Source organism: Brevundimonas sp. 357 (assembly GCF_003938605.1).
In the GTDB taxonomy this organism is placed as follows: domain Bacteria; phylum Pseudomonadota; class Alphaproteobacteria; order Caulobacterales; family Caulobacteraceae; genus Brevundimonas.
On the sequence record NZ_RHWX01000002.1, the window covers coordinates 222,142 to 331,595 of the forward strand.

At 66.4% G+C, this 109,454-nt stretch carries 107 protein-coding genes and 1 tRNA gene (1 of these 108 running past the window's edge); 62 read left to right on the forward strand and 46 right to left on the reverse strand.

What is annotated here, in order from left to right; all coding sequences use genetic code 11:
* From EGK63_RS02785 to EGK63_RS02825, 9 genes are all read left to right on the forward strand, one after another.
* Positions 1 to 77, forward strand: the 3' portion of a protein-coding gene (locus EGK63_RS02785; protein WP_165906512.1) for a bifunctional (p)ppGpp synthetase/guanosine-3',5'-bis(diphosphate) 3'-pyrophosphohydrolase. It extends 2,077 nt beyond the left edge of the window; only the last 77 of its 2,154 coding nucleotides appear in the window; its start codon lies beyond the left edge, outside the window; the stop codon is at positions 75 to 77.
* 37 nt (positions 78 to 114) lie between these two features.
* Complete coding sequence (locus tag EGK63_RS02790; protein ID WP_125899810.1) at positions 115 to 894, forward strand: TIGR00730 family Rossman fold protein; 780 nt, start codon at positions 115 to 117, stop codon at positions 892 to 894.
* 45 nt (positions 895 to 939) lie between these two features.
* Positions 940 to 1,524 (forward strand): orotate phosphoribosyltransferase, encoded by a 585-nt coding sequence (gene pyrE, locus EGK63_RS02795; RefSeq protein WP_125899811.1) that lies wholly within the window; start codon positions 940 to 942, stop codon positions 1,522 to 1,524.
* A 15-nt stretch (positions 1,525 to 1,539) separates the two neighbouring features.
* Positions 1,540 to 2,298: a pyridoxine 5'-phosphate synthase gene (locus tag EGK63_RS02800; protein ID WP_125899812.1), complete on the forward strand. Its 759-nt coding sequence runs from the start codon at positions 1,540 to 1,542 to the stop codon at positions 2,296 to 2,298.
* On the forward strand, positions 2,295 to 2,696 hold the full coding sequence (gene acpS, locus EGK63_RS02805; RefSeq protein ID WP_125899813.1) for a holo-ACP synthase: 402 nt from the start codon (positions 2,295 to 2,297) through the stop codon (positions 2,694 to 2,696). Before EGK63_RS02800 ends, acpS begins: the two co-directional genes overlap by 4 nt.
* Positions 2,697 to 2,808: 112 nt before the next feature.
* A complete protein-coding gene (gene lepB, locus EGK63_RS02810) occupies positions 2,809 to 3,735 on the forward strand; it encodes a signal peptidase I (protein ID WP_125899814.1) in 927 nt (308 codons plus the stop codon).
* Positions 3,735 to 4,451: a ribonuclease III gene (rnc, locus tag EGK63_RS02815; protein ID WP_125899815.1), complete on the forward strand. Its 717-nt coding sequence runs from the start codon at positions 3,735 to 3,737 to the stop codon at positions 4,449 to 4,451. The genes lepB and rnc overlap by 1 nt, the downstream gene beginning before the upstream one ends.
* Complete coding sequence (gene era / locus EGK63_RS02820) at positions 4,448 to 5,413, forward strand: GTPase Era (RefSeq protein WP_003165376.1); 966 nt, start codon at positions 4,448 to 4,450, stop codon at positions 5,411 to 5,413. The genes rnc and era overlap by 4 nt, the downstream gene beginning before the upstream one ends.
* Before the next feature lie 4 nt (positions 5,414 to 5,417).
* Positions 5,418 to 6,656, forward strand: a complete 1,239-nt coding sequence (locus EGK63_RS02825) for a serine hydrolase (protein ID WP_125899816.1) — start codon at positions 5,418 to 5,420, stop codon at positions 6,654 to 6,656.
* A gap of 6 nt (positions 6,657 to 6,662) precedes the next feature.
* On the opposite strand, the gene EGK63_RS02830 is transcribed toward EGK63_RS02825, so the two are convergent.
* Both EGK63_RS02830 and EGK63_RS02835 read right to left on the reverse strand, forming a co-directional pair.
* Positions 6,663 to 8,171, reverse strand: coding sequence for an acetyl-CoA hydrolase/transferase family protein (locus EGK63_RS02830; protein ID WP_125899817.1), 1,509 nt, complete (start codon positions 8,169 to 8,171; stop codon positions 6,663 to 6,665).
* A 114-nt stretch (positions 8,172 to 8,285) separates the two neighbouring features.
* On the reverse strand, positions 8,286 to 8,726 hold the full coding sequence (locus EGK63_RS02835; RefSeq protein WP_125899818.1) for a VOC family protein: 441 nt from the start codon (positions 8,724 to 8,726) through the stop codon (positions 8,286 to 8,288).
* A gap of 91 nt (positions 8,727 to 8,817) precedes the next feature.
* Between EGK63_RS02835 and EGK63_RS02840 the strand changes: the two genes are divergently transcribed.
* Both EGK63_RS02840 and recO read left to right on the forward strand, forming a co-directional pair.
* Positions 8,818 to 9,273 (forward strand): nuclear transport factor 2 family protein, encoded by a 456-nt coding sequence (locus tag EGK63_RS02840; protein ID WP_125899819.1) that lies wholly within the window; start codon positions 8,818 to 8,820, stop codon positions 9,271 to 9,273.
* Complete coding sequence (recO, locus tag EGK63_RS02845; RefSeq protein WP_125899820.1) at positions 9,273 to 10,004, forward strand: DNA repair protein RecO; 732 nt, start codon at positions 9,273 to 9,275, stop codon at positions 10,002 to 10,004. Before EGK63_RS02840 ends, recO begins: the two co-directional genes overlap by 1 nt.
* A 31-nt stretch (positions 10,005 to 10,035) precedes the next feature.
* Here the strand turns inward: recO and EGK63_RS02850 are convergent, their stop codons facing one another.
* Positions 10,036 to 11,109, reverse strand: coding sequence for a nitronate monooxygenase family protein (locus tag EGK63_RS02850; RefSeq protein ID WP_125899821.1), 1,074 nt, complete (start codon positions 11,107 to 11,109; stop codon positions 10,036 to 10,038).
* Positions 11,110 to 11,212: 103 nt separating this feature from the next.
* Between EGK63_RS02850 and parC the strand changes: the two genes are divergently transcribed.
* The 3 genes from parC (at position 11,213) to EGK63_RS02865 (ending at position 15,117) form a co-directional block, all read left to right on the forward strand.
* On the forward strand, positions 11,213 to 13,414 hold the full coding sequence (gene parC, locus EGK63_RS02855; protein WP_125899822.1) for a DNA topoisomerase IV subunit A: 2,202 nt from the start codon (positions 11,213 to 11,215) through the stop codon (positions 13,412 to 13,414).
* A gap of 99 nt (positions 13,415 to 13,513) precedes the next feature.
* Positions 13,514 to 14,083 (forward strand): LemA family protein, encoded by a 570-nt coding sequence (locus EGK63_RS02860; RefSeq protein ID WP_003165362.1) that lies wholly within the window; start codon positions 13,514 to 13,516, stop codon positions 14,081 to 14,083.
* Between the two features lie 5 nt (positions 14,084 to 14,088).
* The gene (locus tag EGK63_RS02865; RefSeq protein WP_125899823.1) at positions 14,089 to 15,117 is read left to right on the forward strand and encodes a M48 family metallopeptidase; all 1,029 of its coding nucleotides are present in this window, start codon (positions 14,089 to 14,091) and stop codon (positions 15,115 to 15,117) included.
* A 27-nt stretch (positions 15,118 to 15,144) separates the two neighbouring features.
* On the opposite strand, the gene EGK63_RS02870 is transcribed toward EGK63_RS02865, so the two are convergent.
* A complete protein-coding gene (locus EGK63_RS02870) occupies positions 15,145 to 15,876 on the reverse strand; it encodes an arginyltransferase (protein ID WP_125899824.1) in 732 nt (243 codons plus the stop codon).
* 133 nt (positions 15,877 to 16,009) lie between these two features.
* Complete coding sequence (locus EGK63_RS02875; protein ID WP_125899825.1) at positions 16,010 to 16,912, reverse strand: flagellar motor protein MotB; 903 nt, start codon at positions 16,910 to 16,912, stop codon at positions 16,010 to 16,012.
* A gap of 128 nt (positions 16,913 to 17,040) precedes the next feature.
* On the opposite strand from EGK63_RS02875, the gene EGK63_RS02880 reads away from it, so the two are divergent.
* Entirely contained in the window at positions 17,041 to 17,547 is a 507-nt protein-coding gene (locus EGK63_RS02880; RefSeq protein ID WP_125899826.1) for a flavin reductase family protein, read from the forward strand.
* A 15-nt stretch (positions 17,548 to 17,562) separates the two neighbouring features.
* On the opposite strand, the gene hemB is transcribed toward EGK63_RS02880, so the two are convergent.
* The gene (gene hemB, locus EGK63_RS02885; protein WP_125899827.1) at positions 17,563 to 18,564 is read right to left on the reverse strand and encodes a porphobilinogen synthase; all 1,002 of its coding nucleotides are present in this window, start codon (positions 18,562 to 18,564) and stop codon (positions 17,563 to 17,565) included.
* Positions 18,565 to 18,767: 203 nt separating this feature from the next.
* On the opposite strand from hemB, the gene EGK63_RS02890 reads away from it, so the two are divergent.
* The 9 genes from EGK63_RS02890 (at position 18,768) to EGK63_RS02930 (ending at position 26,684) form a co-directional block, all read left to right on the forward strand.
* Positions 18,768 to 19,907, forward strand: a complete 1,140-nt coding sequence (locus tag EGK63_RS02890) for an isobutyryl-CoA dehydrogenase (protein WP_125899828.1) — start codon at positions 18,768 to 18,770, stop codon at positions 19,905 to 19,907.
* Positions 19,904 to 20,485 carry a hypothetical protein gene (locus EGK63_RS02895; RefSeq protein ID WP_125899829.1) on the forward strand — a complete coding sequence of 194 codons (582 nt, stop codon included), beginning with the start codon at positions 19,904 to 19,906 and terminating at the stop codon, positions 20,483 to 20,485. The genes EGK63_RS02890 and EGK63_RS02895 overlap by 4 nt, the downstream gene beginning before the upstream one ends.
* A 32-nt stretch (positions 20,486 to 20,517) precedes the next feature.
* Entirely contained in the window at positions 20,518 to 21,570 is a 1,053-nt protein-coding gene (locus tag EGK63_RS02900; RefSeq protein WP_125899830.1) for an enoyl-CoA hydratase/isomerase family protein, read from the forward strand.
* Positions 21,571 to 21,621: 51 nt separating this feature from the next.
* Positions 21,622 to 22,992, forward strand: coding sequence for a class II 3-deoxy-7-phosphoheptulonate synthase (locus tag EGK63_RS02905; protein ID WP_087140277.1), 1,371 nt, complete (start codon positions 21,622 to 21,624; stop codon positions 22,990 to 22,992).
* The gene (locus tag EGK63_RS02910) at positions 22,989 to 23,555 is read left to right on the forward strand and encodes a prephenate dehydratase domain-containing protein (RefSeq protein WP_125899831.1); all 567 of its coding nucleotides are present in this window, start codon (positions 22,989 to 22,991) and stop codon (positions 23,553 to 23,555) included. Before EGK63_RS02905 ends, EGK63_RS02910 begins: the two co-directional genes overlap by 4 nt.
* Positions 23,556 to 23,862: 307 nt before the next feature.
* Positions 23,863 to 24,624: a chorismate mutase gene (locus tag EGK63_RS02915; RefSeq protein WP_125899832.1), complete on the forward strand. Its 762-nt coding sequence runs from the start codon at positions 23,863 to 23,865 to the stop codon at positions 24,622 to 24,624.
* 49 nt (positions 24,625 to 24,673) lie between these two features.
* Complete coding sequence (locus tag EGK63_RS02920; protein ID WP_125899833.1) at positions 24,674 to 25,294, forward strand: SPOR domain-containing protein; 621 nt, start codon at positions 24,674 to 24,676, stop codon at positions 25,292 to 25,294.
* 120 nt (positions 25,295 to 25,414) lie between these two features.
* Positions 25,415 to 26,248 carry a division plane positioning ATPase MipZ gene (locus EGK63_RS02925; RefSeq protein ID WP_125899834.1) on the forward strand — a complete coding sequence of 278 codons (834 nt, stop codon included), beginning with the start codon at positions 25,415 to 25,417 and terminating at the stop codon, positions 26,246 to 26,248.
* Between the two features lie 7 nt (positions 26,249 to 26,255).
* Positions 26,256 to 26,684 (forward strand): molecular chaperone DnaJ, encoded by a 429-nt coding sequence (locus EGK63_RS02930; RefSeq protein ID WP_125899835.1) that lies wholly within the window; start codon positions 26,256 to 26,258, stop codon positions 26,682 to 26,684.
* A gap of 12 nt (positions 26,685 to 26,696) precedes the next feature.
* Here the strand turns inward: EGK63_RS02930 and EGK63_RS02935 are convergent, their stop codons facing one another.
* The gene (locus EGK63_RS02935; RefSeq protein ID WP_125899836.1) at positions 26,697 to 27,467 is read right to left on the reverse strand and encodes a tRNA1(Val) (adenine(37)-N6)-methyltransferase; all 771 of its coding nucleotides are present in this window, start codon (positions 27,465 to 27,467) and stop codon (positions 26,697 to 26,699) included.
* Between the two features lie 142 nt (positions 27,468 to 27,609).
* Between EGK63_RS02935 and EGK63_RS02940 the strand changes: the two genes are divergently transcribed.
* On the forward strand, positions 27,610 to 28,584 hold the full coding sequence (locus EGK63_RS02940) for a polyprenyl synthetase family protein (RefSeq protein ID WP_207896330.1): 975 nt from the start codon (positions 27,610 to 27,612) through the stop codon (positions 28,582 to 28,584).
* Positions 28,584 to 28,997 carry a hypothetical protein gene (locus EGK63_RS02945; protein ID WP_125899838.1) on the forward strand — a complete coding sequence of 138 codons (414 nt, stop codon included), beginning with the start codon at positions 28,584 to 28,586 and terminating at the stop codon, positions 28,995 to 28,997. The genes EGK63_RS02940 and EGK63_RS02945 overlap by 1 nt, the downstream gene beginning before the upstream one ends.
* A gap of 4 nt (positions 28,998 to 29,001) precedes the next feature.
* Here EGK63_RS02945 and EGK63_RS02950 read toward each other — a convergent pair whose 3' ends face one another.
* Positions 29,002 to 30,207, reverse strand: a complete 1,206-nt coding sequence (locus tag EGK63_RS02950) for a pyridoxal phosphate-dependent aminotransferase (protein ID WP_125899839.1) — start codon at positions 30,205 to 30,207, stop codon at positions 29,002 to 29,004.
* A gap of 121 nt (positions 30,208 to 30,328) precedes the next feature.
* Between EGK63_RS02950 and EGK63_RS02955 the strand changes: the two genes are divergently transcribed.
* From EGK63_RS02955 to EGK63_RS02990, 8 genes are all read left to right on the forward strand, one after another.
* Complete coding sequence (locus tag EGK63_RS02955) at positions 30,329 to 31,051, forward strand: TVP38/TMEM64 family protein (RefSeq protein ID WP_165906513.1); 723 nt, start codon at positions 30,329 to 30,331, stop codon at positions 31,049 to 31,051.
* A gap of 13 nt (positions 31,052 to 31,064) precedes the next feature.
* Positions 31,065 to 31,682: a glutathione S-transferase family protein gene (locus EGK63_RS02960; RefSeq protein ID WP_125899841.1), complete on the forward strand. Its 618-nt coding sequence runs from the start codon at positions 31,065 to 31,067 to the stop codon at positions 31,680 to 31,682.
* Positions 31,683 to 31,935: 253 nt separating this feature from the next.
* Positions 31,936 to 32,976 carry a rod shape-determining protein gene (locus EGK63_RS02965; RefSeq protein ID WP_087139474.1) on the forward strand — a complete coding sequence of 347 codons (1,041 nt, stop codon included), beginning with the start codon at positions 31,936 to 31,938 and terminating at the stop codon, positions 32,974 to 32,976.
* Between the two features lie 118 nt (positions 32,977 to 33,094).
* Complete coding sequence (gene mreC / locus EGK63_RS02970) at positions 33,095 to 34,246, forward strand: rod shape-determining protein MreC (protein ID WP_125899842.1); 1,152 nt, start codon at positions 33,095 to 33,097, stop codon at positions 34,244 to 34,246.
* Between the two features lie 20 nt (positions 34,247 to 34,266).
* Positions 34,267 to 34,761, forward strand: a complete 495-nt coding sequence (locus tag EGK63_RS02975; protein ID WP_125899919.1) for a hypothetical protein — start codon at positions 34,267 to 34,269, stop codon at positions 34,759 to 34,761.
* Positions 34,758 to 36,758 carry a penicillin-binding protein 2 gene (gene mrdA, locus EGK63_RS02980; RefSeq protein ID WP_125899843.1) on the forward strand — a complete coding sequence of 667 codons (2,001 nt, stop codon included), beginning with the start codon at positions 34,758 to 34,760 and terminating at the stop codon, positions 36,756 to 36,758. Before EGK63_RS02975 ends, mrdA begins: the two co-directional genes overlap by 4 nt.
* The gene (gene rodA, locus EGK63_RS02985) at positions 36,755 to 37,912 is read left to right on the forward strand and encodes a rod shape-determining protein RodA (RefSeq protein ID WP_046653517.1); all 1,158 of its coding nucleotides are present in this window, start codon (positions 36,755 to 36,757) and stop codon (positions 37,910 to 37,912) included. The genes mrdA and rodA overlap by 4 nt, the downstream gene beginning before the upstream one ends.
* 28 nt (positions 37,913 to 37,940) lie before the next feature.
* Positions 37,941 to 38,417, forward strand: coding sequence for a DUF6173 family protein (locus EGK63_RS02990; protein WP_125899844.1), 477 nt, complete (start codon positions 37,941 to 37,943; stop codon positions 38,415 to 38,417).
* 21 nt (positions 38,418 to 38,438) lie between these two features.
* On the opposite strand, the gene pip is transcribed toward EGK63_RS02990, so the two are convergent.
* Positions 38,439 to 39,410 carry a prolyl aminopeptidase gene (gene pip, locus EGK63_RS02995; RefSeq protein ID WP_125899845.1) on the reverse strand — a complete coding sequence of 324 codons (972 nt, stop codon included), beginning with the start codon at positions 39,408 to 39,410 and terminating at the stop codon, positions 38,439 to 38,441.
* Between the two features lie 24 nt (positions 39,411 to 39,434).
* Entirely contained in the window at positions 39,435 to 39,806 is a 372-nt protein-coding gene (locus EGK63_RS03000; RefSeq protein ID WP_125899846.1) for a DUF423 domain-containing protein, read from the reverse strand.
* A gap of 47 nt (positions 39,807 to 39,853) precedes the next feature.
* Here EGK63_RS03000 and EGK63_RS03005 point away from each other — a divergent pair, with 47 nt between their 5' ends.
* Positions 39,854 to 41,023, forward strand: coding sequence for an MFS transporter (locus tag EGK63_RS03005; RefSeq protein ID WP_125899847.1), 1,170 nt, complete (start codon positions 39,854 to 39,856; stop codon positions 41,021 to 41,023).
* On the opposite strand, the gene EGK63_RS03010 is transcribed toward EGK63_RS03005, so the two are convergent.
* The 3 genes from EGK63_RS03010 to EGK63_RS03020 form a co-directional block, all read right to left on the reverse strand.
* Positions 41,009 to 41,608, reverse strand: a complete 600-nt coding sequence (locus EGK63_RS03010; protein ID WP_125899920.1) for a hypothetical protein — start codon at positions 41,606 to 41,608, stop codon at positions 41,009 to 41,011. The genes EGK63_RS03005 and EGK63_RS03010 overlap by 15 nt on opposite strands.
* Before the next feature lie 96 nt (positions 41,609 to 41,704).
* Entirely contained in the window at positions 41,705 to 44,290 is a 2,586-nt protein-coding gene (locus EGK63_RS03015) for a tipN (protein WP_125899848.1), read from the reverse strand.
* A 145-nt stretch (positions 44,291 to 44,435) separates the two neighbouring features.
* Positions 44,436 to 44,618, reverse strand: coding sequence for a hypothetical protein (locus EGK63_RS03020; protein WP_125899849.1), 183 nt, complete (start codon positions 44,616 to 44,618; stop codon positions 44,436 to 44,438).
* Positions 44,619 to 44,781: 163 nt separating this feature from the next.
* Here EGK63_RS03020 and EGK63_RS03025 point away from each other — a divergent pair, with 163 nt between their 5' ends.
* A complete protein-coding gene (locus EGK63_RS03025; RefSeq protein WP_125899850.1) occupies positions 44,782 to 46,260 on the forward strand; it encodes a phospholipase D-like domain-containing protein in 1,479 nt (492 codons plus the stop codon).
* Here the strand turns inward: EGK63_RS03025 and EGK63_RS03030 are convergent.
* From EGK63_RS03030 to EGK63_RS03050, 5 genes are all read right to left on the reverse strand, one after another.
* The gene (locus EGK63_RS03030; protein ID WP_125899851.1) at positions 46,245 to 47,000 is read right to left on the reverse strand and encodes an endonuclease/exonuclease/phosphatase family protein; all 756 of its coding nucleotides are present in this window, start codon (positions 46,998 to 47,000) and stop codon (positions 46,245 to 46,247) included. The two genes, EGK63_RS03025 and EGK63_RS03030, sit on opposite strands and share 16 nt — an antisense overlap.
* An 82-nt stretch (positions 47,001 to 47,082) precedes the next feature.
* Positions 47,083 to 47,766, reverse strand: a complete 684-nt coding sequence (locus tag EGK63_RS03035) for a TPM domain-containing protein (RefSeq protein ID WP_315027296.1) — start codon at positions 47,764 to 47,766, stop codon at positions 47,083 to 47,085.
* Positions 47,766 to 48,632, reverse strand: a complete 867-nt coding sequence (locus EGK63_RS03040) for a YgcG family protein (protein WP_125899853.1) — start codon at positions 48,630 to 48,632, stop codon at positions 47,766 to 47,768. Before EGK63_RS03040 ends, EGK63_RS03035 begins: the two co-directional genes overlap by 1 nt.
* Positions 48,633 to 48,639: 7 nt before the next feature.
* Positions 48,640 to 49,332: a LemA family protein gene (locus tag EGK63_RS03045; RefSeq protein ID WP_087139498.1), complete on the reverse strand. Its 693-nt coding sequence runs from the start codon at positions 49,330 to 49,332 to the stop codon at positions 48,640 to 48,642.
* Between the two features lie 247 nt (positions 49,333 to 49,579).
* The gene (locus EGK63_RS03050; RefSeq protein ID WP_125899854.1) at positions 49,580 to 50,503 is read right to left on the reverse strand and encodes a bifunctional methylenetetrahydrofolate dehydrogenase/methenyltetrahydrofolate cyclohydrolase; all 924 of its coding nucleotides are present in this window, start codon (positions 50,501 to 50,503) and stop codon (positions 49,580 to 49,582) included.
* A 93-nt stretch (positions 50,504 to 50,596) separates the two neighbouring features.
* Here EGK63_RS03050 and EGK63_RS03055 point away from each other — a divergent pair, with 93 nt between their 5' ends.
* From EGK63_RS03055 to EGK63_RS03065, 3 genes are read left to right on the forward strand one after another with little or no spacing between them, the layout of a single operon-like run.
* Positions 50,597 to 52,411: a PPC domain-containing protein gene (locus tag EGK63_RS03055; protein ID WP_125899855.1), complete on the forward strand. Its 1,815-nt coding sequence runs from the start codon at positions 50,597 to 50,599 to the stop codon at positions 52,409 to 52,411.
* Between the two features lie 35 nt (positions 52,412 to 52,446).
* Positions 52,447 to 53,460 carry a type 2 isopentenyl-diphosphate Delta-isomerase gene (fni, locus tag EGK63_RS03060; RefSeq protein ID WP_207896331.1) on the forward strand — a complete coding sequence of 338 codons (1,014 nt, stop codon included), beginning with the start codon at positions 52,447 to 52,449 and terminating at the stop codon, positions 53,458 to 53,460.
* 51 nt (positions 53,461 to 53,511) lie between these two features.
* Complete coding sequence (locus EGK63_RS03065) at positions 53,512 to 54,273, forward strand: peptidase (protein ID WP_125899857.1); 762 nt, start codon at positions 53,512 to 53,514, stop codon at positions 54,271 to 54,273.
* A gap of 34 nt (positions 54,274 to 54,307) precedes the next feature.
* Here EGK63_RS03065 and EGK63_RS03070 read toward each other — a convergent pair whose 3' ends face one another.
* The 3 genes from EGK63_RS03070 to hutU are packed head-to-tail and all read right to left on the reverse strand — an operon-like array spanning position 54,308 to position 58,048.
* On the reverse strand, positions 54,308 to 54,790 hold the full coding sequence (locus EGK63_RS03070) for a hypothetical protein (RefSeq protein ID WP_125899858.1): 483 nt from the start codon (positions 54,788 to 54,790) through the stop codon (positions 54,308 to 54,310).
* Positions 54,791 to 54,846: 56 nt separating this feature from the next.
* Positions 54,847 to 56,379, reverse strand: coding sequence for a histidine ammonia-lyase (hutH, locus tag EGK63_RS03075; RefSeq protein WP_125899859.1), 1,533 nt, complete (start codon positions 56,377 to 56,379; stop codon positions 54,847 to 54,849).
* Positions 56,380 to 56,383: 4 nt separating this feature from the next.
* On the reverse strand, positions 56,384 to 58,048 hold the full coding sequence (gene hutU, locus EGK63_RS03080) for a urocanate hydratase (RefSeq protein ID WP_125899860.1): 1,665 nt from the start codon (positions 58,046 to 58,048) through the stop codon (positions 56,384 to 56,386).
* Between the two features lie 89 nt (positions 58,049 to 58,137).
* Between hutU and EGK63_RS03085 the strand changes: the two genes are divergently transcribed.
* The 7 genes from EGK63_RS03085 (at position 58,138) to EGK63_RS03115 (ending at position 69,745) form a co-directional block, all read left to right on the forward strand.
* Entirely contained in the window at positions 58,138 to 58,839 is a 702-nt protein-coding gene (locus EGK63_RS03085) for a UTRA domain-containing protein (protein WP_165906514.1), read from the forward strand.
* A gap of 5 nt (positions 58,840 to 58,844) precedes the next feature.
* On the forward strand, positions 58,845 to 59,735 hold the full coding sequence (locus EGK63_RS03090; protein ID WP_243637543.1) for an agmatinase family protein: 891 nt from the start codon (positions 58,845 to 58,847) through the stop codon (positions 59,733 to 59,735).
* A complete protein-coding gene (hutI, locus tag EGK63_RS03095) occupies positions 59,735 to 60,946 on the forward strand; it encodes an imidazolonepropionase (protein ID WP_371412903.1) in 1,212 nt (403 codons plus the stop codon). The genes EGK63_RS03090 and hutI overlap by 1 nt, the downstream gene beginning before the upstream one ends.
* Before the next feature lie 36 nt (positions 60,947 to 60,982).
* Positions 60,983 to 62,569 (forward strand): NAD(P)/FAD-dependent oxidoreductase, encoded by a 1,587-nt coding sequence (locus EGK63_RS03100; protein ID WP_125899864.1) that lies wholly within the window; start codon positions 60,983 to 60,985, stop codon positions 62,567 to 62,569.
* A 96-nt stretch (positions 62,570 to 62,665) separates the two neighbouring features.
* Positions 62,666 to 66,133: a DNA methyltransferase gene (locus EGK63_RS03105; protein ID WP_125899865.1), complete on the forward strand. Its 3,468-nt coding sequence runs from the start codon at positions 62,666 to 62,668 to the stop codon at positions 66,131 to 66,133.
* A gap of 136 nt (positions 66,134 to 66,269) precedes the next feature.
* On the forward strand, positions 66,270 to 69,014 hold the full coding sequence (locus EGK63_RS03110; RefSeq protein ID WP_125899866.1) for a valine--tRNA ligase: 2,745 nt from the start codon (positions 66,270 to 66,272) through the stop codon (positions 69,012 to 69,014).
* Positions 69,011 to 69,745, forward strand: coding sequence for a TlyA family RNA methyltransferase (locus EGK63_RS03115; protein WP_125899867.1), 735 nt, complete (start codon positions 69,011 to 69,013; stop codon positions 69,743 to 69,745). Before EGK63_RS03110 ends, EGK63_RS03115 begins: the two co-directional genes overlap by 4 nt.
* A 73-nt stretch (positions 69,746 to 69,818) precedes the next feature.
* On the opposite strand, the gene EGK63_RS03120 is transcribed toward EGK63_RS03115, so the two are convergent.
* Positions 69,819 to 70,472 (reverse strand): glycine zipper 2TM domain-containing protein, encoded by a 654-nt coding sequence (locus tag EGK63_RS03120; protein WP_125899868.1) that lies wholly within the window; start codon positions 70,470 to 70,472, stop codon positions 69,819 to 69,821.
* Between the two features lie 156 nt (positions 70,473 to 70,628).
* Between EGK63_RS03120 and EGK63_RS03125 the strand changes: the two genes are divergently transcribed.
* On the forward strand, positions 70,629 to 71,870 hold the full coding sequence (locus tag EGK63_RS03125; RefSeq protein ID WP_243637552.1) for a class I SAM-dependent RNA methyltransferase: 1,242 nt from the start codon (positions 70,629 to 70,631) through the stop codon (positions 71,868 to 71,870).
* Positions 71,871 to 71,876: 6 nt separating this feature from the next.
* Here the strand turns inward: EGK63_RS03125 and EGK63_RS03130 are convergent, their stop codons facing one another.
* From EGK63_RS03130 to EGK63_RS03150, 5 genes are all read right to left on the reverse strand, one after another.
* Complete coding sequence (locus EGK63_RS03130; RefSeq protein WP_125899870.1) at positions 71,877 to 72,722, reverse strand: S9 family peptidase; 846 nt, start codon at positions 72,720 to 72,722, stop codon at positions 71,877 to 71,879.
* Positions 72,723 to 72,768: 46 nt separating this feature from the next.
* Positions 72,769 to 73,845 (reverse strand): PA0069 family radical SAM protein, encoded by a 1,077-nt coding sequence (locus EGK63_RS03135; protein ID WP_125899871.1) that lies wholly within the window; start codon positions 73,843 to 73,845, stop codon positions 72,769 to 72,771.
* Between the two features lie 86 nt (positions 73,846 to 73,931).
* Positions 73,932 to 78,170: a translocation/assembly module TamB domain-containing protein gene (locus EGK63_RS03140; protein WP_125899872.1), complete on the reverse strand. Its 4,239-nt coding sequence runs from the start codon at positions 78,168 to 78,170 to the stop codon at positions 73,932 to 73,934.
* Complete coding sequence (locus EGK63_RS03145) at positions 78,167 to 79,954, reverse strand: autotransporter assembly complex family protein (RefSeq protein WP_125899873.1); 1,788 nt, start codon at positions 79,952 to 79,954, stop codon at positions 78,167 to 78,169. Before EGK63_RS03145 ends, EGK63_RS03140 begins: the two co-directional genes overlap by 4 nt.
* Before the next feature lie 56 nt (positions 79,955 to 80,010).
* On the reverse strand, positions 80,011 to 80,268 hold the full coding sequence (locus EGK63_RS03150; RefSeq protein ID WP_243637545.1) for a hypothetical protein: 258 nt from the start codon (positions 80,266 to 80,268) through the stop codon (positions 80,011 to 80,013).
* Between the two features lie 244 nt (positions 80,269 to 80,512).
* Between EGK63_RS03150 and EGK63_RS03155 the strand changes: the two genes are divergently transcribed.
* The 4 genes from EGK63_RS03155 to EGK63_RS03170 all read left to right on the forward strand — a co-directional run bounded on the left by EGK63_RS03155 (position 80,513) and on the right by EGK63_RS03170 (position 82,986).
* Positions 80,513 to 80,589 (forward strand) — tRNA-Lys (locus EGK63_RS03155).
* Between the two features lie 395 nt (positions 80,590 to 80,984).
* Positions 80,985 to 81,686: a hypothetical protein gene (locus EGK63_RS03160; protein ID WP_125899875.1), complete on the forward strand. Its 702-nt coding sequence runs from the start codon at positions 80,985 to 80,987 to the stop codon at positions 81,684 to 81,686.
* Positions 81,683 to 82,252, forward strand: a complete 570-nt coding sequence (locus EGK63_RS03165) for a hypothetical protein (RefSeq protein ID WP_165906515.1) — start codon at positions 81,683 to 81,685, stop codon at positions 82,250 to 82,252. The genes EGK63_RS03160 and EGK63_RS03165 overlap by 4 nt, the downstream gene beginning before the upstream one ends.
* A 185-nt stretch (positions 82,253 to 82,437) precedes the next feature.
* Positions 82,438 to 82,986 (forward strand): hypothetical protein, encoded by a 549-nt coding sequence (locus EGK63_RS03170; RefSeq protein WP_125899877.1) that lies wholly within the window; start codon positions 82,438 to 82,440, stop codon positions 82,984 to 82,986.
* On the opposite strand, the gene tgt is transcribed toward EGK63_RS03170, so the two are convergent.
* Positions 82,983 to 84,095, reverse strand: a complete 1,113-nt coding sequence (gene tgt, locus EGK63_RS03175; protein ID WP_125899878.1) for a tRNA guanosine(34) transglycosylase Tgt — start codon at positions 84,093 to 84,095, stop codon at positions 82,983 to 82,985. The genes EGK63_RS03170 and tgt overlap by 4 nt on opposite strands.
* A gap of 195 nt (positions 84,096 to 84,290) precedes the next feature.
* On the opposite strand from tgt, the gene EGK63_RS03180 reads away from it, so the two are divergent.
* The gene (locus EGK63_RS03180; RefSeq protein WP_125899879.1) at positions 84,291 to 86,897 is read left to right on the forward strand and encodes a TonB-dependent receptor; all 2,607 of its coding nucleotides are present in this window, start codon (positions 84,291 to 84,293) and stop codon (positions 86,895 to 86,897) included.
* Between the two features lie 7 nt (positions 86,898 to 86,904).
* Here EGK63_RS03180 and EGK63_RS03185 read toward each other — a convergent pair whose 3' ends face one another.
* Together EGK63_RS03185 and queA are read right to left on the reverse strand one after the other, a co-directional pair.
* Complete coding sequence (locus tag EGK63_RS03185; protein WP_125899880.1) at positions 86,905 to 87,381, reverse strand: hypothetical protein; 477 nt, start codon at positions 87,379 to 87,381, stop codon at positions 86,905 to 86,907.
* Positions 87,378 to 88,472 carry a tRNA preQ1(34) S-adenosylmethionine ribosyltransferase-isomerase QueA gene (queA, locus tag EGK63_RS03190; RefSeq protein ID WP_125899881.1) on the reverse strand — a complete coding sequence of 365 codons (1,095 nt, stop codon included), beginning with the start codon at positions 88,470 to 88,472 and terminating at the stop codon, positions 87,378 to 87,380. Before queA ends, EGK63_RS03185 begins: the two co-directional genes overlap by 4 nt.
* Before the next feature lie 113 nt (positions 88,473 to 88,585).
* Between queA and EGK63_RS03195 the strand changes: the two genes are divergently transcribed.
* Entirely contained in the window at positions 88,586 to 89,044 is a 459-nt protein-coding gene (locus EGK63_RS03195) for a MaoC family dehydratase (protein ID WP_125899882.1), read from the forward strand.
* On the opposite strand, the gene EGK63_RS03200 is transcribed toward EGK63_RS03195, so the two are convergent.
* The gene (locus EGK63_RS03200) at positions 89,041 to 89,469 is read right to left on the reverse strand and encodes a GNAT family N-acetyltransferase (RefSeq protein WP_125899883.1); all 429 of its coding nucleotides are present in this window, start codon (positions 89,467 to 89,469) and stop codon (positions 89,041 to 89,043) included. The two genes, EGK63_RS03195 and EGK63_RS03200, sit on opposite strands and share 4 nt — an antisense overlap.
* Positions 89,470 to 89,562: 93 nt before the next feature.
* Between EGK63_RS03200 and EGK63_RS03205 the strand changes: the two genes are divergently transcribed.
* Together EGK63_RS03205 and EGK63_RS03210 are read left to right on the forward strand one after the other, a co-directional pair.
* Complete coding sequence (locus tag EGK63_RS03205; RefSeq protein WP_125899884.1) at positions 89,563 to 91,230, forward strand: lysine--tRNA ligase; 1,668 nt, start codon at positions 89,563 to 89,565, stop codon at positions 91,228 to 91,230.
* Positions 91,231 to 91,410: 180 nt separating this feature from the next.
* Positions 91,411 to 91,890, forward strand: coding sequence for an SH3 domain-containing protein (locus EGK63_RS03210; RefSeq protein ID WP_125899885.1), 480 nt, complete (start codon positions 91,411 to 91,413; stop codon positions 91,888 to 91,890).
* 64 nt (positions 91,891 to 91,954) lie between these two features.
* On the opposite strand, the gene EGK63_RS03215 is transcribed toward EGK63_RS03210, so the two are convergent.
* From EGK63_RS03215 to EGK63_RS03235, 5 genes are all read right to left on the reverse strand, one after another.
* The gene (locus EGK63_RS03215; RefSeq protein WP_308446941.1) at positions 91,955 to 92,413 is read right to left on the reverse strand and encodes a helix-turn-helix transcriptional regulator; all 459 of its coding nucleotides are present in this window, start codon (positions 92,411 to 92,413) and stop codon (positions 91,955 to 91,957) included.
* A gap of 215 nt (positions 92,414 to 92,628) precedes the next feature.
* Positions 92,629 to 93,063 (reverse strand): hypothetical protein, encoded by a 435-nt coding sequence (locus EGK63_RS03220; protein WP_125899887.1) that lies wholly within the window; start codon positions 93,061 to 93,063, stop codon positions 92,629 to 92,631.
* Between the two features lie 89 nt (positions 93,064 to 93,152).
* Complete coding sequence (locus tag EGK63_RS03225; RefSeq protein WP_125899888.1) at positions 93,153 to 93,488, reverse strand: hypothetical protein; 336 nt, start codon at positions 93,486 to 93,488, stop codon at positions 93,153 to 93,155.
* A gap of 113 nt (positions 93,489 to 93,601) precedes the next feature.
* Entirely contained in the window at positions 93,602 to 94,006 is a 405-nt protein-coding gene (locus tag EGK63_RS03230; RefSeq protein WP_125899889.1) for a PaaI family thioesterase, read from the reverse strand.
* Positions 94,003 to 94,482: a PaaI family thioesterase gene (locus tag EGK63_RS03235; protein WP_125899890.1), complete on the reverse strand. Its 480-nt coding sequence runs from the start codon at positions 94,480 to 94,482 to the stop codon at positions 94,003 to 94,005. The genes EGK63_RS03230 and EGK63_RS03235 overlap by 4 nt, the downstream gene beginning before the upstream one ends.
* Positions 94,483 to 94,554: 72 nt before the next feature.
* On the opposite strand from EGK63_RS03235, the gene EGK63_RS03240 reads away from it, so the two are divergent.
* On the forward strand, positions 94,555 to 95,622 hold the full coding sequence (locus EGK63_RS03240; protein ID WP_125899891.1) for a ligase-associated DNA damage response exonuclease: 1,068 nt from the start codon (positions 94,555 to 94,557) through the stop codon (positions 95,620 to 95,622).
* Here the strand turns inward: EGK63_RS03240 and EGK63_RS03245 are convergent.
* On the reverse strand, positions 95,598 to 97,184 hold the full coding sequence (locus tag EGK63_RS03245; RefSeq protein ID WP_125899892.1) for a response regulator: 1,587 nt from the start codon (positions 97,182 to 97,184) through the stop codon (positions 95,598 to 95,600). The two genes, EGK63_RS03240 and EGK63_RS03245, sit on opposite strands and share 25 nt — an antisense overlap.
* A gap of 203 nt (positions 97,185 to 97,387) precedes the next feature.
* Between EGK63_RS03245 and queC the strand changes: the two genes are divergently transcribed.
* Both queC and queE read left to right on the forward strand, forming a co-directional pair.
* Positions 97,388 to 98,095 (forward strand): 7-cyano-7-deazaguanine synthase QueC, encoded by a 708-nt coding sequence (queC, locus tag EGK63_RS03250; RefSeq protein WP_371412904.1) that lies wholly within the window; start codon positions 97,388 to 97,390, stop codon positions 98,093 to 98,095.
* Positions 98,092 to 98,727: a 7-carboxy-7-deazaguanine synthase gene (gene queE, locus EGK63_RS03255; protein ID WP_125899894.1), complete on the forward strand. Its 636-nt coding sequence runs from the start codon at positions 98,092 to 98,094 to the stop codon at positions 98,725 to 98,727. The genes queC and queE overlap by 4 nt, the downstream gene beginning before the upstream one ends.
* A gap of 3 nt (positions 98,728 to 98,730) precedes the next feature.
* On the opposite strand, the gene EGK63_RS03260 is transcribed toward queE, so the two are convergent.
* The 4 genes from EGK63_RS03260 to EGK63_RS16690 all read right to left on the reverse strand — a co-directional run bounded on the left by EGK63_RS03260 (position 98,731) and on the right by EGK63_RS16690 (position 101,416).
* Positions 98,731 to 98,994: a hypothetical protein gene (locus EGK63_RS03260; protein WP_165906516.1), complete on the reverse strand. Its 264-nt coding sequence runs from the start codon at positions 98,992 to 98,994 to the stop codon at positions 98,731 to 98,733.
* 96 nt (positions 98,995 to 99,090) lie between these two features.
* On the reverse strand, positions 99,091 to 99,786 hold the full coding sequence (locus EGK63_RS03265; protein WP_125899895.1) for a pirin family protein: 696 nt from the start codon (positions 99,784 to 99,786) through the stop codon (positions 99,091 to 99,093).
* Positions 99,787 to 99,872: 86 nt separating this feature from the next.
* Positions 99,873 to 100,958, reverse strand: a complete 1,086-nt coding sequence (aroC, locus tag EGK63_RS03270; protein ID WP_125899896.1) for a chorismate synthase — start codon at positions 100,956 to 100,958, stop codon at positions 99,873 to 99,875.
* Between the two features lie 11 nt (positions 100,959 to 100,969).
* Positions 100,970 to 101,416 carry a DnaJ C-terminal domain-containing protein gene (locus EGK63_RS16690; RefSeq protein ID WP_243637546.1) on the reverse strand — a complete coding sequence of 149 codons (447 nt, stop codon included), beginning with the start codon at positions 101,414 to 101,416 and terminating at the stop codon, positions 100,970 to 100,972.
* Between the two features lie 446 nt (positions 101,417 to 101,862).
* Between EGK63_RS16690 and pdxH the strand changes: the two genes are divergently transcribed.
* Entirely contained in the window at positions 101,863 to 102,525 is a 663-nt protein-coding gene (pdxH, locus tag EGK63_RS03280; RefSeq protein WP_125899898.1) for a pyridoxamine 5'-phosphate oxidase, read from the forward strand.
* A 10-nt stretch (positions 102,526 to 102,535) separates the two neighbouring features.
* On the opposite strand, the gene EGK63_RS03285 is transcribed toward pdxH, so the two are convergent.
* On the reverse strand, positions 102,536 to 103,150 hold the full coding sequence (locus tag EGK63_RS03285) for a TetR/AcrR family transcriptional regulator (RefSeq protein ID WP_125899899.1): 615 nt from the start codon (positions 103,148 to 103,150) through the stop codon (positions 102,536 to 102,538).
* 80 nt (positions 103,151 to 103,230) lie between these two features.
* A complete protein-coding gene (udk, locus tag EGK63_RS03290; protein WP_125899900.1) occupies positions 103,231 to 103,878 on the reverse strand; it encodes a uridine kinase in 648 nt (215 codons plus the stop codon).
* Positions 103,879 to 104,048: 170 nt separating this feature from the next.
* Here udk and EGK63_RS03295 point away from each other — a divergent pair, with 170 nt between their 5' ends.
* Together EGK63_RS03295 and EGK63_RS03300 are read left to right on the forward strand one after the other, a co-directional pair.
* Complete coding sequence (locus EGK63_RS03295) at positions 104,049 to 105,680, forward strand: long-chain-fatty-acid--CoA ligase (RefSeq protein ID WP_125899901.1); 1,632 nt, start codon at positions 104,049 to 104,051, stop codon at positions 105,678 to 105,680.
* A gap of 47 nt (positions 105,681 to 105,727) precedes the next feature.
* Positions 105,728 to 106,378 carry a DUF1499 domain-containing protein gene (locus EGK63_RS03300; protein WP_243637547.1) on the forward strand — a complete coding sequence of 217 codons (651 nt, stop codon included), beginning with the start codon at positions 105,728 to 105,730 and terminating at the stop codon, positions 106,376 to 106,378.
* Between the two features lie 4 nt (positions 106,379 to 106,382).
* Here EGK63_RS03300 and EGK63_RS03305 read toward each other — a convergent pair whose 3' ends face one another.
* Genes EGK63_RS03305 through EGK63_RS03315 form a run of 3 tightly spaced genes read right to left on the reverse strand, consistent with a single transcriptional unit; the run spans position 106,383 to position 108,252 of the window.
* Positions 106,383 to 107,303, reverse strand: coding sequence for an MBL fold metallo-hydrolase (locus EGK63_RS03305; protein ID WP_125899903.1), 921 nt, complete (start codon positions 107,301 to 107,303; stop codon positions 106,383 to 106,385).
* An 8-nt stretch (positions 107,304 to 107,311) separates the two neighbouring features.
* Positions 107,312 to 107,716, reverse strand: coding sequence for a TIGR01244 family sulfur transferase (locus EGK63_RS03310; protein WP_125899904.1), 405 nt, complete (start codon positions 107,714 to 107,716; stop codon positions 107,312 to 107,314).
* Positions 107,713 to 108,252 carry a hypothetical protein gene (locus EGK63_RS03315; protein ID WP_125899905.1) on the reverse strand — a complete coding sequence of 180 codons (540 nt, stop codon included), beginning with the start codon at positions 108,250 to 108,252 and terminating at the stop codon, positions 107,713 to 107,715. Before EGK63_RS03315 ends, EGK63_RS03310 begins: the two co-directional genes overlap by 4 nt.
* 252 nt (positions 108,253 to 108,504) lie before the next feature.
* Between EGK63_RS03315 and EGK63_RS03320 the strand changes: the two genes are divergently transcribed.
* On the forward strand, positions 108,505 to 109,380 hold the full coding sequence (locus EGK63_RS03320; RefSeq protein WP_243637548.1) for a TonB-dependent siderophore receptor: 876 nt from the start codon (positions 108,505 to 108,507) through the stop codon (positions 109,378 to 109,380).
* The last annotated feature ends 74 nt before the right edge of the window (positions 109,381 to 109,454 follow it).

The following is a 109,454-nucleotide window of genomic DNA, read 5'->3' on the forward strand; positions in this document are numbered from 1 at the left end:
CCCGCCATGCGACCATGATCATCGCGGCCCTTCGGGCCAATCCGTCCGTCGACACCGTCGACCGCGCGCGCGGCTGATCGCCGCCGCTTCTTTGTGTTTTACGACAAGGCCGTCATGTCCCCCGAACAACAGAAGCTCGCCAACGAGGCCCAGATGGCCTCGCCCTCCTATCGTCTGGCCGCCCTGGATCAGGATTTCCTGCTGGGCGAGTCGATGCGCGGCGTGCGCTTCCTGATGGAGTATGAAAAGGCCGAGCAGGCGCTGAAGGCCTGGGGCGTGCGTTCAACCATCGTCGTCTTCGGCAGCGCCCGCGTCGGCGTGAACGGCGACGGCCGCCACGCCTATTGGTACGAGCAGGCGCGCGAGTTCGGCCGCATCGCCTCTGAACGCGGCGGCGCCTTCCGGGGGGAACCGGGCGAGGTGCGCGACAACGTCATCGCCACGGGCGGCGGGCCGGGCATCATGCAGGCCGCCAACCAGGGCGCGCATGAGGCGGGGGCGCCGTCGATCGGCTTCAACGTCACCCTGCCGCACGAACAGTTCCCGAACCCCTGGTCGACGCCCGAGCTGACGTTCCAGTTCCACTACTTCGCCATGCGCAAGATGCACCTGGCCATGCGGGCCAACGCCCTGGTGGTCTTCCCCGGCGGCTTCGGCACCCTGGACGAACTGTTCGAGATCCTGACGCTGCGCCAGACGGACAAGGCGCCGCCGATTCCCATCGTCCTGTTCGACGAGGCCTATTGGCGTTCGGTCATCAACTTCGACGTTCTAATCGAGCACGGCATGGTCAAGGCGTCGGACATGAACCTGTTCGCCTTCGCCGACGACGCCGAGACGGTGTGGGCCAAGCTGCTGGAAGGCGGGCTGAAGCCCAACTGCGAGATCAAATAGGGCGCGGGTTGAGAGCGACCGCTGCAGGGTCTAAGGACGGCTTTCATGAACACTGAAGACGTCCTCAACGAATTCCGCGACGCCGGCGCCCTGCGCGAAGGCCATTTCGTCCTCTCGTCCGGCCTGCACAGCCCGGTCTTCCTGCAGAAGAACTTGGTCTTCATGGACGGCGCCCGCTGCGCGCGCCTGTGCAAGGCGCTGGCCGAAAAGATCGTCGCGACGGTCGGCCCGGTCGACGCGGCGATCTCGCCCGCCGTCGGCGGCATCATCCCCGGCTATGAGACGGCCAAGCACCTGAACGTCCGCTCCATGTACGTCGAGCGCGAGGGCGGCGAGTTCAAACTGCGTCGCGGCTTCTCGGTCGAGCCGGGCGAGAAGATCGTCATGGTCGAGGACATCGTCACCACGGGCCTGTCGTCGCGCGAATGCATCGCCGCTATCCAGAAGGCGGCGGGCGAAGTCGTCGCCGCCGCCTGCATCGTCGACCGTTCGGGCGGCAAAGTCGATGTGGGCGTGCCCCTGATCGCCCTGGCCTCGATGGAGGTGCCCGCCTATCCGGCCGACGCCCTTCCGCCGGAACTGGCCGCCTTGCCGGTCGAGGATCCGGGCAGCCGTCGCCTGTCCAAATAGGAAAGAGAGAACGGGATGAAGCGTCAGCGGGTTCGTCTGGGCGTCAATATCGACCACGTCGCCACGGTTCGTAACGCGCGCGGCGGCGCTCATCCCGATCCGGCCCGCGCGGCCGAGGCGGCGCTGGCGGCCGGGGCCGACGGCATCACCGCCCACCTGCGCGAGGATCGCCGCCACATCACCGACGCCGACATCGACGTGCTGACGGCCCTGTGCCGCCGGGCGGACAAGCCGCTGAACTTCGAGATGGCGGTGACGGAGGAGATGCTGGCCATCGCCCTGCGTCATCGCCCGCACGCCGCCTGTCTGGTGCCTGAACGCCGCGAGGAGGTGACGACCGAGGGCGGTCTGGCCGTCGCCGGTCACGAAGCCCGCATCGCCCCGGTGGTGAAGGCCCTGTCGGACGCAGGCATCCGTGTCAGCCTGTTCATCGAACCGTCCGATGATCAGGTCGAGGCTGCCGCCGCCGTCGGCGCCCAGGTGGTGGAGTTCCACACCGGCCGCTATTGCCACCTGACCGACCCGGCCGTGCGCGCGGCCGAATTCGACCGTCTGGCCGCCGCCGCCGCCCAGGCCGACATTCTGGGGCTGGAGGTTCATGCCGGTCACGGCCTCGACTACGCCTCGGCGAGCGAAATTCTGGCCATCCGTGAGATCGTCGAGCTGAACATCGGCCACTTCCTGATCGGCGAGGCGGTCTTCGTCGGTCTGGACGCAGCCATCCGCCGAATGCGCACGGCCATGGACGAGGCGATTTCAGGATCGGGGTCATGATCATCGGCGTCGGTGCTGATCTGTCTGACATCCGGCGTATCCAGGCGTCGCTGGATCGTTTCGGCGACCGTTTCAAGCAACGCGTCTTCACCGAGCTGGAGCGCACCCGCTCCGACCGCAAGGCCGACCCCGCGTGGAGCTACGCCAAGCGGTTTGCCGCCAAGGAAGCCTGCGCCAAGGCGCTGGGCACCGGAATGCGCTCCGACGTCTATTGGCGCGACATGGGGGTGGTGAACCTGCCGTCCGGTCAGCCGACGTTGGCCCTGACCGGTCACGCGGCCGAGCATCTGGCCCGCCTGACCCCGCCGGGGCAGGAGGCGCGCATCCACCTGACCCTCAGCGACGAACACCCCTACGCCCTGGCCTTCGTGGTGATCGAGGCCCTGCCCAAGGCCTGACGCCGCCGCGAAGGTTGCGGTTCCTTCATCATCCAGAGTCTTGCTCGCGGCGGGTTCAGCGACTACGCCTCGACCTTCAAACCCCGCGTTCGGCGGGGGATTCGAGCAGACGATGAGCGACGACCCCAAGGCGAACGGCGGAGCAGCCGACCCAGCCCTCGATCCGGCTGACCAACGGCCGATCTGGAGCGACGACGGCGACGCCCCCTTCGACATGGGGGACGACCCCGAAGCCCTCGACAGCGAGACCCCGATCTATGCGCCCCGGCGCGCCAGGAAGGCCAAGCGAGTGAAGAAAGAAAAGTCCGCGAGCAACGAAACGGTCGAGATCATCAAGACCGTCGTTTTCGCCCTGCTGATCGCGCTGGTGCTGCGTGTGCTGCTGTTCCAGCCCTTCACCATCCCGTCGGCCTCGATGGAGCCGAACCTGTACGAAGGCGACTACATCGTCGTGTCGAAGTGGTCGTACGGCTATTCCAAGCACTCGATCCCGTTCAGCCCGCCGGTGTTCAACGGCCGCATCCTGGGCAAGGCGCCGGAGCGCGGCGACATCGTGGTGTTCAAACTGCCGCGCGACAACAAGACCGATTACATCAAGCGGGTGATCGGCCTGCCGGGCGACAAGGTGCAGATGATGGCCAACAAGCTCTACATCAACGGCGCGCCGGTGCAGGACGTGGTGGTCAGCCGCGCCCAGATGGCCGACATGTTCGGCCCGCGCGCCGTGACCCAGGTGCGCGAGACTCTGCCGGGCGGCCGCACCTTCATGACGCAGGACTTCGGCCCCGGCGGCGATCTGGACGACACGCCGCTGTATGAGGTTCCGGCCGGTCACTATTTCATGATGGGCGACAACCGCGACAACTCGATCGACAGCCGCGTCGAGATGTCGGCGGGCGTGGGCATGGTTCCGGCCGAGAATCTGGTCGGCAAGGCCGAGATCATCATGTTCTCGTGGACGCCGGGCGCTTCGCTGTTCAACCCGGTCAGCTGGTTCGCCAATGTGCGCTTCAGCCGGTTCTTCAAGATCCTCGACTGATGGCCGGCGGACGCACGAACGTGCGCGCCGAGGCCGTGGCGGCCCTGCGCCAGCGCCTGGGCCATGACTTTGAGGACGCCTCCCTGCTGGAGCGCGCCCTGACGCACTCCAGCGTGGGCGAGGGGGCAGGGCCGCAGAGGCCCGCCGACAATGAGCGGCTGGAGTTCCTGGGCGACCGGGTGCTGGGCCTGCTGGTCGCGGATCGACTGGTGCGCGACTATCCGTCGGCGGACGAGGGGCAACTGTCCGCCCGTCTGCACGCCCTGGTGGACAAGAGCGCCTGCGCCCGCGTGGGCGAACGGCTGGGCGTGGGCGACGCGCTTCGCCTGTCGCCCGGCGAGACCAAGACGGGCGGCCGCAGAAAGGCCGGAGTCATCGCTGATGCTGTGGAAGCGATCCTGGCGGCCGTCTATCGCGATGGCGGCCTGATGGCCGCTCAGGCCGTGTTCGAGCGCGCCTGGGCCGAAGAATTGGCCGCGCCTCCGAGTGCGGCGGTGACTAACCCCAAGTCCGCCCTGCAGGAATGGGCGCAAGGCCAGGGCCGACCGCTGCCGACCTATGAAGTGGTCCAGCGCACCGGCTCGGATCACGCGCCGACCTTCACGGTCGAGGCGACGGTGACGGGCTATGAACCGGCCCGCGCCCAGGGACGTTCGCGACAGGAGGCGGAAAAGGCCGCCGCCATCGCCCTATTGAAACGAGAAGACGTAATTTGACCGAGACCACCGAAACCACCGAGATCACCGGCCAGCGCGCGGGCTTCGCCGCCATCATCGGCGCGCCCAATGCGGGCAAGTCGACGCTGGTGAACCGGTTGACCGGCTCCAAGGTCTCCATCGTCACCCAGAAGGTCCAGACCACGCGCTTCCCCGTGCGCGGCATCGCCATCAAGGGCGACGCCCAGATCGTGCTGGTGGACACGCCCGGCATCTTCACGCCGCGCCGCCGTCTGGATCGCGCCATGGTCGCCTCGGCCTGGGGCGGGGCGCAGGACGCGGACGTGGTCGTCCATCTGATCGACGCCCAGTCGCATATCGACGCTGAAGGTCGCGAGGGCACCGCCGCCGACCGCCGCTCGGCCGAGGACACCGAGACCATCATCGCCAATCTGAAGGCGACCGACACCAAGGTCATCCTGGCGCTGAACAAGATCGACGGCATGCGCCGCGACACCCTGCTGGCCCTGTCGCAGCGCCTGTTCGAGACGGGCGTCTATTCCGAGGTCTTCATGATCTCGGCGCTCAGCGGCGACGGCGTGGACGACCTGAAGACGCGCCTGGCCCTGGCCATGCCCGAGGGTCCGTGGCTGTACCCGGAAGATCAGTCGGCGGACGTGCCCCTGCGCGTCCTGGCGGCCGAGATCACCCGCGAGAAGGTCTATCTGCGCGTCCACGAGGAACTGCCCTATTCGGCGGCGGTCGAGACGACCTCGTTCGAGGACAAGGCGGACGGCTCGGCCCGCATCGAACAGACCATCTATGTCGAGCGCGAAAGCCAGCGCCCGATCGTTCTCGGCAAGGGCGGCCAGACCCTGAAATGGATCGGCCAGAAGGCGCGCGAAGAGCTGATCGAGATCCTGGATCGGCCCGTTCACCTGTTTTTGACCGTCAAGGTCGATCCCAAATGGCAAGACTCAAAGGCATTGTACGCCCAGTTCGGCCTGGAGTTTGACGTCTAGTCTCGTGTTCATCGTTCCCAAGACCGCGGGCGGAAGGCCCTGGTTCCTCGGTTCCCTCGTCGCCGCCGGCCTGATTTCGGCCGGCGCGGGCGCGTGGTTCGTCAAGGCCGTCGCGCCGGAAACCCAGGCGGCGGCCGTCTATCGGACAGACCTGCCCAAGCGCCCGCCGGTCGAGGTGGTCGAGGCCCTGCCGCAGTTGAAGGAACGACTGGACCATCTGGCGGCCAGCAAGCAGTTCACCGGCGCCGTCTTGGTGGCCAGGGGCGATCAGGTTCTGTTCCGCCAGGTTTATGGCAAGGCGAACTATGAGCAGGACACGCCCTTCGCCCTGGACACCCGTTTCCGCCTGGCCTCGGTGTCCAAACAGTTCACCGCCGTCGCCGTTCTGAAGCTTCAGGACGAGGGCAAGCTGTCGGTCGACGATCCCGTCTGCAAATGGATCGAGCCGTGTCCTGACGCCTGGCGGCCGCTGCGTATCCATCACCTGCTGTCGCACACCTCGGGCATTCCGGACGTGATGGCCCAGGCCGAGTGGGGCCGTATCCGCGTCACCCACCGCACGTCGCAGGAACTGACCGAGACCTCGGCCCGCTATGGCCTGCAGTTCGAGCCGGGGACGAAGGTCCGCTACAACAACGCCGCCTTCAACCTGGCGGCCGAGATCGTGTCAAAGGCCAGCGGCCAGCCGTTCGAAACCTATATGGAGCAGGCGATCCTCAAGCCCCTGGGCATGAAGGACACCGGCTCGGACGTGAATGACGACGCCCAGGGTCTGGCCATGGGCTATGGCCTGTTTCCGGCGGGCCTGACGCCGCAGCCGATCGCCAATGTCAGCGTCGTGGCGGGCGCCGGGGCGCTGTATTCGACGCTGGACGATATGCTGGCCTGGAACCGCTCCCTGCATCAGGGCCACATCCTGAGCGACAAGGCCTATGCCGACCTGATCGCCGATCACGCCCCGGACGACATGCCCGAGCGGCGCGGCCCGCACCGGGCCTATGGCTACGGCATCTACGTCAGCGCCTTGGGCGAGCGGACATCATCGCCGTTCAGCGATCGCCAGATTTACCACACCGGCAGCTGGGCGGGGTTCCGCAATCTGGTGTCCTACCAGCCCGATCAGCAGGTGACGGTGGTGGTGTTGTCCAACAACTATCACCTGCGCGATCAGGTGCTGCTGATCAACCAGCAGGCTATGGCCGAGGCCCTGGGGCGTCCGTTCCCGGCGGCTCTGGCGCGCTAAGGCCGATCAGGCCTTCATCGACCCCGTCTCGATATAGCGTTGGTGCCACGACAGCGCCTCGGTCAGCAGGTGCGGCGACTGCAGGCCGTATGACCCTTCCAGCGCGCGGTCGTAATAGTCTTTCAGCGCGTCGCGGTAATCGGGGTGGGCGCAGTTGGCGATGATGACCCGCGCGCGCTGTTTGGGCGACAGGCCGCGCAGGTCGGCCAGGCCCTGTTCCGTGACGATGACCTGCACGTCCTGGGTGATGTGGTCGACGTGGCTGGCCATGGGGACGATGGCCGAGATTTTTCCACCCTTGGCCGTCGACGGCGTGACGAAGCAGGAAATATAGGCGTTGCGCGCAAAGTCGCCCGAGCCGCCGATGCCGTTCTGGATGCGCGAGCCCATGACGTGGGTCGAGTTGACGTTGCCGTAGATGTCGGCCTCGATCAGGCCGTTCATGGCGATGCAGCCCAGCCGGCGGATGATCTCCGGGTGGTTCGAGATCTCCTGCGGGCGCAGGATGATCTTGCCGCGGAACTGCTCCATGCGGCTGTTCAGATCGGCGGCGGCATCGGGGCTGAGCGAGAACGCGGTGGCCGAGGCGACGGTCAGTTTCCCTGAGTACAGCAGGTCCAGCATCCCGTCCTGAAGCACCTCGGTATAGGCGGTCAGGTTCTCGAACGGGCTGTCGGCTAGGCCCGCCAGCACGGCGTTGGCGACATTGCCTACGCCCGACTGCAGCGGCAGCAGATGGGCGGGCAGGCGCCCCAGCTTCACCTCGTGCTGCAGGAACTCGATCAGGTGCCCGGCGATGGCCGTGGCGCTGGCGTCCGGCGCAGCGAAGGGCAGGTTGCGGTCGGGGCTGTCGGTCTCGACGATGGCGGCGATCCTGGACGGATCGACGCGGAAGACCGTCTCGCCGATCAGGTCGGTCGGCTTGGTCAGCGGGATCGGCACGCGCGCGGGCGGCAGGGCGGTGCCGTAGTAGATGTCGTGCATCCCCTCCAGCGCGGCGTTCTGCCAGCTGTTGACCTCAAGGATGATCTGATCGGCGCGGTCCAGCCAGGTCTTGTTGTTGCCGATGGACGACGAGGGGATCAGCGCCCCGTCCTCGCGGATGCCCGACACCTCGACCACCGCCGTCTCCAGCGGCCCGAGGAAGCCCTGCCAGGCCACCGGCGCCACCTGCGACAGGTGCATGTCCAGGTATTCCATCTCGCCCTTGTTGATCTTCTCGCGGGCGATGGGGTCGGAGTTGTAGGGCAGGCGGAACTCGATGCCGTCGGCTTTTGCGAGTGCTCCGTCCAGTTCCGGCCCGGTGGAGGCGCCGGTCCAGACCTTCAGCTTGAAGGGATTGCCCGCCGCATGCTCGGCCTCAATCCGCTCGGCCAGGGCCATCGGCACGACCTTGGGATAGCCCGAGCCGGTGAAGCCACTCATGCCCACGGTGGAGTTGGCCGGGATCAGGGCGGCGGCGTCCTGGGCGGACATGATCTTCGACTTGAGGGCGGCGTTACGGACGCGGGACATCGCAAACCTGACGACTGGAGCCGGGGAGGGCTCAAGGAACGACGCGGACATAGGCGCCGCATCACCCTGATTCCAATACGGCTTTGGTCGTAACAGTCCGTGATCACAAAGGCGTCAACCGCCGGGTTTCCACGCCTCTGTCGGGTTGGTGTTGACCATCCACGGGATGCCGAACCTGTCGGTGAAGCTGCCGAAGCCGGGAGACCAGAAGGTTTCGGCGAAGGGCATCGACACCTTGCCGCCTTCGGACAGGGCGTCGAAGACCTGTCGCGCCTTGGCGAGGTCGTCGGTGTGATACGACACGTCGAAGCCGTTTTTGGGCTTGTCGATATTCGGCGCGAACTCGAGCGGCAGGTCGGCCCCCATGATCGCCTGATCCCCGATCTCCAGCCAGCCGTGCATCAGCCAGTCCTTGTATTTGGGATCGACCGGCATGTCGGGCGGGCCCTCGCCGTACGGAAAGGCGGCCGTGACCTTGCCGCCCAGCACGCGGGCGTAAAACTCCAGCGCCTCGCGGCACTGGCCCTGAAAGCTGAGGCTGGTGACGATCTTCATGGGACTCTCCTTCGGATGGAGCCGGAACGCGCGAGGCGGGCGTCGTTTCCCGGCGCTTCCCCCATTGACGGAACAGGACTAGAACATCTCCATGATCACCGCCGCCCTGATGATGCTTCAACTGTCCGCCGCGCCCGCAGAGACCGCGCCGATCGAGCGCACGCTGGACGCCATGCACGCCGCCGCCTCGGTGGCGGACGGCGAGGCCTATTTCGCGGCCTTCACGCCGGACGCCCGTTTCATCGGCACGGATGCGGCTGAGCGGTGGAGCCTGTCGGAATTCCGCGCCTACGCCACGCCCTACTTCTCGCAGGGCAAGGGCTGGACCTATCGCCCGACAGCGCGGACCGTGACCATCGCCCCGATCGAGTGCCGCTGCGTCGCCTGGTTCGACGAGGTGCTGGACAATGACGCCTATGGGACCACGCGCGGCTCGGGCGTGCTGCGTCTGACAGGGGACGGCTGGAAGATCGAGCAATACGTCCTCAGCTTCGCCGTACCGAACGACAAGGCGCGCGCCGTCGTCGACGCCATCAAGGCCGACTGATGGAGGTTCAGGACGACGCCTTCGTGCTGTCGGCGCGGGCGCATGGCGATACGGGGGCGGTGGTTGACCTGCTGACCGAGCGGCACGGCCGCCGCGCCGCCTATGTCGCAGGCGGGGTGTCGCGTCGGATGCGGCCCTTCCTTCAGCCGGGCGCGCGGGTCGTGGCCGATCTGCGGTCGCGGACGTCCGATCAGCTGGGCTCGGCGCGGCTGGAGCCTGTGGGCGAAGGCCCGGCCGCCCTTTTCGACGATCCGCTGGCCCTGACCGGGCTGAGCGCCGCCGCTGCGGTGGCGCAGGGCGCCCTGCCGGAGCGGGAGCCGCATCCGGGCGCCTTTTACGCCTTCGAGGCGCTGATGGGCGCGTTTGCCGTGCCCGAGGTCTGGCCCGCCATTTTCGTGCGGTTCGAGGCTGGGTTGCTGGAGGACTTGGGCTTCGGTCTCGACCTGTCGCGCTGCGCGTCAACGGGATCGATGGACGACCTGGTCTGGGTCAGTCCCCGCACCGGCCGCGCCGTCAGCCGCGAGGCGGGCGCGCCCTATGCCGACAAGCTGCTGGCCCTGCCGCCCTTCATGCTGGGCGCGCAGGCCGGGCTGGGCGAGGGCGACGTGAAGGCGGGGCTGGAGCTGACCGGGCATTTCCTGGAGCAGTTCGTCTTTCATGCCCTGAACCGGCCGCTGCCGCCCGCGCGGATCTGGATGATCGACAAACTGGGCGAGGCGGGGCGGCTGTAGTTCCGGGGAGACGGGATTTGAGCGTGTGAGCTTACCGGCTCAGCGCCGACAACCCCGCAATCGCCTCACGCATTTCCCTTTGCAGCGTCGCGACCAGTTCGGTGGCGGGCAGGGTGCGGCCCAGCGGCGCGGCTTGCCCGGCCCAATGCGGGGCGTAGCCGTTGTCGCCCTTCGCTCTGGCCGCCGCGTTCAGCGCCTTGCCGAGATTGTAGGCGTAGGGATAGGCGGCGATCTTCGTCTCATCGGCGCGGCGCATGAAGGCGTTCTCGACACCGCGCGCCGGACGACCGGAGATGGCCGCGCTGACCCGCGTGCGCCCAGCCTCCGCCCCCGACAAGGCTGTCCGATAGGCCGCATCCGCCGCCGATTCCGGGCAGGCGGCGAAAGCCGTGCCCATCTGCGCTCCGGCCGCGCCCAGCGCCAGCGCCGCCGCGATCCCGGCGCCGTCCATGATCCCGCCCGCCGCGACGACTGGAACCGGCAGGTCGCGCGCCAGCAGGCGCGTCAGCGGCAGGGTGGCGAAGCGCGGATCGTCGGCCGGCTCGAAGACGCCGCGATGGCCGCCCGCCTCGACCCCTTGGGCGATCACCATGTCGAACCCGGCGGCGACGGCGGCGCGGCCTTCCTCGGGCGTGGTGGCGCTGGCGATCAGGATGCAGCCCGCCGCCTTCAGCGCCGCGATCTGATCGGCGCGCGGCAGGCCGAAATGGACGCTGACCACGGCGGGCCTTTCTTCGACCAGCACGGCCAGCTTGGCGTCGTCGGTCAGGAAGCTCTGATAGATGTCATTGAGTCGTTCGGGCGGGACGGCGTCGAACTCGCTGAAGATCGGGCGCAGGCTGTCGATCCATGCCGCGTCGCGCGTCGGATCAGCCGCGATCGGCGCATGGCAGAACAGATTGACGTTGAACGGCCGGTCGGTCAGCGCCTTGACCGCGCGGATGGCCTTGCGGCTCGCCTCGGCGTCTATCGCCCCCAGGGCGATGGAGCCCAGCGCCCCTGCGTTCGCCACGGCGGCGGCCAGTTCGGCGGTCGAGGTTCCGGCCATCGGCGCCTGAATCAGAGGAACGGAAAGGCCGAGGCGGTCGGTCAGGGCGGTCTTCATCGAGGCTCCTTCGCGCGTTTCTGCACAGATAGGCGCTGACAATCCCGGCGTCAGGCCCCGGCTGCGCTAGACTTTCCTCGTCCGATCATTGATTCGAAGCCGTATGACCATCCACACCCCGACGCCCGAAGGCGGCCGCATCGTCGAAGAGCCGATGGGCGATGCGCTGTCGCGCCGCTATCTGGCCTACGCCCTGTCGACCATCACCAACCGGGCGCTGCCCGACGTGCGCGACGGCTTCAAGCCTGTGCACCGGCGCATCATGTACGCCATGCATCAGATGCGCCTGAACCCGCAGGCGGCGGCGCGTAAATGCGCCAAGGTCGTCGGCGAGGTGATGGGCGGCTATCACCCGCACGGCGACGCCTCCATCTATGAGGCGCTGGTCCGTCTGGCGCAGGACTTCGCCCAGCGCTATCCGCTGGTCGACGGGCAGGGGAACTTCGGCAACATCGACGGCGATAGCGCGGCGGCCATGCGCTATACGGAGTGCAAGCTGACGCCCGCCGCCGTCCTGCTGCTGGACGGCATCGACCAGGACGCGGTCGATTTCCGCCCGACCTATGACGATCAGGACGAGGAGCCGGTGGTCCTGCCGGCGGGCTTCCCCAACCTGCTGGCCAACGGGTCGTCGGGCATCGCCGTGGGCATGGCGACCTCGATCCCGCCGCATAACGTGGGCGAACTGATCGACGCCTGCCACCTGCTGCTGGAGCAGCCGGACGCCACGACAGAGGATCTGGTGAAGATCGTGCCGGGACCGGACTTCCCCACCGGCGGCGTGTCGGTCGAGAGCCAGGCCGCCATCCTCGATGCCTATGAGACGGGACGCGGGGGCGTTCGCCTGCGCGCTAAATGGGTCGAGGAAAAGCTGGATCGCGGCGCCTATCAGATCATCATCACCGAGATGCCGTATCAGGTGCAGAAGTCGCGCTTGATCGAGGCGCTGGCCGATCTGATCGAGAACAAGAAGGCGCCGCTTCTGGGCGACGTGCGCGACGAGTCGGCGGAGGATATCCGCCTCATCCTCGAACCGAAGAACCGCACCATCGAGCCTGAAATGCTGATGGAAAGCCTGTTCAAGCTGTCGGATCTCGAGGTGCGCTTCCCCATCAACATGAACGTGCTGGACGCCACCGGCACGCCGCGCGTCATGGGGCTGAAGGAGTGCCTGCGAGCCTTCCTCGACCACCGCCGCGTGGTGCTGAACCGCCGCAGCCAGTGGCGCATCGCCCGCGTCGAAAAGCGCCTGCACCTGTTGGAAGGCTTGCGCATCGTCTTCCTGAACCTGGACGAGGTCATCCGCATCGTCCGCGAGGAAGAGCAACCCAAGGCCGAACTGATCGCCCGATTCAGCCTGAGCGAGCTTCAGGCCGACTTCATCCTCGACACCCGCCTGCGTCAGCTGGCCCGTCTCGAAGAGATGACGATCGAGAAGGAATTCAATGAACTGTCGGAAGAACTTGCAGCGTTGCGGGCGCTGACGTCTTCCGAGGCCAAACAGTGGAAAGCCATCGGCAAGGAGCTGGAGGCCGTGCGCAAGGCGCTGGTCTCGCCGCGCCGGACCGTGATCGGCGAGGCGGTTGACGCCTCAGCCTTCGTGGCGCCGGAAGCCTTCATTCCGCGCGAAGCGATCACCGTCATCCTGTCCGATCGCGGCTGGATCCGCGCCGCCAAGGGCAAGATCGACGATCCCTCCGAACTGAAGTTCAAGGAAGGCGACAAGTTGGGCTTCCTGGTCCCCGCCTATACGACCGACAAGCTGCTGGTCGGGGCGTCGGACGGGCGCATCTTCACCATCGGCGCCGACAAGCTGGCCTCCGGGCGCGGGCATGGCGAGCCGCTGCGACTGATGATCGACCTGGACGAGAAGGCCGACATCATCAACGTCGTGGCGCACGAACCGAACGCCAAGCTGCTGGTCGCGTCGAAGGCGGGCTACGGTTTCGTGGCGCCCGAGAACGACCTTCTGGCCCAGAAGCGCGGCGGCAAGCAGGTGCTGAACGGCGAGATGCTGGCCATGCTGCGGGTCAACGGCGACCACGTCGCGACCATCGGCGAGAACATCAAGGCGCTGATCTTCCCCCTGGCCGAACTGCCCGAAATGGGCCGGGGCAAGGGCGTGAAGCTGCAGAACTACAAGCAGGGCGGCCTGGCCGATGTGACGGTGTTCAACGCTGAACAGGGACCGGAATGGGCCGACGGCGGCGGCCGCCGCCGCAACTGGCCCGATTGGAAGGACTGGCTGGGCAAGCGCGCCGGGGCCGGTCGCCAAGGCCCGCGCGGTCTGCGCAAGTTCCGCTAGAACCGCCTTTCTCCCAGAGGGAGAAGGGTGACGGTGAATTCATTGGGTGTGAAGACGGGGCTCCCTCATATTCACGCCTGATCTTTCGGAGGAGGCTCAATGATCACCTGGATCATCATCGGCGTCATCGTCGTCATTCTGCTGTTCGTCGTGGTCGGCGCGTACAACAGGCTGGTGAAGCTGGATCAGACGGCGAACCAGTCGTTCGCGGACATCGACGTGCAGCTGAAGCAGCGCCAGGATCTGATCCCCAATCTGGTCGAGACGGTGAAGGGCTACGCCACGCATGAGCGCGGCACCCTGGACGCCGTGACCCAGGCGCGCGCCGCCGCTGCGGGCGCTCGCACCATCGATGAGAAGGTGCAGGCCGAGAATATGCTGACCGCGACGCTGGGCCGCCTGTTCGCCGTGTCCGAGGCCTATCCGGACCTGAAGGCCAACGCGAACTTCCAGCAGCTGCAGATGGATCTGTCGGACATCGAGAACAAGCTGGCCGCCGCGCGCCGCTTCTTCAACAACGCGGTCAGCGAGTTCAACGCCGTGCGCCGCCAGTTCCCGACCGTCCTGTTCGCCGGGATGTTCGGCTTCGGCGCGGACAAGCCCTTCTTCGACGTGGGCGAGGGCGAACGCGCCGCCCTGAACGCCGCCCCGCCGACGGTGAAGTTCTAAGCCCAATGGCGGTTTTCGGTCAGGCCGTCGGCCTCAAGACCCACATCTGGCGGAACAATACCCGGTCGGCGATCCTGCTGGCCGGGTTTCCGGTGCTGCTGGTCGGCATATTGTTCGGCGTCCAGGTGCTGATGATGGGCTTCGGCCTGCTGCCCAACTCGGGCGGCGACCTGGGGCAGGATCTGGCGCTGGCGGCGTCCATGCTGGGCTGGACCGTGCCCTTCGCCGCCGTCGCGGCGGCGATCTGGTTCGTCATCGCCTATTTCGGCAATCAGATGATGATCGACGTCATGACCGGCGCGCGCAAGGTCGAGCGCCGGGTCGAGCCGGACCTCTATAATCTGCTGGAGAACCTGGCGATCTCGCGCGGGATGAAGACGCCCGTCCTGCGCATCATCGAAAGCCCGTCGCTGAACGCCTATGCGTCCGGTCTGCACGAGGGCAACTACAGCGTGACCGTCACGCGCGGCCTGATGCAGACCCTGAACCGCGACGAGATGGAGTGCGTCCTGGCGCACGAACTGACCCACGTCATCAACAAGGACGTGCGGACCATGGTGATCGCCTCGATCTTCGCGGGGATCATCAGCGTGGTGGCCGAACTGGTGTTCCGCAGCCTGTTCTACATGCGCGGCGGGCGAGGGCGGGACAACAAGAACGCCATGCCCCTTATCCTGATCGGCCTGGCGATCGGCGTCATCGGCTTCGGCCTGGCCGCCGTCATCCGCATGACCCTGTCGCGGACGCGGGAGTATGTGGCCGACGCGGGGGCGGTGGAGCTGACCAAGAACCCCGACGCCATGATCTCGGCCCTGCGCAAGGTGTCGGGCCAGTCGAAGCTCGAAGCGCCGGACGAACTGCGCGGCATGTTTCTGGACAATACGGCAGAGAAGACGGGGTTCTCGGGCCTGTTCGCCACCCATCCGCCGATCGAGAAGCGGATCGCCGCGCTGGTGCAGTTCGCCGGCGGCCGCGACGACGGCCCGTGGGGCGGAGCGCCGCAAGCGGCGGGCACGGCGGTCCCGACGACGTAGCTCATTCTCCCTCAAGGGGAGAAGGGTTTAGAGCCGCTCCCAGCCCCAGGGGCGCAATGCCTCCAGCGGGCGGAACTCGGCCTTGTAGTCCATCTTGGGCGAGCCCTGGACCCAGTAGCCGAGATAGACATAGGGCAGGCCCACCGTCTCGGCCTGATGCAGGTGGTCGAGGATAGCGAACCGGCCCAGGCTGCGACGCTCTAGGTCCGGGTCGAAGAAGCTGTAGACCATCGACAGGCCGTCATGCAGCAGGTCGGTCAGGCAGACGCCGACCAGACGGCCGGGGCCGTCGTCCTGGCTGGGCAGGCGGTATTCGATCAGATGGGTGCGGACGGCCGTGTCCTCGACCATCGACACATAGTCCAGCCAACTCATGTCGCTCATGCCGCCGCCGGGATGGCGGGCGTTCAGATAGCGGCGCAGCAGGTCGAACTGCTCCATCGTCGCCTCGGCCTCGACCAGGCCGCGCGACAGATCGGCGTTGCGCGCCAGGATGCGACGTCGCGAGCGTGAAAGTTCGAAATCCGCCACCGGAATCCGCACCGAGACGCAGGCCGCGCAAGCCTCGCAGGCCGGGCGGTAGGCGATGTTCTGGCTGCGACGGAAACCGGCCTGTGTCAGGGCGTCGTTGACGTCGGCCCCGTCGCTGAACGGCAGGTTGGCGAAGACCTTGCGCTCAAACTGGCCCGGCAGATAGGGGCAGGGCGCGCTGGCGGTCATGAAGAAGCGGAGCTGGCGCGAGAAGAAGTGCTGGGTCACGGCTGTCGCTCCGTGACGGCGTCAGCGCCCGCACAGGGGCCGGATGGATAGGCGCGGCTCATGTTCTGATTTGGCGCGCAACCGGCCGTTTTCGCAAGCCTTCTTCGCGCGGCGAGCGTATCGCCGCGCGCGGTCACAGGCTGGTGTCCGTGGGCAGGACCGGCGCCTCGCGCAGCAGGACGATGGCGATGCGGCGATTGCCCGCCAGGGACGGGTCGTCGGGATAGAGGGGATCGGACCCCGCCTTGCCGGCGACGGAATAGACCCGGTCGCTGTTCACGCCTGCGCCCTGAAGCGTCAGGCGCGAGGCGTCGGCGCGCGCCGAGGACAGGGGCCAGTCGCCGGGGCTGCTGGCGCGGCTGGAGCCGGCGACGGCGCTGGTGTGGCCGGTGATGGAGATGCGGTTGGGCAGTTGGTTGATCACCTTGGCCACGGCGCGCAGCAGCAACTGGGCGCGCGGATTGGGACGCGAGGAGCCGTTCTCGAACATCGAGCGGCCTTCCTGATCGACCAGCTGGATGCGCAGGCCCTCGGGCGTCTGGTCGATGATCAGCTGTTTCGACAGCTCGGCCAGTTCCGGCATGGACTGCATGGCCTGGCGCAGGGATTCGGCGGCGCTGGCGAAGTCGGCGGCCTCGCGCCGGGCGATCTCGGCGCGCAGGGCGGCTTCGCTGGCCGAGGCCAGGTTGGAGTTCTGACCCGCTTCCTGCGGCGCGTCGGGGGCTTCGGGCGCCAGTTGCTCGATCACGGCGTTGGAGCCGGCGCCCTTGGCCCCCTCGGAATCGCCGAGCGAAGTGCCGCCCAGGATGCCGCCGGAGCCCGAGGTCGAGGCCGAGACATTGGCCGGGGCGAAATATTCGGCGATGCCGCGCTTCTGCTCCGGATCGGTCGTGTTGATCAGCCACATCAGCAGGAAGAAGGCCATCATGGCGGTGACGAAGTCGGCGTAGGCCACCTTCCACGCGCCGCCGTGGTGGCCGTGTCCGGCAACCTTCTTCACCTTCTTGATCAGGATCGGGCGATCGTTCAGCGCCATGGGGCGGGTCCGTCTTAACCGTGTTCGTTCGCCCTAAATCCCATGCGGGGCTTAAGAAGCGGTTGCGGTGAGATGCGACGGCGCGCCGCGCCCTTGCCGATGCGGGCTTCACGGCCTAGCTGAGGGCCATGTCCGACGCGTCCGCTTCACCTGCCGCCGATTTCGATCCTCGCGCCTATCGCCAGGCGCTGGGCGGGTTTGCGACCGGGGTGTGCGTGGTCACGGCCCATACGGTCGACGGGCCTCTGGGGATAACGGTGAACAGCTTCACCTCCGTCTCGCTGGATCCGCCGCTGGTGCTGTGGTGCATGGACATCAAGTCCGACCGCCATGACGCCTTCGCCGGGGCGGACCGGTTCGCCGTCCATATGCTGCCGGTCGAGGATCAGGCCATGTCTGACCGCTTCGCCTGGGGCGTATGCCGCCTGTCGGACGACGAGTTCGCGGTGGACGACCCTGAGCCGCCGCGTCTGCTGAACGCGGTGACGCGCCTGACCTGCCGGACGCACGACCGCATCGTCATGGGCGACCATCTGGTCATCGTCGGCCGGGTCGAGGCGTTCGACACGCGGCCGGGCGATGCTCTGACCTATTTCCGCGGGAAGTACGGCAAGGCCGCCGATCCGACAGCCTGAGCCTTTGCGCTGGCTTCAGCCCATCATCCGAGCGGCTTGCGGCGCGAAATAGCTGATGACGCCGGACGCCCCCGCACGCTTGAAGGCGTGCAGGCTTTCCAGGATGGCGCGGTCCGGGTCCAGCCAGCCGTTGGCGAAGGCGGCCTGCATCATCGCGTACTCGCCGGACACCTGATAGGCGAAGGTCGGCGCCTTGAACGTCTGCGACACCAGTCGGACGATATCCAGATAGGGCAGGCCCGGCTTGACGATCAGGGCGTCGGCGCCTTCCGACAGGTCCATCGCCACCTCGCGCAGGGCCTCCTCGGCGTTGGCGAAGTCCATCTGATAGGTCTTCTTGTCGCCGGTCAGGGATTTCGACGAACCCACCGCGTCGCGATAGGGGCCATAGAAGGCCGAGGCGTATTTGGCCGCATAGCTGATGATCAGTGTGTCGCTCAGGCCGTTGGCCTCCAGCGCCTCGCGGATGGCCTGGACGCGGCCGTCCATCATGTCGGACGGCGCCACGGCGTCGGCGCCTGCGTGGGCGTGGATGAAGGCCTGTTCGGCCAGCCGCTCCAATGTGGGGTCGTTGACGATGCGGCCGTTCTCCAGAACGCCGTCGTGGCCGTGGTCGGTGTAGCAGTCCAGCGCCACGTCGGTCATGACGCCGATCTCGGGCGCGGCGTCCTTGATGGCGCGGATGCAGTCGGGGATCAGACCGTCCGGGTCGGTGGCGGCGGTGGCGACATTGTCCTTTAGCCCATCGTTCACGTTCGGGAACAGGGCGACCATCGGGATGCCCAGATCGCGCGCTTCGACGGCGGCCTTGGCGGCCTCCTTGGGCGACAGGCGGAAGACGCCGGGCATGGAGGCGACCGGCTGGCGGTCTTCCGGGCCGTCGTGAACGATCAGCGGCCAGATCAGGTCGGCCGGCGTCAGGGTCGTCTCGGCGACCAGACGGCGCACCCACGGCTGCGAACGCAGACGACGCGGGCGGGCGTAAGGGAAGGCGGCGGGCTGGAAGGGCATGGTCATGCGCGCGGCTTAAAACAAAGCGCGGGTAGAGGCAAAAGGCGAACTGTCCACCTATGCTCGCCCTATCTCCCGCTCATCCCGGCGGACGCCGGGATGAGCGGAGTGTGGGGGCTGACGCATCTGCAAGGTGACGCGCGCTTCGCCAGCCGTTAGAAGCACCCCGAACGCCCCGTCAGAGGGCAGGCTGAAACGCGGGAGCTTTCATGGACTTCGCCCTCACCGACGATCAACGCGCTATTCAGGACGCGGCCCGCGCCTTCGCCGAGGCCGAACTGGCCCCGCACTCGGCCCGCTGGGACGAAGACAAGCATTTCCCGGTCGACGTGCTGAAGGCCGCCGCCGAGATGGGCTTCGCCGGCATCTATACGGGCGAGGAACACGGCGGCATGGGCCTGGGCCGTGTCGAAGCGGCGGTGATCTTTGAAGAGCTGTCGCGCGGCGATGTGGCGACGGCGGCCTTCATCTCGATCCACAACATGGCGACGTGGATGATCGACAGCTTCGGCTCGGACGAGCTGCGGGCGCGCTTCGTGCCGTCGCTGGTCGGGATGGAGAAGATCGCCAGCTACTGCCTGACCGAGCCGGGCTCGGGCTCTGACGCGGCGGCGCTGCGGACGACGGCGGTGCGGGACGGCGACCACTATGTGCTGAACGGCGCCAAGGCCTTCATCTCGGGCGCCGGGACGTCGGACGTCTATGTCGTCATGGTCCGCACGGGCGGCGAGGGGCCCAAGGGCGTCTCGACCATCGTGGTGGAGAAGGACACGCCCGGCCTGTCTTTCGGCGCCAATGAGAAGAAGATGGGCTGGAACGCCCAGCCGACCGCCGTGGTCAGCTTCGACGACTGCCGGGTGCCGGTCGCCAATCTGGTGGGTGAGGAAGGCGCGGGCTTCAAATACGCCATGGCCGGTCTGGACGGCGGGCGCCTGAATATCGCCGCCTGTTCGCTGGGCGGGGCGCGTCTGGCGCTGGAAACGGCGCAGGAATACGTCGCCGGCCGCAAGCAGTTCGGTCAGGCGATCGGCCAGTTTCAGAACACCCAGTTCGAGCTGGCGGACATGGCGACGGACCTTGAGGCGGCCCGTCTGATGGTGCTGCGCGGCGCCTGGGCCATCGACACCGGCCACGCTGAAAAGACCAAGTGGTGCGCCATGGCCAAGCGTCTGACGACCGACGCCTGCTTCCAAATCGCCGATCAGGCGCTGCAGCTGCACGGCGGCTATGGGTATCTGAAGGACTACCCGCTGGAGCGGATCGTGCGCGACCTGCGCGTTCACCGCATTCTGGAAGGCACCAACGAGATCATGCGCGTGATCGTGGCGCGCGAGCTGGCGCGGGGATGACGGCCGAGCCTGACGAAGCGATTGGCGTGGCGGAGAGTGCGAAGGCGCCTGCCGTTCTGAGCGGCGGCTCGCTTGATCGCGACGGGCTCTGGGATGTGTGGCGGCGCTTGACGGAGGAATTCCGCTTCGCCCGGCTGGCGCGCCATCTGCTCCGCTCAAGGTCGGGCTGGGGTCTGTACGGTGTGGATGTGATTTCGACGTTGAAGTCCACACCGATTGGGATTGGCGCCGGCTCTATTCTCGCCGGGCTGGACACGACGCAACTGACGGCTTTGTTGGGAATCGCGCGCATTAACGCGGCGCGTAACGAGGCTTTGTGGAAGCTGGCGGCGCTGTTTTACGTCTCGGGACCAGTGACGGCGATCCTGGCCAGTTTTCAGATCGCGCCGGAGTTCACACGGATGGTCATGCTCGGGGGCGGATTCGGCTTTGCCCTGATCATCATCGGCTTATCGGGCAGCCTGTTGGGTTACTACACGATCAACTGGCGGGCAGGGCAGGTGGCGGCTCTGATCGAGCTGGAGCTGGTTGAGCGGGCGCAAACCGTCATGGTTTCAGCCCCCGTATCTGCTGAGTAACGCTGCACCTGGCGATTGTTCTGGAGGAAGTCTTGTCTGAATCTGAAGTCATCACCCGCATCGAGAACGGTGTCGGCCGCATCACCCTGAACCGGCCCAAGGCGATCCACGCCCTGAACCGGGCCATGTGCGAGGCGATGATCGAGGCCCTGCTGGCCTGGCGCGCGGACGACGCGGTTCAGTCGGTGCTGATCGACCATGCGGGCGAGCGCGGCTTCTGCGCGGGCGGCGACATCCGCATGATCGCCGAGAGCGGGGCAGGGGATGCGTCAGAGGCCAGGGCCTTCTTCAAGGCCGAGTATCAGCTGAACCATCTGATGTTCGTCTATCCCAAGCCGATCACGGCGGTGGTGGACGGAATCGTCATGGGCGGCGGCGTGGGCATCAGCGAGCCCGCCGACGTCCGCATCGCCACCGAGCGCACCACCTACGCCATGCCTGAAACCGGCATCGGCCTGTTCCCCGACGTGGGCGGCGGCTGGTTCCTGCCGCGCCTGCCGGGCCAGACGGGCGTGTGGTTGGCCCTGACCGGCGCGCGGTTGAAGGCGGCGGATACGGTGGCGCTGGGCATTCACACCCACTTCGTGCCGAGCGAGGCCGTCGAGGGCCTGAAGAGCGAACTTCTGGCCGCGTCCGCCGACCCGAAGGCGGTCGCCGACCGCGCCGCCGGGGACGCCGGGCCGTCGCCTTTGGCCCCGCATCGCCAGGCCATCGACCGCCTGTTCGCCTTCCACACAGTGGAAGAGATCGTCGCCGCCCTTCAGGCCGACGGTTCGGACTGGGCGCAGAAGCAGCTCGACATCCTGAAGACCAAGTCGCCGCAGTCGTTGAAGGTGTCGCTGCGCCAGATCCGCACCGGGGCGACGCTGACCGACTTCGCCGACAATATGGCGATGGAATACGCCCTGGGCGGGCGCGTGGTTCAGACGCATGACTTCCAGGAAGGCGTGCGCGCCGTCATCATCGACAAGGACAACGCCCCCCAATGGTCGCCGGCCGAGCTTTCTTCGGTTTCGGACGCCCAGATCGAGGCCCTGTTCGCGCCCTTGCCCGCCGATGAGGCATGGAAACCGCTGATCGGCTGATTTCGCGCAAGCTTCATTGTTCAGGGCGGGGGAAAAGCCTATCTTGCCGGAATGAGTAAGCGCTGGACCCCAGAATCCTGGAGAAACAAGCCCGTCCTGCATATGCCGACGGACTATCCGGACGCCGCCGAACTGGCGCGCGTCGAAGACGAGTTGCGCGCGATGCCGCCCCTCGTCTTTGCCGGCGAGGCGCGCAAGCTTACGGACCATCTGGCCCAGGTCGAGGCGGGCAACGCCTTCCTGCTGCAGGGCGGCGACTGCGCCGAGAGCTTCAAGGAGTTCTCGACCGACAACATCCGCGACACCTTCCGCCTGATCCTGCAGATGGCGGTGGTCCTGACCTTCGCCGGTCGCAAGCCGGTGGTGAAGGTGGGCCGCATCGCCGGTCAGTTCGCCAAGCCGCGCTCGTCCCCGGTCGAGGAGATCGGCGGGGTCGAGCTGCCGTCGTATCGCGGCGACATCATCAACGGCATGGGCTTCACGCCGGAAGAGCGCATGCCCGATCCGCAGCGCCTGATCCGCGCCTATAACCAGTCAGCCTCGACGCTGAACCTGCTGCGCGCCTTCGCGGGCGGGGGATACGCCGACCTGTACAACATCCACCGCTGGACGCTGGGCTTCGCCGACGACGGCGCTGGCGCGGCCTACCGCGAGCTGGCCGACAAGATCACCGAGGCCCTGGCCTTCATGGAGGCGGTCGGCGTTACGCCCGAGACGCACCCCGACCTGTCGCGCGTCGAGGTCTTCACCAGCCACGAAGCCCTGCTGCTGAACGTCGAGAGCGCCCTGACGCGTCTGGACGGCTCGACCGGCGAATGGTTCGACACCTCGGCCCACATGCTGTGGATCGGCGAGCGCACGCGCCAGCTTGACGGCGCTCACATCGAGTTCATGCGCGGCATCTCCAACCCCATCGGGGTCAAGTGCGGGCCGACCATGACGGCGGACGACCTGCTGCCGCTGATCGACGCCCTGAACCCGAACAATATTCCGGGCCGCCTGACGCTGATCGGCCGCTTCGGCCACGACAAGGTGGGCGACCGCCTGCCGGGCCTGATGCGGGCGGTGAAGGCGGCGGGCAAGCGCGTCATCTGGTCGATCGACCCGATGCACGGCAATACGCTGAAGGCCGGCAACGGCTACAAGACCCGGCCGTTCGACCGCGTCATGGGCGAGGTCCGCAGCTTCATCGACGTGGCCGAGGCCGAGGGCGTCCACCCCGGCGGCGTCCACCTGGAGATGACCGGCCAGAACGTCACCGAATGCATCGGCGGCGCCCAGGCGGTCACGGAAGACGACCTGTCGAGCCGTTACCACACCCACTGCGACCCGCGTCTCAACGCGGATCAGGCGCTGGAGATGGCCTTCTTGGTCGCTGAGCGCCTCAAGGCCGGGCGGCAGGCCCGGTCCGAGGCCGCATGACGGCAGAAGACGAAACGCCCGGCCGCGTCGCCTATCAGGGCGCGCCGGGCGCCTTCAGCCATGAGGCCTGCCTCGACCTGCGCCCGTGGGACGAGGCCGTCGGCTATGAGACCTTCCAGGGCGCGATCGACGCCGTCCTGAGCGGCGACTGCCACTGCGCCCTGATCCCCGTCGAGAACTCGACCGTGGGCGTGGTTGAGCCTGCGGCCACCCTGGTGCGGCAAGCGGGGCTGGTCGAGGTCAGCGAGGCCTGGCGGCCGATCCGCTTGGCCCTGCTGGGCGCGCCTGACGCGCGCTTGTCGGACGTGAAGACGGCCGAGAGCCATCCTGTCGCCCTGCAGCAGTGCTCCAAGGCCCTGAACGAGATGAAGATCGCGGCGGTCGAGGCGTTCGACACCGGGGGCGCCGCCGCCGCCGTGGCCGAGGCGGACGACGTGACCCGCGCCGCCGTGGCGCCCGCCCGCGCGGCCGAGGTCTATGGGTTGGTGGTTCTGCGCAACGATTTGCAGGATTTCAGCGACAACCGGACCCGTTTTGTCCTGTTCACGGCCCCTCAGGGTTGACCACGCATAAAGTTTGCGGCTTTAAGGTCCGGTCGGATCGACCTTGATCCAGAAACCGGACCGGATTCATGTCCTCGCTGCGCGCACAAATGACCGTTGAAACCACCACGCGCGCGGTGGCCGGCTTTTATTTTGGCTACGGCTATTACGGCTTTCGATACGCCGGCTGAGGCGTCGGGCTTCTAACCAACCCTGACTGTCTCACTGGCGACCGCTTCTCCCCAAGCGGCCATACCGCGCGTCCCTGCCTGATCGTCATCGGCGGACGCGGCTTCCCTATCGAAATTCATGCCGAAAGCCATCTCCCATGTCGCAATCCGCCATCCAGCAAGTCTGGCCCGCTGAAACCGTTGAATTGAGCGCCGAACAGAAGGCGCTGGCCGCCCTGCGCGCCGAAATCGACAGCCTGGACGATCAGATCCTCGAACTGTTCGAGCGCCGCCTGTCCGTCGCCGCCCAGGTGGGCAAGGCCAAGGACGCCCCGACCGGCCCCCACACCAAGCTGCGCCCCGATCGCGAACAGGCCGTCCAGGCGCGCCTGCTGAAGCAGTGCGACCCTGAGAACCGCGAGGCGGTCGAGCATCTGTGGCGCGAGATCGTCGGCTGGGGCCTGGCGCGCCAGGGCCGTCTGCAGGTCCAGGTCTGGGCCCCCATCGACCCGGCCAAGGCCGTGGACGGCGCCCGCCTGCGTTTCGGCGCCGCCGCCGACATCAAGCTGGTCCTCGACCCGCAGGCGGCCCTGGCCCATGCGGCCGAGGGCAAGGGCGTGGCCGTCCTGTCGATCAGCGGCGACGATCCCTGGTGGATCGGCCTGCGCCGCGAATGGTCGATGCTCAGCGTGTTCGACGGCTATGGCGGCGAGACGCCGACGTCTTTGGCCGTGGGCAAGATCGATCCGCCGGCTCTGCCGAAGGGCCGCCGCGTCGTGGTTACGGCGGGCGGCGACGCGGGCGACGGCTCGGGCGCGCGTCGCTGGGGCCTGAACACCCACCACGGCTGGACCCTGGCCCTGACCGACGCCGATGTCGCGCCGGGCGATGTCGAGGGCGGCGTCGGCGCCATCGGCTGACCGCAGGCCGTTAACTCCGTCTCAAAGCCGGGCGGGCGAGGGTGGCTGCATGGCCCAGCCCGTCCTGCATCGACCACGCCTTGTCGTCGCCCTCTCGGCGGCGGCGCTGGCGCTTGCAGGCTGCGGCGTGAACGAAGCCGATCCGCACCGCTTCGAGAGTCTGGCGCAGTCGGTGGCCTCCATTCCGGTATCGGCGGAAGGCGAGGGCGAGGCGCGGCCGACGGTCACGCCCGATCCGCCGCGCGAGCGAGCCGCGCCGTTGAAGGTCGAACTGATGACTCCGCACGAGCTGTGGGACGCGCGCGAAGGCCTGAGCGCCAAGGTTCGCCTTGCCTCTGCGCCTGCATCGGCGCCGACGGCCTATGCCGATCCCGAGGCTCCGCCGCAGACCGTGACGGCGCCCAAGCCCGCCGTGGTCGCCGCGCGTCATGTGCAACTGGGCGCCTATTCCAGCGAGGACGGCGCCCGCGCGGCCTGGACGCGACTGAACCGCGGGCCGGGCGGGGCGGCGTTGTCAGGGCTTCAGCCCGTCTATGAGGCGGTCGAGGTCGGCGGCCGTCGCCTGGTCCGGCTGAAGGTCGCCGCCTCCGTCGAACAGGCTCAGGCCCTGTGCCGCGATCTGGCGGCGTCGGACCCCTGGTGCGCGCGGTCCGGCGCGGCCTCGGTCTGATCGTCCACAGGCTCAGCTTAAGGTTTCGTTGACGATTGGCTCCCGGAGGCTGATCTTGCGGCCCATGGGCGGGCGGCGGACGAAGATGAGTCGCGCCTGCTGATCACAGTAGGATTTCACATGGCGCAGCCTCAGGTCATCGTCATCGGCAATGAAAAGGGCGGGGCGGGCAAGTCCACCCTGGCCATTCACATCGTCACCGGCCTTCTGCACGCTGGACGCAAGGTCGCGGTCATCGACCTGGACCTGCGCCAGCGCTCGCTGGAGCGGTTCTTCGCCAACCGCGCCGCCTGGACCAAGGCCAACGGTCATGAGCTGCCGCAGCCGATCGTGCCGGACATGGGCGACGGCAAGGTCCTGCATAAGGCCGACGAGACCGAGCAGATGGCCCGCTTCGAGGCCGCCTTCGCCGAGGCCAAGGCTGTGGCCGACGTCATCTTGATTGACACGCCAGGCGGCGATACGGCCCTGTCCCGCGCCGCGCACGGGCGGGCGGACCAGATCGTCACGCCGATGAACGACAGCTTCGTTGACTTCGACCTGCTGGGCGAGGTGGACCCGGTGACGCTGGATCTGGTCAAGCCGTCCATCTATTCCGAAAGCGTCTGGGAGGCGCGCAAGCACCGCGCCATCACCGAGGGCCGTCAGGTGACGATCGACTGGATCGTGGTCACCAACCGTCTGGCCGTGGCCGAGGCCCGTAACCGTCGCCGTCTGGAAGCCCGCATGAACAAGCTGGCCAAGCGTGTCGGCTTCCGTGTCGGGCCGGGCCTGCGTGACCGGGTCATCTATCGCGAACTCTTCCCCTTCGGCCTGACTGTGGCGGACCTGTCGAACGACATCCGCCCGGTGTCGGTGTCGCTGGCCCATGTCGCCGCGCGTCAGGAGATGCGCAATCTGATGCAGGCCCTGGGTCTGGACGACGCCATCGCCGCCATGGACGCGGCGGCCTGATCACTTCATGGGGCTGATCTGGCTGGGTCTGGCCGCCGTGGCCCTGTGGGCCATGGTGCGTCTGGGCCGTCAGACCGAGCGCGCCAGGCGCGGTCACTGGCGCATCTCCGCGACCATATTGAGCGCCGCCCTGCTGGCCGGGGCGGTGTTCGCCGTCGCGCGCGGAGCGTGGCTGATTGCGGGCGGCATGGCGCTGGCGGGCGTCTGGCTGGCGGTGCAGTCGCGCATCCGCCCAGTGACGGTGAAGGCCCGCCCTGTCGAACCCATGAGCAAGGCTGAAGCCCGCGCTATTCTGGGCGTTGCGGCAGATGCGGACGCCCGGACGATCCACGCCGCCTGGCGCCGTCTGATGGCGCGCGCCCATCCAGACCAGGGCGGTACAGAAGGGCTGGCCGCCCGCGTCAACGCTGCGCGCGACCGTCTGTTGAAGGAGTAGGGGCGTTGTCCTCTAGAAACGGAGATCGGCCTCGCCGCGCAGGATCGCTTCGGCTTGCGGGCTGTGTTTGGCGCCGTCGCGGTCGTGCAGGATCAGGGGCGGCAGCAATCGCAAGGGCGCCTTGCCGGTCTTGATGGCCTGGACCAGCACGCGCTTGGCGGGTTGATCGGCGTAAGGGTGGATCGGGCGGACGGCGAAGGAGCCCGCCTTGGGCGCCAGCAGGCTCAGGATGTCGGCGAGGCGGTCGGCGCGGTGGATGACGACGATGCGTCCGCCCTCGCGCACCGCCTTCAGCAGGAAACCCGCCCAGGCGGTCAGGCCGTCGTCGGCCATCCAGGCGCCGAGCTTGCCCTCGGCGGGGGCGCGCAGGGCGCCGGGGTCGTCGAAGAAGGGCGGATTGCTGACCGCCCAGTCGAACGGCGGCAGGTCCAGGGCGCGAAAACCCCGCGCCACGTCGCCGTCCACGATAGCGGTGCGCGCCTCGGCGTTGTTCAGTTCGGCATTCTGACGCGCGAGGGCGGCGGCGGCTGTGTCGCGCTCCAGTCCCGTCAGCAGGACGCCGGGGCGTCGGGCGGCGATCTGCATCAGGACGGCGCCCGCGCCGCAGCCCGCTTCGATCAGTCGTTCGCCGGGGCGCGCCTCGACGGCGGCGGCCAGCAGGGCGGCGTCCATGCCCGCGCGATAGCCCTTCGTCGGTTGGCGCAAGCGGATGCGACCGCCCAAAAAGGCGGATTCGGCCACATCTGCGGCGACAGTAAGGGATGACTCGGCTTGACCCATCATAACGCCGCCACCATTGTGCGCCGCATCGCGTCCGGGCAAGCGGATGCGTGTGAATTTCGGGCGAATCTCCCCCTTCGCCCCTGTGCTGAAAGAGATTTCCGTGGACGCAGCTCTCGCCGTCGCTCCCCGTCCCAAGGGCGATGTGGACGCCCTGGTTCATCTGGCTAAGGACGACATGGCGGCGGTCGACGCCCTGATCATCGCGCGGATGCAGTCAGACGTGCCGGTGATCCCCCTGCTGGCCGAGCATCTGGTGTCGGCGGGCGGCAAGCGTCTGCGCCCGCTGCTGACCGTGGCGGCGGCGCGCGCGATCGGTCAGACAGGCGCCATCGAAGGCCCCAAGAAGCTGGCCGCCTCGGTTGAGTTCATCCACACCGCCACCCTGCTGCACGACGACATCGTCGACGGCTCGGAAATGCGCCGGGGCAAGGTCGCGGCGCACCTCATCTGGGGTTCGGCCTCGTCGGTGCTGGTCGGCGACTTCCTGTTCGCCCGCGCGTTCGAGTTGATGGTCGAGACCGATTCCCTGCGCGCGCTTGGCATTCTGGCGCGAGCCTCGGCCGTGATCGCCGAGGGCGAGGTGCTGCAGCTGACGCGCGCCCACGACCTGAACCTGGACCTCGACACCTATCTGCAGATCATCCGCGCCAAGACGGCCGAACTGTTCGCCGCCGCCGCCGAATCCGGCGCGGTCGGGGCGGGTGCGACGGACGAACAGGTCGCGGCCCTGCGCGACTACGGCATGGCGCTGGGCATCGCCTTCCAACTGGCGGACGACGCCCTGGATTACGGCGGCGCGACCGAGACCCTGGGCAAGAACGCGGGCGACGATTTCAACGAGGGCAAGGCCACCCTGCCGCTGTTGCTGGCCGTTCAGCGCGCCAAGGGGACCGAAGACCTGTTCTGGGATCGGGTCATCACCAAGGGCGACCGCAAGCCCGAGGACTTCGACCGCGCGCGGCAGTTGATCGTCGCCAGCGGCGCCGTTGAAGCCACGCTCGATACGGCGTCGGAATACGCCGACCGGGCCAAGACGGCCTTGCAGGTCCTGCCCGCCGGGCCGTGGCGCTCGGCGCTGGAAGCCCTGGCCGATTTCGCCGTCAGCCGGGCGATGTGATGCTGGCGGCGCTGCTCGTCGCCGGGCAACTGGCCGCGCAGGAGCCGCCGCGCTTCCTCATGCCGCAAAGGCCGGGGGACGGTTTGAGGGCTGAGCTGTTCCGTCTGGAGCCGGGCGATCCCGGCGGTCAGGCGCGCGCCCTGCTGGGCGAGGCGATGATGCGGGACGACGCCGAACTGGTGGTGCGCCCCGTGCCGCCGATCATTATGCTGTATCGCGAGGGCAGCCTGCCGGACGGCCCGATCGTGCTTTACGCCGGACCTGAGGTGGAGGGCGAGCCGGACGCCGCCTGCCGTCTGTCACGCCTTTCCGGCGGAGAGATCGACAATTCGGAGCGTGCGCTGGCGTGGTGCGCGGGCTTCATCCTGAAAACGGCGCCGACGTTGAACATTCCGCCGGCGCCGGTTCACTGAAGGCTTATTTCAGGCTGGCGCAGAAGCGCTGGATGCGGGTGCAGCCTTCTTCCAGCACGGCTTCCGAGGTGGCGTAGCTGATGCGGAAATAGGGGCTGAGGCCGAAGGCCGCGCCCTGGACCACGGCCACGCCCTCGGCGTTCAGCAGTTCGGCGGTGAAGGTTTCGTCGTCGGTGATGACCACGCCCGACGGCGCCGTCTTGCCGATCAGGCCTTCGATCGACGGATAGACGTAGAAGGCGCCTTCCGGCTTCGGACAACGGATGCCCGCCGCCTGATTCAGCATGGAGACGACCAGGTCGCGGCGCTTCTCGAAGGCGGCGGCGCGCGGGGCCAGGAAGTCCTGCGGGCCGTTCAGGGCCTCGACGGCCGCCCACTGGCTTATGGACGAGGGGTTGGAGGTCGTCTGGCTGGCCACCTTGCGCATCAGGTCGATCAGCGGCTTGGGCCCGCCCGCATAGCCGATGCGCCAGCCGGTCATGGCGTAGGCCTTGGACACGCCGTTGCAGGTCAGGGTGCGGTCGTACAGGTCCGGCGCGACCTGGGCCATGGTGACATAGTCGAAGTCGCCATAGACGAGGTGCTCATACATGTCGTCGGTCAGGATCCAGACCTGCGGGTGCTTGCGCAGCACCACGGCCAGGGCTTCCAGCTCGGCGCGGGTATAGGCGGCGCCGGTCGGGTTCGACGGCGAGTTCAGGATGATCCACTTGGTCTTGGGCGTGATGGCGGCGTCCAGCACCTCGGGACGCAACTTGAAGCCGTCGGCTTCCTGACCGACCACGGTGACGGGCTCGCCGCCGGCCAGCAGCACCATGTCGGGATAGGACACCCAGTAGGGCGCCGGGACGATCACTTCGTCGCCGGGGTTCAGCGTGGCGACCAGGGCGTTGTAGATCACCGGCTTGCCGCCCGAGGCGACGTGGATCTGATTGGTTTCGTAGGTCAGGCCGTTTTCGCGGGCGAACTTGGCGGCGATGGCGGCCTTCAGTTCGGGCATGCCGTCGGCGTCGGTGTATTTGGTCTCGCCGCGATTGATGGCTTCGATGGCGGCGGCCTTGACGTTGTCAGGCGTATCGAAGTCCGGCTCGCCGGCGCCCAGACCGATGACGTCGCGGCCCTGGCGTTTCAGTTCGCGCGCCTGGGCGGTCACGGCCAGGGTGGCCGACGGCTTGACGCGAGCGAGGGAGGCGGACTGAAGGCTGGACATGTCTATCCCGTCTGGTGGAAGTGATGGGGCCGGGGAGGCTGAGGCTTGATACGCAACCCCGCAGGGGCGCACAACGTTTGTGCGCGGCCTGGACGATCAAAAGGCGATTTGGGCGAAATTTATGCGGCGGGTCGTCGATTTTCTGCTGAATATGGAGGCCAAGCGGTGGCGCACCCTGGCCGTGACCCTGCTGCTGCTGGCGGGAATCATCGCCCTGTTCGCCCTGGGCAAGACGCAGCTGGCGTTGGGGGCGGAGGACCGGCTGGAGCATTGGCTGGCCGGATACCGCATCGGCCCGTGGGGGCTGGCGGCGGCGGTGCTGGTCTTCACTCTGTCGGCCTTCATCGGCGTGCCGCAGTTCCTGTTGATCGCCGCCTGTGTCGTGGCCTTCGGGCCGTGGTTCGGTTTTCTCTATAGCTGGATCGCCACCATCGCCTCGGCGGCCGTCACCTATTGGCTGGGGCGCGGGCCGACCGCGCGCACGCTGGAACGCTACGGCGGCGGGACGGTCGAGCGCATCCGCAAATTCGTCGGCCGCAACGCCTTTTCGGCCAGCTTCATCATCCGCAACGTGCCCTCGGCGCCCTTCATCGTCGTGAACATGGCGTTCGGCGCGGTGCGGGCGTCGTTCCCGGCCTATCTGGCGGGGTGCGCTTTAGGAGTGCTGCCCAAGACGGCGCTAGTCGCCTTTTTCGGCGGGTCGTTCATGGCGGCGGTCAGCGGCGACGGAATCTGGACGTCGGTGATCCTGGCGGCGGTCGCGGGCGTTTGGCTTGTATTGATGCTGGCGGTGCGCGAGTGGGTGAAGCGCCGCGAGGCTGCACGCAACCTGCAAGTGGATTGATCGGAGAACGACGATGCTGAAGCTCTATTATTCGCCCGGCGCTTGCGCCATCGCTTCGCACATCGGCCTGGAAGAGGCGGGAGCGGAGTATGTGATCGAGAAGATCGACCTGCGCGCCGGCCAGCAGCGCACGCCGGAGTATCTGGCCATCAACCCGGCGGGCGTGACCCCGGCCCTGCAGACCCCCAAGGGGGTGCTGACCCAGAACGGCGCCATCCTGGCCTATGTCGCCCAGACTCATCCGCACGCCCAACTGGCCGATCTGGACGATCCGTTCGAGTTTGCGCGGATGCAGGCCTTCAACGGCTGGCTGGCGTCGTCGCTGCACCCGGCGATCGGCAAGGCGCTGTTCTCCAAGCCGCCGCTGGAAGGCGATGCCAGGGACGAGGCCGTGCGGATTGCGCTCGAGAAATATGACCTGGCTGAGAATCACCTGCTGGCCGGTCCGTGGGTCATGGGGGAAGATCATTCGATGGCGGACGGTTATCTGCTGGTCTTCACGCGCTGGGCGCGTCAGGCGGGTCTGCTGGACAAGGCGCGTTTTCCGAAGCTGAACGCCCATCTGGACCTCGTGCAATCGCGCCCGGCCGTGCAGCGCGTGCTTCATGCCGAGGGCATCACGGCGGTCTGAGCCGCGAACCCGCAAGCGGGGCTGGAAAGCTTGAGCGGCAAGGCTTTCAAGCCTTGCCGTGACAAGCCTGTGATCGAGGAGTCATAGGCGCTTGCAATCCCCGCGGCATGAGGGCAAACGGGCCTGTAGTCGGCTCGGCGAAGACGGTCAGGACAGCTTTGCGATCAGCGTGAAGCGGGGGTAGGGCGTCGCCACAGCGGACGAATGAAATTCACGCCCTTGCAGGCCCGAACTAAAGCGGTAACCGACGCCCATGCTTTCACCCCTCTTCGGCATGATTTCCAATGACATCGCGATGGATCTGGGGACGGCCAACACCCTGATCTACATGCGCGGCAAGGGGATCGTCCTGAACGAGCCGTCGGTCGTCGCCCTGCGCAACGTCGGCGGCCGCAAGATCGTCCACGCCGTCGGCCTGGAAGCCAAGCAGATGCTGGGCCGCACCCCCGGCCACATGGAAGCCATCCGTCCGATGCGCGACGGGGTCATCGCCGACTTCGAAGTCGCCGAAGAGATGATCAAGCACTTCATCCGCAAGGTTCACAACCGCAAGGGCTTCGTGAACCCGAAGATGATCGTCTGCGTCCCGTCGGGCGCCACGGCCGTCGAGCGCCGCGCCATCAATGATTCCTGCCTGAACGCTTCGGCTCGCCGCGTCGGCCTGATCGACGAGCCGATGGCCGCCGCGATCGGCGCCGGTCTGCCGATCCACGAGCCGACCGGCTCGATGGTCGTCGATATCGGCGGCGGCACGACTGAAGTGGCCGTTCTGTCGCTGTCGGGCATCGTCTATTCGCGCTCGGTCCGCGTCGGCGGCGACATGATGGACGACGCCCTGATCGCCTATATGCGCCGCAACCATAACCTGCTGATCGGCGAAACGACCGCCGAGCGCATCAAGAAGGACATCGGGACCGCCCGCATCCCGACCGACGGCGAAGGCCTGTCGATCGAGGTCAAGGGCCGTGACCTGATGCAGGGCGTGCCGCGCGAAGTGAAGATGAGCGAGCGTCAGGCGGCTGAAGCCCTGGCCGAGCCGGTCTCGCAGATCGTGGAGGCCGTGAAGGTCGCGCTGGAGGCGACGCCGCCGGAACTGGCCGCCGACATCGCCGACAAGGGCATCATGCTGACGGGCGGCGGCGCTCTGCTGCGCGGCTTGGACGCCGAAATCCGCGACCACACGGGCCTGCCGGTGCAGGTGGCGGACGATCCGCTGTCGTGCGTCGCCATCGGCTGCGGCAAGGTGCTGGAGCACCCGTCCTGGATGAAGGGCGTCCTCGAGTCGTCGCTCTGAGACTGATCGGCCTGCCGCAGGCGCCGCATTCCTGAAAAGGAGCGGATTTCTGGGGCAGGCTCACGCTTTCGGCGGGCTTCGCCCCGCCGATTCCTAAGCTCTAGCAGGAAGGCTGGCCGTGGCGTTTCGCGACGGACCGTTCGAGAATCTGAAGGTGCCGCTGGCCTGGACGGCGGCGGTCATGGTCGTCGGCGGAATCGTCGCTGCGGTCATGCTTCTGCTCGCCGATCGGCCGCAACCGGCGGCCGACGACCTGGAGCCCGCGCGCGCCGCATTCGACAGCGCCGCCGGAACCACGGGCGGGGTTCTGGCCGCGCCGGTCCGCTGGGGCGGCGACGCCGTGGATTACGTCAAAGGCTATTTCTTCGCCGTGTCGGAGAATCGCCGCCTGCGCCGCGAACTGGCGGAGATGAGCGCCTGGCGCGACGACGCCCTGGCGCTGAAGAACCTCAACGCCCGCTACGAACAACTGCTGGGCCTGCAGACCGAGCCGCCCATCGCCATGACGGCCGGACGCGCCATCACCGACGCGCGCGGACCGTTCGCTCGGTCGCGCCTGCTGAACGTCGGCGCCGGCAAGGGCGTGCGCGTGGGCAATCCGGTGCTGAGCGAGCACGGACTGGTCGGCCGCATCTCGGGCGTCTCGGGCGCACACAGCCGCATGGTGCTGCTGACCGACGTGGCGTCGCGCATTCCGGTGATGGTGGAGCGCACCGACGCCCGCGCCATGCTGACCGGCGACGGCAGCCGCAGCCCGCGCCTCGACTATGTGCGGGGGCAGGGCTCGGTGCAGGAAGGCGACCGCATCCTGACCTCGGGCGACGGCGGCGGTTTCCCGCGCGGCCTGCCGGTCGGCATGGTGGCCAAGGGCGTGGACGGCTCGTGGCGGGTCAAGCTGTACAGCGACCGCACGGCCATCGACTATGTGCGCGTCCTGCTGTTCCAGGACTTCAGCCAGCTGGCGGATCAGAACGCCCTGAACGCAGCCCCATTGGCCAGTCTGAACACGGCGCCGCCGCCGAACGCCGCCCAGGCCGCCGCTATTCAGGACGTGGCCACGCGCCGCGCCGCCGCCGCACAGGCCGCCGCAGAGCGCGTCCGCGCCGCCAACGCCGCTCCGCCTCCGACGCCGGTTGCGCCCGCGACTGCGACGCCGCCTCAGGCCCAGCCGACGCCGCGTCCCGCCGCGCCCCGGCCGACAGCCGCCACGCCGCCGCAACCTTCGGCGCAGGCTCCGGCGCCGACCGCGCCTGACGGAGGTCGCGAGTGAGACGGACGATCACCGTGCGGATGGTCGGTCCGATGCAGTGGATCGGCTACCCGGCGCTGATCGCCGCCGCGGCCACCATCCTGTTCGCCATTCCGCTGCGCCTGTTCGGCCTGACCCTGCCTGAGCCGGTCTGGCCCATGGTTCTGGCCTTCGCCTGGCCGCTGATCCGTCCGTCCATGCTGGCGCCGGCGGTGCTGTTCGGTCTGGGCGTGTTTCTCGACTTCTTCTGGGGCGGTCAGACCGGCATGTGGGCGCTGAGCCTGCTGCTGATCTATGGCGCGATGCTGTTGGCGTCGAAGTATCTGGCGGGGCAGGCGACGATCGTCCTGTTCGCCCTCTATGTCGCTGCGACGGGCCTGGCCTTCGCGGTCGCCTATTTCGTGACGCGCGGCAGCCTTGGGAATGCTCCCAATCTGCTGGCTGTTATGGGGCAGATGATCCCGACGCTTCTGCTCTTCCCCCTGGCTGACTGGCTGATCGAGCGCTTCGACGACGCGGATGTGCGATTCCGATGAGCAGTGAACCGCATATCTTCTTTTCCGATGTGAACGAGCGGCAGGGCTCCTTCCTGCGGCGCACCATGCTGCTGGGCGGGGCGACGGTCGTGGGCGGGCTGGCCCTGGTCGGGCGCCTGGCGCATCTGCAGCTCTTCAAGTCGGAAGAGTTCGCCACCCTGGCGACGCGCAATCAGTTCAACTTCCGTCAGGTGCCGCCGCCGCGTGGCCTGATCAAGGACCGCAACGGCGTGGTCATCGCCGGGAACCGGCCCAGCTTCCGCGTCCTGGTGGTTCGCGACGAGACCAAGGATCTGGACCAGACGCTGGACCTGCTGGGCCAGCTGTTGCCGGACACTCTGGAGCGCCGCCGCACCATCATTCGCGAGGTCAACGCCGCGCCGCGTTTCTCGCCGGTTCCGGTCAAGAGCGACCTGACCTGGGAGGAGTTCTCCAAGGTCAATTTGCATGCGGCGGAACTGCCCGGCGTCATGGCCGACATGAACGAGGCCCGCTATTATCCGCACGGCGGCGCCTACGCCCACGTGGTCGGTTATGTGGCCAAGGTGTCCGACCGCGACGTGAAGGCGATCCGAGACAAGGGCGAACAGCCGCCGGCCATCCTGTTCAACCCCGGTTTCCGCATCGGCCGTCAGGGCATTGAACGATCGCTGGATCTGGACCTTCGCGGCGTCGAAGGCGGCAAGCGGGTCGAGGTCAATGCGCGCGGCCGCGTCGTGGCCGAGGATATCGCCGGATCGCGTCCGGCGGTTCAGGGTTCCGAGGTGGTGCTGACGCTGGACAACGACGTCCAGCAGCGCGCGCTTGAGGTGTTCGGCGAAGAGGCGGGCAGCATCGTCGTCATGGATGTGCGCAACGGCGACATCCTGGCCATGGTGTCGTCGCCGTCGTTCGATCCCAATCTGTTCGTGTCGGGCGTTCCGTCCAAGATCTATCGCGCCCTGGCGGACTATGAGCGCCGCCCGTTGCTGGACAAGGCGCTGAGCGGCACCTTCGCGCCGGGCTCGACGTTCAAGCCGATCGTCGGCCTGGCGGCGATGAAGCGGGGCCTGGATCCCAGCCGCCGCATCTTCTGCAACGGCAGCTTCTACCTGGGGCGCCGGTTCGCCTGCCTTGGGCGGCACGGGGCGTTGGATCTGCGCGGGGCCATCAAGGCCTCCTGCAACGTCTACTTCATGACCCTGGCGACCGAGATGGGGCCGGACGCCATCGCTGAGACGGCGCGGGACATGGGCTTTGGCCAGACGTTCGACATCGGCATTCCCGGCCAGAAGGCCGGGTTGGTGCCTGATCGCGAATGGCGGCGGAAAAATCCCGTGCGCGGCGACGGCAAATGGTATCCGGGCGAGAACCCCAGCTATGGCATCGGTCAGGGCGCTCTGACGGTGAACGCCCTGCAACTGGCAGTCTATACGGCGCGCGTCGCCAACGGCTCCAAGGCGGTGTCGCCGCGCCTGATCAAGTCGATCGGCGGGGTGGAGCAGGGCGGCAGCGCCTTCGCCGATCTGCCCTATGATCCGCAGATGCTGCAGGTTCTGCGCGACGGGATGGAGGCGGTGACGGCCGCCGGGGGCACGGGCTTCCGCAACAGCCAGCTGGGTCTGGGCACGGTCAAGATGGCCGGCAAGACCGGTACGGCCCAGGCGCGCAACTACGGCTCAGGCTCGCGCAAGGGCGCCGGACGTCCCTGGGACCAGAAGGACCACAACCTGTTCGTGGCCTATGCGCCGACGGATAATCCGCGTTACGCCGTCTCGGTCATCGTTCAGCACGGCGGTCTGGGCGGCGGCACGGCCGGCGCGCCGCGCGCGCGAGAGGTGATGAAGGTCGCCCTGCTGAAGGATCCGGAAATCCGCGCCCGCATCGAATCGGCAGGCTTTGAGGCCCAGGAGGACGCCGGCGCGCGCGAAGCCGAGGCGCGAGGCGAGCCGATCGACGGCGCTGGCGTCGGCGTCGACGTCGTCGCGCCGCCGCCCCTGACGGAGCCCGGACAATGACCGCATCCGCCCTGACCCGTCCCGGCGAACGCGATCGCCTGTCCAGCAAGTTCGCCGAGCTGGATTGGCGCGTCATCGGCCTGCTGTGCATCCTGGCCGGGATCGGCACGGCCATGCTGTATTCTATCGCGGGCGGCCACTGGCAGCCCTGGGCGGCCAAGCATCTGATCCGTTTCGGCGTCTTGCTGGTCGCCATGATCGGCATGGCCATGGTTCACCCCAAGTGGTGGTTCCATGCGGCCTATCCGCTGTACGGCGTGCTGCTGGTGCTGGTGCTGATGATCGAGTTCACGCCGCTGGGCTATACGGCGGGCGGGGCCAAGAACTGGCTGAACCTGGGCTTCACCCGCATCCAGCCGGCCGAGTTCGTCAAGATCGGCCTCGTGCTGGCTCTGGCGCGTTGGTACCACGGCCATTCGGCGCAGGAGGCGCGCTGGTCATGGAAGCTGCTGATCCCCGTGGGGATGATCGGCGTGCCCTTCCTGCTGGTGGCCAAGCAGCCGGACTTGGGTTCGGCCATGATCATCGGCCTGACCGGCGCCGCCGTCATGTTCATGGCGGGACTGAGCTGGCGCGTCATCGCCGCCGCCGTGGCCGCCGCCGTGGCCGTGATCCCGCCGTTCGTCATGTTCGTGATGCACGACTATCAGCGCAACCGCGTGCTGACCTTCCTGAACCCGGAGGCCGACCCCTCCGGCACCGGCTACAACATCATCCAGTCGAAGATCGCCCTGGGCTCCGGCGGCCTGATGGGCAAGGGCTACGGCCTGGGCAGTCAGAGCCAGCTGGAGTTCCTGCCGGAACGCCATACGGACTTCATCTTCTCGACCGTGTCCGAAGAGTTCGGCTTCCTAGGCTCCTTCACCGTCCTGGCCTGCTATGTCGCGCTGATCCTGATCTCGCTGCGGATCGCGGCCCTGTCGCACAGCCATTTCGGCCGGATCAGCGCGGCGGGCATGACGGCCTTCCTGGCGCTGTTCGTGCTGATCAACGGGGCGATGGTGATGGGGCTGGCGCCGGTCGTGGGCGTGCCTATGCCGCTGCTGTCTTATGGCGGATCGACCATGATGACGGTGATGATCGGCTTCGGCCTGATCCTGTCGATGCGGGTGCACCGCTATGTCGAACTGCCGAAGGGGCAGGGGCTGTTCTAATCGGCTGTACGGGCGTTAGGCTGTCGTCATGACTGTTCAGACGCCCGAAACCGAAGCCGCCGACATCCCAAAGGCCGATCCGGCCATGTTCTCCGACTGCGGCGACACGCCCTGTCCGCAACCCGTTCTGGCGGATCCGAGGAATGAGGCGGCGGTCCAGGCCGAGGGCCTGCGGATGCGCGACAACCCGGCCGAGTGGGCCTTCGTGCGCCTGTCCAAGCTGATCGAGGAGTTCGAGGCCAACCTCGACAAGGACGAAGAGATCGGCGCGCGCGTGGTCGGCCTGCCGGGCGATGGGGCCATGCAAATCATGGACGTGGGCTTCTGGGGCCCGGACCTGATCATGTTCTTCGGCCGCAACGCTGACGGCAAGCCGGTGCGCCTGATCCAGCACTACAGCCAGATCAATGTGGTGCTCAGCGCCATGAAGAAGCCGGAGGAGCGTGAGGCGCGCCGTATCGGCTTCCAGCTCAGCGAGATGGTCGAGAAGACCAACCCGAAATAGCGCCTGAACGCGCTGTGACGCCTAGAGCGTCGCCGCCCAGTCGGTGGCGCGGATCAGGCTGTCGATGATGCCGGGCTCGCTGGAAGCGTGGCCGGCGTCGCCGATGATGTCCAGCTTGGCCTCGGGCCAGGCGCGGTGCAGGGACCAGGCGCCCGAGATCGGCGTCACCACGTCAAAGCGGCCTTGCGCGATCCAGCAGGGGATGTGGCGGATGGTCTCGATGTTCTCGAGGATCCAGTGCTCGCTGTCGAAGAAGCCGCCGTTGGTGAAGTACCAGTTCTCGATCCGGGCGAAGGCCACGGCGAAGTCGGGATCGGCGAACTTGTCCGGCTTGCCTGACGGGCCCTGGATGCTGACGGTCTCGCCCTCCCAGGTCGCCCAGGCCACGGCGCAGCGGTTGCGTTCCTCCACGTCGTCGCCGGTCAGGCGCTTGTAGTAGGCGGCCATCAGGTCGCCACGCTCGGCCTCGGGGATGGGCGCCAGGAAGCGCTCCCAAGCGTCAGGGAAGATCATCGAGGCGCCGTCCTGATAGAACCAGTGCAACTCCTTCTTCGTCAGCAGGAAGATGCCGCGCAGCAGCAGGGCCAGGCATCGATCCGGATGCTTGATGGCGTAGGTCATCGACAGGGTCGAACCCCACGACCCCCCGAACACCACCCATTTGTCGATGCCCAGCATTTCGCGCAAGCGCTCGATATCGGCGACCAAATCCCAGGTGGTGTTGTTCTCAAGCGAGGCGTTCGGCCGCGACAGGCCGCAGCCGCGCTGGTCGAACATGACGATGCGGTACTTGGCCGGATCGAAATAGCGCCGCATCCCCGGATTGACCGCCCCGCCGGGGCCGCCGTGCACGACGATGACCGGCACGCCGTGTGGATTGCCGCTTTCCTCGTAGTAGATCTCGTGGACGCTGTCGGTCTGCATCCAGCCCGAGGCGTAGGCTTCGATCTCGGGGTAGAGGTCGCGGCGGAGCGTGTCGTTCACGGAAAACATGCGTGGACCCTGTTCAGCTGAAGATCAAACGTTCGTCGGGGAGGGCTTGAGAGCGGCGGCGACGATCAGGCACCAGGCCGCGATCATCATGACTCCGCCGATTGGGGCGATGGCTCCCATTGCGGGAAGGCTCAACAGGCCGATCATGGCCAGGGCCAGGCAGAAGACCAAGCCGCCGCCGCTGGCCAGCCATCCCGCCAGTCGGGCCAAGCGTCCTCCGTTGTTCCATAGCGCCAGCGCCACAGCCAAGGCCGCATGGACCATCTGATACTGGCCGCCTGTGGTCAGCAGGGTTTTGACGGCAGGTGCAGCGCCGTGAGCCGCAAAGGCGCCCAGCGCTACGGCCATGGCGCCGTTGAACCCGGCGAAGACGAGAAGGTTGCGGTCGGGACTCATGGTTTATGTCTAGACCACAAATCAAGGGAAGTCTGCTATGGCGCGCCATGACGTCCGCCCCGCGCATGGCCCTGCAATACGTTCTGCTGTTCGGCGCCAGCGGGGTGACGCTTCCGTTCGCGGGCTTGTGGTTCCGAAGTCAGGGGCTGAGCGGGACGCAGATCGGCGTGTTGCTGGCGATTCCCATGCTGGCGCGGGCGCTGACTGGGCCGCTGATCGCCGTCTGGGCCGACGGCTTCACGCATCGGCGCTCGCCGATCGCCCTGCTGGGGTTGGCCATGGCTGCCGGCTATGGCGGGGCGGGGCTGGTTCAGGGGATCATCCCCTGGGCTGTCTTCTGGCTGATCGGAGCGTCGGCGGCGGCGGCTCTGATCCCGCTCAGCGACGTGCTGACGTTGAAAGTCGCGCGACGCGAAGGCTTTCCCTTCTCCCTCCCGCGCGGGTGCGGCTCGGCGGCCTTCGTTATCGCCAACGTCGTCATGGGGGTGCTGCTGACGCGGACATCGACGGATGTGGTGATTGTCTGGGCGGTCTCGGCCTCGCTTCTGATCGCGGTGACGGCGTGGCGGTTTTTGCCGGCGGAGCGGGTAGGCGAGGACGGGCCATTGTCCGGTTTCGAGCGCTTTAGAGGGTTGGGGCGGCTGGCGGCGGATCCCGTGTTCATGACGGCCATCTTCGCCGTGGGAGCAGTACAGGCGGCCCACGCCTTCTATTATGGTTTCTCCGCCATTCTCTGGCGGGCGCAGGGCGTGGCCGAAAGCATGACGGGCCTGTTGTGGGCCTTTTCCGTCATGGTCGAGATCGGCTTCATGTGGGTGGTCGAGCCATGGCGCCGAAAGAGAGGAATCGGCCCGTGGTTCATCCTGGCCTTGGGCGCAGGCGCTGCCGTGTTGCGCTGGACGGCAATGGCCTTCGCCCCGCCGCTGTGGCTGTTGTGGCCGTTGCAGTCTTTGCACGCCCTGACGTTCGCAGCCACCTATCTGGCGGGGGTGCAGATTGTGGAGCGCCTGTGCCCGCCCGACAATCATACGGCGGCTCAGACGTTAAGTTCGGCGCTGTCTGCGGGGGTGCTGATCGGGCTGGCGACCTTGGCTGGCGGACCGTTGTACGATGCTTTCGGCCCGCGCGCCTACCTGGCCATGGCGGGGCTGGCGCTGGTCGGCGGAGTGACGGGGGTGGTGGTGGCGCGGCGGCTGAAGATCTCAGGCCGCGCTTGAACGGGGCAAGGGGGTGAGGTGGCGCGCCATTGCCGAGGCGGTGGTCTTGATCGCGGTCCGCACGGCGTCTTCCGTCGCTTCGTCGGGGATACGCAGGAGGCCGATAGAGGGCGAGTTCAGGCTGTCTGGCAGATCGGCCAGGACGCGATACAGAATATAGCTGCCCTGGTCGTCTTCTGCGTCGGACGCGGCGAGAACGGACAGGCCTGCCGCGGTCAATTCTCGTGACATTTCGGCGATCGGCGCGGTGACGCGCGCCACGCCGGGCCCGGTTTCATCCAGCCGGCCGGAACCGTCTAGGCGGCGGTTTTCCGCGCGCATCTGAAGACGGAAGTCTCCGGAATGGATCGTGCGGCCGATCAGCAGCAGGGCGCCGCAGTTTCGGGCCTTCAGCGCGGCGATGAGGCGCTCGGCCAGGGCCTCGCCGTCGGCGTCGCCTGAAATCGGCTGAGTGCGGGCGCCGGGAGGGCTCCACGGCTCGCCTGACAAGTCCTCGACTAAATCCCAGGTCGGATAGGAGGGATTCCAGACGCAGATGGCGATGACAGGGCGTCGATCAGGACGGTTGCTGGAATCCGTGTCCACCAAGGGGCGTGGCTCCTATACGTCGGGATGGCGCGGGGCCCCTCGACCGTGCGGGTAAAAACGTCGTGAGGTCAAGTCTCAAGCCGCAGCGGGGACTCAGCTGAGATCGCCGATGGCGGCGTCCAGCAGCATGAAGGCCCGGCCTTCGTCGGTCGCTAGGCGCGCCTGGATATCGTGGGCGTCGCCGCGATCGGCCTGAAGACTCAGCCCACGGGCGAAGGCGCGGACGTAGGCTTCGGCGTCGGCGCGCAAGGCGTCGTCGCCTAGGACGCGCCGCGAAACGCTGCGCACGGCGGCGGGGGCGACGCGGCGCACGATCTGGCGTGCGCGAGACGGGTCACGCGCGGCGAAAGCATGAGCCGTTTCCTCGATACGCGGACGCGGCAACAAGGCGTTGGGATCCACGCCCATGCGGCGGATAGCATCGGTGATCCGAGCCGCCAGAGCGTCGATCTGTTCGGGCGACGCGATGGGAGCGGACAGGTTCAGCGGGTCTTCCGGCATAGATGCGCCGTCTTGGCCGGCCGGGACGTTCCAGTCCAGATCGGCGGGAGCGTCGTGGCGCGTCGCCGGGGCCGCAGGCGCATGGGGGGGCGACGGACGCGCGGTCGGCGCGACGGGAATCGCTTCGATCTCGCTCGCGGGCGCGTTCTGCGGACGCAATCGGCCGCGCAGGCCGTCTTGTGTGCGTTCGACGGGCGGGCGAGTGGCGCTGTCGGCGGCTTGAGCGGCAGCCTGGGGGCGGCGGCGCGAAAGGCCGCCTTCGCCGGACACGGCGCCCATCAGGCGCACGGCCTCGGTCAGCATGTCGTAGTTGCGTCGCACGCGCTCCTGGAAGCCGGACTCCAAGGCTTCGGTGTCCTCAGCCGCCTTGCGCGAGGCGGCGTTGAGCGCCGTCAGGCCGTTCTCGACGGCGGCGCGGACAGAATCCACGCGCGCCTGAGCTTCCTGGGGCAGGCGGCTGGCGCGTTCGTCCATGTCGGATACCGCCTGCTCGACCTGAGACAGGGCTTCGGTCACGCGGGCCAGCGTGTTCTGCAGACTGTCGATCAGTCGTTCGCCGGTCAGATCGACCATTTCGGCGGTCTGGCTGACGATGCGGCGAGCGCCGTCGATGCGCGCTTCAGCGGCGGCGTCCGCCTGTTGAGCGGCGTCGAACAGGGATTGGCCGAGGCGGTCGGCGCGGATCTGGGCCTGTTCGATGGCGGCGTCGGCGGCGATGCGTTGATCGTCGGCGGTGGCCTGAAGAGCGGCCAGCGCACGGCGCGTCTCTTCGACCAGCAGGTCGCGGGATTCGGCGGACAGGGTCTCGAACCGATCCAATGCCAGTTTGGTGGCGTGGTCGAAGCCATCGGCTTCGCGCTGCGACATCTGGACCAGGGCCTGGAACTGATCGACCACGGCCTCGACCTGGGCCTTGATCGCCTGGGCCGCATCGCCGCCCCGTTGGGTCAGGTCGTCAGCGGCGGAGCGGGTTTGAGACAGGTGATCCAGCAACTGGGCGCGCTGGCTCTCGATCTGGGCCGAGAAGTCTTCCTGATCGGTGCGCAGGGCGTAGGCGGCGGTGACCAGGGCGGCGCGTTGCTGGCCCAGGCCTTCCTCAACTGATTGAATCTGTTCGGCTACACCAGAGCCGGCCGTCTCCAGCCGCAGGGTCTGGCGAGCCAGGTCGTCGGCGGCGGCGCGCGCTGCGTCCTGTGCTTCATTGGCGGCGGCGGCCAGGTCTGCGGCGCGGGCGGCCAGGGCGGCCTCAGCCTCGCGTAACTGGGTCTGGGCCAGGTCCGAGGCGTCGGCGACCATGCGCGACTGGCGCTCGACTGTTTCGACTACGTTCGAAGTCTGGGCTTCCAGACGTCCGCTGAGGCCGTGCATCTGTTCGCGTTCGACGGACATCTGCTCGGTCAGCTTGCGCGCCGTACCGCCAGCGCGTTCGGCCGCTTCATTCAGCAGGGTCGTTTCCTTGGCCAGGGCCTCGCGCAGCAGGGCCATGTCGTTGCGCGCGCGTTCGGCCGCCTGGGCCGCCTGGTTGATGTCGTCGCGAAGGGTGGTCAACACCTGGCCGGCTTCGTTGGCGGCCAGGGCGGCCGGACCGACCAGGGCGTCGGCCATGTCTCGCGCACGACGGGTTTCCTGGGCCAGACCGGCGCCTTGGCGCACGGCGTGGGCCAACAGGATCGACAACCCGACCGGAGCCAGCAGGATCAGGGCGTAAACGGCCAGACGAAGTGGGTCGATCTCCATCATGCCTGAGCCCAGCTCATAGGCGAACCAGGACGCGAGGCCGCCGACCCACAGGGCGGAAGCCAGGCCGGCGATCAGATAGGCGTGATTGCCGCCGCCCTTTGCAGGCTTGCTGCGCGAATCGGCGGGGACCGGCAGGGGCGCCTGTTCGATCGTGGCGGGAGGGGCGTCGGCCGACTCGCCGAGAATGGCCAAGGTGCGCGCAGCCTTCTCTGCTTCGGCGGCGCGCTGTTCGGCGATAGCTTGCTGCTCGGCCAGGCGACGACGCTGGCGTTCGGACATGGGGCGTGCCGAGGCGCGCTCCGATTCCGGCGAGGTCGAGGTCTCCAACTCTGCCGGATGGGGCAAGTCGTCTGCTTCGGGCGCGAGGACGGGCGCCTCATTTGAAGAAGCGGGCTCGGGATCGGTCAGATTGAGCGGCGGCCGATGGCTGGATTTCATGGGCGTCGATCTCGATTACTGGTCGCCTGGAGACGCGGGCGAGGTCGCATGCGGACCGACCCTAACGACTGGATCGAAAGGCGAAAAGGCTGGAGAGCGCATTATCCGGGCCGAAGGCGCAGCTTCACCGGACGGAAGTTGTGGATCAGCAGGAGGCGGGGGCGTTGACGTGGATGTGCGTCGAAGGCGCGTCAGCGCACTTTTTTTCGACCCGCTGAATCTCGCGTTCCGACTTCTTGGGCGAGCTCAGATCGACCCCGAACTGCGACAGAGCAACCGCAGCGAGCAGGGCGATAAGGCCGATCACCATTTCGATCAGAGCTTGCATGGGGCGCAATATGACAGATCACGGTTCCGGCGACAATGCGGCGAAGTAATGAAGCGTCGCCATTGACCCTGGTGATGCGGAAATGGAACGATCCTGTGCTGATCGACATCTGCATCAAGGGGCCGAGTATCAGGCCGTCACGCGAATCGGTCATTGGAGGCTCATGCGGCCAGATCGTTCCTATGAAGGCAGTCTGATCGGACCTGGTCCCGGGGTGTGGCGCGCCGCGCCCGCGCATCGGCTCGCGCCTCTGATGGAGAACAAGGCTTATTTCGACGCCCTGTCGTCGGCCCTGCACAAGGCGAAGCGGTCGGTCCTGATCCTGGGCTGGCAGTTTGATCCACGCACGCGTCTGAATCCTGAGGGGCCGCTGACCGACCGCCGGGCTGAGATCGGCCATCAGTTGAAGGCTCTGGTGCGTCACAAGCCCGACTTGGACGTGCGCCTGTTGATCTGGCGCTCGCCGCTGCTGATCGCGGCGTCGCAAGGCTTCTATCCGCACAGGGCTCAGCGTTGGTTCCGCCGGCGCATTGTCGAGTTCCGGCTGGATGGGCCGGGCATCCTGGGCGCCTGCCACCATCAGAAGGTGGTGGTGATCGACAATCAGATCGCCTTCTGCGGCGGCGGCGACATCTCGACCGACCGCTGGGACACCGAAGAGCATTTCTCGGGCGATCCGCGTCGGTGCGAGCCGACGGGCGTCATCCCTGCGCCCCGGCACGAAGTCATGTGCGTGATGGACGGCCCGGCGGCGCAGGCTCTGGGTGAACTGGCGCGCGAGCGGTGGAGGCGGGCCACCGGCGAGGTGCTGGAAGTCGCCATGCCGCGCGGCGGCGACGCCTGGCCCGACGGCGTGGAGCCGGCTTTGCAGAACGTCCCTGTCGCCATCTCCCGCACGGAACCGCAGGTGCGGGGCCGGCCCGAGGTGCGCGAGAACGAGGCCTTGCACCTGGAGGCCATCCGGCGGGCGCGGTCGCTGATCTATATGGAAAATCAGTATTTCACCTCGCCCCTGCTGGCGGCGGCGCTGGCTGCGCGGCTAGACGAGCCGGACGGGCCTGAGGTGGTGCTGGTCTCGACCGGCCGCAGCCCCAGCTGGTTTGACGGCCTGACCATGGATACGGCGCGGGCCGAGGTTCTGTACCGGCTTGAACAGGCGGACCGGCATGATCGTTTCACCGCCTTCTATCCGGTGACGGACGAGGGCGAGCGGATCATCGTCCACGCCAAGATGACCATCGTCGACGACAAGCTGCTGAGGATCGGGTCCAGCAACCTGAACAATCGCTCGATGGGGCTGGATACGGAGTGCGACGTTTCGGTTGAGGCTGAGACGGAAGAACAGCGCGAGGTGATCCAGCGTTTCCGCCGTCACTCTCTCGGCCATTTCATCGGCGTGTCCGGCGACGCCTTTGCTGAGGCTGAGACTTTGCTGGGTTCAGTCGGTCAGGCGATCCAGACCTTCGGCCATGAGCGTATGAAGCCGCTGGGCGCGACTGAGCCGACGCGGGTCGAGCGAATGTTCGCCGAGTGGCAGTTCGGCGATCCGGTATCGGCCACCGACGCCTGGCGGCCATGGAAGCGGCTGAACCGTTCGCATCGCACCCGACCCAGGTCAGAGGGCGGTCAGGCGCCGGGTTGACCCTTGGGTTGATCGATTTCGAAGTCGATGATCAGCGGCAGGTGGTCCGAAGCGGCTCGCGCCAGGGGCGATGACGGCGTGCGGGCGCCGGTCACGCGGATTTCGCGGCTGACGAAGCAGTGGTCGATGCGAATGGCCGGGAAGGTGGACGGAAAGGTCTTGATCGAGGGCTTCAGTCCCAGCCGCCGCTGGGCGTCGTCCAGCCGCCGGGTCAGGGCTTGGTAGGGGCGGGTGATGGAGGTGGCGTTGAAGTCGCCGGTCAGGATGGTCGGCCCGTCGCACATCGGATCACCCAGCCAGTCCCGGCCGATCAGGGCCGCGACCTGAAGCCGCTGCTCGCGTGGGACCAGGCCAAGGTGGGTGTTCATGATGTTGACGACCACGCCGTCGAAGTCGACCGCTGACCACAGGGCGCCGCGCGGCTCCAATCCCTTGAGGCCGGGCAAGGTGGGCAGGGCGGCGGCGCGCACCAGACGCTCGGGCCGGTGGGTCAGGATGGCGTCGCCGTAAAGCTCGGCCTCGACCTTCATGGCGGGATGGAACTGCACGCTCATGGCCAGGCGCTGGGCGATGGAGTCAGCCTGATCGACCCAGCCGGTGCGGGCGCGGCCGACGTCCAGCTCCTGCAGGCAGACGACATCCGGCTCATGCTCGGCGATGACGTCGGCGATGCGGTTCACGTCCAGCTTGCGGTCGACGCCGACGCAGCGATGGACGTTGTAGGTCAGAAGTCTCGGCATGAATTCCTTGCCTGCGATCGCAGCGACTGTCGCGCCTCAATGCGGCGGTCGCGAGGCCCCGATAGCGATCCTGATAGCCGGACTAGATGACAACCAGCTTGTCGGGGATCTCGTTTTCATCAGCGGGCTTGGGCGGAAAGCGTTCCGTCAGAACCTGACCGCACAGGGCGATGGCCTTTTCGAAGCCCTCGACCGGCTGGTCACGCCGTAGCGCGCCGGTCAGGGCGGCCACGGCGTCGGCCCAGACTTCGGGGCTGACGCAGGAGTGGATGCCCTCGTCGGCCACGACCTCGACCTGATGATCGGCCAGGGCGGCGAAGATTAGGACGCCGGTGCGCGCCTCGGTGACGTGCAGACCGTGCGCCAGGAACTGCTGCATGGCGGCGCGGCGAACGCGCGTGCGGCGCAGGGCGGCGGGTGTCAGAAGTCGCCGCACCACCGGGATCAGCGACAGCAGGAAGACGGCCACGAAGACGCCCGCCTGCACCAGGCCATAGGCCGTCAGGGCGCGCCCGATCTCGGCCGAGGCGGCGGGGGCGTGGGCGGCCTCCCAACCGCCGCCGAAGGTCAGCCAGTCGCCGTTGAAGCCGAGCGGGATCAGGCCCAGCGGCAGCAACAGGGCCGCAGCGGCCGCCCAGCCCAGACTGACGTCGCGATAGGACGACACCTGCCGGGCCACGACGCAGAAGATCTCGCCGGAGGTGTTCGCCTCGGCCTGGGCGATGGCCTGAGCCACCCTTGCGTGGTCGTCGTTCGTGAACTGCATCACCATCCCCCCGAGGCGCCGCCGCCGCCGAAGCCGCCGCCGCCTCCGCCGAAACCACCGCCTCCGAATCCGCCGCCGCCCCAGCCTCCACCGCCGCCCCAGCCGCCGCGATCATCGTCGTCGCGGTTGCGCAGAGCCTCGCTGGCGGCCCAGATCAGGATGGGCGACAGGCCATCGCCGCGCCCGCGCCGCTTGCGGCCGCCCGCCGCCGCGCCGATCATGCTGAAGAAGATGAAGGCGAACACCAGCAGGATGACGATGGCGGGCAGGACCGGCTTGGTCGTCGCGGTCGCTGCGCTCTTGGCCTCTTCGGCGCGCGCCTGGGCTTCGGCCGGGTCGGCGGTCAGCTGGGTGATGATGGAATCGGTCCCGGCGATGATGCCGGCGGCGTAGTCGCCCTGCCGGAAGGCCGGCAGGATGTCGTTGCGAATGATGAGCGAGGAATAGGCGTCGGTCAGCACGCCCTCCAGTCCATAGCCGACCTCGATCCGCACCTTGCGCTCGTTCGGCGCGACGATCAGCAGGGCGCCGCCGTCGTTTTCCTTTTGCCCGATGCCCCAGTGACGACCCAGCTGATAGCCGAAGTCCTCGATCTCCTGATCCTGAAGCGAGGGCAGGGTGACGACGACCAACTGGTCGCCGGTCTGCTGTTCCAGCGTCGCCAGCTTGCCGGTCAGGGCCTGTTCCTGTTCGGGCGTCAACAGTTGGGCGTCATCGACCACGCGGCCGGTCAGAGCGGGAAACTTGATCTCGGCGGCCAGGCTGACGCCGGGCAGGGCGGCCAGCCACAGGATGAGGCCCAGCAGCAGCGCGGGGAGCAGGCCCCGCGCCGCGCCTTCCCTCGGGGCGAGGGCGGAAGGGTTCATTTCAGGCTTACTGCGCCGCCGGGGCGGGCGCGGCCGCGGGCGGCGTGGATCCCGGCGCGGCGCTGGGGGCGGGCGCGCCGCCGCCGGGCTGGGCGCCCAGGTCGAAGTTTACCGTTGGCGCGGATTGAGCCTCGGCCGTGGCGGTGAACAACTGCATGGGCTTGGAGCCCCCGTGCAGCGTCTTAGCCCAGATCACGCTGGGGAAGGTGCGCAGCGTCGTGTTGTAGTCGCGCACGGCCTCATTGTAGTCGCGGCGCGCCACGGAAATGCGGTTTTCGGTGCCTTCCAGCTGCGATTGCAGGGTCAGGAAGTTCTGGTTGGCCTGAAGCTGGGGGTAGGCTTCGACCGTCACCAGCAGCCGCGACAGGGCGCTGGAAAGCTCGCCTTGCGCTTGCTGATACTGCTGGAAGGCGGCGGCGTTATCGAGGTTGGAGGCGTCGATGTTGACGCTGGTGGCCTTGGCGCGGGCCTCGATCACCTGGGTCAGGGTGGTGCGTTCCTGAATGGCCGCGCCCTGAACGGTGGCGACCAAGTTCGGCACCAGGTCGGCGCGGCGCTGATACTGGCTCTGGACGTCGGCCCAGGCGGCCTCGGCGCGCTCCTGCTTGGTCGGAATGGTGTTGTAGCCGCAGGCGCCCACGGCGGGGGCCAGGACGACGACAGCGGCGACGGCCGCGATGCGAGGCGAGAAACCAGCCATGAAGAAGCTCCTGCGGGCGGTCCTCATGACCGCTGATCGCTAAAGACTATCGGGCGCGAAAGGCTCCGCTTCAAGGCTGGATTTGATGCGGTCAATCATGGAATTCGTCATTCCCGGGCTTGTCCCGGGAATCCATAAACACGAAGGCTGACGTTCGCGCGCAGCAGGGCGGCCTGATACGTCGGCGTGTCTGGATCCCCGGGACAAGCCCGAGGATGACGGATGAAGGTGCGGGGAACGGCCGCCGTCAGCCGTTCAGGTCTTCCGGCTCGACGCCCGCCGCGCGGCAGGCGGCGGTGTAGGTGTTGGCCAGCAGGCAGGCGATGGTCATGGGGCCGACGCCGCCGGGAACGGGGGTGATGCGACCGGCGGCCTCGACCGCCTCGTTGAAGTCCACGTCGCCGACCACGCGGGTCTTGCCTTCGGCGGCCTTGGCCGGATCGCGCGAGGGAACGCGGTTGATGCCCACGTCGATGACGGTCGCGCCCGGCTTGATCCAGTCGCCCTTGATCATCTCCGGGCGACCGACGGCGGCCACCAGGATGTCGGCCGTGCGGCACAGGGCGGGCAGGTCGCGGGTGCGCGAGTGGGCGATGGTGACGGTGCAGCTCTCGCCCAGCAGCAGTTGCGCCATCGGCTTGCCGACGATGTTGGAGCGGCCGACGATGACGGCGTTCAGGCCTGAAAGATCGCCCAGTTGATCTTTCAGCAGCATCAGGCTGCCCAGCGGGGTGCAGGGGATCATGCCCGGCAGGCCGACGGCCAGGCGTCCGGCGTTGACCACGTGGAAGCCGTCCACGTCCTTGTCCGGCGAGATGGCGTCCAGCACAGCGGCCGAATCGATGTGCTTGGGTAGCGGCAGTTGCACCAGAACGCCGTGGATGCCCGCGTCGGCGTTCAGCGCTGAGATCAGGGCCAGCAGCTCGGCTTGAGTCGTTTCAGCGGGCAGGCGGTGGGTGTCGGACCGCATCCCGGCCTTCAGCGTCGTCTCGCCCTTGTTGCGGACATAGAGCTGGCTGGCGGGGTCTTCGCCGACGATGACGACGGCCAGGCCGGGCTTGACGCCGTGGGCGGATTCCAGCCGTGCGGCGGCCGCTGCGACGCGCTCCACCAGGGTCTGGGAGAAGGCCTTGCCGTCGATCAGCGAGGCGCGGGCGGGTTCGACAGCCATAATTGGCTCCATCTGCCGGGAACTGGAAAGCGTTGCCGCGATTTACAGGCGCTGCGGTTCGGCGTCTATGATGACGCCAGCAAAGAGGTTTTTATGCGTTATTCCCTGCTCGCGGCGGTCAGTGCTGTCGCTCTTCTGTCCACCGGCGCCGCCTTGGCCCAATCGGCGACCGACGCCAGGCTGGGGGATGACGTCCGCGGTCGGCTGGAAGACGGCGATGCTCGCACGCGCGGCAGCGACGGCTATCGCTATGACGACTACCGCGTGAACCTGCGCGCCGGTCAGCGGCTGGAAGCCGAGATGACGTCGGACGATTTCGACACCTATCTGGAAGTTTACGCCGAAGGCTCCCTGCGGGAGTCGCTGGCCAGCGACGACGACAGCGCGGGCGACCTGAACGCGCGCCTTCGGTTCACAGCGCCCGAGGCCGGGATATACATCGTGCGCGCCCGCACCTTCTCCGGCATCGAGACCGGCGACTATCAGCTGTCGCTGAAGGAGCGCGCCGCGCCGCGGATGCCGCGGCCGGGCCGCATCGCCATCGGCCGCGATGAGACGGGCAGCCTGGGATCCAGCAGCGCCGAGGATGACGACGGCAAGCGTTACGACGCCTACGCCTTCCGCGCATCGGCGGGCGAACGGGTGAAGATCGACCTGGAGTCCGAGGACTTTGACAGCTTCCTGCGTGTCGGCCGCATCGTGAACGGCGCCTTCTTGCAGATGGCCGAGAACGACGACGGCGGCTCCAGCCTGAACGCGCGCCTCGTGTTCACGGCGCCGCAGGCGGGGGAATATCTGATCCGCGCCACCTCCTATAACGGCTCGGCCGAGGGCGACTACCGCCTGTCGATGGAGCAGGGGCCGCCTGCGCCGACGGCGACGTCGGTGACGGTCGGCGAGGAGACGCGGGGCCGTCTGACCTCGGACAGCGTGACCAGCGATTCCGGCGCTCCGACGGACCTGTATCGCTTCAGCGGCCGCGCTGGGCAGCGTGTGGCGATCACCATGAAGGCGGATGGCTTCGACACCTATCTTGAGTTGTTCGACGCCAACCACAACAGCCTGGCGACTGACGACGACAGCGCCGGCGATCTGAACGCTCGCCTGACCCACACCCTGACCGAGGACGGCGACTACCTGATCGAGGCGCGCGCCTTCTCCAGCGGCGAGGGCCCCTACACGCTGAACATCGAAGAGATCGCGCCGCCGCCGCCGCCTTCGGCCATCGCCTTCGGCCAGACGGTCGAGGGCGAACTGACCAACAGCGACGCCACCGATGATGACGGACGTCTGTATGACGCCTTCGTCTTCAGCGGAACCGAGGGGCAGCGCATTCAGGCCGTCATGCGGTCGGGCGATTTCGACGCCTATCTGCAGCTGAGCGAAAACGGCGAGGAGTTCAGCGAGATCGCCAGCGACGACGACGGTCTGGGTCAGGGAACGGACGCGCGCCTGATCTTCACCGTGCCGGAAACCGGCGAGTATGTGCTGCGTGCACGGTCATGGTCGCGCGACGCCAAGGGCCTTTATGCGCTGGAGCTGCAGGATCTGGGCGACGAACCTTCGCCGGGCAGCCTGCTGATCGGCTCGACGGTGCGCGGACGGTTGAGCGAACGGGCCAGCCTCACCGACGACGGCGTCTACTACGACGCCTATCACTTCAAGGCCAAGGCGGACGAGAAGCTGCGCTTCACCCTGATCGCCAGCAGCTTCGACGCTGTGGTCGAGGTCGGCGAGGAGAAGGACGGCGACTACTTCAAGCTGGAGGAGGACGACGACAGCCTTTCGGACACCCACGCCCGCCTGAACTGGACGGCCCCGCGCGACGGTTCCTATGTGCTGCGCGCCCGTAGCTTCGGCTCCAACTCGACCGGCGACTATGTGCTGATCACGGAGCGGCAGCCCTGAGCGAACCTGACGACGCCGCCGCCTCGGCCCTGATCCTGGGCCGGAAAGACCAGCACCTGGATGTGGTGCTGGCCTGCGGCGGGCGTCACGCCCTGTCGGCGGGGTTCGACGACTGGCGGTTCGTGCACGAGGCGCTGCCGGACCTGGACCATGCGCGAATCGATCTGGGCGTCGACTTCCTGGGACGGCGGCTTAAGGCGCCGTTTCTGATCAGCGCCATGACCGGAGGCCCGGCGCGCGCCGAGGCGATCAACGCCCGCCTGGCCGAAGCGGCTCAGCACTTGGGCATCGCCCTGGCGGTCGGCTCGCAGCGCGCGGCGCTGGAAGGCGGCGCGGCGGGCGGGCTGGACTTCTCGCTGCGGCTGAAGGCCCCGGATACGCCGATCCTGGCCAATATCGGCGCAGCCCAGCTGACGCGCGGCTTCGGCCGGGACGAGGCGCGCCGGGCGCTGGACATGATCGGCGCTGACGCTCTGGTCGTTCACCTGAATCCGCTTCAGGAGGCCTGCCAGCCTGAGGGAGATCGCGATTGGTGGGGCGTGGGCGCGGCGCTTCAGGCGCTGATCCGCGACCTGGACGCGCCGGTCATCGTCAAGGAGACGGGGGCCGGGATTTCCGCTGTCACCGCGCAGCGCCTGATCGCCATGGGCGCGGTTGGCGTCGATGTGGCCGGAGCGGGCGGCGCCAACTGGGGCTTGATCGAGGGCGAACGCGCGACCGATCCGGCGGACAAGGCGCACGCCCTGGCCTTCGCCGACTGGGGCATACCGACTGCGCGCGCCCTGGCCGAAACGCGCAACGCCTTGCCGGACGCCCTGCTGATCGGATCGGGCGGCGTGCGCGACGGCGTGGATGGGGCCAAGGCGATCCGTCTGGGCGCCGACGTCGTCGGCATGGCTTCGGGCGTCATCCAGGCGGCGACCGTCTCGACCGATGCGGTCATCGAACAGTTCCAGCTCGCCATTCGGCAACTTCGAACTGTCTGTTTTTGCGTAAACGCTTCAAATTTAGCGGCGTTGAAACGAGTTCCATTGCTTCCTGTCAAATAAGCTGGGCATTTTCGCCCCCTGCGTTTTTGCGTCGCACCCAAGGAGATTCCCATGCGCGCCCTGTTGATGACGTCGGTCCTGACGTCCTCCCTGATTCTGGCCGGCGCCGCCGCGGCCCAGAGCTCCATCCGGCCTGGGCAGACCGTGACCGGCAATTTCAGCAGCAAGGACGCCCGTATGGACGACGGGTCGCACTACCGCTGCTATGTGGTGCAGACCCAGGCGGGTCAGGCCTACACGGTGACGATGCAGTCTGAGGACTTTGACACCTTCCTGATGGCGGGCGCCGGCACGGATTGCGACGAGACCTCGGTGACGAACGACGACGGCCCTGACATGGGCACGGACTCGCAACTGCGTTTTGTCTCCAACGGCGGAAACTGGATCATCCGCGCCAACACCCTGAGCGAAGGGCAGACCGGCTCCTTCCGCCTCAGCGTCTCGGAAGGCCAGCGCCTGCGCCCGACCACTCAGATCGTGCCGATTTCGGTCGGTGAAAGCCGTCAGGGTCGTCTGGAGGCCAGCGATCGTCAGGCCGACGACGGCTCCTTCTACGACTGCTACGTGCTGAACGTCAGCCGCGGGGGCAATGTCTCGGTTCGCATGGATTCGGCGCAGTTCGACGCCTACCTCTCGCTGCACGAAGGGCCGCAGTGCGACGGCGACAGCCTGGCCTCCGACGACGACAGCGGCGGCGGCACCAGCGCCATGGTCACTCAGGATCTGCGCCCCGGCTCCTATTCCTTCCGCGCCAACAGCCTCAGCTCGGCGCAGGAAGGCGACTACACCGTCTCTGTCACGACGATGCGCTGACAAGGAAAAGGCCCCGGTTTCGCCGGGGCCTTTTTCAATAGAAGACGCTGTCTGATGCGGAAGGCTGGTCGAGCGCCGACTGACGCGCCTCGCGTTCGGCGGCGTAGTCGGGCTGAGGCGCATCAAAGCCGAAGCCGTAGTCGTCTCGTTCCAGCTGTGGCGCAGGCTGAGGCGGCGAGGGGCGGACGATGGTCGGCGGCGCTTCCTGTTGGGGCAACGGCGGCAGGTCGGGCGTCAGCTCCAGCCAGGCGCTTTCGACATAGGGCTCGTCCTCGCCAGGCAGGGCGGCGAGCCGTTGGGGATCGTGCTCATATCCGTCCCGCAACTCCCCAACAGCCATGATGGAGCCGACCGGCAGGTCCGGTTCGACGGGCGGCACGACGTCGATGGCGACGGCCGGGCCGGACGCTCGCCCGCCATGCGCCGCCGAGGTCGAGTTCCAGGCGGCCCAGCCCGCCGCCCCCAGTCCGGTCAGGACCAGGGCGGCGGAGGCCAGAATCACGGCGCTTTTGTTCATGGTCGGCGGCGTCCTGCGTTCGCTTTAGATACGAAAGCGCTCAACCGCCGTCCGGTTCAAGCCGAAGGCAGAAGATCGCCGGCGAAGGCGCGGTAGCGACCCGCGCGTACGCCTTCCGTCGCACGGGCGATGTCCGGCGCGAAATAGCGGTCTTCCGTATAGGCGCCGCAGGCTTCGCGCACGATGGCGTAGGTCTGTTCCAGTTCCGGCGACGAGGTCAGCGGGCGGCGGAACTCGACCCCTTGGGCGGCGGCCAGCAGTTCGATGCCGACCACGGTCGCCGTGTTGGCGGCCATGTCCAGCAGGCGACGCGCGCCGTGGGTGGCCATGGAGACGTGGTCTTCCTGGTTGGCGCTGGTCGGCACGGTGTCGATGACGCAGGGGTGGGCGACCATGCGGTTCTCGGCCACCAGAGCCGCCGCCGTCACCTGGGCGATCATGAAGCCCGAGTTCACGCCGCTGTCCTTGACCAGGAAGGCGGGCAGGTCGGTCATCTTGGGGTCGACCAGGATGGAGGTGCGGCGTTCGCTGATATTGCCGATCTCGCATAGGACCATGGCGATCTGATCGGCTGCATAAGCAACGGGTTCTGCGTGGAAGTTGCCGCCCGAGATAACGTCGCCGTCCTCAATGAAGACCAGTGGATTGTCGGTTACGGCGTTGGCTTCGCGCTCCAGCATGGCGGCGGCGTTGCGCAGGACGTCCAGCGTCGCGCCCATGACCTGCGGCTGGCAACGCAGGGAGTAGGGATCCTGCACCTTGGCGCAGTCGTGACGATGGCTCTCGCGAATGGCGCTGCCGCTCAGCAGTTCGCGCAGGCGACGGGCCACGTCGATTTGGCCCGGTTGGCCGCGCAGGGCGTGGATGCGCGGGTCGAACGGCGCGTCCGAGCCCAGCAGGGCGTCGACCGACAGGCCGCCCGCAGCGATGGCGGCGGCGAAGACGTCCTCGGCCGCGAACAGGCCTGTCAGGGCCAGGGCCGTTGAACACTGGGTGCCGTTCAGCAGGGCCAGGCCTTCCTTGGGGCCCAGGACGACCGGCTTCAGCCCGGCCTTGGCCAGGGCCGACACGGCGTCCAGCGTCTGACCCTGATAGCGGGCTTCGCTGACGCCGATCAGAACGCACGACATATGGGCCAGCGGCGCCAGATCGCCCGAGGCGCCGACCGAACCCTTGGACGGGATCAGCGGCAGGATCTCGGCGTTGACCATGCCGATCAGCGTCTCCAGCGTGTGACGACGCACACCCGAAGCGCCCTTCGACAGGCTGGCGATCTTCAGCACCATCAGCAGGCGCGTGGTGTCGGCGCTCAGCGGCTCGCCGACGCCGCAGGCGTGGCTGAGCACCAGGTTCTTCTGAAGGGTTTCAAGATCTTCCGCCGCGATGCTGGTGTTGGCCAGCAGGCCGAAGCCGGTGTTGATGCCGTAGACCGTGCGGCCTTCGTCCAGGATGGCGGCGACGGTCGCCGCGCCCTTTTCGACATTGGCCCAGGCGGCGTCGGTCAGGCTGACCGTGACCGGGCCGTTCAGGGCCGAGCGAAGCTGAGCGAGGGTGAGCGGCGCGGCGCCGATTTCAATGGTCGTGGTCATAAGCTTACAGGTCCAGCGAGGGCAGGTTCAGGCCGTGTTCGCGCGCGGCGTCCTTGGCGATGTCGTATCCGGCGTCGGCGTGGCGCATGACGCCCGTGGCCGGGTCGTTCCACAGGACGCGCTCCAGACGCTTGGCGGCTTCGTCGGTGCCGTCGGCGACGATGACGACGCCCGAGTGCTGGCTATAGCCCATGCCGACCCCGCCGCCATGGTGCAGCGACACCCAGGACGCGCCCGACGCCGTGTTCAGCAGGGCGTTCAGCAGGGGCCAGTCGCTGACGGCGTCCGAGCCGTCCATCATGGCCTCGGTTTCGCGGTTGGGGCTGGCGACGGAGCCGCTGTCCAGATGGTCGCGGCCGATGACGATGGGGGCGCTCAGCTCGCCCGAGGCCACCATCTCGTTGAACATCAGACCCGCGCGGTGGCGGTCGCCCAGACCGATCCAGCAGATGCGCGCCGGCAGGCCCTGGAAGGCGATGCGTTCGCCCGCCATGTCCAGCCAGCGGTGCAGGCCGGCGTTGTCGGGGAACAGCTTCTTCATCGCCTCATCCGTCTTGCGGATGTCCTCGGGATCGCCCGACAGGGCGGCCCAGCGGAACGGACCGATGCCGCGGCAGAACAGCGGGCGGATATAGGCGGGCACGAAGCCGGGGAAGTCGAAGGCGTTCTCGACGCCTTCGTCAAAGGCGACCTGACGGATGTTGTTGCCGTAGTCGGTGGTGGGGACGCCCATCTTCTGGAAGTCCAGCATCGCCTTGACGTGTGTCGACATCGACGCGCGGGCGGCGATCTCGACGGCCGCCGGGTCGCTGACGCGCTTTTCTTCCCACCCGGCGACGGTCCAGCCCGAGGGCAGGTAGCCGTTGACCGGGTCGTGGGCGCTGGTCTGATCCGTCACCAGATCGGGGCGGACGCCGCGCTTGACCATTTCAGGTAAAAGGTCAGCAGCATTGCCCAGCAGGCCGATCGACAAGGGCTTCTTGTCCTTGAACGACTGCTCCAGCAGGGCCAGGGCCTCGTCCAGAGTTTCGGCCATGACGTCGACGTAGCGGGTGCGTAGGCGGAACTCGATGCGGCTGCGCTGGCACTCGATGGTGATGCACGACGCCCCGGCCATGGTCGCGGCCAAGGGTTGGGCGCCGCCCATGCCGCCCAGGCCCGCGGTCAGGATCCACTTGCCCGCCCAGTCGCCGCCGTAGTGCTGGCGACCCGCCTCCATGAAGGTCTCATAGGTGCCCTGAACGATGCCCTGGGTGCCGATGTAGATCCACGAGCCGGCGGTCATCTGGCCGTACATGGCCAGGCCCTTCTTATCGAGCTCGTTGAAGTGGTCCCAGGTCGCCCATTTGGGCACCAGGTTGGAGTTGGCGATCAGCACGCGCGGGGCGTCGACATGGGTGCGGAACACGCCGACCGGCTTGCCCGACTGGACCATCAGGGTCTCGTCGGCTTCCAGCTTTTGAAGCTGGTCGACGATGGTGTCAAAGGCCTGCCAGTTGCGCGCCGCCTTGCCGATGCCGCCATAGACGACCAGGTCTTCGGGACGCTCGGCCACCTCGGGGTCGAGGTTGTTCATCAGCATCCGCAGGGCGGCTTCGGCCGCCCAGGTTTTTGCGGTCTTTTCCGGCCCACGCGGGCTGCGAATGATACGGGTATTGGGCGTGGCCATCGAATCCTCCATGCGGCGTCAGCCGCCGTCGTGTGTTGGTCGTACTGTTATGTCTAGACAATATCGCGTGCAAGAGGCATTTTCGTTTCATGGATCAGGAGCCGCTTCATCGTCGCATCGCGGGCGACATCGAACGCCGCATCGCCTCGGGCGAGTGGCGGCCGGGGTTCCGCATCCCGACCGAGGCGGAACTGACGGCGGAATACGGCTGCGCGCGCATGACGGTGTCGCGCGCCATGTCCGACCTGGCGGCGCGCGGGCTGGTGGTGAGGCGGCGTCGCGCCGGGACGGTGGTGGCTCACCCGCCTCTGCATTCCTCGGCTCTGGTGTCCATCCCTGACATTCAAGGCGAGATCGAGAGCCGGGGCCTGGCCTATTCTCATCGCCTGCTGGGTCGGATCGTTCGCCCGGCGAGCGAGGAGGAGGACGGGCTGGGCGAGCGGGTGATCGAACTGCAGACCCTGCACCTGGCCGATGGCCTTCCGTTCGTGTTTGAGCGCCGCCTGATCTCCCTGTCCGCCGCGCCCGAGGCGGAAGCCGCCGACTTTACGACGCAGCCGCCGGGCGGCTGGCTGCTGGCCCACATGCCCTGGACAGAGGCCGAGCATCGCATCTCGGCCGTCGGCGCTGACCGCGAGACGGCGGCGGGGCTGGGGTTGGCCGACGGCGCGCCCTGCCTGCGGCTGGAGCGCCGCACCTGGCGCGACGGTCAGGGCGTGACCTGGGCCTCACAGATTTTCCCCGGCGCGGCCTATGATCTGGTCGCGCGCTTCTCTCCGACCAAAGGATGACACCCATGAGCCAACCGTCTGAAGCCCTGGGGTGGCGTTCTGTGGGCGATCTGGTGGGGCGTCACCCCGACGCCCGCGTCGCCCTGATCGGCGCGCCGTTGAACGAGCGGTCTTTGACCCCGGGCCGTTGTGACCTGGGGCCGAAGGTGCTGCGTGGGGTTCTGCCGCGTCTGTCGACCTATGACGTCGAGACGGGGCTGGAGCTTGAGATCAAGGTTCATGACGCCGGCGATGTGGCGCTGAAGGCCGTCTCGCCGTTTGACGCCTTCGAGCCCGTGCGCGACGCCGTGGCGGCGCAGGCTCATCGCGACCTGACCATTCTGGTCGGCGGCAACAACGCCATCACCCGGCCGGGCGTTCATGCTCTGGGGCTGGACTGCGTCGGCGTGCTGACGCTGGACGCCCATTTCGACCTGCGCGACACGGACCAGGGCCTGACCAACGGCAACCCGATCCAGGCGCTGCTGGATGACGGCATGGACGGGCGCCGGATCAGCCAGGTCGGCCTCGCGCCCTTCGCCAACACCCGACGCGCTCATGAGAAGGCTGAGGCGGCCGGCATCAGCGTTCGCACCGCCCGCGAGTGCCGCCAGCGCGGCCTGGCCAATGTGGTGGTCGAGGAACTGGAGCGCCTGTCGTCCCTGTGCGAGGTCATCTATGTCGACTTCGACATCGACGTGATCGACCGCAGCCAGTGGCCCGCCAGCCCCGGCGCGCGGCCGGGCGGGGTGTCGGTGCACGACTTCTTCGATGCCGCCCGCGCCATCGGCGCCCATGCCAAGGTGCGCGCCGTCGACCTGACCGAATACGACCCGTCGCTGGAAGTCGGCGACCTCGGTTCCCTGACGGCGGGCCGTTGGTTCTGTGAAATCCTGGCTGGAGTAGCCTCGCGATGATCGACGCCGATCTGCTGATCACCGACTGCCACGTCGCCGCCATGACCGAGGGCGGCGAGCCTTATGGCGCGATTGAGGACGCCGCCATCCTGATCAAGGACGGGCGCATTGCGTGGGTCGGGCCGCGCGCCGACCTGCCTGTGCATAAGGCTGTGGAAACAGACAGCCTGGGCGGGCGCTGGGTCACGCCGGGGCTGGTGGACTGCCACACCCATCTGGTCTTCGGCGGCGACCGCTCCGGCGAGTTTGAGCGGCGACTGGAAGGCGCGACCTATGAAGAGATCGCCCGCGCCGGCGGCGGCATCGTCTCGTCCGTGCGCGCCACGCGCGAGGAGAGCGAGGATCAGCTCTACGCCTCGGCTTTGGCGCGTTTGGAGGGGCTGAAGGAAACCGGCGTCACCACCGTCGAGATCAAGTCTGGATACGGTCTGGATCACGACAGCGAGCTGAAGATGCTGCGTGTCGCCCGCCGCATCGGGCGCGAGGCCGGGGTGCGGGTGCGCACCTCCTATCTGGGTCTGCACGCCGTCCCGCCGGAGCATAAGGCCGACCGCGCCGTCTATGTGGACAAGGCTGTGGATGAAATCCTGCCCGCCGCCCACGCCGAGGGGCTGGTCGACGCCGTGGACGCCTATTGCGAACCCATCGCCTTCTCGGTCGAGGAGGTCAGCCGCCTGTTCGACAAGGCCGAGGAACTGGGCCTGCCGGTCAAGCTGCACGCAGACCAACTGTCGGACGGCGGCGGGGCTGCGCTGGCCGCCCGCTATCAGGCCCTGTCGGCCGACCATATCGAGCACACGACCGAGGCGGGCGTGAAGGCGATGGCCGAGGCGGGCGTGGTGGCGGTGCTGCTGCCCGGCGCCTTTCTGATGCTGCGCGAGACGCAGGCTCCGCCGATCGCCCTGTTGCGTCAGCACGGCGCGCGCATGGCGGTGGCCACGGACTGCAATCCAGGCACCTCGCCGGTCGCCTCCATGACGGCGGCGATCAACCTGGCCTGCGTCCAGTTCCGCCTGACGCCGGAAGAGGCTCTGGCGGGCGCCACGCGCAATGCAGCCCGAGCGCTGGGGCTGCAGGACGAGATCGGCACGCTTGAGGCGGGCAAGGCCGCTGACCTGGCCGTCTGGGACATCAGCCGCCCGGCGGAACTGGCCTATTGGCTGGGCAAGCCGCTGCTGCATCGTCGCTATCTGGCGGGACGCGCGGCCTAGGACTAGCGTCGCTCCCTCAAGCGGGAGGGAGCGCGCATGGCGCAGGCGGAAACGGACGTCGTCATCCTGGGCGGCGGGCACAACGGATTGGTTTGCGCCTTCTATCTGGCGCGGGCCGGTCTTAAGGTCATAGTGCTGGAACGACGCGGCGTCGTCGGCGGGGCGGCGGTGACGGAGGAATTCCATCCCGGTTTCCGCAACTCGACCGCCAGCTATACCGTCAGCCTGCTGAACCCGCGCGTCATCGCCGATATGGAGCTGGCCCGTCATGGCTTGCGCGTAGTCGAGCGCCGGGCGGCCAACTTCCTGCCCTTTGACGACGGGCGCTATCTGCTGACCGGCGAGGGACGGACCCAGGCCGAGGTGGCCAAGTTCTCTACGCGCGACGCCGAGCGCCTGCCGGACTATGAGGCGCGGCTGGAAACGGTCGCGGCCATCCTGCGCGACCTGATCCTGACCGCCCCGCCGAACGCGGTCGAGGGCGGCTGGCTGGCGGCCCTGTCGGAGATGCTGAAGGCGGCGTCCCTGGGACGACGGGTGTCGGGGCTGGGCCTCGCGGCGCAGCGCGATCTGCTGGACCTGTTCGCCAAGTCGGCGGGCGACTGGCTGGACGGCTGGTTCGAGAGCGACCCGATCAAGGCCCTTTTCGGTTTCGACAGCGTCGTCGGCAACTACGCCAGCCCTTATACGCCGGGTTCGGCCTATGTCCTGCTGCACCACGTCTTCGGCGAGGTGAACGGCAAGAAGGGCGCCTGGGGCCATGCCATCGGCGGCATGGGCGCCATCACCCAGGCCATGGCCGCCGCCTGCTCCGAGCAGGGCGTCGACATCCGGCTGGATGCGCCGGTCGCCGAGGTTCTGACGGAAAAGGGCAGGGCGGTCGGCGCCGTAACCGAGGCAGGCGACGCAGTCCGCGCCCGGGCCGTGGTCTCCAACCTGCACCCGCGTCTGCTGTTCGACCGCCTGGTCGATCCGGCCGTGGTTCCGGCGGACTTCACCGAGCGGATGAGCCGCTACGCCTCCGGCTCGGGCACGTTCCGCATGAACGTCGCCCTGTCTGAACTACCGCGCTTCACCGCTTTGCCGGGGGCGGGCGATCACCTGACGGCGGGCATCATCATCGCGCCGACGCTGGCCTATATGGACCGCGCCCACGCCGAGGCGCGGCTGAACGGCTGGTCGTCAAAGCCGATCGTCGAGATGTTGATCCCCTCAACCTTGGACGACAGCCTGGCCCCGGCGGGGCGGCAAGTCGCCAGCCTGTTCTGCCAGCACGTTTCACCGGATCTGGCGGACGAGCATCGCGACACGGTGGCTGACCTGATGATCGAGACGGTCGAGGCCCATGCGCCGGGCTTCAAGGCCTCCGTGGTCGGACGGCTGGCGCTGGGACCGCGCGATCTGGAGCGGCGCTTCGGCCTGATCGGCGGCGACATCTTCCACGGGCGGCTGACGCTGGATCAGTTGTTCAGCGCCCGGCCGGTGCTGGGCCACGCCGATCATCGGATGCCCGTGCCTGGACTCTATCTGTGCGGATCGAGCGCTCATCCGGGTGGCGGGGTGACGGGAGCGCCGGGACACAATGCGGCGCGGGCCGTGTTGAAGGATTTCGGCAGGCGCTGAGGCTTGTCGCGTGTAGGTTGTCCTGCAGTAATGTAAGGTTGTGTTTTTGCTAATATGCAACCTAATATTGTTCTCTCAGGGGTGGGAGAACAATCTATGGATGTCGAAGCGTTCATCACGCGCTGGCGCAGCGCGACGATCAGCGAGCGTTCGCACTATCAGACCTTCATCAGCCAACTATGCGCCCTGATAGGCGTGACGGCGCCGGATCAGGAGACGGTCGGAGATCGCGGCTACTGTTTCGAGCGGCGGGTGGAGTTCCGCTTTCACGACGGCGGCGCGCACCGGGGATTCATCGACTGCTATCGGCGCGGCGCCTTCGTGCTGGAGGCCAAGCAGTCGCAGAAACGGGCGCCGGGCGGCGAGTTGGACCCTCAGCGGCATCTGGCCCTGTTCAACGGGCGCGGGCGCAAACCGCCGAATGGCTATGCGGGCGCAATCGAACGGCTGATGCTGGACGCCAAGCGCCAGGCCGAGACTTACGCCAAGGCGCTGGACGAATGGCCGCCCTTCATCGTCGTCGTGGACGTCGGGCGCTCCATCCACCTGTGGGCCGACTTTGATCGGCAGGGGAAGGGCTATGTGCCGTTTCCTGATCTGGCGCGCTGCCGCATCTCCATGGACGACTTGCGTGATCCGACGGTGCGGGAACGTCTGCGCCGGGTGTGGGACGAGCCGATGAGTCTGGACCCGGCGGGCCATGTGGCGGCCGTGACCAGCGACATCGCCGAGCGGTTGGCCTGGTTGGTGCGTTCCATCCGCAAGCGGGCGCCGGCCGATCCCGCCGGTTACGTCGATGTCGTGACGCGGGCGGCGTGGGACAAGCGCACATCGCTATTCGTCATGCAGTGCATCTTCGCCATGTTCGCCGACAGCGTGGGACTGATCGACGACCGGGGATTTCTACGTCTGCTGGAAAGCTATCGCGGGATGGCGGATCGCTTTCACGTCAGCGCGGCGGACTTCTTTCGCCGCATGAACAGCGGCGGGCATTGCTCAGCGGTTCGCCAGGATCTGCGGCGTTTCAACGGCGGCCTGTTCAAGGAAGAGGCGGCCGTGCCGGTGACGGAGGCGGAGCTGGAGGCTTTGATCGCCGCCGCCCAGCGCGACTGGGCTTCGGTCGAGCCGGCGATCTTCGGCGCCTTGCTGGAACAGGCGCTGGACCCGACGGAACGCGGCGAGTTGGGCGCCCACTATACGCCCAAGGCCTATGTGCGGCGGCTGGTCGAGGCGACGATCATGGAGCCGTTGCGCGCCGAGTGGGAGGCGGTCGCGGGCTTGGCGGTCGGCCATTACGCCAGCGGCGATGTCGTGCGGGCGCGCCGCGCCATGCGCGACTTTCATCGCGAGCTTTGTGGGACGCGAGTGCTGGACCCCGCCTGCGGCACCGGCAACTTCCTCTATGTGGCCATGGACATGATGAAGGATCTCGAGAGCGAGGTTCTGACCGCCCTGACCGACCTGGGCGACGCGCAGACGGCGCTCGGCCTGGAGGGGCATACGGTCAGTCCCGAGCAGTTCTGGGGACTGGAGAAGAACGTTCACGCCGCCTGGATCGCCGAGATGGTGATGTGGATCGGCTATCTGCAATGGCATTTCAGGAACGCCGGCGACGCCAAGCCGACCGAGCCGATCCTGCGCAATTTCAACCGTATCCAGCATACGGACGCGCTGCTGACCTGGAAGGACGAAGAACTGGTGCGGGACGCGCGCGGGCGGCTGCTGACCCACGCGCGGGTGTTGAGCCGAGGCGGCGGCCTTTCCGCGGTTGTGGCGCACGAGGAGAGAGAGGTTACGCGATATATTGATCCGCGCCCGACAGCCTGGCCGACGGCGCATTTCATTATCGGCAATCCACCCTTCATCGGGGGCAAGGACGTGCGCGGCGAACTGGGCGACGGCTATGTCGACGCCCTGTGGCGGGTGCGGCAGGGGCGGTTCCGCTCGGCGGATCTGGTCACGGCCTGGTGGGACCGCGCGGCGGAGATCCTGACGGCTAAGGGCAGCGTTCTGAGACGGTTCGGCTTCATCACCACCAACTCGATCACCCAGACCTTTTCCCGGCGCGTGCTGGAGCATCATCTGAACGGCGCGCCGCCTATGCGCCTGACCTTCGCCATCCCTGACCACCCATGGATCAAGGGCGCCGACCGCGCCGACGTCCGCATCGCCATGACCGTGGCCGAGCGCGGCGAGCCGAATGGGCAGGGCCGCCTGCTGACGGTGGTCGAAGAGAGAATGAGCGACGGGGAGACGCCGAACATCGTTCTTCGCGAACAGCGCGGCGACATCGGGCCGGATCTGACCATCGGGGCGTCGGTCAGCGAGGCGCAGCCGCTTAAGGCCAATGCGCTGTTGTGCTCGCCGGGCGTGAAGCTACACGGCGGGGGCTTCATGGTATCGCCGGACCGGGCGAAGCAGTTGCAGGCGGCGTCCAGCGATGAGGCGGAAAATCCGATCCGCGCCTATCGCAACGGGCGCGATCTGGCCTCACGACCGCGCGGCGTGAAGGTGATCGATCTGTTCGGCTGGACTGAGGAAGAGGCGCGCCGCAGTCACCCCGCCGTCTTCCAGCATCTGTTGGAGGCGGTGAAGCCCGAGCGTGACCGCAACAATCGCGCCGCCTATCGCGACAACTGGTGGATGTTCGGCGAGCCGCGCAGCGAGTTCCGCCCGGCGTTGGAGGGGCTGTCCCGCTACATCGCCACGGTGGAGACGGCTAAGCACCGGTGGTTCCGTTTTCTGGATGCGGACATCCTGCCGGACAATACCCTGATCGCCGTCGCCTCGGACGATCCGCGCATCCTGGGCGTGCTGTCGTCGCATGCGCATGGGATTTGGGCCCTGGCGCGCGGCGGGCGGCTGGAGGATCGGCCCGTCTATAACAAGAAGGCCTGCTTCGACGCTTTTCCCTTTCCGGATCTGAACAGCGCCGCAGGCGAGGAGATCGGTGTCTTGGCAGAAGAGATCGACGAACGTCGTCGTCAGGTTCTGGCTCAGCACGAGGATCTGACGATGACCGGGCTCTACAACGTCCGGCGGCGCCTTCAGGAGGGCGCAGAACTGACCGGGGTCGAGCGCGATCTCTATGATCGCGGTCAGGTCGGCTTGCTGCACCATCTGCATGAGCGGTTGGATCAGCAGGTGGCGACGGCCTACGGCTGGCGAGAGGGCATGACGGATCAGGCGACGCTCGGCGCACTGCTGGAACTGAACCGCACGCGACGGGTGCAGCAGGAGAGGGGCGAGATCCAGTTCCTGCGGCCGAGCTACCAGGCGGGACGGATCAAGTCGTCCGCTCGCGCCGTGCAGATCGAGGCGCCGCTCGACAGGGCCAGCACACGAGCGCCGTTGCCCGATGCGCCTGCGGTTCTGGCGGGCGTGCTGCTGGAAGAGCTGCGTCGCGAAGGGCGGCCGCTGCAACCGCTGGAACTGGCGCGTCGCTTCGATGGCCGGATCGGTCGTCGTAAGACGGACCGGATCGAACAGACCCTGGCGATCCTGGCGGTGGCCGGATCGGTCCAACACACGGACGAGGGCTGGTTCTCGCCGCGACGGCACTGATTTGGCCTAGCCGTGGGACGCGGCGATCATTAAGTCATTTAAGGGCGGTTCCGGCGGGACCGCCCTTTGCTTTACCGAAGAATTCCAGCCCCGATCGACGGCGCGCCGCGTTGGTCGCCGGGGAAACGAGATGACCATGCTTGAGAAGACGTTCGAACCCAAGGCCGCCGAGCCGCGCATCTACGCCCAGTGGGAAGGCAGCGGCCTGTTCGCTCCGCGGGCGACCCAGCCGACGGACGGCGCCGCAGACGCCTATTCGATCGTCATTCCGCCGCCGAACGTAACGGGCAGCCTGCACATCGGCCACGCCCTGAACAACACGCTTCAGGACATCCTGGCCCGCTATCACCGCATGAAGGGCAAGGCCGTTCTGTGGCTGCCGGGCACCGACCACGCGGGCATCGCCACCCAGATGGTGGTCGAGCGCAAGCTGGCGGCAGAGGGCAATATCGGCCGCCGCGACATGGGCCGCGACGCCTTCATCGAGAAGGTCTGGGAGTGGAAGGCCGAATCCGGCGGGACCATCGTGCGCCAACTGCGCCGTCTGGGCTCGTCCTGCGACTGGTCGCGCGAACGTTTCACGCTGGACGAAGGGCTGAACGCCGCCGTCCGTAAGGTTTTCGTGCAACTGCACAAGGACGGCCTGATCTATCGCGACAAGCGGCTGGTGAACTGGGATCCGCATTTCCAGACCGCCATCAGCGACCTGGAAGTCGAGCAGAAGGAGGTCGACGGCGCCTATTGGCACTTCGCCTATCGTCTGTCGGACGGCGTGACCTATCAGCATCCGGTCGCCTTCGACGAGGACGGCAAGGCCACCGAGTTCGAGACGCGCGACTTCATCGTCGTCGCCACCACCCGGCCGGAAACCATGCTGGGCGACACCGGCGTGGCTGTTCACCCGGACGATGAGCGATACAAGGGTCTGGTCGGCAAGTTCGTCACCCTGCCGATCACCGGCCGCCGCATTCCGATTGTCGCCGACGACTACGCCGATCCGACCAAGGGTTCGGGCGCGGTGAAGATTACGCCTGCTCACGATTTCAACGACTTCGGCGTCGGAAAGCGTGCAGGACTTGAAGCTCTGAACATCATGGACGCCTTCGGCCGGATCACTGCCGCCGACACGCCCGACGTGCCTGCGGAATACGAGGGCATGGACCGCTTCGCCGCGCGCAAGGCCATCGTCGCCCGCGCCGAGGAAGAGGGCTGGCTGCGCGAGATCGAGAAGACTAAGCACGTCGTCCCGCACGGCGACCGCTCGGGCGTGGTCATCGAGCCGTGGCTGACGGACCAGTGGTACGTCGACGCCAAGGTCATGGCCCAGCCCGCCCTGAAGGCGGTCGAGGACGGCGCCACCGTCTTCGAGCCGAAGTCCTATGAGAAGATCTACTTTGAATGGCTGCGCAACATCGAGCCGTGGTGCATCTCGCGCCAGCTGTGGTGGGGCCACCGCATCCCGGCCTGGTACGGCCCGAACGGCGAGATCTACGTCGCCGAGACGGAAGAGGACGCCCGCGAACAGGCGATGTCGGACTATGATTCCGAGGTCGTGCTGACCCAGGACGAGGATGTTCTGGATACCTGGTTCAGCTCGGCCCTGTGGCCCTTCTCGACCATGGGCTGGCCCGAAAAGACCGAGGATCTGGAGCGCTTCTATCCGACCAGTGATCTGGTCACGGCGGCGGACATCATCTTCTTCTGGGTCGCCCGAATGATGATGATGGGCATCCACTTCATGGACGGCGAAGTTCCCTTCAAGCGCGTCATCATCAATGGTCTGGTCCGCGACGAGAAGGGCCAGAAGATGTCGAAGTCCAAAGGCAACGTCATCGACCCCCTGGGCATCATCGATGAACTGGGCGCCGATCCCTTGCGCTTCACCATGGCGATCCTGTCGGGTACGCGCGACATCAAACTGTCGAAACAGCGCATTGAAGGTTATCGCAATTTCGGCACCAAGCTGTGGAACGCCGCGCGCTTCAGCCAGATGAACGAGGCGCGCCGCGTCGAGGGCTTTGATCCCGCGATGGTGCAGCAGACGATCAACCGCTGGATCCGCGGCGAACTGACCAAGGCCGAGCGTCAGGTGTCGGACGCCATCGAGGGCGGCCGCTTCGACGATGCGGCGGGCGCCCTGTACCGCTTCATCTGGAACGTCTTCTGCGACTGGTATCTGGAACTGGCCAAGCCGGTGTTCAACGGCGCCGATGAAGCCGCCAAGGCCGAAACACGCGCCATGACCGCCTGGACCATCGACCAGACGCTGAAGCTGCTGCACCCGGTCATGCCTTACATCACCGAAGAGCTGTGGGCGGAACTGGGCAAGGAAGGCCCCGCCCGCGACGGTTTGCTGATGGGCGAGACCTGGCCGGTGCTGCCGGACGCCTTCGTCGACGCAAACGCCGAGGCGGAGATCGGCTGGCTGGTCGATCTGATTGGTGAAATCCGCGCCCTGCGGGCTGAGATGAACGTGCCGCCGTCGGCCAAGCCGCCGCTGGCCTTCGTCGCCCCGGACGCAGCCACGGCTGAGCGCATCGCGCGCCATCGCGACCTGATCCTGACCCTGGGCCGGGTGTCCGAGGTCGCCGTGGTCGAGGCCGCGCCGACCGGGGCCGTGACCTTCGTCTCGGGCGGTGCGACGGTCGCCCTGTCGCTGGCCGGGATCATCGACCTGGCCGCCGAGCGCGCGCGTCTGGAGAAGGAGATCGCCGCCTTCGATAGCGATATCGGCCATGTGAACAAGAAGCTGGGCAACCCCAACTTCGTCGCTCGCGCCGCCGCTGAGGTGGTCGATGAACAGCGCGCCAAGCTGGCCGAGGCCGAAGAGGGCAAGGCCAGGCTGCAGGCTGCTCTCGCTCGTCTGGACGCCATGGTTTGAGCCGGCTCCGGCTGGATCAGCTCCTGGTCGCGCGCGGCCTGGCCGAAAGCCGGGCCAAGGCCAAGGCGGCGATCGAGGCGGGCGGCGTCACTGTGGACGGCGCGCCCGCCAGGGCGGCGTCTCAGGCAGTCAGCGAAGAAGCGGTCGTCACCTATGTCGACGCCTTCCGCTGGGTGGGGCGCGGCGCTTTGAAGCTGGAACGGGCGCTGGACCTGTGGCCGGTCGCGGTTCACGGCCGCGTCGTGCTGGATGTCGGCGCCTCTACGGGCGGATTCACCGAGGTGTGCCTGGATCGCGGCGCGGCGCGGGTGTTCGCTGTGGATGTGGGCACGGGGCAACTTCACCCGAAGGTTGCGGCCGATCCGCGCGTGGCGAACCTGGAGAAGACCGATGCTCGCGATCTGACGCCGGCCGTCATCACCGAGGCGCCGACCCTGATTGTTTGCGACGTCAGCTTCATCAGCTTGTCGAAGGTGCTGCCGACGGCGCTCGATCTGGCGGCGCCGGGGGCGGACCTGATCACTCTGGTCAAGCCGCAGTTCGAGGCGGATGGACCCAAGGCGGTCGGCAAGAAGGGCGTGGTCAAGGATCCGGAGGCGCACGCCGCCGCTGTAGCCAAGGTCCGCGACTGGCTGGACGAGAGTGGCTGGACCGTGCGCGAGGTCGCCGACAGCCCGATCACGGGCGGCGACGGCAACGTCGAGTTTCTGCTCTGGGCGCAGAAAGCCTGACCCCAAACGATTTGAGGGCCGCCGGATATCCGGCGGCCCTCTTCACATCGTCGATTGACAGGGGGGCTGAAACTTAATCGACGACGCGATAGCGGCCCGACTGGTCGCGGCAGGAGCGGACATAGCGCGTCTCCATGCGACCGTCGGGAAGACGGATATTGCTCTCGGCCAGGCGGCATTCATCGCCATAGCCCTGATAGCTGTTGGTCTGGGGGCTGAAGCCCGGATCGATGGTTTGGGGATAATCGCGGTAGTAGTCGTAGCCGTCGCGACGATCGTCGTAGCGGCGGCCGTCGTCATAGCCGCGGTTGTCATAGCCATAGGCCGGCGGGACGTAGGTTCCCTGATAGCCATAGTTGGCGTCGCGGCGATAACGGCTGTCGCAGGCGGCTGAGCTGTTGCCCACGCCTGCGCCGATCGCGGCGCCCAGAACGCCGCCCAGGGCGCTGCCCTCGGTGCGGCGGCCGCGCGCGGCCAATTGCGAGCCGGCGACGGCGCCGATGGCGGCGCCCAGCAGGCCGCCGGTCGTGGCGCGCTGACGCTGATCCCGCGCGCAGGGGTCGTAGTAGGTTCCCTGGCTGTAGCCGTTGTTGCCGTAGCCGTAGGCGGGCGGGTAGTCGTAGCCGTAGCTTTGGGCCGAGGCGACGCCGGGCAGGGCGACCGCTGAGGCGCAGGCCAGGGCGGCGATGGCGGCGGCCGAGGCTTTTTTCGAGATGAGAGCGATCATCGTTTTTTCCTTCGACGGATGCCGCACCTGAACGGATCAGGTCGCCGTCTGTTGCAGCCATTGATAGGGCCGTGAAGCTGAACGGCTTTTGATCGCCTCGTTCATCTTCGTTCATGTTTCGATTTTCGCGCGGAAGCCGTTAGAAGCCGCTGCATGATGCAGACGCTGACCATCGCCCGCATGGGCCATCAGGGCGACGGGATCGCCGACACCGCCAACGGCCCGGTCTTCGTGCCGGGCGCCCTGCCGGGCGAGGTGATCGCCGCTGAGGTCAAGGACGGCCGGGCCGAGCGGTTCGATCTGATTGAGGCCAGCCCCGACCGTCGCCCAATTCATTCGCAGATCTATGCCGAGTGCGGGGTCGCGCCGCTGCAGCATTGGGCAGACGAACCCTATCTGGCCTGGAAGCGCGAGGTGGTGCTCCAGACCCTGGCGCGCGAGGGGCTGGAAACCGAGGTCGAGGCGACCGTGGCGACGCCGCTGACCAGTCGTCGCCGCCTGGCGCTGCACGCGCGGCAGGGCGCGGACGGCCGCGTCATCCTGGGTTTCAAGGCGCGCAAGTCGTGGCGGGTGGTCGAACTGACGGACTGTCCGTTGTCGGACCCGCACCTGACCGCGGCTCTGCCCGCCCTGGCCAAGGTGGCGGCCCCCTTCCTGGGGCATCCGAAATCGGCGCCGACCCTGCACGTCACCCTGACCGACACCGGTCTGGACGTCGATGTGACCGGGGTCGAGAAGCGTTCGGGCGGCCTGAATGGAGATCAGTTGGCGCTGGCCATCGCGGCGGCGGCCGAGGCCGATCTGGCGCGGCTTAGTCTGGATGGCGACACGCTGGTCATGGCGCGCCAGCCGCGTGTGCGCTTCGGGCGCGCGTCCGTGCCCTTGCCGGCGGGCGGTTTCCTACAGGCCTCTCCGGCTGCGGAAGCGGCCATGGTCGAACGCGCGGTCGAGGCGGTGAGGGGGGCCAAGAAGGTGGCGGACCTGTTCTGCGGGGCGGGCACGTTCACCTTCCCCCTGGCCGAGATCGCCAGCGTGACGGCCGCCGATTCCGCCGCCGCCTCCATCGCCGCGCTGAAGGCGGGCCTGAGCACGGCCCAGGGACTGAAGGGGATCGAGGCCCAGGCGCGCGATCTGTTCCGCCGTCCGCTGTCGCCCTATGATCTGAAGGGCTGCGACGCCATCGTGCTGGACCCGCCGCGCGCGGGCGCTCTGGAACAGACGCAGCAACTGCCGGGGACGAAGGCGTCGGTCGTCGTCGGGGTGTCTTGCAATCCCCAGACCTTCGCCCGCGACGCGCGCGTTCTGGTCGACGCCGGTTTCCGACTGGAGAAGGTCACGCCCATCGACCAGTTCATCTGGTCGACGCACATCGAACTGGTCGGCGTGTTCCGGCGCTAGGCGAGACTAGGGACGAGTGAGGGCTTCGGTCATTCGGGCCGTGAAGTCGGGCTGGCTGTGCACGTCGTTGTGGCCGGCTTCGGCGAAGATCAGATGATCGACCGATCGTCCGTTCTCCGTCAGGGCCTGGGCCAGGCGACGGCTCAGGATCGGCGGCAGGACCGTATCGCGTCCGGCTTCCAGGACGATGACCCGGCCTTGATAGTCGGCGAGCGTCGAGGGGATATCGATTTCCTCCAACGGCGGGGCCAGGCGAACGCGAACCAGCAGCCGTTTCCATCCCAGGGACTCTTCGATGACAGCGCCGGCCGAGGGAGTGGTCGTTTCCAGCACCAGGATGTCAGCCTTGGCGGTTGTCGCGCCCTGGGCGCAGACCGTTCCTCCGAGAGAATGCCCCCATAGGATGAGCGTGCGCCGTTCCTTGTCGGCCGTTGCACGGGCATGCGCGGCCATGGCCTCGGCGGCCGCCTTCATGCCAGCGATGTCGGACGCGCCGGTCGAGGCGCCGTAGCCGGGGTAATCGAACAGCAGGACATCGCCGAAAGCCGAGAGCTGTTCGCCCACCAGTCCGCCATAGGCCGATTGTCGGAACATGTTGCCGCCGCAGAACAGGATCAGCGGCGCCTGATCGCCTTTTGCGGAAGACAGCCGGGTCGTGGCCAGCTGGCCGCCGGCATAGGGCAGGGTCAGAGTCTGCGCGGATGGCGGCATGGCGGGGCCAGGGGTGAGCTCGATCTTCTCGGCTAAGATACGCGCATCGGGGTAGAGGAAGGCGTTCTCCGGCACGTTGACGGAACAGCCGCCGGCGCTGATGGCCGCTACTGCGACGATGATCATCCGGGTTCCGCGCATGGAGATGGTCCTCACCCTGCCTGCTGAAAGGTCATCCTAGGCGGCGTCAGGCGGGAATGTCGAACAGATCGAGCTGCGGCCGGGCGTCGGCGGGAACGCGGAACTGGGTGAGGTCCAGCGCCTGACGCGGCGCGTCCAGACCATAGCGCCTGGCCGCCGCCCTGAAGCGCGTGGCGATCAGTTCGGCGACGGGGCCGGTTCCCTTCATGCGTTGGGACCAGTCGGGGTCGTAATCCTTGCCGCCGCGCGTCTGGCGGATCAGGGACATGACGCGCGCGGCGCGGTCGGGACGGGCGTCGGCCAGCCACTCGCGGAACAAGTCCTTGATCTCCAGCGGAAGGCGCAGGGTCACATACATGGCCGAGGTCGCGCCGGCCTTCTGCGCCGCCTCCAGCACGGTTTCCAGTTCATGGTCGTTCAGGCCGGGTATGACGGGGGCGAAGCCGACGCCGACCGGGCATCCTGCGTCAGCCAGGCGGCTGATCGCCTCCAGCCGCTTGGCGGGCGTAGAGGCGCGCGGCTCCATCGCCCGCGCCAGCTTGCGGTCCAGGGTGGTGATGGAGACGAAGGCCGAGGCCAGACCGCGCCGCCCCATGTCGCCCAGGATGTCGGCGTCGCGCGCGATCAGCACCGACTTGGTGATGATGCTGAACGGGTGGTTGAAGCGTTGCATCACCGCCAGGATCGAACGGGTCGAATTCGTTTCGCGCTCGACCGGCTGATAGGGATCGGTGTTGCCGCCTATGTGGATGCGCCGGCAGACGTATCGGGGCTTTGAGAGTTCCTGTTCCAACAGACGCGCGGCGTCCGGCTTGAATAAGATCCGGCTCTCGAAATCCAGGCCCGGGGATAGGCCCATCCAGGCATGGGACGGACGGGCGTAGCAGTAGATGCAGCCATGTTCGCAGCCCTTGTAGGGGTTGATGGAGCGATCGAAGCCGACGTCGGGACTCGTGTTTTTGGCGATGATGGTGCGCGCGTGTTCCGGGGACAGGGTGGTGCGAAGCGTGGCCGCCGCCTCGTCCTGATCCGTCCAGCCGTCGTCGTAGGCCTCGCGCCGATCGGCTTCATACCGACCCGAGGCGTTGGACCGTGCGCCGCGTCCGTTGATCGCCTTACTCATGTTCGCAGGATGCGGAACGAATAAGAACAAATCAAGAACAAAATGAACGAAAGAACGAGACCGGCTTTCAGCCAGCCTTGCTCGCGTTAGCGCCGGGCGGCGGCGTTGGGACGACGGTCGCCGCGATCGCCGCCGGGACGCGGGCCTTCGCGACGCCAGCGGATCGACAGAGCGGTGTCGCCTTCGCCGCCGAACTTGGAGGTGATGGCCAGGTTGCGTCGCACTTGCCACTCCACATTGACGGCTGCGCCGCGCTCGGCCCCGCCGATGACCTCCAGATAGATGTCGTCGGTGATGTAGCGCCCGCCCGCAACGGTCAGGCTGGAGGCCTCGCCGCTGAAGGACAGACGGTCCAGACCGGCCAGTTCGCGCAGGTTGCCGACCACATCGAAGCCGCCGCCGCCCGCCAGGGACGCCACGGCCGAGGCCAGCTGAGCCGCTTCGAACGGCGACAGTTGCGCCGCCGAACGTCCGAACAGCACTTGCGACAGGATTTCGTCCTGGGGCAGGTCGGGGGTGGAGGTCAGCTCGATCTTGGGCGAGACGGCGGTGCCCGTCACCTTGATCACGGCCGTCAGGGCCGGGTCTTCGCGGACGGCTTCCAGGTTCAGGCGGATGCGCGCCGGGTCGGTGGACAGGATCACCGAGCCGCGATCGTCGAAGACGAAGCGCTTGCCCGCGAACTCATAGTCGCCGCGCACCACATTGGCCGTGCCGCTCAGTTCGGGCTGGGTGATGGTGCCGCGCACGCGGGCACCGGCGCGCAGTTCGACGTTCAGGCCGCGGCCGCGCAGGTAGATTTCGCGTCCCGTCAGCGTCAGGTCCAGGCCGATCTGCGGACCTGCGGCGGCTTTTTTCTCGGTGTCGACAGTGTCGCCGCCGGGACGGTTGATCTCGACCACGTCCATTTTGACGATGCCGGTGGAGCCGGGCAGATCGGGCGAAATCTCGGCCTCGTCGATGTTCACATTGCCGGTCAGGCGGATATTGCCGTCTGCGCCGCGCACGGCGGTCAGGCGACCGTTGGCGCGCGCCTTGGCGATGTCGTTGTCGATGATCTGGAAGCGCGCCAACTCCAGCCGCAGGGTCGAGGGCGAGCCCTGGCGCAGACCCAGGTCGCCGCTGCCGGACACCTCGCCCTTCACGCCGTCGGTGGCCTGGAAGCGTTCGATCACGGCCTGGCTGTCGTTGAAGCGGCTGGCCAGGGTCATGTTCTCGAGACGCAGGCCCGTCGTTCCGTCACGGAACGCGCCTTCGTTCAGGTCCAGCCGGCCGTTCAGGCGCGGCGCGTTCAGGGTGCCGGCCAGGGTCGCCTGGCCGTTCACCTGCCCCGACAGCGATTGAGCGCCGCCCAGGAACAAGTCCCAGATGGGCTGGATCTGGCCGCGAATGGCGATCTGACCCGACAGGTTTTCGGTTCGGGCGATGGCCAGACGCAAGGGCGCGGCCGAGGTTTCGACCGGCAAGGTGACGTCGGCGGTAGCCTGAACGGCCGTACCGTTGTGGGCCTCGGCGCGCAGGCGCAGGGCGTCGCCGGTCAGGTCGGCGTTCAGCGTGCCGTCGACGGCCAGGCCGCGCGGCGCGTCCAGACTACGCAGTTGCCTGAGGTCGACATTGGCGGAGCCGCGTAGCGTGTCACCTTGCCCTTGCATTGAAACACGACCCGTCACCTGACCGCGCAGGTCGGGGACGAGCGAGCCCATTTCGACATTGGTCATGTCAGCCTGGATGACGCTGCCTTCGCTGTCCTGCTTCAGTTCGCCGGTCAGGAAGCCGCCGCCGACGCCCAGGTCCAGGCGCGCGACGCGGCCGTCGCCGTTGAGGGCGAAGACGGCGGGCGCGCGGGTGGTGAAGGCGATCTCACGCACGCGGCCGCCCCCGCGCAGGGTCAGGCTCTGCGCTTGACCCTGGCGGGCGTATTCGCCCGAGCCGTTGAACTGCACCGGATTGGCGCCGCCCACGTCTGCCGCCAGGGTGAAGGGTAGGCGGTCCAGCGTGCCCTGGCCCTTCAGCGACAGGTTGCGCAGGGTCCAGTCCTGGCCGGTCAGGCGTACGTTGCGGCCCGTGACGTCTAGAACGGCGGTTTGGTCGCCCGCGCCTTCAGTCAGGCGGATGCGGCCGTTGGCCTCGCCCGAGGCCAGGAAGGCGCCCTGGCGTGCCGTGAAGGTCAGGTCGGCGCTGGAGGGGAAATTGTTCGACAGGGCGACGTCGCCCTGAGCCGCGACGCCGCCGGCGTTCACATCGACGTCCGACAGGCGTAGGCGCGGCCCGCCCAGGAAGAAGTTGCCCGAGGCGTGAGCCGGTCCGTAGTTGGAGCCGGAGTTCAGCACCACGCGCCCGTCCGAGGCGTCGGCGCCCTTGCGGAAGCTGAGCACCAGATTGGCGTTGGTCAGGATCAGGCCGCCCGCCGCCACCTTGTCGAAGGCGGCGCGCAGGTCGGCGCGCGGCTGGGCCAGGGTGCCGGTCAGGGCGCCGTCGCCCGACATGGCGCCGTCGATGGCGACCGGGCCGACGCCGAACGGGCCTTGGGCGTTCCAGTCCAGCGCCAGGCGCAGCTTCGATCCCTCGATCAGGCCCTTGGCGCCTGCGCGCCCGGCCGCGCCGGTCAGTTCTCCGCGATCAATGGAGACGACGCCGCCGTTCAGCGAACCGGCCAGTTGCAGGCGCGGCGCGGCGCCCAGCAGGCGATCCAGTTCTTCCATGCCGACAGCCATGCGCGAGCCGCGCCCGTCGAAGTTGAGGGTCCAGGGCGCGCCGGTCTTGGCCGAGGCCGCCCGGATCGGGCCGCCGAACGCGCCGCGCGCGCCGGGCTGGATGCGCGACAGGTCGGTCAGGTCGGCGCGGCCGCTGAAGTTCAGGCCGCCGTTCAGGCTGCGCCCGCCCGAGCCGGTCAGGGTCAGGCCCTGTCCGCGCGCGTCGATCTTCTTCAGCAGCATGGCGCCGTCGGCCATGCGCGCGCCTTCCATCTGGATGCGCGGCGCAGAGCCCAGCAGGCCGCCGATGATGCCCGCCGATGAGCCGCCGACGGCGCGCACGTCGGTCGTGACGTCGATGCGGCCCTTGTTGGCGGCGATGTTGACCGGGCCCGAGATACGCGTGGCGCGATAGGAGGCGATGTCGGCGTTCAGCAGACTGGCCGAGCCTTGCAGGCTCCACACCTGGGCGTCGCCCTTGAACACGCCCGTATAGGCGGCGGGACCGGCGATCGGACTGCCGACCAGGCGGCTGAGCGAGGGGGTGTTCAGCTCCAGGCTGATGCCGTCGGGCGAGGTGTTGTCCGTGGTGCGGATCAGGCCGCGCGCGCTGGATTCGATGTTGTCGGCGTACAGGCGCCAGGCCACGCCCTGATAGCCTTCGCGCTTGGCGTCCGGCGTCATGGCGAAGCCGAAGCGGGCGGTGCGGCCGATGCGCTCGACGAACGGCTCCAGCAGGTCGGAGCCCGAGAAGTCGGCATAGCCCGAGACCTTGGCGCCGTTGTCGCCATAGGTTCCCTTGACCGACAGGGGACGGAACTGGCCGGTCTGGACGGCCACGTCGATGACCTCGCCGTTCACCACGGCGACAGCCGAGAAGGGCTGATCCGGGGAGTAGCCCAGCGAACCGGCGATCGGCCCGCCCTGGGCCTCATTGGCGCGCAGGTTGACGCGCAGGTCTTCGGGCTTGTCGCCGAAGGCGGCGGCCAGGCGCAGGTAGTCGCCCTTGCGGTTCAGGCTGTAGGCGTTGACGTTGGCGGTCTTGACGCCCTTGCGCGGAATGGCGGCGTCGCCGCTGAGGGTCCAGCGGCCGTACTCCTTGGAGAAGCCTTCCAGCAGTTCGACATTGGCGCTGAAGCGGTCGATGTCGATGGAGATGGCCTGCGGCCCGCCCGGTTCGCTCGGCGGCTCAAGCTCGGGACGGCGTAACAGACGAATCTGACCGGCGCTGATTTCCGTCGCATGGAAGCGCCGCGCCAGCAGAGGCCAGTAGGACCAGTCGACGCGGACGTCGGTCGCTTCCAGCCAGACGCCCTTTTCGTCGGTCACGGTGACGCGCTTCAGGCGGAAATCGTCGAACAGATCGCCTTGAAGTCCCTCGACGTTGATCCGGCCGTAGCGGCTGATCTTCTTGCCCGCGACGAAGCTGGTGATCAGTTCGCGCCCCGCATCGGACACCAGATACATCCGCCCGCCCACCAGGGCGACGACGATCAGGGCCAGCAGACCGGCGAAGGTCGCCCCCCCGATAAAGGCCGCCAGTTGCAGACGCGTGCGCTTGCGCTTGGCCTTCTTGGCCGGGGTGTCGGCGACGTCTGCGCCCTTTTCGTGAGGCGGAGGTGTGTCGGTCAAAACGCCTGGCCGATGCTGAGATAGAGTTGGAACCCGGAGTCGCCCTCACGCTTGTTCAGCGGGAAGGCGATGTCGGCGCGTACAGGGCCGAACGGCAGTTTGTACCGCACGCCGACGCCTGCGCCGTAGCGCATATTGGTCAGGTTGGGCGTTTCCTGGAAGCCGATGGCGCCGCCGTCGACGAAAGCCACGGCCTGGAATTTCTCGCCGATGTCGCGTCGCACTTCGATCGAGGTCTCGAACAGCGACAGGCCGCCGCGCGGTCGGTTGTTGGGCAGGCGCGGGTTGATGCTCTGATAGGAATAGCCGCGAACCGAGCCGCCGCCGCCCGAATAGAACAGGCGGTCCGACGGGACGGTCAGTTCTTCGCCGCCGATGATGGAGCCGATGCGGGCGCGTCCGGCCAGCACGGTCTTGGCGTCGTCCTGAAGCGGCAGATAGGCGGTCGCCTGACCCTCGGTGCGCAGGAACAGGACCGTATCCTCGCCCGCCACGGCGGTCGGCTGGGTCGACAGCGATAGACGATAGCCCGAGGTAGGGTTCAACGGATCGTTCGAGCGATCCATGAAGGCGCTGCCGCGTAGGGTGACGATGGCCAGGTCGCGGTCGAAGGTGATCGGCGCCTGGGTCACCGGGTCGAACCGATACTCCGTGTAGCGGCCCGCATCGACGCCCAGGCCGTAGCTGAACCAGGACGTCTTGCCGAGGCGTTGGGACAGGTCCGCGGCCAGGGTGATGGCGCTGCGGTCGTAGGCGTCCGTCTGCTCGTTGACGATGAAGGACGACAGCTTCAGCGTCCGTCCGGCCTTGCGCCAGTGCGGCTGGGACCACTCGCCGCCGATGCGGCTGTCGATGCTGGCGATGCGCGCGCCATAGCGCAGGGTGTCGGCGCGCCCGAACCGGTTGTAGCGCGTGCGGAAGACATCGACGCCGACGCCTTCATAGGTCGAATAGGTGGCGCCCGCCTCAAGCAAGCTGACCGGCCGGTCCGCGAGAGTGACGACGACCGGGCGCAGGCCGTCCGGCCGAATGTCGTCCAGCGGCGACAGAGCCACGCCCACGCCGTCATAAACGCCGGTGTCCAGCAGGCGACGTTCCAATTCGGCGATGTCCTCTGGATCGTAGCGATCGCCTTCCTTCCAGGGGACCAGGCTCTGGAGCCAGCTTTCCTTGGTCGGTCCGCGGGTCCGCAATTGAATCCCGTTCAGCCGCACCAACTCGCCGGAGTTGATGTTGAAGCCGGGTTGAACCAGGAAGGTGGCGTGATCCACGACCACGCGGCGGGGCAGGGCGACGGCGTCCGCATAGCCGCGCCTGGTCAGATCGGCGACGACGCGGCCTTCAGCTTCCAGAATGCCCGCGGCCCGGCCCGGCTCGCCGGGCTTGAGCCGGATGTCTTCAAGGACAGCGGTGCTGGTTTCCGCGTCCGGCGCAGGCGCAGTCCAGTTGATCGTGGTTTCGCCCAGGACGAAGCGGCGACCCGGCGCGATCTGAACCACGGCGACAGGCTTGTCATCGCCCTCGACCTGATCCTCTACGGTGGCTTGGTAATAGCCTTCCGAACGCAGCAAGGCCTGAGCTGAAGTCAGCGCGGCACGGGCGCGACGACGCGCCTCGAAACGATTGGACGGCGCGCCGTCCACCTCGCCAATGGCCTGTTCGAGCTGGCGTTTGAGATCGCCGTCTATTTCACCGCGAATCTGAGCCCGGGGTTCGGCGGCGGCCTGGCTTGCAAAGGCGCATACTGCCGCGCCGGCAAGAAGGAGAGGAAGCCTCGACGTCAAATCCGAACCCTGGTTGCGAGACGATCATGAGCGATTAGCCCAGTTCGTCAGGAGAATCAGTAAAACAGCGTATCGCTTTCGGGTTGCACTGTCTCTTCGGAGGAACGCTGGTCCGGCGGCAGCGCCTCTACTGGCGTCGCCGCTTCGGGAGCGGCGGGGGTCTCAGCAACGGCGGGCGCGGCGGCGTCTTCGGCGGCGGGGGCCTCAACGGGCGCCGGCGCTTCGACGGGCGTCGGTTCGCTGTAGGGTTGTTCACAGGCGGCCAGGAAGCCGATGGCGGCCAGCGCCGCGCCGATCATCAGACGATTCAACATGGATCGATTCATTTTTGATCCCCCTTCTAGGGGCTGGAAACGTGGAGAGGCGAAGCCGGTTCCTCTGGGCGCGCCTTTATGGGATTCATGTGAACCTGGGATGAATCGCGCGCTGGAATCGCCTTGATTTCGTGGCGGGGGCCGTCGTCAGAGCCTTGTTTGTGCGGTGAAAAATTTCCTGAAATTTCTACTTGCCCGCCGCGAAGCTCATCCGTATGTTCCGCGCTCTTCGCAAACGCGATGTGCGCCCCTAGCTCAGTTGGTTAGAGCATCTGACTTTTAATCAGAGGGTCCTCGGTTCGAGCCCGAGGGGGCGTACCATTTTCCCTTTTCAAAGGGTTAGTGGGCGGTCCCGCTGAAACCGGCGAGGTCATATACAGCGCCATATACACTTCTACAGCGCTATATACACTTCGCGTTCGCCCAGCGTTCTTAGCCTTGGCGCGCGTGCGGATCTTGATGACATTGTCAATCTTGTCCTGGGCGGCGTTGGCTCTTTTCCGGCAGTTGGCCTAGTGGCGGTGGGTTTTCGCTGCGGCTTCTGAGGTCTGCTCCAGCTGAGACATGATCTCGCTGTCTGAGGCGCCCGCCAGGGCGAACTCCACACCACGGGCATGTTAGCCGCACTTTAGAGGTGGTGCGAACGCAAGGTGAGACTGGAGTATCGTGGTTCAGTGAATTGTATATTTTGGCATCGCTTTATTTTGAGGTGCCCCATGACCGATTCGCCACCAACTGAAGTGGATCCAATTTTTGTCAAGGGTCAGCGTAGAGCGCCTGGCGGAGTTTATCCTCCTGTGTCTTCAGGCGGTAGCGGCTTGGGACCAGTACAAGATGAATTAGACCCTAACGGGCCTCCGATTGACGAACCGCATCCGTGCGATGATCCCGATAATGCGAGGGAATGGAATGCGGATGCCGCCGCAGCTGAAGCTTTCAGGCGGATAAGAAAATATATCGCCGATCAGATGGATTCTACCCACCATCTCGCAAACCGAGAGTACGGTGCGATGATATGCGAAAGGCCTAACGGTACATTTTTCATTGGTCCAATCGAGCACGGCCCGCCAATATTCGACGAGATTGGCGTGCAGCCGGATGGCAGCAATCGGCCATATGTCGATATAAAAATAGATAGTTGTGGTCTTGGCGCTATACCTATTGCAATGATTCACACTCATCCAAGTACTGGGCCATCCTCTGGAGTGCCGTCATCATCAGATGCTACATGGATTGCCGCTCTAAATGCTCGTCGAAATGATGAATACGGTCGCATTTATGTAGTGGCTATCGATGGGGGTAAACATAGAATCGAAATCTATGACAAGACTAATATCAGTGCGGCGCTTACGGGGGAGGTTGGACCGGAGGTTAACCAAAATGGAGTTCCTTGCCTTGCAGCTGGAGTTATAACGTGAGAGCAATATCGATTTTAATGTTTCTATTTATTGTATTTTTGACTAGTAATGCGCGAGCGAATGAAGGTCAATTTGAAGATATAGACAAAAATGTATTGCAAATACACGGAAAAACTCCCTTCTTTAGAATGCATGTTGAGGATGTTTTCGAGACAAGATCTATAAACATGTATTACTTTGGCAGTAATAAACTTGATGCGCAGTCTGAATCTCGATGGATTGTCGCGAGGTTCGTGCAAAATAAGAATTCTTCTATAACTGAAATTGATTACATAGATAGTATTAAATGCGATAGAGTTCATCCTATGTTGTGGGAGCTTTATAGTCTTCGCATTGCATCTTTTGATGTTCCTGGAATTACCCCACCACGGCCTATGGGGGTGGAATCTCGCGGTATTCCCACGCACGGACCGAGTTACACATTATGGGGAACAGTGACTGATCCTGAGGGAGGGTTTGCCTGGATCAATTTGAGGCTGTTCGGAGGCCAAGCGGCAGCCTGGGGTGTGCGAGCAGAGGAGTTGCTAAGAGGTTGCTGGCAAAGTTACGAACCATCAGCATTGTAGAGATGTCTGCTGTGTAAGCTTGCAGGATCGCTTTATGCGCCGACATCGGCTTCATACACTTTTGTGAAAATCGGAGGATCCTCGGTTCAAGCCCGAGGGGGGTACCGCTCCCTTTTCTTCGATAATCAGATCTGATCGCCCTTGCGGCTTGGCTTTTGTTGCGGTTGCGTGATTTAACATCGGTCATGCGCTCTCTTGCCTTGTCCGTCGTCGCCGGTTCTCTTTTGCTTGCCGGCTGCAACGCCGGCGCCTCCGCTCGAGACGGTGTGGATCAGGTGGGGACGGGCCTGGGCGACGCCGTGGCTGCGCCGCTAGAGGATCTGAACCTCAAGCGTCAGGAAATACCGACCGTTCTGCTGCAGGCGGAATCCAATCCCTATGACGTGCGCAACATGACCCGATGCACTGTCATCGCCGCCGAGATCGCGCGCCTGGATGAGGCTCTGGGGCCGGACACGGACGCCGCGCCCACCGACGACGGAACCTTCATGAGCGAGCGCGCCGCTGACGCCGCCGCCGGGGCGGCGCTGGACGCCGTGCGCGGCACGGTGACGGACTTCATTCCGGCCCGCAGCTGGCTGCGCCGCCTGACCGGCGCCGACGCTCACAGCAAGCACGTCCAGTCGGCCATTCAGGCGGGCCTGCGTCGCCGCTCCTTCCTGAAGGGCGTAGGAATGCAGCGCAACTGCGCCCCGCCGGCGGCGCCGGCCGGGTTCGTTCCGCGTCGCGGCTAGGTCTTCAGATGCCGCGTACGGAAGTCGCGGCGGAACTGTTCGAACCGACCCTCGGCGATGGCTGCGCGCATGGCTGCCGTCAGCGCCTGGAAGAAGGCGATGTTGTGCCAGCTCAGCAGGATCTTGCCGAGAATCTCATCGGCGCGGATCAGGTGGTGCAGGTAAGCCTTTGAATAGTCTTGCGAGGCCGGGCAGGGGACTTCGACGTCCAGGGGATCCTGATCCTCGGCGAAGCGGGCGTTCTTGAGGTTCAGCGGCCCGTCCCAGGTCCAGGCCTGTCCGTGGCGGCCGGCGCGGGTCGGCAGGACGCAGTCGAACATGTCCACCCCGCGATAGACCGCCTCGACCAGATCGATCGGCTTGCCGACGCCCATCAGATAGCGGGGGCGGTCCTTGGGCAGGAACTCGGGCGCATAGTCCAGCACCTCGCACATGGCCTCATGGCCCTCGCCGACGGCCAGGCCGCCGATGGCGTAGCCGTCGAATCCGATCTCCTGCAGGCGTTCGGAGGACTCGCGGCGCAGGTTCTCATAGGTCGAGCCCTGCTGAATGCCGAACAGGGCCTGCGTGTCGCGCGTCCCAAAGGCGTTCTTGGAGCGCTGGGCCCAGCGCGCGGACAGCTCCATGCCTTCTCGCGCGCGCTTTTCCTCGGCGGGCCAGGCGACGCATTCGTCCAACTGCATGACGATGTCGGAGCCGAGGCGGTCGGCCTGAATCTGGATCGAGCGTTCCGGCGTCAGGACGTGTTTCGACCCGTCGATATGGCTGGAGAAGGTCACGGCCTCCTCGGTCAGCTTGGAGATGCCCGACAGACTCATGACCTGGAAGCCGCCGGAGTCCGTCAGGATCGGCTTGTCCCAGCGCATGAAGTTGTGCAGCCCGCCTAGGCGCTCCATCCGCTCCGGGCCGGGACGCAGCATCAGGTGATAGGTGTTGCCCAGCAGGATGTCCGCGCCGGTCTGCTTGACCTGATCCACCGTCATCGCCTTGACCGTGGCGGCGGTGCCGACGGGCATGAAGGCGGGCGTGCGGATGTCGCCGCGCGTAGTCTTCAGCACGCCGGTGCGGGCGCGGCCTTCGACAGCGGAGATCTCAAACGGAAAAGGCATGGGCGTTCCTTGCAGGGAGGCGCGTCTTAGGCCGAACGGGGGAAGGCCGCCAGTCCTTGGAGGCGTTCAGGCGAGGCGGTTCTGTGGCGGCAATCCGGCGTCGACGCCTTTGTTCGAATAGCGACGGTTATTTGGCAACCGAACGATCACGCGGCTGTTAGGGCAGCGCACAAAACCGTGAAAGTCGCCTGATTAATGCTGCTCCGTTCGGGAACCCTGGGTTCCGTCTCTCTGCTTGCGCTCGCCGTCGCCCATCCTGCCTGGTCTCAGGATTTCATTGAGGTCACGCCGCCGTCGGCCGCCTCCGACGGCCCCGTCCAGGTGCAGGACGTGGTGGTGACGGGCCTGCGCGGCAGTCTGCGCTCGGCCCAGGCGCTGAAACGCAACGCCGACGAGGTGATGGACGCCATCGTCGCCGAGGATATCGGCAAGCTGCCGGACGTGAACGCCTCGGAATCCCTGGCGCGGGTCACGGGCATCCAGGTCGAGCGCGGAGGCGGGGAGGCGTCGCGCGTGATCGTGCGCGGCCTGCCTGATGTGGCCACCACCTACAACGGCCGCGACATCTTCACGGATCAGGGGCGTTCGGTCGCCATGCAGGACTTCCCGGCGGCGGCCATCGCTGCGCTGGAGGTCTATAAGTCCAGTTCCGCCTGGCGACTTGAGTCCGGCATCGCCGGCCTGATCAATGTGCGGTCTCGGTGGCCGTTCGACTTCGACGGCTTCGAACTGTCGACCTCGGTGAAAGGTTCCTACGCCACCCAGTCGGAAAGCTATGATCCGAACGGCGATATCCTGATCAGCAATCGCTGGAACACGGGCGCGGGCGAGATCGGGGCCTTGCTGAACCTGTCCTACACCAGTCTCCGCTACCTCGACTCCGTGCGCTGGGACAGCGGCGGCATCGTCGCGGTGGACGGGCAGTCGGCCGATCCTGCGGTCCAGGGCGCGCGCTATCCCGATGCGGTCGGCATCTTTTACGGGACCGGCGAGCGCTGGCGGCCGTCGGCCAACCTGGCGTTGCAGTGGCGGCCGAACGACCAGTGGGAATTCTATATCGAGGCCCTCTATCAGGGCTATCGTAACAAGATTTCGGACCGTCAGTTCATCGTGCCGCTGAACCACGAGACCACCCGGTTCGAGGACGTGGCGCTGCGCGACGGCCGCAATGAGATCCAGGGCCTGACCCAGATCGCCGGGCGTCGTCCGGAGCAGTGGCAGGGCGCCTCGACCGGCAAGACGAACACCTGGCAGGCGGCCGTGGGCGGCAGTTACAACGCCGGGCCGCTTCAGATCGCCTTTGATCTGGCGCGCACCGACAGCACCTATGAGTTTTCGAACTACAGCTTCGACACGGCCTTCACCCATGCTCCGGTGACGCTGATCGACTTCGATACGCCGGGCGAGGACGGCGGGGCGGCCTTCGAATTCCGCGACTTCGACGTCACGAACCCGGACAACTACGTCTATCGCGGCCTGTTCGATCGCCACTTCATCGGCGCGGGCGACGATTGGCAGGCGAAGATCGACCTGACCTATGACACGGGAAACAGCCTGATCCCGCAGTTGAAGTTCGGCGTGCGCTACGTCGACCGCAACGGCTCCTATCAGAACGGCGAGCGGTATCAGAACCAGGAAGACCTCGGTCTTCCGTTGACCGCCCTTCCGGTCGAACTGGCCCTGATCCCGGCCGGGTTCAACGGCAGCGACGTTCAGGCCATGCGCGCCTGGGTGTCGCCGACCTACGGCAGCCTGCGCTCCAACATGGATGCCCTGCGCGCCCTGGCCGGGTTCGAGCCGGGCCGTCCGCCGATCAACCCGGTCCAGACCTATGAGGCGTCCGAGACGGCCTATACGGCCTATGGTCAGGCCGATTTCGCCATCAACACCCGTATTCCGATCGAGGGCGAACTGGGCCTGCGGATCGTCGCCACCGACTTCACCGTGCGGGGGACCAGCCGCTCGACCGAGGGGGAAGCCGAGGTCTTCACGCCGGTCGATCAGGGCGGACGCTACACCGACCTGCTGCCCAGCCTGGGCGTGCGCTTCATGCTGGACGACGGCCTGATCCTGCGCATGGCGGCGAACCAGACGCGGACGCGCCCGGCCTTCGGTCAGCTGAACCCCAGCGTGTTCGTCAGCCCGTCGGCCGATACCTCCGGACGGCGCACGGCCTCGGGGGGCAATCCCGATCTGAAGCCGATCCAGTCGACCAACTATGACCTGACGCTGGAGCGCTATTTCGCCGATACCGGCGCCGCGACCCTGGCCCTGTTCCGGCGCGAGATTTCAGGCTTCATCGCCGATCAGACGATGGATGTGGACGATCCCGTTTATGGCGTCCTGCGCGTTACGCGGCCGGTCAATCTGAACGACGCCGTGCTGCAGGGCGTCGAGGCGTCGTTCACGACCTTCTTCGATTACGATTTCGTGCCGCAATGGGCGCGCTCGTTCGGGGTGCAGGCCAACGCCACCTACATCGACGGGGCGCTGCCCTATGTGTCGAAGTACTCCTACAACCTGACCGGCATGTACGAGAACGGGCCGTGGACGGCGCGGCTGGCCTATAATCTGCGTACGAAGTTCGGCAACGGCGTCATCGGCGAGCATGTGGACGACGTGGCGCGGCTGGACTTTTCGGCGGGCTGGTCGCCGACCGAGCGGATCACCGTCAGCTTCGACGCGACCAACATCCTGGGCCAGCCGTTCCGGTCGTTCTACGACTATGGCGAGGGCGTCTATCCGCGCGACGTGCGCTACGAAGAGAGCCTCTACACCGTGGGGCTGCGCTTCCGGTATTGAGGCGGTCTCAGCGCAGGAGCGTCTCGAGGCGCTCCGCGCGCTGCAGATCCTTGGGGCGGCCGAACAGGCGGCACTTCTCGATCTGTTCGGCGACGGTGGGGATATAGAGCGTGCCCCCGTCCAGTTCGATCGCCTGGCGCGTGGTGAAGATGACCGGCGTCCAGTCGGCGCCTGCGCGCACGTCCATCATCGCCATGACTTCGATAGGGACCGGCGTGGTCAGGATTTCGCCGAACACCTGCGACCGGAACAGGCCTTCGCCGGGGTCTTCGATGGCTTCGCCGTGCAGGGCCTCGATCAGGCGCCGGGCGTCGCGCGGGCTGGTCATCACATCGACGTCCGGCACGTGCCATTCTGACAGGCCCGACAACGCCATGCCCGCGCCCCCGAACACCCACCAGGGATCCTGAAGCTCACTGGCCGCTGAAGCCAGGATGTCGAAGGTCGCGGCCAGATTTTCGGGCAGGTCGTCGATGTGGCTCATTGGGCGTCTTCCCGGAACAGCAGGCTTCCGTCGCCATAAGAATAGAAGCGGTAGCCGCTGTCGATGGCGTGGGCGTAGGCGGCGCGCATCGTCTCCAGCCCGGCGAAGGCGCTGACCAGCATGAACAGAGTCGATTTCGGCAGGTGGAAGTTGGTCATCAGCACGTCGCAGGCGCGGAAGCGATAGCCCGGCGTGATGAAGATGGCGGTGTCGCCGTGGAAGGGCTGGACCACGCCGTCCTCGCGGGTGGCGCTCTCCAGCAGGCGAAGCGAGGTGGTGCCGACGCAGACGATGCGCCCGCCCGCCGTGCGCACGGCGTTCAGGGCGGCGGCGGTCTCGGCCGAGACCTCGCCCCACTCGGAGTGCATCTTGTGATCGGCCGTGTCGTCCGCCTTGACCGGCAGGAAGGTGCCCGCCCCGACGTGCAGGGTCACGGCGTGGGTCGTCACGCCGCGCGCCTGGATGGCGTCCAGCAGGGCAGGCGTGAAGTGCAGGCCCGCCGTCGGCGCCGCGACCGAGCCGTCATGCTCGGCGAAGACGGTCTGATAGTCCTTCAGATCCTGATCGTCCTCGGCCCGCTTGGCCGCGATATAGGGGGGCAGGGGCATGACCCCGACCTCGCGGATGGCGTCGTCCAGCACAGGGCCGGCCAGATCGAAGCGCAGGATGACGAGGCCGTCCTCGCCCTTGGCGGTGATCTCGGCGTCCACCTGGCCCAGGAAGCAGGCGCTGTCTTCCTCGCGCCCGAAACGAACGCGGTCGCCGACCTTCAGCCGCTTGCCGGGCTTCATGAAGGCGCTCCAGACATCGGGCGCGTCTCGGTGGTGCAGGGTGGCCTCGACCGGGACCGACAGCAGTTCGCCTTCCGGCCCGGTGCGGTGGCGGACGCCCGATAGGCGGGCGGGGATCACGCGGGTGTCGTTGAACACCAGGGCGTCGCCCGGTTGCAGAAAGTCCGGCAGATCACGGATGATCCGATCTTGCAGATCTCCGCCCTTCACGATCAGAAACCGCGCGGAATCGCGCGGGTCGGCGGGGCGCAGGGCGATGCACGCCTCGGGCAGGTCGAAGTCGAAATCGGATGTCCGCATGAGGCGGCCAATGCTCACGCCCCGCCTTTGCGGTCAAGCGAGGCCCGGCCGAAAGTCGACTGGCGAAAACCGCTCCAGCCGCTATGTCAGACTGAGCAATGGGAGTTGAGTGCATGACCGACCGCTATCTGGACGACCTGACCGTCGGCGAAAGCTGGGGCAGCGAGCCCTTCACGATCACCGAGGCTGAGATCATCGCCTTCGCGACGGAGTTCGACCCCCAGCCCATGCACGTGGACAAGGCGGCGGCCGAGGCAGGACGTTTTGGGGGCCTGATCGCCAGCGGATGGCATGTCTGTTCACGCGTCATGCGCCAGTTCGTGGACGAAGCCTATTTCGGCCAGACGCCGCTGCTGGGCATGAACGTCGACGCCCTGTGGTGGGTGCGGCCTGTGCGTCCCGGCGACACCCTGACCGTGCGCCGTGAAATCATCGAAATCCGCCCGTCCAAGAGCCAGCCCGATCGCGGCGTCGTGCGCACCAAGACGACCGTCACCAATCAGGACGGTGATCTGGCGATGAGCTTCGAGAACCAGATGCAACTGCCCCGGAACGCCGAGGCGCGGCTCTAGGCCTCGTTTGAGCGCAAGAACAACGCCATGCCGATGGAGTTCGGCGCTGTGGGTTGGAAACCGTACTGTGCATAGAGGCGATGCGCCTCGCCGTCTGCGATCAGACTGATGTAGGCCTCGGCGGGCACGGTGGCGCGCAAGTGATCCACCAGAGCCTTCATGATCGCCTTCCCCAAGCCGCGCCCCTGGTGGGCAGGATCCACGGCGATGTCGACGATCTGGAAAAACAGCCCGTTGTCGCCGATGACCCGCCCCATGCCGACGGTCTCATCCGCCTGGTTTTCGATCACCACGGCGAAGACGGTGTTGGGCAGGCCGGCGGCTGCCGCTTCGGCGCTGCGCGGGGTGAGGCCCGAAATGGTCCTGAGGCGACGATAATCGTCGATGGCGGGCGTGCGAGCGACAATGCGGTAATCAGGACTCATTGCGTCTTGCTAGCCGATGTAAGGCCGGGGCGACAGGGAGATTCAAGGGATCAAAAGTTGACGTGATGCTGCGGAGCCTTCAAAGCCCGATGCATGCTTCAGAACCTTGAAACCCTGTCCCGTGAGGCCCGTTCGTGGCCGTTTGAGCAAGCGCGCAACCTGCTGGCCCACGTGCTCAAGAAACGGCTGTCGGATGCGGAGCGCGACGCCGCGAAACTGCTGATCGACGCGGGCAAGACGGACGAAGCTCTGGCGACCTTCGAGGCGCTGAATCGGCCTGTGATCCTGGAGACGGGCTACGGTCCGTCGGGTCTGCCGCACATGGGCACCTTCGGCGAGGTGGCGCGCACGACCATGGTGCGCAACGCGTTTCGCGCCCTGACCGGCGATCACTGGGCCACGCGCCTGATCGCCTTCAGCGACGATATGGACGGCCTGCGCAAGGTGCCCGAGGGCGTGCCGAACCCCGACATGCTGCGCGAAGATCTGCACCTGCCGCTGACCAAGGTGCGCGATCCGTTCGGCACGCATGACAGCTTTGGCGCGCACAACAACGCCCGCCTGCGCGCCTTCCTCGACAGCTTCGGCTTCGACTACGAGTTCGTGTCCTCGACCGAGACCTATCGGTCGGGCCGGTTCGACGCGACCCTGCTGACCCTGCTGGAACGCTTCGACAAGGTCATGGGCATCATGTTGCCGACCCTGGGCGAGGAGCGTCGCGCCACCTATTCGCCATTCCTGCCGATCAGCCCGATCACCGGCCATGTGCTGCAGGTGCCGACGCTGGAGCGCAATGTCGAGCGTGGGACCATTGTCTTTGACGATCCTGCGGGCGGCCGCACTGAGGCGCCCGTCACTGGCGGCCATGTGAAGCTTCAGTGGAAGCCCGACTGGGCCATGCGCTGGACCGCGCTGGACGTCGATTACGAGATGTCGGGCAAGGACTTGATCGAGAGCGTGCGCGAGAGCGGCAAGATCTGTCGCGCCCTGGGCGGCACGCCGCCGGAAGGCTTCAACTACGAGTTGTTCCTCGATATCGAGGGCAAGAAGATCTCCAAGTCCAAGGGCAACGGCCTGACGATGGACGAGTGGCTGCGCTACGGCACGCCGGAATCCCTGTCCTGGTACATGTTCCAGTCGCCGAAGTCGGCCAAGAGCCTGCACTTCAACGTCATTCCGCGCGCGACGGACGACTATCTGTCCTTCATCGAGCAGTACAAGACGCAGGAACCGGCCAAGCAGATCGACAACGCCGTCTGGCACATCCACTCGGGCCAGCCGCCGATGAGCGCCTCGCCGGTGTCCTTCGCCCTGCTGCTGAACCTGGTGGGCGTGGCCAACGCCTCCAGCAAGGATCAGCTGTGGGCCTATTTCGCCAAATACCTGCCCGACGCCACGCCCGAGAATGAGCCGGTTCTGGATCGGCTGATGGGCTATGCGCTGAACTACTACGAGGACTTCGTGAAGCCCTCGAAGACCTATCGTCTGCCCGACGACAAGGAAAAGGCGGCGCTACTGGACCTGGCGGAACGTCTGAAGGCCCTGCCGACCGACACGACCGACGGCGAGATCATCCAGGGCGAGGTCTATGCCGTAGGTAAGGCGCACGAGTTCGAGCCGCTGCGAGCCTGGTTCCAGGCGCTGTATGAGGTGCTGCTGGGCGCCTCGCAGGGGCCGCGCTTCGGATCGTTTGCGGCCATCTACGGCCTACCGCAGACAATCGCCCTGATCGAGGCCGGGGCGAACGGCGAACTGGCCTAGCACTGAGCATCGGGGCCGCCGTAGATACTGCGGCGGCTCTTTTTTCTATCCAGACCTCAAGCAGCGCGAAGCGCGGGAGGCCAACTCAACATGAACAGAACATAACGGCGCGACGGGGGGAGCCTTCAGCTTCGCCAGTGCATTGTCGCTCCATCGACAACTCGATGACAGGAGAGACGCATGTCGAAGTTCTTCAAGGCGGGTCTGGCCGCCACCGCCATGTTCGCCGCTCTGGGTTCCGCCGCCGTGCCGATGAGCGCCGCCGCAATGCCCCAGGCTAACGGCATCACCAATTGCGACGCCCCGGGCGGTCGCCAGCAGGCCGGCGCCGCCATCGGCGCCGTGCTGGGCGGTCTGGCCGGTAGCCAGGTGTCCAAGAATGAACGCGCCCTGGGGGCGGTGGTCGGCGCCGGCGCCGGCGCTGCGGCTGGCTCATACATCGGCTGTAATCAGCAGCGCGCGCGTTCGGCCAATCAGGCGGCCGCCAACTCGTACCGCGCTACCTCGAACCTGCGTATCCGCACGGGCCCGGGCGCCAACTACCGCCAGACCGGCAGCTTGTCGGCAGGCCAGCCTTTCACCGCCGTCGGCTCGCAAGGCGAGTGGGTCCAGATCGCGGGCGGCGGTTGGGTGAACGCGCACTACGTCGCGCCGAACTGATCGGCTTTCTCCCCCGCACCGATCATAGCGAAGGCCGTCCCGAAAAGGGGCGGCCTTTTTCGTGTCACTGACTGACCCAGAGGATGCGGGCCATCCATAGAATCTGGTCGCGTGCGAGGTGGCGCGGCGGGTAGTCGGGGTTCATGGAGGCTAGGACCACTTCACGAACGTTCATGGTCGCGATTTCCTTGGCCAGAGTTTCCCCTGTCCGGGTACGCAAGGCCACACGGTCGCCACGTCGGACTTCGGTAGCGTCCAGATCGACGATCACGCGGTCGCCGGGGCGATAGAGAGGGGTCATGGAATCGCCTTCGATCCGCAAGCTGAATAGGCTGTCCTTGCGTGTCGGAAGCTCGGTTTGTTCCCAGCCATCAGCCAGCGGCAGGCCTGCGTCGTCGAAAAAACCTTCATTCCCCGCTCGCGCCAGCCCGAGCATAGGGATCGGCAGGGCGGCGGGGCCTGGATCATCAGCCATGCCGGCGAATTCACCCAGGCTGAGACCTGTGGCCTGAAGCACTCGCATCAGACTCTCGGTGGACGGCCAGCGCGGGCGCGTCGAATCACCGCTAAACCGCTTTGACGGATTGAAACTTGTGGCGTCCAGGCCAGCGCGCCGCGCCAATCCGGAAGCGGACAGGCCTTCGCGACGAGCCAGGACGTCGATGGCGTTCCATATCTGCGCATGAGACAGAGGCATGGGGAATGATACCATGCCGGGATGTGGATAGGAATATTCGCCTATTCAGCCTCTTCGCCCACGGCTCGACGCTCTTGCCAAGCGAGGACTGCGCCAATCGTGATGGCGAGCATGATGCCGTATCCGGTCATGTTGACGACCGTATAGAAGGCCGAGATGGTAGGCTGCATCTTCAGGAAAACCATCACGTGGCTGGCTACCGCGAGTAGTTGCAAGGCGCTGGCCCATACCGGCCACGATCGCGGGGATTTCCAGACTAGGGCGACGAAAACGCCCAGAACGATAATGTCGATGATGAACACCGGCCACTGCATGGCTTCGTAGCCGACCATCATCTGAGCGAGAATCGACAGGAACCAGGCGACAAGCATGGTGCCGGCGCCGATCCGCTCGGGCCTGCCGCCCTTGGTGAGCGCGAACAGCCCAGCCAAGAGCATAATGGATATGCCGACGTACTCGGATACGAAGCCGAACATAGAAACCCCCTCCGCTGTCCAGCGAAGGGGGTATCATGTCACCAAAGCGCCGAAGGCGCACCTAACTCTAGGTGTGAGTTAGATTAAATTCACGCAACCCGCAGGTGACCCATGGGGCGGCTGTCCCATTCGTCCGGCTTGGCCAGCGGACCAGCGGCGTAAGTGCCGTAGCCGAGACGGCGGTGGTCCTTGGCCATTTCATTGTGGCAGGCGACGATAGCTTCGCGAGCGGCGCTCAGAGCGGCGATGGATTCCATGGCCTTGGTCTGAGAGGCCGATGCGGCCACGGCGGAAACGGACAGGGCCGAACGGGCGCCGATCATCGACTGCACCAGGGAGGTGGCCTGCACGATCGCGTCGTCGATCGCTTTCTCGGTAGCGTGCAAATCACCGGCGACGGCGGCGATCACTTCAGTGCGGTCCATAGCATACCCCTCATCAAATCTGCGAGGAGCAATAGTTAACACGCGTTAAGGCTGTTTGGTAGGAATTTCTTTACCATTGGTTACTTTACGCGTTTCGCGTGTGAAAGCTCACTTCAGGTTGTGATCTCTTCGTCCAGTAGGAAGTGGGCGGTCAGGCTGGCGATTGGCTGGGCGTAGTTTTCCTGCCAGGCCTCGGCGATGACATGAGCGACCCTGCGCCCGGCGCGGTTGATGCGGGCGCGAGCGAAGACGTGGATGGGCTTGCCAGAACGAAGGTAGGCCACGGTGACGTTTATCGGGCGGGGCAGCCGCAGCCGCGGATAGGTCAGTGAGACCTGGGCCATGGCGGTCATCTCCAACAGCGCGGCTGTAGAGCCGCCATGCAGGGCGGGCAGGAGAGGGTTGCCGATGAGTTTGTCGTCGAACGGCATGGTCACGGTGACTTCATCGCCGTTCACCTGCGTCTGCAGACCGAGGAAGCGCGCATAGGGCAGGCTGTCGAGCAGGAAGGCGGTCATGCGGCGTCCTTCGCGCGACGAGGTTTCAGGTTGGCGCCGGTGCGGCTGTCGCCTTCTGCGCTGACCATGTAGGCGGATTGGGCGGCGGCGACAGGGTCGCTTGGGTCGTCTTCGAACGCCCAGGCGCGCACGAAGGCCAGATTGCGGGTCAGGCGATAGCAGCGGGCTTCAGCCAACAGGTCGCGCCCAGGTTGTGCGGCTCTCATGTAATCTACGCGCAGGTCCAGTGTCGCGATCGGGCGAAAAGCGTCCAGCGCCACCCAGACGGCCAGCCCGCCCGCATGATCGAGCAGGGTCGTCACCAAGCCGCCGGCCAGGACGCCAGTCTCGGGATCGCCGACCAGGTCGGCGTGATAGGGAACGCGCATCCGAACGCGGTCGCCCTCAAGGCCTTCATAGGCGAAGCCCAGGGCGTGGGTGTGGGCGGCGCCGGAGGCCAGTTGCGGCAATAGGGTGGTGAGGAACGAATCCGTCATCAAGGCGTCCTTTTATGAGCGTCGCCCTTGGTCGCCTGTCCGGCGCAGTCTTGTCCAGCCAACCTTGATCTGATGATGCGCCCTCAGGATCTTTTACGACCCACGCCCGCAGGCCTCTATTGTTCTCCGGGTGATTTCTACATCGACCCGGTGCGTCCGGTGGATCGGGCGGTGATCACCCACGGCCATTCCGACCATGCGCGCGCCGGGCACGGTGCAGTTCTGGCGACGACTGAGACCCTGGCGATAATGGCCGTGCGATACGGCATGGATTTCTCCGGGCGGATGCAGGCTGTCGACTATGGAGAGACGACATCCGTCGGCGGCGTTGATGTGCGGCTGGTTCCGGCCGGGCATGTTCTGGGTTCTGCGCAGGTCGTTGTCAGCCGCAACGGTCTGATCATGACTGTGTCTGGCGACTACAAGCGGCGTCGCGATCCGACCTGCGTCCCGTTTGAACTGACGCCTTGCCATGTCTTTATTTCGGAGGCGACGTTCGGCCTTCCGGTTTTCGTTCATCCCCCCGACGCCGATGAGATCGACAGGCTGATGCGTTCACTGGCGCAGTTTCCGGACAGGGCGCATCTGATCGGCGCCTATGCCTTGGGTAAGGCGCAGCGCATTATTTGCCTGTTGCGCGAGAGGGGGTGGGAGCGGCCGATCTACGTTCATGGCGCGCTGGAGCGGTTGAACGAGCTCTATAAGGCGTCGGGTGTCGGTTTGGGGGCGCTGAGGCCAGCCACGGGTCTGAAACCTGGAGCTCTTGGCGGTGAGGTGGTCATTGCTCCGCCATCGGCAGTGCAGGACCGTTGGGCGCGCCGCTTTGCTGAGCCGATCATGGCTTTCGCTTCAGGTTGGATGGGCGTTCGGGCGCGAGCGCTTCAGCGCGGCGTGGAACTGCCGCTGGTGATTTCCGATCACGCGGACTGGCCGGAGTTGACCCGCACCTTCAACGAGATCGCGCCGGAAGAAGTGTGGATCACCCATGGTCGGGAAGAGGGGCTGCTGCGCTGGTGTGAACTGGCGGGCGTCAAAGCGCGCGCCTTACGTCTTGTGGGATATGACGAGGAGGGCGGAGGCGAAGGGGCGATTTCAGAAGCCTTGCCTGACCAAGGTCAGGCTGCGCCGCGGTCCTTGTGAGCGACTGCAGGTTCGGCAGGTTCCAGGGCTGTATTCATGGCCAGACGCAGTCGCTCGGGCTTGATCGGCTTTTCGACCACGGCGGCCATGCCCGCCGCCAGATAGGCTTTGGCGTCGTCAGGGTCCGCGTTTGCGGTAAGGGCGATGATGGGCAGACGGCCCGCTGCGCCGGGGAGGGCGCGGATGGCGCGCGTGGCCCCGACGCCGTCCAGGCGAGGCATCTTGATATCCATGAGGATTAGGTCGAAGCGGCGGGACTGAACGGCCTCCACGGCCTCTTGACCGTCCTCAACGGTTTCGGAGGTGCAGCCGAACATTTCGCAAAGGGCCTGAGCCACCACGCGGTTGGTGGCGTTGTCGTCGGCGATCAGGACGTGCGGCTGGGCCTGCAGGTGCAGGTGATCCAGATTCGCTACGTTTGAGGGGGTCTCCTGCTCCATCAGGGCGATGGGAGCTTCCAGATCAAAAGCGAAGGTGGCGCCGCGACCGATGTTGTTTTCAGCCCGCAGCCGGCCGTCCATGCACTGGATCAGGCGTCCACTGACCATCAGGCCGAGATCGCAGGATTCCTCGGTGTTCTCATCCAGTCGCCGCGTCTCAGCTGACCCGTCGTCACGGACGCGGGCTTCTATCAACACGCGATCGCCGTGAGCGAGAGCCTTGAGGCTGGCTTCCACCATGCCGTGACGGGTGTTGCCCAGTGCGGCGCTGATCAGATTGTTGAACACCTGCTTCAACCGGTCGGCGTCGATCATGGCCGCCAGTTCGGTGTCGCCTTCATAGCCGACCATCAGGGTCACGCTGTCCTGGGCGGCGCGGGGGGACCAGTGGGTCTGCAACTCGTCCATCAAGGTGCGAAGGGGGGTAGGGGCGGGCGACAACTGCAATTCGCCAGCCTCTGCGCGCGCCAGGTCCAGTGCGTCACGCAGGTTGTCGAGCAGGTCTTCCGCCGATTCCATGATGGTGCGAGCGTGAGCCTTGGCCGCTTCGTTCAATGGCTGCCGGTGCAGCAACTCGGCGACGGCGAGAACTCCGTTCATGGAGGTGCTGAGTTCGCGATTGAGCAGGCCCATGAAGCGGCTTTTTTCACGTGCGGCGGTCTGCATTGCGCTGTCGGCGTCGGCTGCGGCGCGCGCCTGCTCGGCCAAATGCTGGTTTTCATGCTTTTGCAGCTTGTTGACGGCGCGCAGCAGGGCCACCGCCGTGCCGACGCCGCGATAGGCGCCGTTGCGAGTGACGATGAAGCCGCGCATCAAGGTGCCCGGTCCGCTTTTCAGGATGATGTCGGCGAAGGCGTCGATGCGGACGCCGGATTCCACTACCGCAGGCTCGGAGTCCATCAGGTGGGCGATTTCGCGAGCGCCATACAGACTGGGGCCCAGCGGCCCCGCTAACTTCATCAGGAAGTCGCTGCGTTCGATCAGGCCGACGGGACGCTCGCCGTCCACAACGGCGATCACCAGGGTGTCCGGCTCGCGCTCGAAACGCGCGAATATCTCTCCTGTTTTTGCAGAAGGAGATACGGGCTCCGCCCGCTCGGTCAGCACTTCGATCGTCGGCATTCGGCCGGACTCCTACTGAGACCATTTTACATTCTTTGAAAATATTTGCTGAACGGTTAAGCGCGACCGCAGATTCTGCGACATGGCTTTCTTTTGCCGGGCGGGCCGGTCTGGCCTATGCTGTGTGATTACCCATCTTCCGATCCTGGAACGTCCTTGGATGCGCGCGGCTGACGGCCGACCGCAGGTTTGTCATGAACGAAATCCCCCCCAACGCATTAACTTCCGCCCTGGTCCTCTTCTCAGGCGGGCAGGACAGCGCCACCTGCCTGGCCTGGGCGCTGGAGCGTTTCGATCGGGTGGAGACCGTCGGTTTCGACTACGGCCAGCGTCATGCGGTCGAGATGCAGGCGCGCCAGTCCGTTCGCGAGGAACTGGTTAAGGCCTTGCCGCATTGGGCCGAGCGTCTGGGGGACGATCATGTGGTCGATCTGACGGGCTTCGGCGCCATCGGCGAGACGGCGATGACGACCGAACGCGCCATCGAGGCGGACGCGCGCGGCCTGCCCAATACCTTCGTGCCGGGTCGCAATCTGATCTTCCTGGTGGCGGCGGCGGCCCTGGCGGATCGCAGAGGGGCGGAAGTCCTGATCGGCGGCATGTGCGAGACCGACTATTCCGGTTATCCCGACTGCCGCAACGAGACGATCCAGGCGACGGCGCGCGCCCTGTCGTTGGGCCTGGACAAGTCTGTTCCGGTCGAGACGCCCCTGATGTTCCTGACCAAGGCTCAGACCTGGGAATTGGCGGATCAGATCGGCGGTCGCGCCCTGGTCGAGGCCATCATCGAGTTCAGCCACACCTGCTATCTGGGCGACCGGACGCATCGCCATGTCTGGGGTTATGGCTGCGGGGCTTGTCCGGCCTGTGAACTGCGCGCGGCCGGTTATGCGCAATGGGCGGCCGCATGACCTATTCGGCCAAGGAAGTCTTCCTGACGGTGCAGGGCGAGGGTGGACAGGCGGGGCGCCCCGCGGTCTTTCTGCGCTTTGCCGGATGCAATCTGTGGAGCGGGCTGGAGCGGGACCGTGCAACGGCGATCTGCACCTTCTGCGATACGGATTTCGTCGGGGTGAACGGCGACGGCGGCGGCAAGTTCAAGACCGCGGACCTGATGGCCGACCATGTCGCCGGGATGTGGCGCGGCCGCGAAGGCGATCCGAAACTGGTGGTCTGCACGGGCGGCGAGCCGCTGATGCAACTGGATGCGCCGCTGATCGACGCCCTGCACGCACGCGGATTCGAGATCGCCATCGAATCCAACGGCACCCTGACGGCGCCGGACGGCATCGACTGGATCTGCATCAGCCCCAAGGCCGACGCCCCCGTGGTTCAGACCTCAGGGCAGGAGCTGAAGCTGGTCTTTCCTCAGCCGCTGGCCATGCCCGACCGCTTTGAACATCTCGATTTCGAGCGGTTCTGGCTTCAGCCGATGGATGGCCCTGATCAGGTCGCCAACACCGCCGCCGCCATCGAATACTGTCTGACCCACCCGCAATGGCGGCTCAGCGTTCAGACGCATAAATACATCGGGGTGCGCTAGGGATCAGCAGGTTTTGCCCTGACGCTGTCTTTCTTTGCAGCGGCGTTGTTCACGTTCGTATTCGCGCTGCTCGCGCTCGCGCTTGGTCTTGGTTTCCTCGTCCGAGGTGGTGACGGCGTCGAAGCCCGCGCCGACGGCGGCGCCCGTCACCTTGGCCGCGCCGCCGACCACGGCGGCTCCGGCGCCGACGACGGCGCCCGCGACGCAGCCCTGAAGCATCAGGGCGGCGGACAGGCAGAGGGCGAGGGCGGTGAGGCGCTGGATCATGACGGCACTCTGCCGCGCCGCTGGCCTTCTGTCAGTGCGCAAAAGAAAGGGGACGCTCTTTGAAGCGCCCCCTGTGATCTTTCGATCAAGGTAGTCTTACAGGCTGTCGACCATGACCAGTTCGGCGTCTTCGGCGGCCGTGATGGTGATGGTCAGCTCGTCGATGATGCCGGCGCCGTCGCGGGCGTTCAGCGTGGTTCCGTTGACGTCCACCCGGCCCACGGCGGGCACCAGATAGGCGCGGCGACCGGCGGCCAGGTCATAGGTCAGGCTCTCGCCCGCTTTCAGCGTCGCAGCCAGGATCTTGGCGTCGGCGTTGATCGACAGGGCCTCGTCCGCCGGATCGCCCGAGGCGACGACGGTGAAACGGCCTGAGCGGTCGTTCTTGGGGAACTCCCGCTGGCCCCAGGACGGCTGGGCGCCCGGTTTGTCCGTCTCGATCCAGATCTGGAACAGGGTGGTCGTTTCGTCCTCGAGGTTGAACTCGGAGTGACGCACGCCGGTCCCTGCGCTCATCACCTGAACGTCGCCCGCGCCGGTGCGGCCCTTGTTGCCCATCGAGTCCTCGTGGGTGATGGCGCCAGTGCGGACATAGGTGATGATTTCCATGTCGGCGTGCGGGTGAGGCGGAAAGCCCGAGCGGGCGCCGATCTCGTCGTCGTTCCAGACGCGCAGACGGCCCCAGCCCATGCGCCTGGGATCATAGTAGTTGGCGAACGAGAAGTGGTGTTTGGCGTTCAGCCAGCCGTGGTTGGCGCCGCCGAGGGTGTTGAAAGGTCTGACGTCGATCATGGTTCGGTCTCCCATCCGAGGAATGCTTGAGACCTAGATAGGATCGCCAAATCTTATTTGCAACTGTCTTTGTTTCTTATTGAGCGTCAGCCCATCTGCGCCCGGTGCCGCAGCTTGGCGTCGGCCAGGACGATGGCCGCCATGGCTTCGACGACCGGCACGCCGCGCAGGGCGACGCAGGGGTCATGGCGGCCCTTGGTGCGCAGATCGACTTCGGCGCCGTCGCGGTTGATGGTCTGGCGCAGGGTCAGGATGGACGACGTGGGTTTGAACGCCACGCGGGCCGTCAACGGCTGGCCGGTGGAGATGCCGCCCAGGACGCCCCCCGCCTTGTTCGACAGGAAGATCGGCAGGCCGTCGTCGCCCAGGCGCATCTCGTCGGCGTTGTCCTCGCCCGACAGTTCGGCGGCGCCGAAGCCCGCGCCGATCTCGACGCCCTTGACGGCGTTGATGGACATCAGGCCCGCCGCCAACTCGGCGTCCAGCTTGGCGTAGAGAGGCGCGCCCCAACCGGCGGGGACGCCCGTGACCTCCAGCGCCACGACGGCGCCGATGGAGGAGCAGGCCTTGCGCACGCCGTCCAGATAGGCCTCCCAGGCGGGAACTACGTCGGCCGAGGCGGCGAACAGGGCGTTGTCATAGACGGCGTCGAAGTCGATCGCTTCGTCGGCGATGCGGTGCGGCCCCAGCTGGACCACGCCGGCGCGGATGCGAATGGTCTCGCCCAGGACTTTGCGCGCCACGGCTCCTGCGGCGACGCGGCTGGCCGTTTCACGGGCCGAGGAGCGGCCGCCGCCGCGATGGTCGCGGATGCCGTACTTGGCCTGATAGGCGTAATCGGCGTGGCCAGGGCGGAAGGCGCGGGCGATCTCGCCGTAATCCTTGGAACGCTGGTCGGTGTTCTCGATCATCAGACTGATCGGCGTGCCGGTCGTGACCGGGCCGTTTCCGTCGTCGAAGACGCCGGACAGGATGCGGACCTGATCCGCCTCCTGCCGCTGGGTGACGAAGCGGCTGCCGCCGGGTTTCCTCAGATCCAGCCAGGGCTGGATGTCGGCTTCGGTCAGCGGGATCAGCGGGGGGCAGCCGTCGACGACACAGCCGATGGCCGGGCCATGGCTTTCGCCCCAGGTGGTGATGCGGAACAGGTGGCCGAAGGTGTTGTGCGACATGATGGCGAGGCTTAAGCCGCCATCCGCTCCGGCGTCCAGACTCGAGTGAAGCGAAGCAGCATGTCTTCCGCCGCCGAGGGCAGGTCGTCGGACGGCGTCAGCTTGACGAACAGGTCGCCGGCGGCGCGCTTGCCTCGCGCGGGCAGGCCCAGGCCCGGAAGGCGCAGTCGGACCGGCTCTACCATGTCCGGCACCAGCCAGGCGGCCTGCGATCCGGCATGGGTGTCGATCTCGATTCGCCCGCCGTCGCGCATCAGGCGTGAGGCGATGGGCCAGTCCATGAACACGTCTGCACCCAGCACAGAAAGTCCGTCTGCTGGCCGGATAAGGACCGAGATCAGGTCGCGCGCGCCTTTCAGGCGGATGCGGTCCGCCGTCCGGACGCCAGGCGGAACGTGAACCAGCAGGCGTCGGCCAAACGCCGTGACGGCGACAGTGCCGCCGCTCAAGGCCTGCATGGGCGTCAACACGATCAGAGGCGGGGCGCTCGTTGGCGAAGGCGAACACGAAGCTTCGACATTGCTCGCAGTACGAATCGGCGCGGGCAGGGAAGGGGTGTGGGCCTGAAGAAGGCGGTAAGCTGCGATCGTGCGCCTGAAATGATCGGCATCGCCGCCTGGATGATCGGGGTGGACGGACTTCACCGCAGCGCGAAACGCGGCGGTCAGAGCCGCCCCGGTCGCCGGTCCGTCCAGTCCCAGCAGACGTCGCGCTTCATGCGTGGAAAGACACAGCTCCGCATCCATGCGCCCAACTTGTGACAGCTATGGTCAAGGCGAGGTTAACCGTCTTCGCGAAGCTCTGATATGGAACGACGCGCACTAGCGGCGCTTTGTCCTATTGACATAGAAGTCATGTCAGCGGCGGATGACCGTCGCCTTACGTGGCGCTAGGAAGCCCTTTCATGAACCAGCCGGTGATCCCGCCCAGTCCGTCCGCCGATGACTACGCCTTCCAATTGGCGGCCAATGCGGATGATACGATCTTCAACCGCGACGAGCCGATCGGTCTTTTTATCGAATGGTTGGAAGAGGCCAAGCGCAGTGAAGTGAACGACGCCAACGCCATGGCGCTGGCCACGGTCGATCCGGCGGGCCTGCCTGACGTGCGGATGGTTCTGCTCAAGGATGTCGATGATCGGGGCTTTACCTTCTTTTCCAATCAGGAAAGCGCGAAGGGCGAACAGCTTTGGGCGCATCCTTCGGCCGCTCTGCTTTTTCATTGGAAAAGCCTGCGCCGTCAGGTCCGTATCCGCGGTGCGGTCGAGCCTGTAAGCCTGGATGAGGCGAACGTTTATTTCGCCAGTCGCGCGCGTGAGAGCCGCATCGGCGCCTGGGCGTCGGATCAGTCGCGACCGTTGAGCGATCGCGAGGCGCTGGAGGCGCGGGTCGCAGAGCAGACGGCGCGATTTGAGGGCCAGGACGTACCGCGCCCCGATCGTTGGACCGGATGGCGGGTTCGTCCCGAACAAATCGAGTTCTGGCGCGATCGGCCGTTCCGTCTGCATGACCGTTTGCGTTTTGACCGCGATCATGCCGCCTGGGTTACGAAGCGTCTCTGGCCGTGAGGTCTGACGGTCAGGCTTGATAGCGCGCCAGGAAGGTCTCGACCGCGTCGGCGGCGATGTCCGCCGGCGTGCGCTGGGCGATGACCTGGCCGCCTGTCACCATGGGCACGAAGAAGATGGGATGTTCGACCATCCCCATTAGCTGTCCTGCGGCCCAGGACGCCTTTTCAAACTTCAGTTCGCCATCGGTCTGCATGTCATTGAGCGCTTTGATCAATAGTGCGCCGAAGTCGCGCTTGGCCTTGTCGAAGAAGCCGATGGCGATGTCTTCGAAGCGCGATCGCTCGGCCATGACCAGGCGGAATATAGCCTGAACGAAGGCGTCGCTCATGAACTCGGCATAGGTCGTGAGGAAGCCTTGAAGACGTTCTCGAGGAGCCCCTGCATAGTTCTTGACGGCCGACATCCGCGTGGAGAAATCGGTCGCAGCTTCATCGATTACCGCCGCGAAGAGAGCGGCCTTATTCTCAAACATGGCGTAGAGCGTGGCCGTTGATACGCCGGCTTCGCGCGCAATGGGCTCCATCCGTGTGCCGACATAGCCTTCGGACACAAAATGAAGCCGCGCCTGACGCACCAGGGCCGTGCGTCGGGGGTCGTCTATGTGAGCAATCAGAGCGGTCATGGCGTTCACCAGCCTTTCGCCGGACAGTGCCTTTAAAACGCCTTAATTGCAATGGGATCGTTGTTCGCTGCGAATGAAAATCACCTGCTGAGCCAAGGTTCTAGCAGCGGGTGCGCAAGGACAGGCGCAGCCAGACGAACGACGGCTTGAGGGTCTTCGAGACGCACTGCGGCGGTTGCGTCGGCCACTATGAAGTCGGCATGAACCCGGGAGGGTTCGGTCAAACGTTCATGTCCTGGCCGCACGGTTCCCAGATACTGCTGGATAACCGATTCGGCCGTTCGGCCACGCTCGATCTGGTCGCGTAGAAGGCGGCGGATGAAGCGGATGTCTGCAGGCGTATCGACGAAGACCTTGATGTCGAACAGGGCGGTCAAGGCCGACGTGCACAGCAGGTGCGTTCCTTCGACGATTACGACATCGGTCGCGGTTACTGGCTCGCCCTGAGGTTCACGTCCGTGATGAATGAAGGAATAGACGGGCGCTGTGATCGCGCGGCCGCTCTTCAGGGCGCTCAGGTCTGCGATCAGCAGATCGTGATCACGCGCCGCCACGTCGTCAAAGTCGTGGGTCGCCGCGTCGAAGCCCGGGACCGAAGCTGCGTCCAGATAATAGGCGTCCTCGCGCAGCAGGGTGGCGACGCCCTCAGGAAGAGAAGAAACAAGGGCTTCCGCCAGGGTGCTCTTGCCCGAACCGGAGCCGCCGGTGATCGCGATCAGAATGGTCATGGCGCGCTCATTCACCCAGACGTCGCATGACGCAAGCCCGACAGCCGTTTGAAATGGCAATCTGTCGCGGCCAGCCTTCCCCTGCGTCACGTTGCCTGTGACGGTTCTCCTGTCTTAGCGTGGGTGCAAGCGCTGCTTCCAATCAGGCGCACAGACGAGGGAAACGCCGAATGCTGGGTATGATGCAGGACTGGCCGCTGACGGTCGACAAGATCCTCGATCACGCGAAGAACTGGCATGGGCAGCGCGAGGTCGTCACGCGTTCGGTCGAAGGGCCGATCGTCCGCACCACCTACGCCGCCATCCATGAGCGGGCGCGTCGCGTGTCGAACGCCCTGTTGGCCTGGGGGATCAAGCCGGGCGACCGGGTCGCGACGTTGGCCTGGAACACCGCCAACCATATCGAGACCTGGTACGGCATTATGGGGATAGGGGCCGTGTGCCACACCCTGAACCCGCGCCTGTTCCCGGAACAACTGGCCTACATCATCAATCACGCCGAAGACCGGATCATCTTCACCGATCTGACCTTCGTGCCGCTGCTGGAAGCCATTCTGCCGCATTGCCCGTCGGTTGAGCGCGTCATTGTCATGACCGACGCCGCTCACATGCCTCAGGCCAAGCTGCCGAAGGCCGAAGCCTATGAGACGGTGCTGGAGCAGTCTTCGAGCGACGTGACCTGGGGCGGCTTTGACGAGCAGACGGCTTGCGGCCTCTGCTACACCTCGGGCACGACGGGCAATCCGAAGGGCGTGCTGTATTCGCACCGCTCCAACTTCATCCATACGCTGCTGGGGATGCAGGCGACGGTCGTCGGGGGTACGCCCAGCGAAGTCATTCTGCCCGTGGTGCCGATGTTCCACGCCAACGCCTGGGGCATCGCCTTCGTCGGCCCAGCGGCGGGCTCCAAGCTGGTCATGCCGGGCGCTAAGATGGACGGCGCTTCCATCTATGAACTGATCGAGACCGAGGGCGTCACCTTCTCGGCCGCCGTACCGACCGTGTGGCAGGGCCTGTTCGGTCACATGGTGGAGAACAACCTCAGTTTCTCAACGCTCAAGAAGGTGCTGATCGGCGGCTCAGCCTGTCCTGAAGCCCTGATCCGAGGTTTCCAGGACAGGTTCGGCGTCGAAGTGGTTCATGCTTGGGGCATGACCGAGACGTCGCCCATCGGCACCATCGCCAATCTGACGCCTGAGCTGAAGGCGCTGCCGTATGACGAGCAGATGGCTTGGCGCATGAAGCAGGGCACGCCGCCGCTGGGCGTCGAGCTGAAGATCAAGAACTATGGCGGCCAGGAAATGCCGCACGACGGCAAGACCTTCGGCCGGGTCATGGTCAAGGGACCGACCATCGCCGGCGCCTATTTCAAGGGCGAGGGCGGCGATATCCTGGATCACGAAGGCTTCTTCGACACGGGCGATATCGCCAGCGTCGATTCTCACGGCTTCATGCAGATCACTGACCGCGCCAAGGACGTCATCAAGTCGGGCGGGGAGTGGATCAGCTCTATCGATATCGAGAACATCGCCGTCGGCCACCCCAAGGTCGCCCTGGCCGCCGTCATCGGCGCAGCACACCCCAAGTGGGACGAGCGGCCGGTGCTGCTGGTCAAGCTCAAGGAGGGGGAGGCCGAGGACAAGCAGGAACACCTCGACTTCCTGCAGGGCAAGATCGCCAAGTGGTGGATGCCGGACGACGTCGTCTTCGTCGATGACATTCCTCTGGGCGCCACGGGCAAGATCGATAAGAAGACGCTGCGCGAGCGGATGAAGGGGTACCAGCTACCCGCCACCGGCTGATCGCGACGGAGGACGCCATGTCGAATACGCGCCCCAAAGGGCAGGGTTTGGCCAAGCTGCTGCTTTTGACGGCGCTTCTGGCGCCGAGTTTGCTGTTGGTCGCGGTTTTGGGAACGGTGCTGGGGCTGTGGAGCGCCGATTTCGGCATGGGCGTGCTGGCGCTGAAAGCCGGTCGCGTTCTGGCCTATCTGGGTTTGGCTGGAGCCTTGATCGCGTGCCTGCTGGCGTTTCGAGAGCGGCGACTGCTGGGAATCGCCGGCGTGGCTCTGTTGTTCGCCGCGGTGACGCTCGGCGGGTACCTTGTACAGGAGCGCCGCTTTACCGACGCGCCCCGCGATGTGGCGACCGATTTGTCCGACCCGCCTGTCTTCGCGCGCGTCCTGGCGGCGGAGCGTCGCTTGGCCGGGGTGTCTGAAAGTCGGCCCCAGGCTTGTGAGGGCCTGGTCTCCGCGCCGACCCAGGTCGCGTCCGAGACGGCCGCCTGGGCATTGGAGAAGGCCGGTTTCACGGTTCTTGGCACGGCGCCGTTCCGGGTGGATGGACGCAAGGAAGGCGCATGGTTCGGTCTGACGCATGACGTCACTGTTCGAATTCGTCCTGGCCGCACTGATGTGCGCGTCGCGGGCCGTGACAACCTTCAGGTCGGCGATGAGGCCTGCCGCCTCGCCAAGGCCGTGGTTGCGGAGTTGACGCCTTGAACCGTCAGAAAGCCGGATCGGCCAGCCGCCAGGTCGAGCCCAGGTCCGGCCCAGGCGAAGCTTGAACCCGGCCTTCCTTCAGAAGTTTGATCAGGTGCGCCAGCACCGAAAGACTGGCGGCGGGCCACAGGCGCTGATCGACGGCGGCGTAGAGGACCGGAACCATGGCGGAGATCAGTCGATCTCCTGCTTCCAGGCGGGCCATGATCTGGGCTTCGCGTTCCAGACGGTGCGCGCGGTAGGCTTTCAGGAACGGCGCAACCTGGGTGATCGCTGGGCCGTGCGTAGGCCATATTGTCGAGAATCCGCGCGCCAGCACTGCGTCGAGGCTCTGCATATAGGCCGTCATGTCGCCATCGGGCGGGGCCACGACAGTCGTCGACCAGCCCATGATGTGGTCGCCGCTGAACAGGGCGTTTTCGTTCCGCAGGACAAAAGCCATGTGGTTCGAGGCGTGACCGGGTGTCGCCATGGCCTCCAGCGTCCAGCCGTCGCCCTCGATCCGCTCGCCGCCCTTCAGAACGATATCAGGATGGAAGTCTGCGTCCTCGTCCTCATCCAGGCCGCCGTCTGAGGCGTGAACCGTCCGCAGGGGCGGCTGCATGGCCAGAATCGGCGGATGCCCGACCGCTTCGGCGAACGGGCGAGCGAGGGGGGCGTGGTCACGGTGCGTGTGCGTGACCAGAACATGGCTGACTCGCCGCCCTGCGACGGCCCGCATCAGACTGTGCAGATGGGCGTCATCGAGGGGGCCGGGATCAATGACGGCCACTGCCGCGCCCGGTCGTTCCCGCCCGACGATGTAGGTTCCTGTGCCAGTGAAGGTGAATGGTCCCGGGTTGTCCGCAATCACGCGCTGGATCAGCGACGAGACCTGATCTCGTCGACCATAGGTGAAATCGAACTGGCGAACGTAGGGGATCATGGCGGTTCTCAGAGCGGTAAACGACTGAGATCGTACCCGGCGTCCAGGGCGAGCCGGCGAAGGGATGCCGCGTCTTCGCCCTGGAGCCGTCGCGCAAGGGCCCAGGCCGCCGCTGAGCGCATGCCGGATCGGCAGAACATCAGGACGGGGCCGGTTGCTTCCAGCGCCTGCGCGACGCGGTGGACAGCATCGGCGTTCGGCATGCCGCTGACAGGGGCCCAGACATATTCGAGGCCCGTCGCTTCGGCTGCCGCCTGGATCTCTTCGCTTGTGGGTTGGCCCGGCTCCTCGTGGTCGGGGCGGTTGTTGATCACTTGCTTCAGGCCGAGGGTCTCCGCCAATTCGGCCAAGGCCGAAGGAGCGATCTGAGCGGAAATCCAGACGTCGGTCGTAAGGCGCGAGGGCGATGTCACTGTCTTCTCACTCTAATGGCGCGGGCGTCGCCCACATTTAGGAAATAGCTGCCAAAGGCCGCGCGGCGGACTCGCACCTCAGCACCGCTTTGAGCGCGAATGTGGGGTGATTCATTGTCGACCTGCCTCCATTCGCTACCGTCGTCCAAGTGGAAGGTCCATTGGCCGTAACCGTTTCTGGAGGCCCGGACGAGGGTGGTTTGGATCGATGATATCTCTTCGCGGTCCTCACTTGAGCCGAGGAATGACGGCAGGGCGCCGCCGCTGAAACCGAAGAGACTACGGCGAGCTTCTCTTACCTGTGTCCGATCGACGAGAGTCAATTCGCCGGACTTGTGGGCTTGGATGAGGCTGTCTGCGGCTTGATCCAGACATGACAGGCGTTGGGTCGCGTCAGAGATTGAACGGCAGGCGGAGAGTTCGCTGATCGTCGATTGGCGGTCTTGGGCAAAAACATGTGCCGGTATGACAGAGAAGCAGATTGCTGCTGCAACCATACCGGTATTTTTTGCGGAAAAATCCTTATTTTTTGTCATTTCTTCGAAGCCTCATTCGTGTCAGAAAGGTGGCTGGTTGAGTTCGTTGCGCAATTTGCAGTGGCTATTTTGCGACATAGATGGGGCGGATTTATTTCACTGAAGTAATTATTCTAGAATTCACGCCTATGCGGCGTTTATGGATCGATCAGTCATTCGTCGATTCTCTGCTCGAGGGGAGGCGAGGTGGCCGCGCCGGCAGGCGGAGCGAAAGCTCCGTTGGGTGTCAGGCGCAACACAGGAGGATTCAACTTGAAGATCCAATTGAAGCGGGAGCGTCTACTCGCGTCCACTATGATCGCGGGTGTTGCGCTCATTGGTTTCGCCGCTCCCGCAGCGGCGCAAAGCACGAGTAGCGAAGAGCAGGCCAGCCAAGTGTCTGACGTCGTTGTCACCGGTTCGCGTATTCGCGTACGCGACACGACCGGCAGCAGCCCGATCGTGACGGTCGGCGCCGAGCAACTGGAAGAGATTGGCACGGCGACGATCGAAACCTACCTGAACGCGCTGCCGCAATTGTCGCCTAGCCTGACCAAGACGAACAACAACCCGTCTTCCGGCGGTGCGGCGTTCCTTGACCTGCGTCAGCTCGGCACGTCGCGAGGTCTGACCCTGGTCAATGGCCGCCGTTTGGTCCCCGGCTCTTCAAGCGGTGCGGTCGACATCTCCATCCTGCCTTCGGGCCTGATGGACCGTGTTGAAATCATCACCGGCGGCGCATCGGCGGTGTATGGCGCTGACGCTGTTTCGGGCGTAGTCAACTTCCTGCTGAAGGATGACTTTGAAGGCGCTCAGGTTTCGGCTCAGTACGGCATCTCGCAAGAGAATGACGGTAAGGAAGTCCAATACAACCTGGTCCTCGGCGGCCCGTTTGCAGACGGTCGAGGTCACTTGACCTTTGCTGCGTCGCACAACACGCGCGACGGTATCCCGCAGACGGCGCGTGATATCTCGCGCACGGCGCAATATTGCTTCAACGACGGCAGCTGCGTGCCGGATGGCTCGCCTACGACCGGTGACGGCACATTCTCGATCTCGCCATCGGCCACAGCCGCGCAACTGGCCACGTATCAGACCTATTTCGCTGGGCGCGGCCTGACGAACCCTGACCTCATCTATGCGGGGTGACGTGCCCCTGAGAATTTCCTCCACGCGGAGCTAGAGTCCGGCCCTTGAAAGGACGGACGGAATGAAACGAGCGA

Bases quoted from the DNA above. Each gene is read 5' to 3' on its own strand.
- udk (WP_125899900.1), bottom strand. From the start codon at position 103,878: ATGACCATTCTGATCGCGATCACCGGCGGCTCCGGTTCGGGCAAGAGC.
- EGK63_RS03030 (WP_125899851.1), bottom strand. From the start codon at position 47,000: ATGCCGAGACTTCTGACCTACAACGTCCATCGCTGCGTCGGCGTCGAC.
- EGK63_RS03160 (WP_125899875.1), top strand. From the start codon at position 80,985: ATGACCGATTCGCCACCAACTGAAGTGGATCCAATTTTTGTCAAGGGT.
- EGK63_RS03240 (WP_125899891.1), top strand. From the start codon at position 94,555: ATGATGCGCCCTCAGGATCTTTTACGACCCACGCCCGCAGGCCTCTAT.
- EGK63_RS03150 (WP_243637545.1), bottom strand. From the start codon at position 80,268: ATGTTGAATCGTCTGATGATCGGCGCGGCGCTGGCCGCCATCGGCTTC.
- EGK63_RS03220 (WP_125899887.1), bottom strand. From the start codon at position 93,063: ATGTTCGGCTTCGTATCCGAGTACGTCGGCATATCCATTATGCTCTTG.
- EGK63_RS03305 (WP_125899903.1), bottom strand. From the start codon at position 107,303: ATGATCCCCTACGTTCGCCAGTTCGATTTCACCTATGGTCGACGAGAT.
- EGK63_RS03235 (WP_125899890.1), bottom strand. From the start codon at position 94,482: ATGACGGATTCGTTCCTCACCACCCTATTGCCGCAACTGGCCTCCGGC.
- EGK63_RS03020 (WP_125899849.1), bottom strand. From the start codon at position 44,618: ATGCAAGCTCTGATCGAAATGGTGATCGGCCTTATCGCCCTGCTCGCT.
- EGK63_RS02920 (WP_125899833.1), top strand. From the start codon at position 24,674: ATGGCCCAGCCCGTCCTGCATCGACCACGCCTTGTCGTCGCCCTCTCG.
- EGK63_RS02875 (WP_125899825.1), bottom strand. From the start codon at position 16,912: ATGGCGCTGAACGATCGCCCGATCCTGATCAAGAAGGTGAAGAAGGTT.
- EGK63_RS02850 (WP_125899821.1), bottom strand. From the start codon at position 11,109: ATGAAGACCGCCCTGACCGACCGCCTCGGCCTTTCCGTTCCTCTGATT.
- recO (WP_125899820.1), top strand. From the start codon at position 9,273: ATGGAGGTTCAGGACGACGCCTTCGTGCTGTCGGCGCGGGCGCATGGC.
- EGK63_RS03085 (WP_165906514.1), top strand. From the start codon at position 58,138: ATGGATCAGGAGCCGCTTCATCGTCGCATCGCGGGCGACATCGAACGC.
- rnc (WP_125899815.1), top strand. From the start codon at position 3,735: ATGGCCGGCGGACGCACGAACGTGCGCGCCGAGGCCGTGGCGGCCCTG.
- EGK63_RS03110 (WP_125899866.1), top strand. From the start codon at position 66,270: ATGCTTGAGAAGACGTTCGAACCCAAGGCCGCCGAGCCGCGCATCTAC.
- EGK63_RS03205 (WP_125899884.1), top strand. From the start codon at position 89,563: ATGCTTCAGAACCTTGAAACCCTGTCCCGTGAGGCCCGTTCGTGGCCG.
- EGK63_RS03000 (WP_125899846.1), bottom strand. From the start codon at position 39,806: ATGAGTCCCGACCGCAACCTTCTCGTCTTCGCCGGGTTCAACGGCGCC.
- lepB (WP_125899814.1), top strand. From the start codon at position 2,809: ATGAGCGACGACCCCAAGGCGAACGGCGGAGCAGCCGACCCAGCCCTC.
- EGK63_RS02915 (WP_125899832.1), top strand. From the start codon at position 23,863: ATGTCGCAATCCGCCATCCAGCAAGTCTGGCCCGCTGAAACCGTTGAA.
- EGK63_RS03050 (WP_125899854.1), bottom strand. From the start codon at position 50,503: ATGGCTGTCGAACCCGCCCGCGCCTCGCTGATCGACGGCAAGGCCTTC.
- pip (WP_125899845.1), bottom strand. From the start codon at position 39,410: ATGTTTTCCGTGAACGACACGCTCCGCCGCGACCTCTACCCCGAGATC.
- pyrE (WP_125899811.1), top strand. From the start codon at position 940: ATGAACACTGAAGACGTCCTCAACGAATTCCGCGACGCCGGCGCCCTG.
- EGK63_RS03015 (WP_125899848.1), bottom strand. From the start codon at position 44,290: ATGAAATCCAGCCATCGGCCGCCGCTCAATCTGACCGATCCCGAGCCC.
- EGK63_RS03195 (WP_125899882.1), top strand. From the start codon at position 88,586: ATGACCGACCGCTATCTGGACGACCTGACCGTCGGCGAAAGCTGGGGC.
- EGK63_RS02840 (WP_125899819.1), top strand. From the start codon at position 8,818: ATGATCACCGCCGCCCTGATGATGCTTCAACTGTCCGCCGCGCCCGCA.
- EGK63_RS03200 (WP_125899883.1), bottom strand. From the start codon at position 89,469: ATGAGTCCTGATTACCGCATTGTCGCTCGCACGCCCGCCATCGACGAT.
- EGK63_RS02890 (WP_125899828.1), top strand. From the start codon at position 18,768: ATGGACTTCGCCCTCACCGACGATCAACGCGCTATTCAGGACGCGGCC.
- EGK63_RS16690 (WP_243637546.1), bottom strand. From the start codon at position 101,416: ATGCAGGCCTTGAGCGGCGGCACTGTCGCCGTCACGGCGTTTGGCCGA.
- rodA (WP_046653517.1), top strand. From the start codon at position 36,755: ATGACCGCATCCGCCCTGACCCGTCCCGGCGAACGCGATCGCCTGTCC.
- EGK63_RS03090 (WP_243637543.1), top strand. From the start codon at position 58,845: ATGAGCCAACCGTCTGAAGCCCTGGGGTGGCGTTCTGTGGGCGATCTG.
- EGK63_RS02950 (WP_125899839.1), bottom strand. From the start codon at position 30,207: ATGTCCAGCCTTCAGTCCGCCTCCCTCGCTCGCGTCAAGCCGTCGGCC.
- EGK63_RS03125 (WP_243637552.1), top strand. From the start codon at position 70,629: ATGCAGACGCTGACCATCGCCCGCATGGGCCATCAGGGCGACGGGATC.
- EGK63_RS03170 (WP_125899877.1), top strand. From the start codon at position 82,438: ATGCGCTCTCTTGCCTTGTCCGTCGTCGCCGGTTCTCTTTTGCTTGCC.
- EGK63_RS03180 (WP_125899879.1), top strand. From the start codon at position 84,291: ATGCTGCTCCGTTCGGGAACCCTGGGTTCCGTCTCTCTGCTTGCGCTC.
- EGK63_RS03105 (WP_125899865.1), top strand. From the start codon at position 62,666: ATGGATGTCGAAGCGTTCATCACGCGCTGGCGCAGCGCGACGATCAGC.
- EGK63_RS03265 (WP_125899895.1), bottom strand. From the start codon at position 99,786: ATGATCGACGTCAGACCTTTCAACACCCTCGGCGGCGCCAACCACGGC.
- EGK63_RS03040 (WP_125899853.1), bottom strand. From the start codon at position 48,632: ATGAACCCTTCCGCCCTCGCCCCGAGGGAAGGCGCGGCGCGGGGCCTG.
- parC (WP_125899822.1), top strand. From the start codon at position 11,213: ATGACCATCCACACCCCGACGCCCGAAGGCGGCCGCATCGTCGAAGAG.
- queE (WP_125899894.1), top strand. From the start codon at position 98,092: ATGACCTATTCGGCCAAGGAAGTCTTCCTGACGGTGCAGGGCGAGGGT.
- mrdA (WP_125899843.1), top strand. From the start codon at position 34,758: ATGAGCAGTGAACCGCATATCTTCTTTTCCGATGTGAACGAGCGGCAG.
- tgt (WP_125899878.1), bottom strand. From the start codon at position 84,095: ATGCCTTTTCCGTTTGAGATCTCCGCTGTCGAAGGCCGCGCCCGCACC.
- EGK63_RS02975 (WP_125899919.1), top strand. From the start codon at position 34,267: ATGGTCGGTCCGATGCAGTGGATCGGCTACCCGGCGCTGATCGCCGCC.
- EGK63_RS02990 (WP_125899844.1), top strand. From the start codon at position 37,941: ATGACTGTTCAGACGCCCGAAACCGAAGCCGCCGACATCCCAAAGGCC.
- EGK63_RS03285 (WP_125899899.1), bottom strand. From the start codon at position 103,150: ATGACCGCTCTGATTGCTCACATAGACGACCCCCGACGCACGGCCCTG.
- EGK63_RS02835 (WP_125899818.1), bottom strand. From the start codon at position 8,726: ATGAAGATCGTCACCAGCCTCAGCTTTCAGGGCCAGTGCCGCGAGGCG.
- EGK63_RS03215 (WP_308446941.1), bottom strand. From the start codon at position 92,413: ATGCGAGTGCTTCAGGCCACAGGTCTCAGCCTGGGTGAATTCGCCGGC.
- EGK63_RS02965 (WP_087139474.1), top strand. From the start codon at position 31,936: ATGCTTTCACCCCTCTTCGGCATGATTTCCAATGACATCGCGATGGAT.
- aroC (WP_125899896.1), bottom strand. From the start codon at position 100,958: ATGTCGCACAACACCTTCGGCCACCTGTTCCGCATCACCACCTGGGGC.
- EGK63_RS03055 (WP_125899855.1), top strand. From the start codon at position 50,597: ATGCGTTATTCCCTGCTCGCGGCGGTCAGTGCTGTCGCTCTTCTGTCC.
- EGK63_RS02935 (WP_125899836.1), bottom strand. From the start codon at position 27,467: ATGATGGGTCAAGCCGAGTCATCCCTTACTGTCGCCGCAGATGTGGCC.
- EGK63_RS02880 (WP_125899826.1), top strand. From the start codon at position 17,041: ATGTCCGACGCGTCCGCTTCACCTGCCGCCGATTTCGATCCTCGCGCC.
- EGK63_RS03225 (WP_125899888.1), bottom strand. From the start codon at position 93,488: ATGGACCGCACTGAAGTGATCGCCGCCGTCGCCGGTGATTTGCACGCT.
- EGK63_RS02955 (WP_165906513.1), top strand. From the start codon at position 30,329: ATGCGGCGGGTCGTCGATTTTCTGCTGAATATGGAGGCCAAGCGGTGG.
- EGK63_RS02860 (WP_003165362.1), top strand. From the start codon at position 13,514: ATGATCACCTGGATCATCATCGGCGTCATCGTCGTCATTCTGCTGTTC.
- EGK63_RS02895 (WP_125899829.1), top strand. From the start codon at position 19,904: ATGACGGCCGAGCCTGACGAAGCGATTGGCGTGGCGGAGAGTGCGAAG.
- EGK63_RS03315 (WP_125899905.1), bottom strand. From the start codon at position 108,252: ATGACAAAAAATAAGGATTTTTCCGCAAAAAATACCGGTATGGTTGCA.
- queA (WP_125899881.1), bottom strand. From the start codon at position 88,472: ATGCGGACATCCGATTTCGACTTCGACCTGCCCGAGGCGTGCATCGCC.
- EGK63_RS03245 (WP_125899892.1), bottom strand. From the start codon at position 97,184: ATGCCGACGATCGAAGTGCTGACCGAGCGGGCGGAGCCCGTATCTCCT.
- EGK63_RS03120 (WP_125899868.1), bottom strand. From the start codon at position 70,472: ATGATCGCTCTCATCTCGAAAAAAGCCTCGGCCGCCGCCATCGCCGCC.
- EGK63_RS03025 (WP_125899850.1), top strand. From the start codon at position 44,782: ATGCGGCCAGATCGTTCCTATGAAGGCAGTCTGATCGGACCTGGTCCC.
- EGK63_RS02945 (WP_125899838.1), top strand. From the start codon at position 28,584: ATGCTGGCGGCGCTGCTCGTCGCCGGGCAACTGGCCGCGCAGGAGCCG.
- EGK63_RS03260 (WP_165906516.1), bottom strand. From the start codon at position 98,994: ATGATCCAGCGCCTCACCGCCCTCGCCCTCTGCCTGTCCGCCGCCCTG.
- EGK63_RS03135 (WP_125899871.1), bottom strand. From the start codon at position 73,845: ATGAGTAAGGCGATCAACGGACGCGGCGCACGGTCCAACGCCTCGGGT.
- acpS (WP_125899813.1), top strand. From the start codon at position 2,295: ATGATCATCGGCGTCGGTGCTGATCTGTCTGACATCCGGCGTATCCAG.
- EGK63_RS02930 (WP_125899835.1), top strand. From the start codon at position 26,256: ATGGGGCTGATCTGGCTGGGTCTGGCCGCCGTGGCCCTGTGGGCCATG.
- EGK63_RS03100 (WP_125899864.1), top strand. From the start codon at position 60,983: ATGGCGCAGGCGGAAACGGACGTCGTCATCCTGGGCGGCGGGCACAAC.
- EGK63_RS03210 (WP_125899885.1), top strand. From the start codon at position 91,411: ATGTCGAAGTTCTTCAAGGCGGGTCTGGCCGCCACCGCCATGTTCGCC.
- EGK63_RS02960 (WP_125899841.1), top strand. From the start codon at position 31,065: ATGCTGAAGCTCTATTATTCGCCCGGCGCTTGCGCCATCGCTTCGCAC.
- EGK63_RS03185 (WP_125899880.1), bottom strand. From the start codon at position 87,381: ATGAGCCACATCGACGACCTGCCCGAAAATCTGGCCGCGACCTTCGAC.
- EGK63_RS03130 (WP_125899870.1), bottom strand. From the start codon at position 72,722: ATGCGCGGAACCCGGATGATCATCGTCGCAGTAGCGGCCATCAGCGCC.
- EGK63_RS02910 (WP_125899831.1), top strand. From the start codon at position 22,989: ATGACGGCAGAAGACGAAACGCCCGGCCGCGTCGCCTATCAGGGCGCG.
- hutH (WP_125899859.1), bottom strand. From the start codon at position 56,379: ATGACCACGACCATTGAAATCGGCGCCGCGCCGCTCACCCTCGCTCAG.
- EGK63_RS03005 (WP_125899847.1), top strand. From the start codon at position 39,854: ATGACGTCCGCCCCGCGCATGGCCCTGCAATACGTTCTGCTGTTCGGC.
- EGK63_RS03035 (WP_315027296.1), bottom strand. From the start codon at position 47,766: ATGCAGTTCACGAACGACGACCACGCAAGGGTGGCTCAGGCCATCGCC.
- EGK63_RS02800 (WP_125899812.1), top strand. From the start codon at position 1,540: ATGAAGCGTCAGCGGGTTCGTCTGGGCGTCAATATCGACCACGTCGCC.
- EGK63_RS03045 (WP_087139498.1), bottom strand. From the start codon at position 49,332: ATGGCTGGTTTCTCGCCTCGCATCGCGGCCGTCGCCGCTGTCGTCGTC.
- EGK63_RS03065 (WP_125899857.1), top strand. From the start codon at position 53,512: ATGCGCGCCCTGTTGATGACGTCGGTCCTGACGTCCTCCCTGATTCTG.
- hemB (WP_125899827.1), bottom strand. From the start codon at position 18,564: ATGACCATGCCCTTCCAGCCCGCCGCCTTCCCTTACGCCCGCCCGCGT.
- hutU (WP_125899860.1), bottom strand. From the start codon at position 58,048: ATGGCCACGCCCAATACCCGTATCATTCGCAGCCCGCGTGGGCCGGAA.
- EGK63_RS03295 (WP_125899901.1), top strand. From the start codon at position 104,049: ATGCTGGGTATGATGCAGGACTGGCCGCTGACGGTCGACAAGATCCTC.
- EGK63_RS02865 (WP_125899823.1), top strand. From the start codon at position 14,089: ATGGCGGTTTTCGGTCAGGCCGTCGGCCTCAAGACCCACATCTGGCGG.
- pdxH (WP_125899898.1), top strand. From the start codon at position 101,863: ATGAACCAGCCGGTGATCCCGCCCAGTCCGTCCGCCGATGACTACGCC.
- EGK63_RS02925 (WP_125899834.1), top strand. From the start codon at position 25,415: ATGGCGCAGCCTCAGGTCATCGTCATCGGCAATGAAAAGGGCGGGGCG.
- EGK63_RS02905 (WP_087140277.1), top strand. From the start codon at position 21,622: ATGAGTAAGCGCTGGACCCCAGAATCCTGGAGAAACAAGCCCGTCCTG.
- EGK63_RS03070 (WP_125899858.1), bottom strand. From the start codon at position 54,790: ATGAACAAAAGCGCCGTGATTCTGGCCTCCGCCGCCCTGGTCCTGACC.
- EGK63_RS02830 (WP_125899817.1), bottom strand. From the start codon at position 8,171: ATGTCCCGCGTCCGTAACGCCGCCCTCAAGTCGAAGATCATGTCCGCC.
- EGK63_RS02790 (WP_125899810.1), top strand. From the start codon at position 115: ATGTCCCCCGAACAACAGAAGCTCGCCAACGAGGCCCAGATGGCCTCG.
- EGK63_RS03230 (WP_125899889.1), bottom strand. From the start codon at position 94,006: ATGACCGCCTTCCTGCTCGACAGCCTGCCCTATGCGCGCTTCCTCGGT.